We start from the raw sequence: 113430 nt of genomic DNA, 5'->3' as shown, positions 1-113430 counted from the left end.
ACATCTCTTCGCGCATCGGGCTGGAGGCAGACGCGGAGATGTTCCGCGAGGGGGACGATCTTTTCGACCGGATTGCGGAACACCACCGCTCCAGGACAACGCATTGCGTCTTTGTCGACGAGTCGCAGTTCCTGCTGGAAGAACAGGTGTGGCAACTGGCGCGGGTCACTGACCGGCTCGATATTCCGGTGATGTGTTACGGGCTGCGCACCGATTTCCAAGGCAGTCTCTTTACCGGTTCCCGGGCTTTGCTTGCGCTTGCAGACGAACTGCGAGAGGTGCGCACCATCTGCCGATGTGGACGCAAGGCGACGATGGTCGTGCGCATCACACCGGACGGCAAGGTGGCGCGCGAGGGCGACCAGGTGGCAATCGGCAAGGAAGCCTATGTCTCGCTCTGCCGAAAGCACTGGGAAGAGGAAATGGGCCGCGTGCGTGCCGAGGATTTCATCGGATTTGCGGCGAGGTAGCAGCACAGCCACCCCGATCCGGCTGGCCGGGTCACCGCGGCCAGCCGTAAAGTTCGTCTTCAAGCCGCCCGGTTGCGGTCCTGCCAGTATTCCAGTGCGCCGAGCAACACGACCAGCGCGCCGGCAAGCATGTGGAAACTGGCCTCGACACCGCCATATCCGAAAACAAATGGCGACGCGATCAACCACGCACCGGCCAGCATCTCAAGCACTTCCTCCCAGCGGCGCCAGCTAACGTTCTCCAGCATCGCGAGGGCAATTATCAACACACCGGTGACGCCTGCGGAAGTGAGTGCCAAGGTGCTGCCAGTGACGTCGATCGCGATCGGCGCCAGCAGCACCGCGACGCCCAGAAGCGCAGATGCAATATCCTCCCAGGAGCGGTGGGTCGCCAGAAAGTTCCAGTTGTGGGTTTCAATTTTAGCCATAGTTGCCTCCAGTCTTGCGCTACAAGCGGCAATCCCGATCGGGCTACAATGACAATTTGCTCCCGCGCGGATTCCGCACGCAAGTCTCAGATTTATGTGTGTGCCGGTCGGACCTTTTGCAAGATGGCCTGCTTGTCAATTGCGATGCTTCATCCGGCTGCCTTCAAAACCCGCTCCGCAGCGTCTATATCGCTAAAGGTCTCGCGATCGGGCGCGGTCCAATATGAGAGGGCTTTTTCATGGCGACGTTGCAGAATTTTGACGCCGAGATCGAAAAGACCAGGCAGGTCGTCGAGGACATGCGCGCGAAGATCGATCAGTCCGGCGTGGTGCTCGACAGGTTTGCTATGGATGACGAGACGATCGGCGAGGCAGACTTCGATATCGAGAACGCGCGTATTCAGGACGTTCTCCGCCAGCAGAAGGTGATGGAGGGCAACATCGCCGACCTGATTATAGGACTGGAGGACGCGACCAATGTATTCGGTGCCGAGTTCGAAAGCATGAAGTCCTATTCGAGCATCGAGAAGTTCATCGGCCTGTTCTCCAAACAGCGGATGCGACGAATGCGCTCTGATCGGGTCAGGAACATGTCTCTTGCCGGCAATCTGCAGGAACTGCTTGCCAAGTCGGACACGATTGTCGGCATTTTGAAAAACCAGAAGGACGTGCTCGATAGCCGCTACAAGACTTCCGAAGACAGCCTCCGCACGGTGATTGAACGCAGGAAGGACACGATGGGGCGGCTGGAAACGACGCAGAAACGGATCGAGGAACTTAATCCGATGCTGCTCGACCTGGAGAACCAGATTGCAGCGTCCACCAACCAGAAAGACCGCACGGAACTGGAGGGCGAGCGTTCGAAACTCGCCACCGAATACAATGAGCAACAGGCCAAGGAGCAGGAACTGCTCGCCGAAAGCCAGACACTTGAGCGGTACACCTCAATGTTCCAGACGTTCGTGGATTCGCTGAACAACCAGATGGCGGCCCAGAACACGTTGATCAACAAACTGACAATCGATACCGAGCAGCGCATCGTTCTCTATAAGTCGCTGGAGGACTCGCTGAAAACAGCGGCACAGCAAGACGTCGCGCACAAGATCAACACACTGGGCAGCCAAGTGGACACCGCCGCCGAAACAACGATGGCGGGCATCGGCGCAGCGGCGCAGAAGCACATTGGCGACCTCCTTGAAATGCACGAGAAGAACATGGTCGCGACCCAGGACATCCAGCGCAGGAAAAAACTTGCTGACGACGCCTTCGCGCGCCGTTTTGATGAGGTGATGAAGAAGCACGACGCCGCCAACTATGTACGCCCGTGAGCGCGGGCGAGCGGAGAGGCGAGGGCGATAGGCGGTGAAAACGGATGCGGCAAGGACGGCCCCGGTCGATCGCTATTTCGCATCAATTCGCGCGGCGCTTGCCGGACTCGATGTCTATCTCCGCGACAATTCCTCGCCATTCTACCAGCATGGCCTCGTTGCCCAGATTGTGGTCGACTACATTGAGCGTCTGGCCACATCCTTCGAATGCTGGCGACATCACCTCGACCACGCGTCGGCATTCCGCATATCGCGCGCCGATAGCGGATTTCCGGTCTTTCAGAATGTGCTCGAACTGGAAAGCGACCGGCGAACCGCGAAGGCGCGACTGGCGGAAATCCCGCAGCCCGATGTCCTGCGCGCCGAGATGGCCGACTTCATTTTGCGCCACAAGGCCTTTCCGCGCGACCTGCAGCGTTCGATGGCCGAGCGGCTCTATCTCGAGGCGGTTCAGGAAGGTCACGTCTTCTCGCCGTTGATCCTGCCCGAGACCATCAAGGTGTCGGTCAACCCCAAGACCAGGCGGCCCTACTATCTCACGCATTGGGGCGCGTTCGACGGCGCGTCGAACCTGCCCCTAGTCTATACGGTGGTCGTCGAGGACTCGTCTCCCGATCTCGTCGATCTACTGGTTACGCCGGACGGAAAGCTGAACGAGAGCGTAGATATACCGCTGCCGGTGGGCGGGTTGCTCAATCCGAAGCTTGCCCGCCAGTTCGACGCATTCGTGGAACGCAATTCGGCGTATTCTCTGTCGCCATCAACCATCGCGACGAACATGGACAAGGACTTCGAGACGCTCCACCCGAAGCAACTGCGCCGACTCGTGCTCGGGCCGTTCTATTCGGCGGGCATCACCGAGCACAACGACCGGGTGAACTCGATTCTCGCCAAGGTCGGGAACCCGGCCAATGCCTGGCTTTTGACCTGGACTATCCAGGATATCTATTCGAAGTCCGAAAGGCCGGCGCGCAAGGGCCTTTGGTCGTCGGAACCGGCGCGCGAGGAATTTCACATCGAAACCGGCGAACTGGACGCGGCGCGCATGGGCGTATCGCACTATGAGAACCACGCGCTCGTTCCGCACGAGGCCTACCAGGCATTGTATGCCTCGGGCGAAACGCGGAGTGTGTTCGCAGGTTACCAGACCCATATCATTTCCGGCGGGCGGGTAATTTCGGATGTCTGAGCCGGACCTGTTTCAGGGGAACGCGATTCAATGGATATCGGTCTGACGCGCATCGACGAGGAAGCCATCGTCAAACACCGGGCCACGGCGCAGTCTTTCGTCACGCGCATCATCGTGATGGAGGATTCGACCGGAAAGTCGGACACGACGCTCGCCGGCACTGGCAGACGCTTCGTGTCGACGGTCTCCACCGGCGGCGTGCGACGGACCCGGGAGATCGAACTCGGCAGACAAATTGCCTCCATCCGGCCGGACGAAGCCATGCTTTCGCCGGCTCAACACAATCTGCTCTACCGCGCGCGGCGCGGCATCGCGATCGCGCTCGCCGTCAGCGATCTGTTTGCGCGCCAGACCGAACTGGAGTCCTTGCAGTCGCGCAACCGATCTGCGCCGCTCGCAGGCGACGACGCGGTACGCTTTAAGACGCTCATCAGCGCGGGGGCCTATATCGCGGCCTTCACGCTGTCTGCATACCTGCTGCAGATGCTTGACAGCGACACTGAGCCGGGCAGCGACCCCAACGAGCCGGACCTCCTGTTCGATACGCCGCAGGATGCGCTGAAGTCGATCATCGCCGGGCTCGCAGATGCGATCGACGGCGTGCCGGACGAGGCTGCCATGCTTCAGCGTGCCAAGGCCTTTGCACGTATTTCCGTGGACGGCCTGCTTGGACGGCGCGCGCGTTTCACGGGTCTCGGCTCGTTCGAGGACAGCCATATCCGCATCGAGGCGGACGATTTCACAATCAACGGTTTCGACGTCACGCCCGGCCAACGGCGCAAGCCGTTGGCGATGCAGTTCAAGAAGCCGAATGAGATTATCGGCAACCACATCGCCAAATACCAGGCAACGAAGCTCGCCAAGATGCTCGTCGCCTATGATTTTGACCGGCAGATGAATCCATTCGTCGAACTCGGCGGGTTCCTCTTCACCTTTATCGGCGACGGCGCCCCCGGCACCGGTAAAACGATCCTCATCCAGATGATCGCGGGGCTAATCAACGACTATTGCGAAGTAGCGGGCTATCCTTTCCACTACGAGAATTTCGGGGTCGATCAGATCTCGTCCTATCAGGGCAAGTCGGGCCAGAACTGCAAGGAGTTCGTTAACACAGTCCTCAATCCGAGAGCGATCGGGTTCGGAACGATCGACGATATCGACCAGGTTGCCGCCAAGCGCTCCGATGATCGGGCTTCCGCCGGCCAACACGAGGTGACAGGTGTCCTGATGGAGAGTTTCGCCGGCGCGACGACGGTCGTGCGCGGCAACTGCACCTTCGGAATGTTCTCGAACTATCCGGAGAATGTGGACGATGCGTTGCGCCAGCGGGCGGGCGCCCGGTGGCTGGTCGACGGGCCGCAAACGGAAGCAGATTACATCGACATCTTCGTGCTTCTGGCCGGCAAGAACCATTCGATTCCTCTCGGCGATCACGATCTCTACGAAGCGCAAGCAATCCGGAAGGCCGTGGCGGCAGCTTACGAGGGCCACGACAGGCCGCAGGAAGACGGCCTGCTCGCTGTCTACGAGCGCTTCATGGAGGAGCGTGGCGAACCAAAGACGATGGCCGATGTGGGCGCCTATCTTCACCGCGTCAAGCTTGCCGAGCCGCGCTTTACCGGCCGGGCGATCAAGAACATCACGGACGCCATCAAGATGCGCGCGATGGATATCGATCTTCCGGACGAATGGTTCGAGACGCCAGACGCCTTCATGCGCAAGCCCTACGACGGCAAGAAAGCAATGATCGAGGAACTGCGTAGTCCGTTCTCGATGGGCATCGTGATGCAGGAGATCAACCGCTATGCCGATTCCGAGTTCCGCTACACCGACAAGTCCGATGCGGCTGCCGTCGAGACCATCATTCGCAACGAGCGGCTGCGCAACAGGGCGGTGAGGGAAATCGGCGCTTTGAAGGAGAAGGGACTGTGGGGTGATGGCTAGGGCCTCGCTTTTGAGCCCCGGGCATCCAGTCACTGCCGACGCGGAGAACCATGAGTGAAGCGCCTTTACGACAATGAACTGATCTACGGCCGTTTGCTGGCGGTCAGCCAGCCGCATCTCGTCGAGCGTTACAACAAAGCCCTCCAGGCCTTCGGCCTGCAGCCAACAGCACTGGAATCCTTCGAGATCGACAAGACAGGGTTCTCGCCGCAAATCGCCGACGAACTGGACGATCCGGACTACCTCGACCCCGCCGGGGTCAACAGGCGCTTCATCATCCTGACGCCCGCGCAATCCACGCTTCCCGTGGTTCACACACGGTTCTCCAACACCGACGCACTCATGTTCGAGTTCTTCAAGGCGAACATCCGCGCGATCAACGCGCTAACGATCAAGGACGTCATCTACGGCGAGATCGAAGACAATATTTCGGTTGTGGAGGACATCGAGGATCTGCTGTCGATCGAGCAGGTGGAGTTCCAGGTACTTACGGCCGAGGACGTGCTGGGCAAGGCGGCGGAGTTGCGCACGATTGTCGACCGCCTGAAAAGCGAACCGGAAGCATGGCGCGACGACGCCATGCTCGAACGGATGGTCGCGCTTGCCAATATCGCCGGCGATATCAGGGAGAACTCGCTGGTTCCCGACCAGGTCGTGTTCCGGCACGATGCTTTCTGGACCAGCCATTTCGGCGGCTGCTACGTTTTCGTAGACGAACGGATGACGACGGTTATCGGCGATCCCGAAGCGCCGGGATTCAGACGGTCGCGCCCGTGGCAGGTGAGCTACCTGTCGATCCGAGACACGGCGCGGGTGTTCCGCTTTCTTTCGGAAACGGGACGGCTCGATCCGCCACGGGCCTCATGGCTGGAATCTTCCGGTTTTCTTGAACATCGTTCCGAAATGGCGATCCGCGGCCTGCTGCGCGAGGCCGAGCCCGATGCCGATCTCAGCCGCATGGACGCCGTCTGGCTGCAGACATGGATTCACCGGCACGCGACGCTGATCGCCAAGGACGAGACGTATCCCTTTCTTAATGCGATGAGACGGGAGCTCGCCCGCTCCGGGCGGGCCGACCCGGCGGAGGCGCCCGAGCAGTTTCGTTTCCTGCTGGCGCGCGCGTGTCCCGATCACAAGGATGCGTGGCTGGTGAACCGGCTTATCACCGAATACGTGCCGAGCGATTTCGTTTCGCGATACGTTTTCAACAAGCAGGAGTTCTACAACGACTACAACGGATACGGCGACGCATTTCGCCATCACGTTGTGGAGACCCTGAAAAAAACCTATCTCACTGACAAGGCCGCTTTCCGAAAACGGCTTTACGGTCTTTGATTTCCGACCTCTGATTCACCTTGGGGACGACCGCCATGCTCGATCCGATCATCAACTTCTTCACACGCCTTTTCGAGGTGATCGGACGGGCGATCGGAACGTTTGTATCATGGTTGATATGGCCCTTCCTGGCGTTTCGCAATTGGCTGCGCGGGCGCGGCTGGTTCATCAAGATCCCGGTCTTCCTGATCCTGATTGCGATCGTCGCGTCCTATGCGTATCTGGTCTACATCACCCAATTCTGGTCAATCGGCGATCGGGACTATCCGGAACAATACGCTTTCGAGACGGAGTACGGCGCCGCCGGTTCACCGAAGGACGATGGGACTTGCCGGCCCTCCGCGATGGTGCAGATTTCGGCCGACCTGATCGACCAGAATGTGAACCAGAACACGTGGGTCCCGTCCAACCCTCTTTCCAAGGCCGGGTTCCTGTTTTTCATCGAATGGAAGGACACACCGTTCTTCGACAACAAGGCGGCGTTTCAGTTGGGGGTGAACCAGGTCGTGCGCCGGACGGCGGTGGAGCTGGTGGATCGGCTTGGCCGCGTTCGCGGCACATCGTCGATCAACCAGAATTTGCAGGAAGCGCGCGAAGCGGCCAATTACCGGGAGAACGCATGGATCTTCACGTTCAGCCCGCCATTCCTCCAGCCGTCCACGCCGGCGCGGCTGCGCGATGCCCGCGAAAGCCTGCTGGCCTTCAACCGGGAGCTGGAGGGATGCAAGGCCGACTTCGACGCGCGTTCCGACAATCTGCTGCAGTTCCTCGACCGGGTAACGGCGGACATCGGCTCGACCTCGGAGATCCTGCAACGCCGCATGGAACAGAGCAATTTCTCAGGATTCGACCGGCGCGCCGATGACCGCTTCTGGTTCACGTACGGCCAGCTCTATGGCTACTACGGCGTGCTCGCTGCCGCTCGCAGCGATTTCCGCGATGTGGTCGGTCAGCGGAACCTGAACGCCATCTGGAACCGTGTCGACGAACAATTCCGGGACGCGCTTCTGGTCAGGCCGCCGTTCGTGGCCAATGGCAGTGCATCGAGTCTCATCAAATCGCATCTCGAATCGATCGGTTTCGATCTGCTGCGGGTGCGATCGAATCTGGTCGAAATACGCGACGTGCTCGAGCGGTGACGCGGCGACGATTGTCGCAATCGGCGCATTGGACGGCCAAATCAAGATTGCCGAAGAGAGGCGAACCTGCGCTCTATACGCGCGCACGTCCGAGGGAGGCGTGTGTTGCCGAGCCCGGCACATCACGGGGAACACCATGGCCGAGTACAAATCCGATATCGAGATTGCGCGCGCGGCGTCGAAGATGCCAATCCTTGAAATTGGCGCCAAGCTGGGCATCCCGTCAGAGGATCTGCTGCCCTACGGCCACGACAAGGCGAAGGTTTCAGCAGACTTCATAAGGTCGGTTCAGGGCCGCCCGAACGGGAAACTGGTTCTTGTGACCGCAATCAATCCGACGCCGGCGGGCGAGGGAAAAACGACGACCACGGTCGGCCTCGGCGATGGGCTGAATCGCATCGGGAAGAAGGCCGCGGTCTGCATCCGTGAAGCCTCGCTCGGCCCGAACTTCGGCATGAAGGGGGGCGCGGCCGGGGGCGGCATGGCGCAGGTTGTTCCGATGGAGGACATGAACCTGCATTTTACCGGTGACTTTCACGCGATTACCGCCGCCCATAATCTGCTCTCGGCGATGATCGACAACCACATCTATTGGGGCAATGAGCTGGGCATCGATACTCGCCGTGTCGCGTGGCGCCGGGTGATGGACATGAACGACCGGGCCCTGCGTGAAATCGTATGCTCGCTAGGCGGCGTTGCAAACGGTTTCCCGCGCCAAGGAGGGTTCGATATCACCGTGGCTTCGGAGGTCATGGCCATCCTGTGTCTTGCGACTGACCTGAAGGATTTGGAGAAACGCCTGGGCGACATTATCGTCGGGTATCGCCGCGACAAGTCACCTGTCTACTGCCGTGACATCAAGGCTGACGGTGCTATGACCGTCCTTCTCAAGGACGCTATGCAGCCGAACCTCGTTCAGACGCTGGAAAACAATCCCGCCTTCGTTCACGGGGGGCCGTTCGCCAATATCGCCCATGGTTGCAATTCAGTGGCGGCGACGACGACCGCTCTGAAAATAGCCGACTATGTCGTCACCGAAGCGGGATTCGGTGCGGATCTCGGAGCGGAGAAATTCTTCAATATCAAATGCCGCAAGGCCGGCCTGAAGCCGGCAGCCGTTGTCATCGTCGCAACTGTGCGCGCCATGAAAATGAATGGTGGAGTCAATAAGGAGGATCTCGGCAAGGAAAATGTCGACGCGGTCAACAGGGGTTGTGCCAATCTCGGTCGTCACATCGAGAACGTGAAACAGTTCGGCGTCCCGGCTGTCGTGGCCATAAACCACTTCACAACTGACACGGAGGTCGAAATCCAGGCGATGAAGGATTTCGTCGCCTCCCAAGGTTCGGAAGCCGTGCTTTGCAAGCATTGGGCGAACGGTTCTGCGGGTATCGAGGATCTGGCGGAAAAAGTTGTGAAGATCGCGGAGTCGGGTTCGGCGCAGTTTTCGCCCCTCTATCCCGACGAAATGAAACTCTTCGACAAGATCAACACCATCGTGCAACGCATCTACCGCGGTTCCGAAGCGATCGCTGACAAGAGCGTGCGCGATCAACTGCATGCCTGGGAAGCTGCTGGCTACGGCCATCTACCTGTCTGCATGGCGAAGACACAGTACTCGTTCTCCACTGATCCCAACCTTCGCGGAGCGCCGACCGGGCATGCCGTTCCAGTGCGCGAGGTCCGCCTTTCCGCCGGGGCGGGGTTCATTGTGGCAATCTGCGGGGAGATCATGACGATGCCGGGCCTGCCGAGAACGCCATCATCCGAAAAGATCCGACTCAACGACGAGGGTTTTATCGAAGGTCTGTTTTAAACCGCAGATGTGGCTACTGGCAGAGCCGGTAGGCACGATTGCGTTCCGCCAGATCGAGATGCAGGTGGTCGTCGTGGTAGGCGTCCGACCCCGGCCCCAGCACGGTCGTGAAGTAGAGACAGGCGCTGCCGCGAACCGCCCGCTGGAAGGCTTCCTCGATCGTACCCTTGCCGGCGCGCGGCTCGACGGGGATGGGATCTCGTCCCGCGAATTCGAATACTGAAATATCGATTGCCGAGCCACGCGCGTGCTCGGATATCTTCGCGCCGGGCTGGCCATTACGGGTTCGGCAGACATAGGTCGAGGCGTGGCGAATGCGTTTCAGCCTGACGCTTTCGCCCAAGGCCTCCACTGAAGGAATGACCGCCTTGTTGACCCATTCTGCGGTCGCGCGAGCTGCGGCGCAGGTCATCTCCGTTGTCGGGCTAATCTCGACATCCTCTGCGACCGTTGAAATCGCATAGGTCGCGGACAACCCGCAAGGGCCTGGTCCATCGATCGCGTCCCGCCGCTTGAACTTCACGCCGAGCGCCTTCAATTCGGATTCGCAGATCGCAAGAGCGGCCTCATTAGGCGGAGGCGGTGCTGGGTTCGCGGTCGCCGCAACATCAGCATCATCCAATGGTTCGATCGCCTTGAGCTCGTCCGCGGGCCTGTGCTGCGGCTCTACCTTTTTCTTCTGCGGCGGCTGGGATTCGGGCATTTGTTCCGCCTTTTCCCGCGGCGCGGTTTCCGGCACAGGCACATCGTCCGGCAGATCGGCAGCCGCAACGAGACCGAGCACAGCGAATATGCTTCCGAGGATGCGGATTTGCACAGCTAGTCCTCGAAGGAGACCTCAATCCCGCTGCTCACCAGATGCGCCAGCTCGGACGCATCCCAATTGGTCATCCGGACGCAACCGTGCGAACTCGTCTTGCCGATCTCTGCGGGCTCCGGGGTGCCGTGCAGGCCGTAAGTCGGCTTGGAAAGATCGATCCAGACGAGTCCAACCGGTCCGTTCGGGCCAGGTGGCAAGGTCAGCGGTTCGTCGTTGTCGCCCTGCTGGAAGTTCTTGTCTGGATTGTAGGAGTACGTCGGCTCGATCGCTACGGCGACCACCTCATGCGTACCGCTTGGTGACGGCGTTTGCTCGCTGCCGATGGTGACGGGATAGCTCAGCACAAGCTTGTCCGCGCTGTCGTAGACGAGAAGGCGCGACAGAGACTTGTCCGCGACGATGCGGGCCACATCGACCTCCGCGTCCTCCCCGGGATCGGCCACCCAGATCTGCGCGCCGGGGCTTGCGAAATCCGCACCGGGGTTAAGCGCGTGCAGAAACTCCACATCCATGTGGAAGCGCTCGGCGAGCTTTTCATCAACCTGCGTGTAGCCGAGCCAATCGAGCTCGGCCAGCTCGGCGTAATCCTCAGGCAAGGGCTCGACAATGTCGGTGAGGTCCTCTTCCGTGATCGTGTAGCTGACGATTGTATCGCCGGTGTTTGCCTGGAGTGCGGACCAGACTTCCTCGTCCATCGTTCCGTCGACCGGCAGGCCGTTTATCGTCTCGAACGCGCGGATGGCCTTCTCGACACTTTCTCCCCCGTATCCGTCAATGACTCCGGGCGATACCGCCGCGCGATCCAGCAAGATCTGGACCTTTGCGGTCAGCGGGCTCTGGCCGTCCGGAAGCGGGCCGCCATCATAGGTCGCATCGTTGACCTGACCGGGCTCGATGGGGGATTGCGAAGCCTGCAGGGTCGTCAGCGAAAGGCCGGTGGCGACCAGGCAGGTGGTGAAGCAGAGGAGCGTGCGGGTGGTGTTCTTCATGTGCTGCTAACGATCGGGCGGCCAAAAAGCTCCGCCGCAGCTCAGTTATGGTGATGCTTTCGGGCCGCGGAGGCAGATTTCGGATTGCGCCACACCCCGGTTCCGACTATTTTCCAGCCGATGACGGAAGAGATGAACATCCAGACAACATGGTGGTGGCGCCGCTCCTAGGCGGTCCCGAGCCACGTCTGCATGCCAGCAATGCCGAACCGCCAAAGCGCAATCGAATGCCTTGGCGGTTTTTTGCTGTCCGGGGCCGACCGGGGAAAGAACAAATGAACTCGACCAATCAAGAGACGGACCCTAACGGGGTGGAACCGGACCTGGCTTATACGACCCGAGGCGGCGTGAGCGTGCGCCGGTTTCGGCGCGAGGCCGACTATCGCACGGCCATTTCCGACTACACTGATCTGCTCGACACCCAGCCGGGTGTGATCCTGTCGTCCAATTACGAGTATCCGGGCCGTTATACGCGTTGGGACACCGCTATCGCCAATCCGCCGGTTCTCATTTCGGCGCATCAGCGGGACCTGACGATCGAGGCGCTGAGCGAGCGCGGAGAGCCGATCCTCAAAATGATCGAGAAGGCGCTGGCCAATGCCGACCACGTGAACGTTATCGAGAGCCGAAAGGACCGCCTGAAAGTCCGGATCGCCGATGCGGGAGGCATCATCCTGGAGGAGGATCGCACACGGGCGCCGAGCGTCTTTTCGGCGCTCCGCGCCATTGTCGACCATTTCCATTGCGAGGAGGATAGCGATCTCGCTCTTTACGGAGCGTTCGGATACGACATCGCCTTCCAGTTCGATCCGATCGATCAGAAGCTCGATCGCGATCCGGCCCAGCGTGACCTGGCGCTGTTTTTCCCCGATGAGATACTGGTGGTCGACAATCACGCGGCAAAGGCGTGGATCGACCGCTACGAATTCTCCGACGGAGAATTGTCCACGGAAGGACTGGACGGTACGGTCGCACCCCAGCCTTTCGAACGCAGCGGCACAACGCCACAACGCTGCGACCACGAGCCCGGCGAATATGCGAAGCTGGTGACCAAGGCGAAAGAGAGCTTCGCACGGGGCGACCTGTTCGAGGTGGTCCCTGGGCAGGTCTTTCACGAGCGATGCCAATCGATGCCGTCCGCCATTTCGCGGCGGCTCAAGGAGACGAATCCGGCGCCCTATTCGTTTTTCATGAATCTGTGCCGCAACGAATTCCTGGTCGGCGCGTCGCCGGAAATGTTCGTGCGTGTGACCGGCCTCCGGATCGAGACATGCCCGATCTCCGGCACCATTCAGCGTGGCGAGGACGCGATCTCGGACTCCGAACAGATCCTCAAGCTCCTCAACTCGAAGAAGGACGAATCCGAGCTGACGATGTGCTCCGATGTCGACCGCAACGACAAAAGCCGCGTCTGCGAGCCCGGCACCGTCCGGGTCATCGGCCGGCGGCAGATCGAGATGTATTCGCGCCTCATCCACACGGTCGATCATGTCGAGGGGCGGCTGCGCGATGGCATGGACGCCTTCGACGGGTTTCTCAGCCATGCATGGGCAGTCACCGTGACCGGCGCGCCGAAGCTGTGGGCGATGCGGTTCATCGAGAACAACGAAAGAAGCCCGCGCGCCTGGTACGGCGGCGCGATCGGCATGGTGAAGTTCGACGGAGACATGAACACCGGGCTGACGCTGCGAACGATCCATATCCGAAACGGAATAGCCTCCGTTCGCGCCGGGGCGACGCTGCTGTTCGACTCCATTCCCGAAGACGAGGAAGCCGAGACCGAACTCAAGGCGTCGGCGATGCTGGCGGCCATTCGCGATGCCGGGAAGCGCAACGAGGGTGCCCAAGGCCGCGAAACGGCGAAGGTCGGGACGGGAGTGAAGATCCTGCTGGTCGACCACGAGGACAGTTTCGTCCACACCCTCGCCAACTATTTCCGGCAGACCGGCGCCGAGGTGCGCACGATCCGAACGCCGGTACCCGAATCGGTTCTGGACGACTATCAGCCCGATCTGGTGGTTCTTTCGCCCGGCCCGGGCAACCCGTCGGATTTCGACTGCAAGGAGACGGTGCGCAAGGCGCGCGAGCGCAATCTTCCGATGTTCGGGGTCTGTCTCGGCTTGCAGGCGCTGACGGAAGCCTATGGCGGCAATCTGCGCCAGCTTGGATTGCCGATGCACGGCAAACCGTCGCGTATCCGCATCAACCATCCCGGCAAGGTGTTTTCCGGTCTGCCGAGCAGCGTCACGGTCGGGCGGTATCATTCGATTTTCGCCGATCCGTCGCGGCTTCCGGACGATTTCATCGTCACTGCGGAGACCGAGGACGGCGTCGTTATGGGGATCGAGCATCGCAGCGAGCCGGTGGCGGCCGTCCAGTTCCACCCCGAATCGATCATGACGCTCGGGCAGAACGCCGGAATGCGGATGATCGAGAACGTGGTCGCGCACCTGACTGCAGGCAGAGCGCGCCAGGACCGGGACGCGGCCGCCTGATGCCGGAGCGCAAGCGCGCTGCACTGGTCCAGCGCCTCGCCATCGCCTCGATCGGCGTGGCGGTCGCCGTTCTGGCGATGAAATTCGCCGCCTGGCGGCTGACGGGCTCGGTGGCGCTTTTCTCCGACGCGCTGGAATCGATCGTCAACGTGGTTGCGGCGACGGCGGCCTTCATCGCCGTCCGCTATGCCCACAAGCCGGCCGATCGCGGCCATCCCTTCGGCCACCACAAGGCGGAGTACATGTCGGCCGTGGTCGAGGGCGTAATGATCGTCATCGCCGCGCTGTTGATTCTGCGCGAGGCGACGGTAGCGCTCGTCACCGGCAATATCGCGATTTCCGAGCCGGGCCTCGGTCTCGGCCTCAACCTCGTGGCGGCGATCGTCAATGGGGTGCTGGCAATGGTTCTGATCCGGGCGGGGCGTGCCCTTCGCTCCCCGGCGCTCGCCGCCGACGGAAGGCACATCATGGCCGACGTGGTGACGTCCGCGGGCGTGCTCGCCGGCCTGGTGCTGGCGCTTCTCACCGGCTGGTTGTGGCTCGATCCGGTGCTGGCGATAGTGGTCGCCGTCAACATCGTCCGCGAAGGCTGGCGGGTGATCTCGGATTCTATCGGCGGACTGATGGACCGCGCCGCGACCGGCGAGGAGGAGGCGCGGATGCGCGCCGCGATCCTGGCGAATGCCGGCGGCGCCATCGAGGTGCACGACATTCGCACCCGGACGGCCGGGCCGGCGACCTTCATCGAGTTCCACCTCGTCGTCGACGGCGCGATGACCGTCGAGGAGTCGCACGCCATCTGCGACCGCATCGAGGACGGGCTGCGCGACGAAATCCCAGGCGCACGCGTCGTCATCCATGTCGAGCCGGATCACAAGACCAAGGACGAGGCGCTGAAGGTCGGGTGAGGGGGCGGAGACTTGCCGGGTGTTTGTGCCCCGCCACGGCCCCCTCTCCGTCCCACAGCCTGTTCTTGGGCTTGCCGAAGGCAAGAACCCGAGGGGACACCTCTCCCCCACGCCGTGGGAGCGACGAAGGGTACTGTGCCCTGTACTCCCCTCGTCATCCTCGGGCTTGACCCGAGGATCCATGGATAAACGGCGCCATTGAGCCGTGGATCCTCGGGTCAAGCCCGAGGATGACGAGTTTGGAGTTGGCTGCGGGGGAGGTCTTCAACATCGGGCACGCATCTCCGTCACCGCGCTTCGTCCTTGAAGCCGGGTTGTGTCAAAGATCAGGAAGACGGGCGGTCGGGGGATCGCTTCGTCTATTGTAGTAATGCGATCTTCCGACCGCCCCTTCGGCGTTCTTCCGGTTCGGGCCTGCATTGGCGCTGGGAGATCGCTCGTCCCGACTGCCCCGGCGGTTAAACCTTCGGTCCGCAAGCGACGGAACCTCTTGGCCGGGCGGGGATTGAGGAGCTTCCCATGTCACCGGCGGTACGCCGGCGTCACTGTCGTCAGCGGCAAGCCGCTTTACGGGGTCGCTCCAACACCGCAAACCTTCTTCCGGCCCGACGTGGGGGCTCATCACCCAGGCAGGGACCTCTCCCCGCCCCGTCAGGCGCCGGCCTCTCCCTTTGTGCCGGTGTGCACCCAGGCTTCCTGCGAGAGACAGCACCAAGGATACGCCACGCCCGGGAGGTGTTGATAAGTTTTTTGCGGAAAAATATAATAGCCAGGCAGGCCAACGGGTTAGAGAGAACCGGGCAAAAAACTTATCAACGTCCCGGAATCCTTCACCCGCCTTGCGGAAGGCGCGCGCCACTATGATTTTCGCGCAACGATCGCGGCTGCGGGGACAGGGACTTCGAAGCCATCGCCTGTGGCGAAACGAGTTTCAACCTCTCGCACCGCCGCTCTTGAAATCCGTTCTTTTGCCTCCTCCGGCTGGCTGGCAATGAGCATCCGCACGCCGACCGTTCCCAAGGCGAAATTTTCAAAGAACTCTTCCGGGGCACGGAGACGCCATCGGAGTTGCAAAATACGATGGTCCTGCAGCCGGAGACCGTGCTTCGCCAACGATTGCTCTGCGGTGCCCCGGTCTGCAAAATGGAATAATCCCGGCTGAGACGGCGGTGGCTGCGAAAAATCCGCGTTCTTCCTTACGATCTGCATCATCAGTCCAAAGGCTCCTTCCGGAGTTCGCGCATCCCAGCACGTCATCGCAAATGATCCGCCGGGGCGGAGCACTCGAAACACCTCGGCGTAGGCCTTGTCGTGGTCGGGGGTGTGCTGAATGCCGAAATTGCTGAGTACGACGTCAAAGGCGTGTGCATCGATCGGAAGCGATTGCGCGTCACCCTCCAACAACCGAGCCTCCGGTGCGCGCAGGCGTGCCTCCGCAATCATGTGTGGTGAAAAATCGATGCCGGTTACCTGCGCTCCACGAATGAGCGCCGCGGCCGACAAACCTCCGCCGCCGCAGCACAGATCCAATACCGCGGTTCCGTGACCGACATCCGTCATATCCAGGAGTTCGCCTGCGGCCTCGTCCGCCAATGCGCCGAAGCGGGCGTTGTAGGCATCGGCGATTTCGCCATCTGCCCATCCGCTCCGTTCGTTCCTGGCAAATTCCGAGAAGTCGGCCATCGCTACCCCTTCGCTCACGACACCCGCAAGAATGCCCGAACTGTCAGCGGTACTCAAATGCTCTGACCCAGGAACCCGGATCGGCCGGCTCGCTCTACCCGCCCACTTGACCGTTGCCTTACCCTCCCTGTATCTCTCGATGCATGATGGTTTCGCGCGATATTTTCCGTTCCGCACCGGCCTTGCAGGCAGGTCCGGACGCGCACGCGCTTCTTCCGCTCCTTCTTATCGGCGGCTGCCGGGCCCTTTGAGGAGCGCCCGGCGGCCGTTCGGCTGTCCGGCCAAGCTCCTCCGGTAACCTTTACAATCCCAATTGAATGACCGATGAGGTTCCGCGCGGTTTGCGCTCATAACGCGCAACGTTGCGGGAGACGAGAAGAAAGACAACCGCCATGACTGTTCACCCGAAACCGGCCGTCTCCGGCGCCATGCCGGAAGCACCGCTGAAATACCGGCCCTATCCGCCCGTCGACCTGCCTGACCGCACCTGGCCGTCGAAAACCATCGAGACAGCGCCTGTCTGGTGCTCGGTCGATCTGCGCGACGGCAACCAGGCTCTGATCGACCCGATGGGCCACGAGCGCAAGACCCGGATGTTCCGCCTGCTGCTGGAGATGGGCTTCAAGGAAATCGAGATCGGGTTTCCCTCGGCCTCGCAGACCGATTTCGATTTCGCCCGATGGTGCATCGAGGAGGGCGAGGTCGGCGACGACGTGGCGCTGCAGGTGCTGGTGCAATGCCGCCCGGAACTCATCACCCGTACGTTCGAGTCCCTCGAAGGTGCGCACAGGCCGATTGTGCATTTCTACAATTCGACCAGCGAATTGCAGCGGCGCGTCGTTTTCCGCAAGGATGTCGCGGGTATCAAGCAGATCGCGACCGATGCGGCCAAGATGATCACCGACATGGCGGCCAAAGCCGGGGGCGATTACCGCTTCGAATATTCGCCGGAAAGCTTCACCGGAACGGAGCTCGAGGTGGCGCTGGAAATCTGCAACGCGGTGATCGAGATCGTGCGGCCGACGCCGGACAACAAGCTGATCGTCAATCTGCCGGCGACCGTCGAGATGAGTACGCCGAACGTTTACGCCGACCAGATCGAGTGGATGTGCCGGAACCTCGACAATCGCGAGAACCTGCTGATCTCGCTGCATCCGCACAACGACCGGGGGACCGGCGTCGCGGCGACCGAGCTCGCCCTGATGGCCGGCGGCGACCGGGTGGAAGGGACGCTGTTCGGCAATGGCGAGCGCACCGGCAATGTCGATATCGTCACGTTGGCGCTGAACATGTTCACCCAGGGGCTGGATCCGCAGCTGGACATTCACGACATCAACCGCCTGCGCGACGTCTACGAGCATTGCAACCAGCTCGCGATCCCCGAGCGCCACCCCTATGTCGGCGAACTGGTCTACACGGCGTTTTCCGGTTCGCACCAGGACGCGATCAACAAGGGCATGAAGCTGGTCAAGGAAAAGGCGACCCCGTTGTGGGAGGTGCCTTATCTGCCGATCGACCCGGAAGATGTCGGGCGCAGCTACGAGGCGATCATCCGGATCAATTCGCAGTCGGGCAAGGGTGGCATCGCCTACATCCTGGAGGCCGATCACGGGCTGCACCTGCCGCGAAACCTGCAGGTGGAATTCCGCAACGTGATCCAGAGTATCACCGATACCGAGGGCCGGGAGTTGTCGTCGGAGCGGATCTACAAGGAATTCGTCTCGACCTATGTTGATCCGCCTTCGCGCAGGCTGCGCTTCGTCAGCCACAGGAGCAGCGCGGTCGAGGGGAGCGCCGACAGCAGGGTCGTCGAGGCTCAACTGGTGGATGGCAACGAGCAGGTCACGATCGAGGGGCGCGGGACCGGCCCGATCGACGGTTTCCTGGCGGCGCTTTCCCGATATCTGGGCAAGCGTATCTCGGTCGTCGACTATTCGGAACATTCGCTGCAGCGCGGCTCCGACGCGGCGGCGATCTGCTACATGGAGATCGATGTCGACGGCGAGCATGTTTTCGGCGCGGCGATCAACAAGAACATCGTCGCCGCATCGCTCAGCGCGATCGTCTCCGCGGTCAACCGCAGCCTGGCGGGTTGAGCCGGATTTCGCCGGGCGGTCCGCCTGACATGAACTCCGGCGAAACGCTCGCGCATCAAAGCGCGGGGACCGGGCAGGGTCCGCCGATCGTGCTGCTGCACGGATTCGGCGGGTCGTCCCGTGATTTCGACCGGATCGCCCCGCTGCTGACGCCGCTCGGGCGCACCATCGCGTTCGATCTGCCGGGGCACGGGAAGTCCGTGCACGCCGCAGGCTCCCGCCATCCGAAGGCCGCAGCCGAAGCGATTCTGCGGGCGCTGGACGGCATGGGGGTCGATGATTTTCACCTTGGCGGGTTTTCGATGGGCGGAGCGGTCGCCTGTCTGATCGCAAGCCGGTCTCCCGGGCGCGTCCGCTCGCTGACACTGCTCGCACCCGGCGGCTTCGGGCCGGAGGCGGCGACGGACGTCCTGCTCGATTTCGCCGCAGCGCGATCCGCCGGGGAGGTACGCAGTGCCCTTAGCAGGATGACGGCACAGGACGCGGCCATTTCCGATCAGGTCATCGGTGCGCTGGTGAAGCAGCGTGCGGACCCGAACCTCGGGGAGACCCTGGCGGAGCTGGCGAAGTTGCTTTTCGGCGGCGGCGGACAGGGTGTGCTCGACCTAGCCGGACTGGAAGCCATCGACTGTCCCGTCAATGTGGTCTGGGGCGCCGACGATCCGATCCTTCCGGTCCGTCAGTCACAAGGGCTGCCGAAGCGTTTCGGGGTCCGCCAAATCGTCGGCTCGGGGCACATGCTGCTGGAGGAAGCGCCCGGCGAGGTCGTCGCCGCTTTCCGCCGCTCGATCGGCGAGGCGGGCGCATAGGGCCGCCACCGGACGTGTGGAGAGCACCCCTCCGGTCCGAAAAAGAGTGGCTAACCCGGCCCGGACTTGTTAACAAAACATGAACATGTCCCGTCAAGGAGAGCATACGGTGGCATTCGAACAGGACAGGAATTTCGAACGCCCGGCCAGCAAGCTGGTCGATGCGGTGCGGCAGGTGAAGATCGCCGCCGCCGACCGGTCGGACGTGGTCGTGGAGATGCGCGAGGCCGACCGCACGCGTCTCGAATTGCTGGCACAGGAACTGGCGCCGGTGATCGATGAAGTGCCGGTTGAGGACGACCGGTTCGATTTTGCGATCTCCAGCGGGCTGCAGCCGCGATTCTGGATCGACGCGACCGCGCATGTGGCGATGGGGCCGGACCGACGCACATACCGGTTCATCCGCGATACGCGGATGGGCCGCATCGTGCTCTCCGAGTCCACCGACAAGGGCGCGACCGCGGAGAAGGTGACCGGCTATATCGCCTCACGGATTCACGAGCGGGAACTGGCATTCGCAGGCGAAACGGTCTCCGTGAGAGAGATAGTGAGCGGGCGGATAGACGACAATTCCCTCCCCGGGAAAACGGAAAGGGATGGGCCGGCGGAACCCGCCGCCGGAGCTCCGTCCCGGGGCACAGCGGACGCCGGCGGCGAACTCAGCCGGACCCGGGTGACGCAGTCCTCGTCGACGGGCCTGATCCGGATGAGCGCGGCGGATGCCGAACGCGCTCCCGCACGCCCGCGACGCTCTGTTGTGCGCTCATTGCTGGGCGGACTGGGATGGATCGCCGTCGGGGCTGTTGCCGGGGGAGGCACGCTGATCTGGCTGTTCCGGGACTATCTGTTTTAGCCCGACAGTTTTCGGCGATCGGTTATCGCCGTTTCTCCCGTCATTCCCGTGAGCGAGTGCTCTTCGAGATCGCAAGTCCACTGCCCGGCGGCGCCGCCGATCCGGAAAAGATTGAACGCCGCGGCGGGTTTCTTCCCGCCCGGCGACTGCCCGGCCGCGGGCACGCCGATCACCGGTACCTCGGCTCCGTCGATGCCGCCTATGGCATGGCGCTGCGGCAAATGTGTGTGCCCGTGAAGTACCAGTTCGGCCCCGTATTCCCTCACAACCTTCTGGAAGAGGCCGATGCCATAGAGCCGCTTTTGCGGGGTCGCGGCGCGGCGAACGGGCGGATGATGGATCAGAATCACGCGAAACAGGCCTTCTTTTCCGGTTTTCTCCAGCGCCTGCCGCAAGCCCCGAGCATGGCGGCTGCCGAAGATGCCGGACGCCATGAACGGCGCCGTCGCGACCGCGCTGTTGACACCGATGAGCGCGACGTTGCCGCGCCGCCGGATGTAGGGAAAGCCGCTTCGCGTGCGGACAATTCCATCGCGGTCGCCCGCCATGTTCGCAGACCACGCGGCAACCGATTTCGCCAGCGAACCACGCACATAGGCATCGTGATTGCCGGGTATCGTACTGACGTTTTCCGCCGGTCCGAGGCTCTTGAGCCAGAGCGCGGCACCCGCGATCTCTTCATCGAGCGCGAGATTGGTGAGATCTCCGGTGACCGCGATATGGTCGGGCTTTTGCGCCTGCATCGCGTCGACCAGTTCGCCGAGCGTCGAGCTGATCATGTGGGAAGCGCGGTTGCGCTTCCAGTTTATGTAGCCGGTGATGCGCTTCGACATGAGATCGACGAAACGCACGTCCGGCAGCGGTCCGAGATGGATGTCGGAAATGTGAGCCAGCAGAAACGCCATGGCACTTTCGTAAGGAAGGGCGTGGATATTACAACCTCTGGAAAGAGAACAAACGTCGAAAGGTTCCTCCTTGCCCGACCGCCCCGACTTCAAAATCCGCCTTTTACACTTCTGGTTCCTGATGAGCCGGCCGATGACCCTGGGCGTGCGGGCGCTAGCCTTTGATGACGAGGGCAGGGTGCTGCTGGTGCGCCATACCTACGTGCCGGGCTGGCACCTTCCCGGCGGCGGCGTCGAGACCGGCCACACAGTGACGGAGACGCTTGCAAAGGAACTGCACGAAGAGGCGAATGTGATCCTCGCCGCACCGCCAAGGCTGGTGTCGGTTCACCTGAACGACAGGGTCACGCGGCGCGACCACGTCGTGGTGTTCCGGTGCGATCAGGTCACGCAGACCGCTCCGAAGCAGCGGGACCTAGAGATTATCGAGGCGGAGTTCTTTCCTGTCGACGGCCTGCCGCCGGAGATCACCCGATCGTCGCGAAACCGGATTGACGAGTCTCTCGGTCTGGCGCCGCCCGATCCGTATTGGTGAATTGCCGGTCCCGGTCGTGGGGCGCGGTGTAGTCGACGTCCGGCCCGATAGGAACGATCCGCGTCGGGTTGATGCTCTCGTGGCTGCGGTAATAGTGCATCTTGATGTGATGCAGGTCCACCGTGTCCGAGACCCCCGGCATCTGGTACAGTGCCCGCGTGTAGTTCGACAGGTTCGGGAAGTCGGCAATACGCTTGCGGTTGCACTTGAAGTGACTGAAATAGACCGGGTCGAACCGGACAAGGGTGGTAAACAGCCGCCAGTCCGCCTCCGTCAGGCGGTCGCCCGCGAGGTAGGGCTGGCGCGCCAAGCGTTCCTCAAGGGCCTCGAGCGCGGCGAAGACGTCCCCGGCCGCCTCCTCGTAGGCATCCTGCGTGGTGGCAAACCCGGCGCGATAGACGCCGTTGTTGACGTTCGGATAGATGAAGGCGTTCAGCTCGTCGATCGTCTCGCGAAGGTCTTCCGGATAGAAGTCGTGATCGTCGCCGGTGATGCCGTCGAAAGCCGAGTTGAACATGCGGATGATCTCCGCCGATTCGTTGGAAACGATCGTTCCGCGCTTCCGGTCCCACAGAACCGGCACCGTGACCCGGCCCGTATAGTGCGGATCGGCGCGTAGGTAGATTTCGCGAAGATAGGCCGACCCGAAGAGTCGGTCCCCGGTGCCGCCGTCGGAGGTGTCGAACGTCCAGCCGTCCGCGCCCATGAAATGATCGACGACGGAAACCGAAATCAAGTCCTCGAGCTTCTTCAGCTTGCGGAAGATCAGCGTGCGATGCGCCCAGGGGCAGGCGAGGGAAACGTAAAGATGGTAGCGGCCGGCCTCGGCCTCGAACCCCCCTTGGCCGGATGGCCCTGGCGATCCGTCCGCGGTGATCCAGTTGCGAAACGAGGTGTCTTGCCGCACGAAGCGTCCGCCCGTGGAATCCGTATCGTACCAACGGTCGCGCCAGACACCGTCCATCAGCATGCCCATTCCGGTTCTCCGTAATCTCTTCAATACCATATAGGGATGCGTGACGAGGCGGACAGGCAAGCGCGATGAACAGTGCGTCACTCACGCGTGGGCGGGCGCGCCGATGCCATAGACCGTGCGTGATATCGGTGTTATGGGGCTTTGCATGGATACTGGCGCGACCACCCTTCTGCGACGATGACCTTGGCGGTGACCTCCTCACCGGATCCGTTGTTGTCTTTTCCATCAAATTGCGTGTGCGCCATGACCGCCTTTTCCATACGCCCCGAAACCGGTGCGTTCTGCCTCCCGATCGAAGAATTGCATGCCGACGTGTTTGGCCCGGGCCGTTTCTCGCGTGCAGCTTTCCGTGTCCGTGAGGAAGGGCCGCACGACCCGGCGCTGTCGTTTCTCGCCGTTGGGGGAAACGACAGCGCCGAATTGCTGGGCTCGGTGCGGATGACGTGGATCGAGACGTCGGGGAGCGGCTGTCGCGGCCTGCTGCTGGGGCCGCTCGCAGTTCAGCAGCGGCTGAAGGGCAAGGGGATCGGCAAGGCCCTGCTGAACACCGCCGTCGATGCCGCGCGCGAGGCCGGCGCGCCCTACATCCTGCTCGTCGGCGACCGCCCCTATTATCAGCCGTTCGGGTTCGAGCCGGTGGAGCGGGACAGGGTGGCGATGCCCGGCCCGGTCGATCCGGCGCGGCTGCTGATCTGCGCAGTCGATGCCGGTGTAGAGGAGAAGGTGTGCGGCAGGGTGCGGTGGAGCGGGTGAGGGGCGATGGGATGGCAGGCTGCGTTCAGATGACGTTGCGAGCAGCCTGAATTTTGAGACTTTTCCGAACGCCGCTCGATTTTAACTGCGGTCTCGTCAGAGATTTCGACCGTCAAGGTCTGCCTTTTGGTTGGCTTCCCTACCGCCCCTCGCGGTACCAGGTGCCGCCGAGGGCGAGCAGCAGCAGGGCGAGGCCGAGGAAGCCCGAAAACAGGGAATAGCGGGTAACGCCGAGGAGCTCTGTCTCGCCGGTGGTGCGAAAACCCAGCCAATCGCGCCCGGATGCGCCTGTGTTGGCGCGGACGGGCAAAATGCCGGGGACCGTGAGGTCGCCGGAACTGTCGAGAAGACGGCGCACGCTGCCACCGCCGGCCTCGGCGGCCGGCGCAATGATCCGTGTGTCGGAGATCATCGAGCGGAATTCAGGGGCGTCGACCGGCCCGGCGTGGGCGAGCGTCGAAAACTCGCCATGAACGATTTCGTAAAGGCCGACTTCATCGGCTTCGATCCGGGCCTGGAAAATGCCGTTGCCATTGTCTTCCAGAGTGATCTCGGTCTCAACTCCCGAAGGCGATCTGAGCAAAACTGCCGAGACGTCCTCCTCCATGGTCTGGCGGCGGATGGTCAGAGTTTGGCCGTCGGCAACCGCAGTCAGCGCCTCCTCTTCGAGTTCCGGCTCCTTCATCAGCCAGTGGGCGATGCGCCGATAGAGACCGACATGGGGACCACCGCCCTCGAAGCCGCGCGCCCATAGCCAGCCATGGTCCGAGAGAAGCATGCCGACGCGCCCTTCGCCGAAGCGGTTGAGCACGAGCAGCGGCTCGTCGGCAGGCCCGTACATGGCAACAATCCCGTCCGGCTTTTCGACGTTGATCGCGCGGAACCAACGGCCCCATGCGGGAGGCTCGGCCTGCCCGCCCTCAAGGTCGCGAGTGACGGGGTGGCGCTGGCCTTCCTGCGAAATGCGGGGATAGTAGCCCTGTTCGATCACGCCGCCGGTCGGCGTTGCGGGAAGCGCCGTTATCAGCGGCGTGCGCGCTATCGAATTCTCGCCCGCATATTCCGGTCCCGCCGCCACAAGGAGGGCGCCGCCCCCGCGCACATACTGGGCGATATAGTCGTAATAAAGCGTCGGCAGGACATTGCGGTACTGGTAGCGGTCGAAGATGATGAGGTCGAAATCCTCGATCTTCTCGACGAACAATTCGCGGGTCGGAAAGGCGATCAGCGACAATTCGTTGATCGGCGTACCGTCCTGTTTCTCCGGCGGACGAAGAATCGTAAAGTGAACCAGATCGACCGACGCGTCGGATTTCAGCAGGTTGCGCCAGGTTCGCTCGCCCGAATGCGGCTCGCCGGACACGAGGAGCACGCGCAGGTTCTCGCGAATTCCCTCCATCTGAGCGACCGCCCGATTGTTGGCGGTGGTCAGTTCGCCCGGACGTTCGCCCACGGCTAACTCGATGATGTTGGTTCCGGCGCGGTCGAGCTGTAACTCCAGCGGGGTTTCCGCCCCCGTTACGGTTGCGTCTGTCCTGACGAGGTCGCCGTTCAGGAAAATCTGGACGGACACCGGCCGGGCAGCGGCATCGCCGTCGGAGTCGGTCACCTGATAGGCAAGCGAGGCAGGCTGCCCGGCGATGGAAAACCGGGGCGCCCGCACGAATTCGACCTTGCGGTCGAACTCATTTTCGCGGCCGGTGATCAGGGCATGAAGCGGGATGTTGGGCGGAAGCGCCGATTCTCCTGCGGGGACATCGTGAATCTGCCCGTCCGTGATCATGATCGCGCCACCGAGACGTGACGGCGGCACATCGCGGATCGCCGTACCCAGTGCCTCGAAGAGCCGGGTTTCGGTTTGAGACCCACCGTTGACGGACGCGCCAGCCTCGACTTCACGGACCTCGAACTGGGGGAAACGCGCCAGCCGGTCTCGCAATATTTCGACGGCGCTTTGCGCCGTTTCCGTCCTTTCGCCAAGCCGCTGGCTCTGGCTCTTGTCGACGATCAGCGGGACGATCGTCTTCAGCGGCGCGCGTTCCTCCTCGTTTACGACCGGGTTGGCAATGGCCAGCGCCAGCGCCACGGCAGCGCCAGCACGGACCGCCGATCCCCTCGTGCGGGCGTACAAAGCGTAGAGAACGAAGGCCGCCACCGGCGCGCAGGCGAGGGCCAGCGCCAGCCAAGAAACGAGAGGGTCGAAATCGATGGAAAGGCTAACCATCTGCTACTGCCCCAATCTTTCCAGAAGGGCGGGCACGTGAACCTGATCGGATTTGTAATTGCCGGTGAGCATGTACATCATGATGTTCACGCCGGCACGGAAGGCGTAAATTCTCTGGAGCGGATCCGACGAAACCGTCGGGAACATCGGCCTTCCACTTGCGTCGAGCGCCCAGGCAGCGGCGAAATCGTTTCCCGTGATCAGGATCGGCGTCACGCCGTCGCCCGAGCGCACGGGGCGGCCAGCCGGATCGTCTTCGCCCGTCAGCGCCTCGACCCACAGAGGCGACCCGTCGTAGCGTCCGGGGAACCGGTCGAGAATGTAGAACGCCTTGGTCAGGACATGGTCGGCGGGCACCGGTTCCAGCGGGGGGATGTTCAGACCTTTGAGAATATCGCGCAGCCGTTGATTTTCCGGCGATCCGCCGGTTCCGCCGAATGATGCGGTGAGCTGGTCGCGTGTGTCGAACAGGACAGTGCCGCCGCCCTGCATGAAGGCATCAAGCCGGGAGATAGCGGCTTCGGTGGGCATCTGCGTCGACACGTCGATCGGGAAATAGATCAGCGTGTAAAAGGCGAGTTCATCCGTTTCCAGATCAAGCCCGACCGGCTCGGCCGGTTCCAGTGCCGTCCGGCTCTGCAGGAACCGCGAAAGGCCGGAAAGGCCCGACGCGCTGATTTCATCGGTCTGGCTGTTGCCAGTGGTGACATAGGCGATCCGCGTCGTTTCGAGCAGTTCTATTATCCTGTCATCCCCGGGGCGCACATCGCTCGTACGTACCCCGGTTTCCTGGGCCTGGACGCGGTCAGGCAGAAAGGCGCCCCCCGCCGCGACGAGCAAAATCGCCGCGAACGCGCCTGCCGTGCGGCCTGGCCGGAGCCATCCGAAACGACCGTTCATCCAGAGAACCGCAAGCGTATCGAGGGCCAGCAAAAGCAGCGCGATCAGGAACAGCGGGCCGCGCAGATCGCTCTCCGCGCCGTGGTCGTAGGGCCACACGGTGGTGGAGGCCGTCAACTGCGCGGGATCCAGGCCGACCAGCGTGTCGCTTGCGGTCAGCACGTTGCGCGCCACGAACCCGTCGGGCGTTCCGTAAAGCCCTGCCGGATGCACGAAGTTGGCGGGCTCCCGAGAGGCGGCCCCGTCAAGCGGGCGGACATGGCTCGGTGGCGCCCCCAGTTCGCCGTCGGCCGCCAGAATCCGGTAGGGAGGGAGCGCTTCGGCCTGCGCATTGCCGTTGCCCGGCTGCACCGCGCCGGAGTTGCGGGACAGGCTGGCGATGCGCCGGAGCATTTCGACGAAGCTGCCCGAGATCGGCAGGTTCGACCAGGTCGCCTCGGCGGTGACGTGGAACAAGACGACCGTGCCTTCACCGCGCGACGCGCCGGTCACGAGCGGGGTGCCGTCGGCAAGGTTCGCCCAGGTCCTGGAGACAAGTTCGAGATCGGGCTGGGCGAGCACCTGACGGCTGACTGAAACCTCGCGCGGCGCCTCCAGACCGCCGAACGGACCGGTGTCGGGGAACGGCGCGACCGGCTGAGGCTCGGTCCATGAGAGCGAGCCCCCCAAGGTCCGCTCGCCGAGACGAAGTTCGACCGGCAGAAGGGGATCGCTCGTCGCAGTCGCCGCCATGCGCGGGCCGGCGAAGCGGACGAGGGTGCCACCTTCCTCCACCCATTCGACAAGCGCCCGCGAGGCTGCCTCGGGCAGGACGCCGATATCGGCCATCGCAATCATCGCGGGCCCCCTGGCGATCAGCGCCGGGATGTCGACCGACAGGTCGCCGGTGCGACCTTCGATCAGGTCCGCGTAGGGCTGCAGGGCGCGCTGGATATAGTAGAGGGGCGACAGCAGCGGCTGATCCAGATCGCCCGCCTGTCCGGTGATGAGGCCGATACGTCTGCGCCGCGTGTTCTCATCGACCATCCAGACCGCGCCGGCATGCGGCTGGCTGGCGACACGGAGGATCGCGAAGTCGTTGCGCAGTTCGAATGGAACATCGAACCGCGCGATCGCTTCCCCCGCATCCGGTGCACTCTCGGCCGCCGCATCTGCAAGCAAGCGTCCGCGCTCGTCATAGGCCGACACGGTGACAGGATCGTCCCGGGTGTCCGTCGGAGCGACAATGTCCACCTCGAAGCTGACGGGGGTGTTGTCTATTCTGCGGATGGCGCGGATATCGGCGACACCGTCGTCGAAGAGAATGACCTCATCCACGGACAGGGCGTTCAGGGCGGAGACAGTGTCTGCGTGCGCTTCGCTCTCCAGTCCGTCGCTCAGCCAGGCGAGCGTCGCGCCAGCCGTTCCATTGAGCGCTTCCTGCAGGCGCGCGAGGGCGGCTTGACGGTCCGGTTTGGCGGCGAGCGGCAAGGCTGCGGCAATCGCGGGCAGCAGGTCCGGTGCCTTCGCAAGCGTGACACTTGCATTTTCTGGCGCGACGGTAAAAGCGACCGCGACGGGGCGACCAGCTTCTCCGGCTTCCTCAATCAGCTGCCGTGCCTGCGCCATGCGCACGTCCCAATCGCGGCCGGTCGACCAGCCATTGTCGATCATCAGAGCGAGGGGGCCGCCGCCCACGGCGACATCGGCTGCGGGATTGAGCACCGGCCGGGCAAGCGCGAGAATGACGAGGGTCGCCATTGCGAGACGCAGGGCGGTCAGCCACCACGGACTGCGGGCGGGCGTTTCCTCGTGCTTCATGACCTGCGCAAGCAGCCGCAGCGGCGGAAACAGTTCGGTGCGCGGTTTCGGCGGGGTCAGCCGGAGAAGCCACCAGATCACGGGCAGCGACAGCAGGCCGAACAACAGGGCCGGCGCCGCGAATGTGACCGGAAGGCCGAACATCAGGCGGCTCCCATGGAACGATAACCGGGCACCGCGGCCGGACGCCCGGTGAGGCGTCCGTGCAGGGCGACCAGCGCCTCGGAAGCCAGCCGGTCGGTGCGGTTCACCGCGTAGCTCCAGTCGAGATGGCGGCAATGGTCGCGAAGCGCCTCGCGGCGGCCCTGGTAAATCGTCTTGTAGGCGTCTGCCCAGTTCTCGGCGCGGCCGGCTGTCAGCCGGAGCCCGTTCTCCGGGTCCTCGAACTCGGTGCGCCCGGCATAGGGAAAGACCTCTTCGGCTGGGTCGGCGACCTCGAGAAGATGAATTCGTGCTCCGCGCCGGGCGATGGTGTCGAGAAAGGCGATTGTCTGTTCCGGCGGATCAAGAAAGTCGCTGACCAGTACCACGTCGCTGTGGCGCTGCACCGAATCGAGTTCGGGCAAGGAGGGCAGCTGCGCCGCCTGGGAACTCGCGAGCAACATGGCAAGTCGTTCCGCGCCGTTGCGGCTGACAACCGGCTTCATTAAGCCGGGATACCCGACCCGTTCACCGCTACGCGAAAGCAATTCCGCCAGGGCGAGCGTCAGCACGAGTGCCCGCGCTTCCTTCGAGACCGGCGCATGGGTGGACTTGAACAGCATCGACGGTGTGAGATCGGCCCAGAGCCAGACCGTGTGCGCGGCCTCCCACTCCATGTCGCGTACATAGGTGTGGTCGTCACGGGCGGAACGCCGCCAGTCGATCCGGGCAAGCGTTTCGCCGGCGACATAGGGACGGAACTGCCAGAATGTCTCGCCGACGCCGCGTTTGCGGCGGCCATGCCAGCCGGCAACCACGGTGGTGACGATCCGGCGGGCCTCGATCAGCAGGTCCGGCACGAGCGCGGCACGAAGACGGGCGCGAGCAAGCGCGTCAACCGTGCTGGCTGGTTCATGGCGGGCGCCGATCGCGGGCATCGCTCAGTCCCGATCCATCGCGTTGACCAGATCCGCGATCACCTGCCGGATGCCTACACCTTCGGCGCGCGCGGCGAAGGTCAATGCCATACGGTGCTGCAGTACCGGGGTGGCCAACGCCTTAACGTCATCGATCGACGGGGCAAACCGGCCCTGATAGAGCGCCCGGGCGCGGCAGCACAGCATCAGCGCCTGGCTCGCGCGCGGGCCCGGCCCCCACGCCACGTGGGCGTCGGTGGAAGCGTGCCCGGTTCCCGGCCGCGCCGAGCGGACGAGATCAAGAATGGCGTTGACGACGCTTTCGGGGACCGGCATCCGCCGGACGAGGTTCTGCAAGCCGACGAGTTTCTCGCCGGTGAAGACCGGGCTCGCCGTCTCGTTGCGCGTGCCGGTCGTCTCCAGCAAAATGCGCCGCTCGGCTTCGATGTCGGGATAGTCGACGTCGATCTGCAACAGGAACCGGTCGAGTTGCGCCTCGGGAAGGGGGTAGGTGCCTTCCTGCTCGAGTGGATTCTGCGTCGCGAGGACATGGAAGGGCTGGGGCAGATCGTGGCGCAGACCGCCGAAGGTGACGTGGTATTCCTGCATCGCCTGAAGCAGCGCCGACTGGGTGCGCGGGCTCGCGCGGTTGATTTCGTCGGCCATCAGAAGCTGGGTGAAGATCGGTCCCTTCACGAAGCGGAAGGACCGCTTCCCGTCCTCGGACTGTTCGAGAACCTCGGAACCGAGAATGTCCGAAGGCATCAGGTCCGGGGTGAACTGGATACGCCCGGCGGAGATCCCGAGTACGGTGCCCAGCGTCTCCACCAGCTTCGTCTTGGCAAGACCCGGAACGCCGACCAGCAGTGCATGGCCGCCGGACATGATCGCCACGATCGCGTTCTCGACAACTTCTTCCTGACCGAAGATGACGCGGCCGATCTCCTCGCGCATCGTCCTGATGCCGGCGAGCGCCGCTTCCGCCTCCGCGATTGCTTCCTTTTCACTCAGCGTTTCCGCGGGGCTGTGCATGCTCATGCGCATCGTCCTCCATGTGCCAGGATCGAAGGTAAATCAGTGGCGGGTGCTGACAAGCCGCCATCGACTGACTATTTCGTGACTCGTGCGGGTTTTCCACGCCGAATCCGGGAATGATGAGCAAAGTGACAAAATCAGGCGAGGGCAAGGCGGTGGAAGCGGGAGACATATCCGGCTTGCAGGCATTGCTGTCACGCGCCGTACCGCAAGGAAGGGGGCTTCCCCCGGTCGAAAAATGGAACCCGGAATTCTGCGGTGATCTCGACATGGAGATAAAGGCGGATGGAACCTGGTTCTACATGGGAACGCCGATCGGCCGCGCGCGCCTGGTCAGGCTGTTTTCGTCGGTGTTGCGCAAGGATGAGGATGGCAAGACCTATCTCGTGACACCGGTCGAGAAGATCGGCATCCGCGTCGAGGATGCGCCCTTCCTTGCCGTGGAAATGCACGTTGAAAATCCCGGGCCCGACCAGATTCTGACCTTTCGCACGAATGTCGGCGATATCGTTGCCGCCGGGCCGGAGCATCCGCTACGCTTCACGCTCGACGAGGGGAATGACGGCGTGAAACCCTATGTCCATGTGCGCGGCCGGCTGGAGGCGCTGGTCAGCCGGGCGGTGATGTACGACCTGATCGCGCTCGGCGAGACCGTCGAGGTAGGCGGCACCGCGATGTTCGCCGTACGGTCCGGGGGCGCAGTCTTTGCGGTAATGCCGACCGAGGCGCTGGAAGGGCAAGTCCGTTGAGCGGCGCCGTCAAGGGACGTCGGGAGCCCGCATTTACCGTCGCGGACTTCCGCACACGCGCGGCCTCCCTGGAGTTGCACAAGCCCGGAGACGATTTCGGCGACCACCATCTCAATCCGGATTTCGCGGAGATGGTGCGCAATAAAGCCGTCAACCGCGCGGCGGTGCTGATCCCGGTGATCGATTATCCCGACGAGCCGGCGGTTTTACTGACCAAGCGCACGGATAAACTTCGGACCCATTCGGGGCAGGTCGCCTTCCCTGGGGGCCGCATCGACCCGGAGGACGGGGATCCTGAAACCGCGGCCGTGCGCGAATGCGCGGAGGAGACCGGTATCGGCGCGGATCACATCGAGATTGTCGGACGGCTGCCCGATTACATGACGGGATCCGGGTTCCGGATTTCGCCGGTGCTTTCGGTCGTTAGGCCCGGATATGCGATCATTCCCAATCCAGCCGAGGTCGACGCGGTGTTCGAGGTTCCTCTCGCCTATCTGATGGACGAGGCCAACCACCAGCGCGGAAGCCGGATGTTTCAAGGCCGGGAGCGTTTCTACTACGAGATGCCCTATGGCGAACGGTATATCTGGGGCATTACCGCCGGCATCATCCGGCTGATGTATGAAAGGCTTTATCTTTGACCGCGGAAAAGATCGAGGCGGAGTGGCTTCGCGACGACGCGCTGCAATCCATTCTGGCGGCCCTCGGCGGTGGCGGCGAAGCCGCCCGTGTCGTCGGTGGAGCGGTGCGCAATCACCTGTTCGGCGAAGCGATCGGCGACGTCGACATAGCTACGACGTGTCTGCCGGAAGAGAGCATCGCGCGGTGCAAGAAGGCCGGTTTCCGGACGGTGCCGACCGGCGTCGAGCACGGCACGATCCTCGTCGTGGCGGATCACCGCGGTTTCGAGGTCACCACCTTGCGTGAGGATGTGGAAACCGACGGGCGGCGCGCCAAGGTCCGGTTCGGCAGGGACTGGGAGCATGACGCGCGCCGGCGCGATTTTACGGTCAATGCGCTGTATTGCGAACCGGACGGCACAATCGTGGATCTCGTCAAGGGCATGGCCGATGTCCGTTCCCGCACGATCCGGTTCATCGGCGAGCCGGAGGACCGGATTCGGGAGGACTATCTGCGGATACTGCGTTTTTTCCGACTGTTCGCCTGGTATGGCGACGGCCGACCAGACCCGGTGGGGCTGCTCGCCTGCGCCAAGCTGAAGGATGGCGTGGAGGGGCTTTCCGCCGAGCGCATCTGGACTGAGATGAGGAAGCTTCTGTCCGCGCCGAACCCGTCGCGAGCGCTCTTATGGATGCGCCAGTCCGGCGTGCTGTCGCTCGTTCTGCCGGAATCGGAGAAGTGGGGTATGGACGCGGTCCCAGCCTATGTCGATGCCGAGACGGCACTGGGTTGGGAGGGCGATCCGCTGCTTCGGCTCATGGCGATGATCCCGCCTCGCGAAGACGCGGTTCGCTCCGTGGCGCTGCGGTGGAAGATGTCTAATGCCGACCGCGAGCGTCTGGTGGCATGGGCGGACGCTCCCACAATCGGCCCGGATCTGGATGATAAGACCTTTGGCGAGATGCTTTACCGTTCAGGCAGGCAACCGGTGCTCGACCGGTTGAGACTTGCGGTCGCTGCAGCGCGGGCGCGGGCGAGCAATGACGCAAACATGCTCGAGCAGGTTGCCGGTCTGCTGCGGTTGGCACGGCATGCAGAAAACTGGGAGAGACCAACCTTCCCGGTCAGCGGGCGCGATTTGATCGAGGCCGGCTACTCGGAGGGCGCCGCGCTCGGCGACGCACTGCGAGCGCTCGAAGAGCGCTGGATTGCCAGCGGTTTTTCGCTCACACGGGAGGCGCTTCTCGCAGAGGTTCAGCCGACGTCAGGCTGACGCCTTCTCTTCATCGCCGATCCGCGCCTTGATCTGCTCGATCATCGATGGCCGAATCGTCGTTTCTCCGTGGGCGCTGCGCAGATGATCGGAGGCACGGCGCACGATCTCCGCATCCTCTTCGGCATGGGTTTTCCAAGAACATCCGGGAACGAGGCATTCATAATGCTTCATATCGTGTCCTCCTCTAGCGGGCTTCGAAATTAACGGTGAAACGTGACGGCAATGTGCCGTGGCGAACCTCCTAATGTTCGGCGACCGGTTCCACCAAGTCTTTGAGCTTGATCAACCCGCTTTCCATTACCTCGGCGTTGATGCCGCCATGACCGCGCATCGCATTGTATCCTCCCGGACCCAGGGCTTCCTCCATACGGCTGCAGGGAGCACAGATACCCGTCCCCCGCAGTACCGCGCCTCCACAACGAAAGCGCCTGTTGCGCAACGCGAGAAGATTAATGCCGGTAACGACTATATTGCGCCGCAGCGGTGCGGGATCCAGTTGCTCCACTCCGCACAGCGATGCGATCGCGGCCAGATGCTCGGCCTGGATCAGGGTAATGGCGCGTTTTCCAGCTTTATTGCGGTGGTCGCCCTCAAGCCCGGTTTCAAGGATCGCTGCCGCTTCGACAGCGATCACGGACGACCGTCGTTCCGGACGGAGGCCGATCCAGGCGATGCGCCCTGGGCGGGGAAAGCGCGATGTCAGCGTATCAATGGTTTCCGTCATCGCGTCGGACCTCATGGCCATTTAACGGCGGGCGGCATCGACGACAGGATCGAATTCACATTACCACCAGTCTTCAGCCCAAAGATCGTTCCCCGGTCATAGAGCAGGTTGAATTCGACGTAGCGGCCGCGGCGAACAAGCTGTTCCTCCCGGTCGGCGTCGGTCCAGTTCTGGTTGAAATTTCCGCGCACCAGATGGGGGTAGACGACGAGGAAAGTGCGGCCAACATCCTGCGTCAGCGCGAAATCGGCGTCCCATCCGCCATTTTCCTCCGAGGAATGCTGCCAGTCGTAGAAAATACCGCCGATCCCTCGCGCCTCGTTCCGGTGCGGCAGGAAAAAATACTCGTCGCACCATGCCTTGAACTTCGGGTAATCGGCAACCTCGTGTTTCGAGCACGCCAATTCGAACGATTTGTGGAAGGACACGGTGTCGGGATCGTCCTGAGTGCGGCGCCGGTCGAGAACAGGCGTGAGATCGGCCCCGCCGCCGAACCACCAACTCGTTGTCACGACCATCCGCGTGTTCATGTGGACCGCCGGGACATTCGGATTCTGCGGATGGGCGATCAGCGAAATTCCCGACGCCCAGAAGCGTGGATCCTCCTCCGCGCCGGGAATCTGATTTCGAAACTCGGGCGAGAACTCGCCATGAACCGTGGAGGTGTGAACGCCGACTTTCTCGAATACGCGACCGTACAGCATGGACATCACACCGCCGCCGCCCTTGCCTTCGTCGCGCAGCCATTCGGTGCGTTCAAAGCGTCCGGGCGCGTAGTCGGAGAAGGGGCCGGTAACATCGTCCTCGATTTTCTCGAATGCCGCGCAGATCTTGTCGCGCAGTTCCTCGAACCAGGCGCGCGCGGCCATTTTCTTGGCCTCGATATCGCCGGGCAGTCCGGTTGGCAGGTCAGGGCGTTGCATCGAAAATGGCACTCCAGAAGTTGGCCGCTTTGCTCACGGGTTAACCGTTCATAGGTAGGATTCCAAGAGCGGTGACATCCCCCGCAATCCGGTAATTGACAGGCGAAATCCGCCAGCTACCATCAGCTCTGTACCGGGGGAGAGAATCATGCTTCCACCCAAACCGCCAAGGTCGGTCGTCGGCCGTCAACTGGACAAGAGCCGCAAGATCGCGGCGTCCCGAAAAGACAGCTTCGTGCGTGAAACCTATCGCCTCGGACGCCCGGCGGCCCGCGAAAAAGCCAAGGAGTGGTTCAACCGCTTCCCGAAGGCCGCCTACTGGACGCAGGTCGAGAGCTGGCGAGTGCTCGACGGTGACGTGATCGAGTTCACCATGCGGCGCCTGCCGACGGCCGACTAGAGGTTCACAGTCACCATCATGAAGAGCCTGCATTGCCGGCGCGCGACTTCGCGCGAAAACCTCCAAACCTGTCTCGATATCCGCGAGATCGTCTTTATCTCCGAGCAAGGCGTGGACCCCGCGCTTGAACAGGATGGGCTCGATGGCGAGTGCCTGCATTATCTGTGCGAAGCGGATGGCGAGCCCGTTGCGACGGCGCGAGTCCGGATTCTGGACGACCGGTTCAAGTTCCAGCGGGTGGCGGTGCTGCGCCACAAGCGCGGCACAGGAGTCGGCGGAGCGTTGATGCGTTTCATGATGGCGGATCTGGCCAGGAGCGATGGTGCGGCGGGGCGGCATTTCTTCCTAAGCAGCCAGACCTACGCGATGCCTTTCTATGAGACGCTGGGCTTTTCCGCCTGTTCCGGCGAATACATCGAGGCGGGAATACCGCACCGCGACATGCGGGCGGAGGTCCCCGTCGAGCGCGACGAGGCCTGCAACGCCTGACAGCGGGGCGGTCATTCGCGATCGGCGAGAAATCTGCCGCACGGGGCCAGCGGGTTCTGGCGTCTGAACTCACCAGCGACCATGGCGACCGATAAGGCGAGGTTGAGACTTCTGGCCTCCGGGATCATCGGAATCGTCAGGCGCATGTCGGCGGCTTGATGAACGAAGTCCGGCGCGCCGCTGCTCTCGCTGCCGAAGAGCAGGATGTCGCGCGGCCGGAAATCGAACGACACATAAGGCGTTGCCGATTTCGTCGTGAACAGCACGAGCCGTCGCTCCTCCGTCCCCCGCCATTCCTCGAACATGTTCCAGTTGAGGTGCCGGCGCAGTGCGGCCTTTTCCAGATAGTCCATTCCGGCGCGCTTCAGCGCCTTGTCCGAAAGGTCGAAGCCCGCCGGCTCGATGATGTGAACGACACTCTCGAGACATGCGGCCAGTCGAAGGATCGTTCCCGTGTTGCCGGGAATGTCCGGCTGGAAGAGCGCGATGTGCATGCGATTTTCTCGTTTGACGCTGTCAGGAACCGGCAGGCGTTACGCATTGTGACCTTGCCTTGGCTTGAAGCACGACTGCTTCGCGTATAAAAGCGTACCGTTAACCGCAATCCGAAGAGGCGACGATGGACAGCACTATCATCTCTGCGCGTGTCGCTCTCTGTGTCGGCAGTGACATGACCGGTCTTCCGGTTTCCTCCGGCAAAAGCTAGAACCGCGGTCCACATTCTTTCCTAGAAAGCTTCGCGACCGCCGGTTTGGTTCCACCAGAACGGATTACGGTCATGACGAAATCAGCACGAAGTTTCTCGCGATTCGACGCGGTTTCATCTCCCTTCAGGGGAACGGAACGCCGTCTCATAGGATATCCAAACGCTAATTTGGCTGGCGGCTTTGCGCCCCGGCACCATATTGGTTCTCAAGAGGTTTGCCATGTTCTCGTGGTTTGAAAACAGGATCGATCCGTTTCCAGCCGAAAAACCGGAGCAGCCACCGACGACGCTGGTGGCATTCTGCTGGCACTACACCAAGGGCATCTGGCCGTGGCTGGCGATCACATCTTTTCTGATCGCCGCCATATCCGTGCTGCAGGTTGCCTTGTTCGGCTTTCTCGGCAACGTCGTGGACTGGCTGACAGGCGCCGACCCGGCGTCGTTCCTTGCCGCGGAAGGCTGGACGCTGTTCTGGATGGGGTTCGTCATTCTCGTCGCGCTGCCCCTGCTCAGTCTCGGGCACACTCTGGTGATGCACCAGACGATCTTCGGCAACTATCCAATGGTGATCCGCTGGAAGGCGCACCGTTATCTTCTGGGGCAGAGCTTCGCGTTCTATCAGGACGAGTTTGCCGGCAGGGTCGCTACCAAGATGATGCAGGCAGCCCTCGGCGTGCGCGAGGCGGTGACGAAGATCCTCGACGTGTTCATCTATGTCGGCATCTACTTCGCCGGAACGCTCGTGCTGGTCGGTACGCTCGATATCTGGATGATGATCCCGTTCGTGGTCTGGATCGCGTTCTATATAGGTCTGCTGCGGTATTTCCTGCCAAAGATGCGGGAGATTTCGGAGCGGCAATCGAATGCGCGCTCGACCATGACCGGACGCATCGTCGACAGCTACACCAACATCATGACCGTCAAGCTGTTTGCGCATGCGGGCAGGGAGGAATCCTATGCGCGCGACGCGATGACCGGGTTCCTCAAGACCGTGCATCCGCAAATGCGTTATGTGACGATGCTGAACACCGGCCTCGATGTTTCAAACTCGTTGCTTCTGTTCGCGGTCGGCGCTGTCGGCATCTGGTCGTGGACAAACGGTGACGCAACAGTCGGCGCGATCGCGGCGGCGGTCGGCCTGGTCCTCCGGCTGGAAGGCATGGCGCACTGGGTGATGTGGGAACTGGCGGGATTGTTCGAGCACATCGGCATGGCGCAGGACGGGATGGGTACCATCGCTCAGCCGCGCATGGTGAGGGACGTACCGGACGCGAAGACGCTTGCCGTGAAGGAGGGACGCATCGACTTCGAAGGAATCCGCTTCCATTATGGCAAGGAGGATGGCGTCATCGAGAACCTCAGCCTGTCGGTCGAGCCGGGCGAGAAGGTCGGCCTGGTTGGTCGGTCCGGCGCCGGCAAGTCGACGCTGATGAACGTACTGCTGCGTCTTTACGATCTGGAAGGCGGCGCCATCCGGATCGACGGACAGGACATTCGCAAGGTGACGCAGGATTCGCTCCGTTCGCAGATCGGGGTGGTCACGCAGGACACGTCTCTGCTGCACCGTTCGGTCCGCGACAACATCGCCTACGGCAAGCCGGACGCGACCGAGGAACAGATCGTCCAGGCAGCGAAGCGCGCCAATGCCCATGAGTACATCCTCGGGCTTGTCGATCCGCAGGGGCGCACGGGATATGACGCCCATGTGGGCGAACGCGGCGTCAAGCTCTCGGGTGGTCAGCGGCAGCGCGTGGCGATCGCACGGGTGTTCCTGAAGAATGCGCCGATCCTCGTGCTGGACGAGGCAACGTCGGCACTGGACTCGGAGATCGAGGCGGCGATCCAGGAGAGCCTCTATGCCCTGATGGAGGGCAAGACCGTCATCGCCATCGCGCATCGGCTGTCGACCATCGCCAGCCTCGACCGGCTGGTCGTGCTCGACAAGGGCAGGATCGTCGAGGAAGGATCGCACGAGGAACTCGCCAAGGCCGATGGGCTTTATGCCCAGCTCTGGGCACGCCAGTCCGGCGGGTTCATCGACGTCTCGGAGGCGGTGGCCGCCGAATGAGCAACCGATTCAGGCCGGGACAGGAGCCGGAAACGCGTTACCGCAATACGGACCACCCGGTCTGGAACAGGTTCGAGCGCTTCATCGAGCCATTCGCCGACACGGAGCGCGCGATCCTTCCCAAGAGCGCGTGGGGCTTCATCCTGTTCTTCGCGAAACAGGCACGCTGGCCCTTCGCGGCGCTCCTGGTGGTCGGCGGCCTGGTCGGCGCGGTCGACGCGGCGCTCTACTGGTCGGTCGGATGGCTGATCGACATTCTCGACTCGTCGACGCCGGCGACCTTGCTGCGGGACCACTGGCACACGCTGCTCGGGCTGGCCCTGCTTCTGTTCGTCGTGCGCGCAGTGGTGATGATCGGCGCCGCGATGATCGAGCAGCAGGTGATCGTTCCGCGCTTCTACACGATGGTGCGCTGGCAATCGTTCCGCCGTGTGATCGAACAGCCCTATACTTTCTATCAGAACGATTTTGCCGGGCGGATCGCGACAAAGATCATGCAGGCGGGGGAATCCACGGGCGATTTCATCGTCACCTCGCTGCAATCGCTGTGGTCCTTCCTCACCTTCATCGTCCTGACGGTGACCATCCTTTCATCACTCGACTGGCGCATGGGGGCGGTAGTCGCGCTCTGGGGGGCAGGCTATGCCGTCGTAGTCCGCTACCTGCTGCCGAGACTCCGGCGCGCGGGCAAGGAAAACGCCAATGAACGGGCGATTCTCAACGGCCGGATGGTTGACGTCTTCACCAACATTCTCTCCGTCAAGCTGTTCGACACGGATCGTCGAGAACACGGCGTCGTGCATGACGCTCTGACCAACTATCTCGGGGCGGTTACGCATCTGACGCGAATGATCACAATGGTGCGTATCGCGGTGGCCATGCTGAACGGTGCGATGATGACGGCCGTAGCGGTGCTGTGCGTCCTGTCGTGGATGAGCGGGGCGCTGACGACGGGCGCGATCGCCGCAACGATGGGTCTGGTGTTCCGCCTAAACCAGATGTCCGGTTGGATGATGTTCAACATCAACGGGCTTATCCGCGCCTACTCGACGGTGCAGGATGCGACCGAAACAATTTCCGTAAGACCAGCGATCCGCGACAAGGCGAACGCGTCCGACCTGAAAAGGGCGGAAGGTCACATCCGGTTCGAGGACGTCGAGTTCCGTTACGGCAAGAATCACGGTGAACTGTTTGCCGGCCTTTCGATCGACATCAGGCCCGGGGAAAAGATCGGGCTCGTGGGGCCGTCGGGCGCCGGCAAATCGACATTCGTCAACCTGCTTCTGCGCCTGTTCGACGTGGAAGGCGGCCGAATCCTGCTAGACGGTCATGACGTTCGCGACGTGACACAGGCTTCGCTGCGTGCCCAGTTCGGCGTGGTCAGCCAGGAACCATCGCTGATGCATCGTTCACTTCGCGACAACATAGCCTACGGGAAGCCCGGTGCCAGCGAGGCGGAAATCGTTGAAGCGGCAAAGAAAGCCCACGCGCATGAATTCATCGTGGGTGTGGAGGACCCAAGGGGCAGGCGCGGCTATGACGCACATGTCGGGGAGCGGGGGATCAAACTGTCCGGCGGCCAGCGCCAGCGCATCGCCATCGCGCGTGTCATGCTGAAAGACGCCCCGGTGCTGATCCTGGATGAAGCCACCTCGGCGCTCGATTCGGATATCGAAGCGGCAATTCAGGAAAATCTGCATGAATTGATGCGCGGCAAGACCGTCGTTGCGATTGCACACCGGCTTTCGACGATTGCGGCGATGGATCGCCTCGTCGTGATGGACAGTGGCACTATCGTCGAGACCGGCACACATCGCGAACTTATCGAACGCCCAAACGGACTTTATGCCCGACTCTGGGCCCGTCAGTCGGGCGGATTCCTCGCTCTGGAGGAGGCGGCGGAGTAGAGGCGCGACAGGAAATTGACGCTCGGCGCGACATGTTGCCGTCATCCCCCCACCGAGGCTGGACAAGCGTTTGGAACCGAAATAAGTGATGCCGGGAATGCGGCTGAACTTGGGCAGCACCGCCTGCGCGAACTTGCCGACAACACAGCGACTGTACCTGAAAGGAATGCTCCTGTGAGCGAACAGACAATCAACGCCGACGAGCCGACGCGCCGCGACTTCATCTATGTCGCCACCGGCATGCTCGGCGCTGTCGGCGCGGCCGCGCTGGCATGGCCGTTTATCGATCAGATGCGTCCGGATGCGGCCGTGCGCGCTGCCGGACAACCGGTGGAGATCGATGTTTCCGGTATCGAGGAGGGTCAGGCCATCATCGTGACATGGCGCGGGCGGCCTTTCTTCGTCCGCCGCCTCACGGAGACCGAGATCGCTGCCGCGTCCAGTCTGACCGAAGGCGACATGAAGGATTTCCAGCCGGTCGACGAGCGTATCGGCGGACCTGCCGAAGCGGCGAGTGAGCAATGGGTGGTGTGCTCGGCGAACTGCACACATCTCGGCTGTATCCCGACAACTGTCGATGATGCCCCGGAAGGCTGGTCGTGTCCGTGCCACGGGTCCGTCTTCGACATGACCGGCCGTATCCTGCGCGGTCCCGCGCCGATTAACCTTCCGCTACCGCCATACGTGTTCGCGAGCGAATCCACGCTGATCGTCGGCACCGAAACCGCTGGAGCCTGAGCATGAGCAAGTTTGAATCGCATGGCAGCTACACGCCGGCCACCGGTTTCGGAAAATGGATCGACGCGCGTATGCCGCTGCCCCGGCTGATGCACGACTCGTTTGTCGCCTATCCGGTCCCGCGTAACCTGAACTATGCCTATACCTTCGGCGGCATGCTCTCGATCATGCTGGTTGCCCAGATCCTCACCGGCATTGTGCTTGCCATGCACTACACTTCGTCGATCGACACCGCGTTCTCGAGTGTCGAGTCGATCATGCGTGACGTGAATTCGGGCTGGCTGCTGCGCTACCTGCACTCCAACGGCGCGTCGTTCTTCTTCATCGCGGTGTATCTGCATATCTTCCGCGGTATGTATTACGGCTCCTACAAGGCGCCGCGCGAACTGTTGTGGATTCTCGGCTGCATCATCTACCTTCTGATGATGGCGACGGCGTTCATGGGTTACGTGCTGCCCTGGGGCCAGATGTCCTACTGGGGTGCGCAGGTGATCACCGGTTTCTTCACCGCTTTTCCTGTTGTCGGCGAACCAATTCAGCAACTGCTGCTCGGCGGCTTTGCGGTCGATGAGCCGACCCTGAACAGATTCTTCTCGCTCCATTATCTGCTGCCGTTCATGATTGCCGGCGTGGTCATTCTGCATGTATGGGCATTGCACGTGACCGGGCAGACAAACCCGACAGGGATCGAGGTGAAAACCAAGACCGACACCATACCGTTCACGCCCTATGCAACGATCAAGGATGCGTTCGCACTGATCGTGTTCTTCATCGCGTTCGCGTATTTCGTCTTCTACATCCCGAACTATCTAGGCCACCCCGACAACTACATCGAGGCGAACCCGCTGGTCACACCGGCACATATCGTCCCCGAATGGTACTTCCTTCCATTCTACGCGATCCTTCGGGCCATCACCTTCAACATCGGTCCGATCGACTCAAAGCTCGGCGGGGTGCTGGCGATGTTCGGCTCGATCGCGGTGCTTTTCCTGCTGCCGTGGCTGGACACGTCGAAGATCCGTTCGGCGGTCTACCGTCCCTGGTACAAGTTGTTCTTCTGGCTCTTCGTGGCCGATGCCATCTTCCTGGGATGGCTGGGCGCGAAGCCGGCGCAGGGCGTGTACACGCTGCTGGCCCAGCTCGCGACGGCATTCTACTTCGCGTTCTTCCTGATCATCCTGCCGGTTCTCGGTCTTATCGAAACGCCGCGCCGCACGCCGAACTCCATCACGGAAGCGGTGCTCGAGAAGAACAAGAAACGGGGACGCGTCGCACCAAGCGCCACGCCGGCCGAATAAGGGACACGAGGCGTTTCGCCCAAACATACGAGACGATGATGATGAAAAACATTCTGGCCACCATCGGCGCCGCGGGGTTGGCAATCGCTGTTGCGGTATCCGGCGCGTCCGCCGCGGAAGACGCGGAAACGCCGCACTACCCGATCAAGAAGCCGCGCGAGCAGTCCTGGTCGTTCGCAGGGCCGTTCGGGACCTATGACAAAGGGCAACTGCAGCGCGGTCTGAAGGTGTACACCGAAGTGTGCGCCGCATGCCATTCTCTGAAGCGCGTGCCGTTCCGGGCGCTCGGGGAACTCGGATACACCGACGAGCAGGTCAAGTCGTTTGCGGCGGCGTACGAAGTTGAAGACGGTCCCAATTCCGAGGGCGAGATGTTTACACGCCCGGCGCTGCCGACCGATACCTTTCCGGGCCCATATTCGAACGACGAGGAGGCGAAACTTGCCAATAATGGCGCATTGCCTCCGGATTTTTCTCTGATCGCGAAGGCTCGCGCCGTGGAAAGAGGCTTCCCGAAGTTCGTGTTCGACATTTTCACGCAATATGCAGAAGGTGGTCCGGACTATATTTATTCCCTGCTGATGGGCTACGGGGAAGAGCCACCGGCCAATATCGAGATATTGGAAGGTCTTCACTACAATCCGTATTTCATAGCCGGTCCGGCGCTGGCGATGGCGCAGCCGCTCTATGACGAAAGCGTGGAATATGACGACGGCACCCCGGCTACCCTCGATCAGCAGGCGCGCGATGTCTCTGCCTTCCTGATGTGGGCAGCGGAACCGCATTTGGGGGAGCGCAAGGAGATGGGTTTCCGCGTGATGATCTTCCTCATCCTGTTCGCGGCATTTCTCTATGTGGCCAAGCGCCAGGTCTGGTCCCGCGTTGAGCACTGATCCCGAGCTTACGGGAAGCTCAAGGGCGCTCCGGCGCCCTTTTCTTTTGCCCACGTTGCGGACATGATCCGCGCACGAACCCTGCACGGACTGGAAAACAAGTATGACATTGCGTGAGAATCTCGAAGCGGCAATCAGGTCCATTCCAGACTATCCGAAGCCGGGGGTCGTATTTCGCGACATTACCACCATGCTCGGCGATGCGCGCGCGTTCCGCCGTTCGGTCGATGAACTGGTCCACCCGTATGCGGGTACGAAGATCGACAAGATCGCCGGGGTCGAGGCGCGGGGGTTCATCCTCGGGGGCGCCATGTCGCATCAGCTTTCGGCGGGCTTCGTGCCGATCCGCAAGAAGGGAAAGTTGCCGCACGAAACCGTCCGTATCGCCTACAGCCTCGAATACGGCGTCGACGAGATGGAGATGCATAAGGACGCTGTCAAGACAGGCGAGCGCATCATCCTGGTGGACGATCTGATCGCAACGGGCGGCACGGCGGAGGGGGCCGTCAAGCTTCTTCAGCAGATGGGGGCGGAGGTTATCGCGGCGTGCTTTGTCATCGACTTGCCCGACCTCGGCGGCCGCAAGCGAATCGAGGCGCTGGGTGTGCCGGTCCGCACATTGGTGGAATTCGAGGGCGGATAGGCACCTTGCGTCCCTGTCCCGTGCGCCGTCGGGAGAAAGCCAAAACGCGGCGTGCGCTCAAACGTTGAACTTGAACAGCATGACGTCGCCGTCCTGAACGACATATTCCTTGCCCTCGTCGCGGGCCTTGCCTGCTTCCTTCGCGGCGGTTTCTCCGCCGAGTGAAACGTAATCGCCATAGGCGATCGTCTGCGCGCGAATAAAGCCCTTCTCGAAGTCGGTATGGATCACACCTGCCGCTTGCGGGGCCTTGGAGCCCCGGCGAACGGTCCATGCCCGCGATTCCTTGGGGCCGGCCGTGAAGAAGGTTATCAGGTTCAAGAGCCCGTAACCCTCACGAATGAGACGGTCCAAACCCGGCTCTTCCAGCCCCATAGCATCGAGATAGTCCTTGGCTTCGACATCGTCGAGTTGAGCGATTTCCGACTCGATGGCGGCGGAAATCACGACCGTCCTCGCACCCTGCTGCGCCGCCATTTTTTCGACCGCCTCGGAATGTGCGTTGCCGGTGGCGGCGTCGTCCTCGGATACGTTGCAAACATAGAGGACAGGTTTGGACGTCAGGAGATTCAGGCCCTTCAGGATGGCGAGGTCCTCGGCGGCGATGCCATCGAGAAGCAGGCGGACCGGCTTCGAATCCTGCAGCAGCGCCAGTGCCTGCTCCATCATCGGAAGGATCGTGAGCGCTTCCTTGTCCTTGCCGGTGGCGCGTTTTCGGATCTGCACAATGCGGCGCTCCAGACTTTCCAGATCTGCCAGCATGAGTTCCGTCTCGACGGTATCGGCGTCGGAGACCGGGTCGATGCGTCCCTCGACATGAGTCACGTCGTCATCCTCGAAACATCGCAGCACGTGGACGATCGCGTCGACCTCACGGATGTTGGCAAGGAACTGGTTGCCGAGGCCCTCGCCCTTCGACGCCCCGCGAACGAGTCCGGCGATATCGACGAAATTGATGCGGGTCGGAATCACTTCCTTCGATTTGGCGATTGCGGCGATCCGGGAAATCCGTTCGTCGGGGACCGCGACTTCGCCGGTGTTCGGCTCGATCGTGCAGAAAGGGTAATTCGCGGCCTGCGCGGCGGCGGTTTTCGTCAGCGCGTTGAAGAGTGTCGACTTGCCGACATTCGGCAAACCGACAATTCCGCATTTGAAACCCATGAGGTCAGTCCCCCTTGCCCAGCAGTTTCTTCAAGAGATCGGCCATGGGACCCGAAGGCGCCGGCTGCTGGGGACCGGAGCGCGCCTGCCGGATATGGCTCTGTTGTTTGGCCGGCGCGGTCTCTGCCGGCTGTTTCTTTCCGGATTTCGCAGTCGTTTTGTCGCCCACGGCGAGCGCAAGCTTGTTCATGAAGCCGGAATCATCGCCCTTCACGATCATCTCTGCGTTGTGGCCGATTGCGTCGAGCAACGGACCGAGCCATTCATGGTCGGCTTTTGCGAAGTCGCCGAGGACGTGCCCGGTCACCCGTTCCTTCGAACCGGGATGCCCGATGCCGAGGCGGACGCGTTTGTAGTCCCTGCCGCAATGGGCATCGATGGAGCGGATTCCGTTGTGCCCGCCGGTGCCACCGCCCGTCTTGATGCGAACCTTGCCGGGCGCAAGATCAAGTTCGTCGTACATGACAACAAGCGCGTCCGTTTCAAGCTTGTAGAAACGCAACGCCTCGCCGATGGCCTGTCCCGACCGGTTCATGAAGGTTTGCGGTTTGATGACGAGCACCTTCTCGCCTTCGAGCCGTCCTTCGCTTACCTCGGCGCTGAATTTCTTATGCCAGGGACCGAACGAGGAATGGCGGCGAACGATCGCGTCCGCCGCCATGAAACCGATATTGTGCCGGTGATTGGCATATTGAGCGCCGGGATTTCCAAGGCCTGCGATCACAAGCATCGTCTATCCGTCTCCGGTACGCCAAAGAGTGCGGGTTATTCGCCGCTCTTTTCTTCGGTGTCGCCGCCCTCGGCTTCGCCTTCGTCACCTGCCTCGCCGATGACCTCGACTTCATCCGCAGCCGCTGCTTCCTCCTCCTCGTCCTCGCTCTTGAGGCCGGCAGGAGAAGCGATGGTCGCGATGGTGAAGTCACGATCGGTGATCGTGGGAACGACCTTTTCGGGAAGTTCGACCGACGAAATCTTGAGCGCGTCGCCGAGCTCCGATCCGTCGAGATCCACCGTGAAATATTCCGGAATGGCATCCGCCGGGCAATGGACCTCGACCTCGTGACGAACGACGTTCAGCACGCCACCCTTGCGGATGCCGGGGCTCTGCTCTTCGTTGATGAAGTGGACCGGAATGTTCACGGTCACGGAAGTCTTTGCCGAAATGCGGAGGAAGTCGACGTGGATGACGAAGTCCTTCACCGGATCCAGATCGTAGGATTTCGGCAGAACGCGATGCTTCTTGCCGTCAAGTTCGATCTCGCCGACCGTGGTGAGAAATCCGCCGCCGTGAATCTTCAGCGTGACTTCTTTCGACGGAAGCGTGATGGAAAGCGGGGGCTTGTTGTCACCATAGATGACAGCTGGAATATTGCCGTTGCGCCGAATTGCCCGGGCGGACCCCTTACCGACCCGTTCGCGCGCCTCGGCCTTGAGCACGTAACTTTCGCTCATGGCGGTTCCTTTCGAGGACACAGATATATGGAGTGTTCGACCGTTTCCGGAAAAACCAAGGCCGGTCGTCCGGCCTTGCCCGCACAGCCTCCAAGGGTGTCTGGGCGGGTGCGCGAGCCTATAGCCTACGCAGGCGTTGCACGCAACCTTGACCTGACCGGCGAATTCGACGCTTGTCCCGAACGCGATTGACGCGTTCTATCGCGGGGCGCGTGATGCCTTCGACGAAAATCATGATTGGCAGCTGCCGCAAAGGAAGAGTGAAACCGAAATGGCGGATCTTGCGACCGAAAGCGAACCGGTCCCGCCCGACGTCGAGCCGATCGGCGAGGTGTTCAAGACCTTTTTGAGGATCGGGATGCTGTCGTTTGGCGGGCCGGCGGCGCAGATCGCGGTCATGCATCGCATCCTCGTCGAGGAAAAGCGCTGGCTGTCGGAAACGCGGTTTCTTCACGCACTCAACTTCTGCATGCTGCTTCCCGGGCCGGAAGCAATGCAACTGGCGACCTATTCGGGCTGGCTGATGCACGGGGTTCGCGGCGGGTTGATCGCGGGGCTCCTGTTCATCCTGCCCGGACTCGCAATGATGTTGGTGCTTTCGGCCATATACGTTCTGTATGGCGAGTTGCCGGCGGTCGCCGGGCTTCTCTATGGTCTGAAGGCGGCAGTGCTTGCCGTGGTCGCGGCGGCGCTGGTGGAGGTCGCGCGGAAGGCGCTGAAATCGCCTTTCATGCTGGCAGTGGCGATCACCGCCTTCGCAGCCATCGCGTTCCTGAACGCGCCGTTTCCGCTGATTGTCATCGGCGCAGGGGTCTTCGGCGGGCTGACGGCGCGCATTGCGCCGCAATGGCTCGGCTTCGACCCCATGAATGCGACGAGCGAACCATTGCGGAAGAGACGCTCCGGCTCTCATGCCGCGACGCTCATGACAGTTGCCGTCTGGCTGACGATCTGGCTGGCGCCGCTGGCGTTTTTTATCGTCGGTTTCGGTCCCGGGCATGTTTTCGCCGACGCGGCGCTGTTTTTCTCGAAGACAGCCGTCGTGACGTTCGGGGGCGCCTACGCCGTCCTCAGCTATGTCGGCCAGCAGGCGGTCGAACTCTACGGCTGGCTGCGCCCGGAAGAAATGCTTGCCGGGCTGGGACTGGCGGAGACGACGCTCGGGCCACTCGTGCTGGTGCTGGTCTTCGTCGGCTTTCTGGGCGGTTCGCGGGTCGAGGGCTGGGACCCGTTGTCCGGAGGTCTCGCGGGCGGCCTGATAGCCGCGTTCTTTACCTTCGTTCCCTGCTTCCTGTGGATATTCGCCGGGGCGCCCTATGTCGAGGCGCTTCGCAACGTGCGCTGGCTGTCGGCCGGCCTGCAGACGATCACGGCGGCGGTCGTCGGCGTGATCGCCAATCTCGCCCTGTGGTTCGCCCTGCATGTGCTGTTCGGTGCGTACGGCGAGGTGCGCCTTGGGGCGCTGGTTCTGCCCGATCCGGAATGGAGCGCGATCGATCCGTTTGCCGCAGCGATCGCAATATGCGCGGGAATCGCGCTGATAGGTTTCAGGCTTAACATGATCGTGGTGCTGATCGTTGCGGCAGCGGCCGGATTGCTGCCAGCGCTCGTCTGAGGATCAGTCGAACAGGCTGGAAACCGACTGTTCGTGCGACGTGCGGGCAATAGCTTCGCCGATCAGGTCGGTGATCGACAGGACGCGGATGTTGGGCGCCGATTCAACCGCGGCGGTCGGCTGAATGGAATCGGTGATCACGAGTTCCGTCAGCTTGGAGCCCATGATGCGGTTGACCGCGCCGCCCGACAGGACGCCGTGCGTAATGTAGGCCGTAACGCTCTTTGCGCCCTGCGCCAGCAATGCTTCGGCCGCGTTGCACAGTGTCCCACCGGAATCGATGATGTCGTCGATGAGAAAACAGGCTTTTCCGGAGATGTCGCCGATGACGTTCATGACCTCGGACTCGCCCGGGCGCTCCCGGCGCTTGTCGACAATGGCCAACAGTGAGTCATCGAGACGCTTCGCGAGCGATCGCGCACGCACCACGCCGCCAACATCCGGGGAGACGACCATGACGCTCGACAAATCCCGATGATTGGCGCGAATGTCACGCGCCATGATCGGAACCGCATAGAGGTTGTCCGTCGGGATATCGAAGAACCCTTGGATCTGTCCGGCGTGAAGATCGAGTGTCAGGACACGGTCCGCTCCGGCCTCGGTAATCAGGTTGGCGACCAGCTTCGCCGAGATAGGCGTGCGGCCGGACATGCGCCGATCCTGCCGGGCATATCCGAAATAGGGAAGGACCGCCGTGATGCGGCGCGCCGAAGAACGGCGGAACGCATCGATCATGATGAGAAGTTCCATCAAGTGATCGTTTGCCGGATAAGCGGTGGACTGGAGGATGAAGACATCCTCGCCGCGCACGTTTTCCTGGATTTCCACGAAGATCTCTTCGTCGGCGAAACGGCGGACGCTCGCGCGACCGACACTTACGCCTAGATACTTTGCAACGGATTCAGCGAGTTGGCGGTTTGAATTGCCAGCAAACAGTTTCATTGCGCCCTGCCGGTGCGTGCCCCTTGAAAGATGCCGGTCCTATTGCAACCCTTGAGACGCATTGCAAGGCGAATGCGCATCTTCACACGTTAAAAATGACAGGGGCCGCTTGGGTCAGGCGTCGCTTCTCCGCCACGCGGCGTATTCGGTGATGACCTTGTCTGCAATCGCCTGCATCGTCGTGTCGGGAACCGAGGCCCAAGGCTCCGCGGCCTTGCCGGAGACGACTTCCTGTCCCTGAATCCGGTGGATCCGCTGGCCGCTCGGCGAAATTACGTCCCAGACGTGAACGACCGTCGTCGAATCGCCCTCCGTGAAGGCCGAGAAATAGCCCTTTATCTCGTGCGTACGGTCGGGATCGGTCGAGGCGACCAGTTTCACGCCGTTCGCGCTTCCGGCCGGCCCGAGCCTCGCCGATAACGCCGAAACCTTGTCGACGGGCGCACCGACGATCGGCGCGAAATATACTTTGCCGACCTGCACGGCAACGTCGTTCGCCGCGAGACCCGTTGCCGGCTGTGCCAACGGAGCGGCTTCCGTAATATTAGGGAAAGCGGCAGAGGAGCCGTCGTTCAGGTCCCGCTTTATTCCGAGATCGCTCTCGGTGCCGGTGCACGAGGTAACAGCCAGGACCCCCGATGCAAGACACGCGATCCGCGCCGCTTTGCGTGTCAGACTTTCCATGTTTCGAATGCCGTCCCCAGCCCGCCCTGCAGATGACAAGAATGCACCTCAACCAATTATCAAATCAAGCTTGTGCCGGGAAAGTCCCACCGCCTTTTCATTCGTGGTCAAGTAGGTCTGGCCCAGCGTCATCGCAGTTCCGCTTTCTGAATCCATGAGGATCATGTGCGCAAAAAGCGTCATGTTCGGCTGAATCCGCTCGGGATTGCCGGCATAAAACATCGGCCTGTCCATCCAGCACGGCGTGAAGTGAGCGCCCAGCGAATATCCGCATGCGTTCAGACGATGCCGGGTAAGGTCCGCATCCGCCATAGCCTGCGCATGGGCTGTAAACACATCACCAAAAGTGTTACCGGGAATCATCGCCTCTTCGCAGGCCAGAAGGGCAGCCTTTGCGGCCTCGTACAGTTCCAGATGGCGCGCACTCGGTTTGCCGGTCAGCGCCGTGCGCATCATTGCCACGTGGTAGTGGCGGTAGACGCCGGCCCATTCGAGAGTGATCTGATCGGTTTTGGTCAGCTTTCGCCGGCCTGACTTGTATCGGCACAGAAGAGCATCCTCACCCGATCCGATGATGAACTCGTTTCCGGCATAATCCCCGCCGCCTTCGAATATAGCCCCCTGCATCGCGGCCAATATCCGGCCTTCGTCGGTTCCCTGCTTTATCATTGGCAACGCCACCGTTAGCGCCTCGTCTGCGAGGGTGGCGGCCTTCCGAACGTACTTGATCTCGGCTTCCGACTTGACGCTGCGCAGAAGCGGAATGATTCGGGAGGCATCCTTCAAGCTGGCGAACGTGCTGAGCTCTTCGTCAAGGAGTCTTCCGCTCGCCGCTGTCAGCCCCTGCGTATCGTATTCGACACCGATGCGGGTTCCCAGGAGATCACGATCGGACAGCAGGTCCTTTAGTTCGCGCGCCGGATTCGCATTGGCGCGATCCTCCCAGATGACAATGGTTTCGACATTCGACGTGTGGCGCGCCTGCCGTAGATCGGCGGAACGTGTGAGAAGCGTGACCTCGCCATTCCTCTCGACCACCATGCACTGGAAAAAGCAGAATCCGAACGTGTCATAGCCGGTCAGCCAGTACATGCTCTCCTGCGCAAAAAGGAGCATCGCATCCAGTTTGGCGGCCTCCATTTCCGCCAGCAGACGCGCCTTTCGGTCGTCGAATTCTTGCTCGTCAAAATGCAAAGCCATCAAAAGTCTCCCGAGAGAAGGCTGGAACTCAACGCGTCAGAACAATTGCGGAAATCTGCCGGCCGTAATCCGGCTCGCCGCGATGGGTCGCCCGGCGATACGAAAAGAACCTGGTCTCTTCCCGATAGGTGCAGTGCGCGGCATGAGATTTTTCGATCCCTGCCGCCGACAAGCGCGCGAGAATGTAGCCAGGCAAATCGAACATGAAGTGGCCGGGCGTCCCGGAAGAAAGGAAATACTTCTCGTTCTGCGACTCTGCCTCGAGGAAACGATCACGAAATTCCGGGCCAACCTCATAATTCTCGCCACTTATTGAAGGCCCTAGCACCGCGCAAATCGAGGAGCGGCGCGCACCAACTGCTATCATCGTCTCGATGGTGTTTTCGAGAATGCCGTTCAATGCCCCTTTCCAGCCGGCGTGCGCTGCGGCGATGACGGCTCCCTCCTCGTCGGCGAAAAGGACCGGCCCGCAATCGGCGGTCAATACGCCTACGATCAGACCCGGCGTCGCGGTCACGACCGCATCGACCTTTGGCCGGTTGGTCGTGTCGATCGGCTCGCCGATAGCGACCACGTCGGCGGAGTGCACCTGGTGGGGGGTCGACAATGTCACGCCCGGAAATCCCAAGTGGGCGGCGACCCGCGCGCGGTTCTCGGCAACGCTGTCGCGATCATCCGACGAACCATAGCCGACATTCAGACCGGAATAGATGCCGGACGACACGCCCCCGTTGCGGGTAAAGAACCCATGGGCAACGCCCTCAATGCCTGTCAGCATCTCCGAACTGATCGGCCGCAGGGGCGCCAGGTTTTCGATGTTCATCCGATGCTCGCTCCCGGTGGCGCACCCTGTTGCAGCGTCATGGCCATGTCAACCGGCCTGATTTCGTTATGCGAACGGCGGAAGAGTTCGCGGGACTCCTGTCAGGCAGAGCACCTTGAAGAGGCTGCCCATCTGGTTTTCCGCGCCGCCCGCGAGGCGCTCGGCAGCCTCACGGATGGCTTGGCGCCGTTCCATGGCCTTGCCCGCACCAAGAGTTCCGGCGCGCTCGGCGAGCCCCAGCGACAGAAGGAATTCACCCTGGGTGATAACAGGGAGCGCCGAGGCGTCATGCGCTTGGGCGGCTCTTGCAAGCGACGCGAAATCGACATGGCTCGTGAGATCGGACCGGCCGGGATTTTCGAGCACCGAGACATAGCGGTGATTTTCCACCGCCTGCAGCGTATCGCCGAAACCGGGCTCGGCATGACCATAATCGATTATCAGGGCAACACCGTCATGCGTAGCCAAATGCGCAGCGATATCGCCCGCCATCGCTTCGCGGGCGGGGGCGTATTCGAAAATGGCTCCAGCCGGCTGCGAGGCCGCGCCCGGCGGGAGAAACGATGGATCGAGTAGCGGGGTTTTCAGCGTGAAGGTGAACTCTCCGGCCGCGTCTACGGCAATCTTGCGCTCGAACCATCCTTGTGGCGCCTTTTCGAATTGCCGCAGCGGAATTGCGTCGAAGAGCTCGTTTGCGACGAGGAAAAGCGGCAGGGGGGGGAGATCCTTCATGGTGTCTATCCATGCGCAATCTCCCGCCACGCCTGACAAGGTTTGCCGCTGAATTTCGCGCAGGCGGGGACTTGCCTCGACGAGCACTACCCTCGCGGTCGCGAGAAACTCCGGGGCGAGTTTCGCGGTGCGGAGGATATCGCGCATCAGCGTGCCGCGCCCGGGACCAATCTCCGCCAGGGCGAAAGGCGAGGGTTTGCCAGATGTCTGCCAAGCGTGGACGAGCCAGGCTCCAACGATTTCGCCGAACATTTGGCTGATCTCGGGAGCCGTCGTGAAATCGCCGCCCGTGCCGAATGGCTCGCGCGTCGTGTAGTAGCCCTCGGCGGGATCGAAGAGGCACATCGCCATGTAATCGGAGACCGATATGGGCCCCAGGGTCTCGATCAGCCGCCTGATCCTGCCTGCCAGCGGGTTTGTCATTCCGCTTCGGTCAGGCTTTCCTCGCGGATCTTTCCCGCCGTGGCGGCGAGAACGACCCCCAGCACGATCATCGGGATCGACAGGGTCATCCCCATCGTCAGCCATCCTCCGAACAGATAGCCGAGTTGCGGATCGGGCTGACGGAAGAACTCGACGAAGGTGCGCGCAAGTCCATATCCGGCGATGAAAACGCCGGTCACGAAGCGCGGTCTCCTCAGTTTGAGCAAGCGATGGGTGCAAAGCCTCAATACGAGGAACAGAACCACACCCTCGAGTGCGGCCTCATAAAGCTGGCTCGGATGACGTGGGATGTCGCCGCCATTGGGGAAGACGACAGCCCACGGAACGTCCGTCGGACGGCCCCACAATTCCGAATTGATGAAGTTGGCGATCCGGCCGAAAAACAGGCCTATCGGCGCGACCGCGGCAACAATGTCAATCAGAGGCCAGACCGGAATGCCGCGCCGCCAGGCAAACACGGCCATCGCGACGGTCGTGCCGATCAGTCCGCCATGGAACGACATTCCGCCGCGCCAGATCGCGAGGATCTCGGCCGGGTTCTGGAGATAAAGAGGCAGATCGTAAAACAGCACGAAGCCGAGCCGGCCGCCGAGCACGATGCCGATGGTCGCCCAGACGAGGAAATCGTCCAGATCGACGGCCGAGATTGCGGAAGGCCGGCCACCCCAGAGGCGAGCGTTGCCGGCGAGGCGCTTGGCGTAGAGCCAGCCGAGAACGATGCCGACAATATATGCCATGCTGTACCAGCGTATGGCGACGGGACCGAGCTGGACGATCACCGGATCGATGTCCGGAAACGCGATGGCGAGTTGGGGGAGCGTGAATGGGAACATGGACCTGCAATCGCTGAATGTCCGGCATGCCGGAAATTTCGGGGTGGTATAGGCGCGGCCCAAACTCGGTTGCCTTGCAATGGGCGGGCCCGGACAATACCTATCCGTTCAACACGGGAGTAGCCGAAATGACAACTGGACCAAACAAGTTTCTGGACGATTTCGCACGCTTGATGACCGACATGGCGGGCACGGCGCAGGGCATGCGCCGGGAAGTTGAGACGGCATTTCAGGCGCAGGCGGAGAAGTTTCTACAGGGGATGGACCTCGTCAAGCGCGAGGAGTTCGACGCGGTGCATGACATGGCCGTCAAGGCGCGCGAGGAGAACGAGGCGCTGAAGGCGCGGCTAGAGGAAGTCGAGAAAAAACTTTCGGCGAAGGCCGGCTGACAGCGTTCGCTCCCTCTGCTTCACAGAAAATTCACATCCTTTTTACCGCTCGGCCAATCCGAAAAAGTTGAGCGTTGAGAGTCGCTTACCGCTAGCCTAGCGCCGTGCGGCAGGACCCTCGCAAATTTCATTCACATTCTTTTCTCGGGAGGGGGCTTTTCGATCCCGCCCGGATCAATAGACTGAAATTATTGAGTGATTCGAATTTGCGAATGAAAGTTAGCGCAGCCGCGTAGGTCCGCTGCAGCACTTGTTCGCCCTCATCGTAACAGTGTCAGCCGCAGGAAGGCGGTTAGCGAAAACACCGCCTTTGCCGGCGAGGGGAACGAAATAGGAATGGCAATGAGCCTTGTTGAACTTGATTTTTATCGAGCCGCACATCCGGTCGATGTAATCGAGCAAGTCGCCCACGTGAATGACTGGAACTTCGAGCGCACCGGCGACGACGAGATCGCGGTCGCCGTGGAGGGACATTGGACGAACTACCACATCTCGTATGCCTGGATGGAGGATTTCGAGTCGCTTCATTTCGCCTGCGGGTTCGACGTGAAGGTCCACGACAACCGGTACGTCGAGCTGATGCGCCTGCTTTCGCTCATCAACGAACAGCTTCTCATGGGGCATTTCGACCTGTGGGAGCAGGAGGGCGCCGTCATGTTCCGGCATTCCCTGCTTTTGGCCGGGGGAGTTGAGCCAACGGAAGCGCAGGTCGAAGTGATGCTGTCGAGTGCCATCGAGACGTGCGAAGCCTACTACCAAGCCTTTCAGTTCGTCTTGTGGTCCGGGGTTACCGCGCGCGAGGCACTGGACGCAACGATGTTCGACACGGTGGGCGAAGCCTGAACGATGGCCGACGGCCTCCACCAACCGACGCCGGAGATTGCGTTCGACGATTTTTTGCGCGTCGACATTCGCACCGGCACGATCGTCGAGGCCGAGCCGTTTCCCGAGGCTCGCAAGCCTGCGATCAAAATGAAGATCGATTTCGGTCCCGAGATCGGAGTCAAGAAATCGTCGGCGCAGATCACCTTTCACTACACTCCCGACGAGCTGGTCGGGAGGCAGGTGATGGCCGTCGTCAACTTCCCGCCACGGCAGATCGGGCCGATGCGCTCCGAAGTCCTGACGCTCGGATTTACCGACGAGGAGGGCGCAATCGTTCTGGCCTGCGTCGACAAACGGGTACCGGACGGCAGTAGGCTCCTCTGAACAAATTCGGTCACACGGGCAGGCGCAGTTCCGCCCGTAAACCTCCGATCGGGCTCTCATCAAGAACGATATCGCCGCCATGGCTGCGCGCGACGTCGCGGGCAATCGACAGGCCAAGCCCAGTGCCGGAATCGTTGAGATTGCGCGCCTCGTCCAACCGGTAGAATGGCTTGAACACGTCCTCGCGGCGGTTTTTCGGGATCCCTGGACCGTCGTCGTCAATCGTCAATGTCAACCAGCCCTTTGCGTTACGCGCCACAATCTCGACCCGGTCTGCATAGCGAAACGCATTGGACGACAGGTTGGTCACGAGCCGGCGAAAAGCGCTCGGCCTGACAACGATATCGGGCCGGCCGATCAAGCTCGTCTTGATCTTCTTGCCCGAGAGGCGGCCATCGGCGGCGATCTCGTGAAGGACCGTGTTGAGGTCGAGTTCGCCCGTTTCCTCCTTGACGTCGCCCTTGGCGAAGGAGAGGTAGCCCTCCAGCATGGACTGCATGTCACCGATGTCCTTTTCCAACGCATCGGTGAGAGACTTGTCCCTGGACAGGGCGAGCTGGAGTTTGAAGCGCGTCAAGATGGTACGCAGGTCGTGACTGACGCCACTCAGCATGGTGGTGCGCTGTTCTATCTGTTTTTCGATGCGCTCGCGCATCTGGATGAACGCCAAGCCGGCACGACGGACTTCGATCGCGCCGCGCGGGCGAAAGTCCGACGGCAGCGGCCTGCCCTTACCAAAACTCTCGGCTGCCTCGGCGAGCTTTTGAATCGGGCGAATCTGGTTGCGTAGGAAAAGGATCGCGATGAAGAGAAGAACAAGCGAGGTTCCAACCATCCAGAGCAGGAATATGTGGGTGTTGGACGCGTAGGCCTGGGACCGTCTTGCGATGACGCGCAACACCTTGTCCTCGAGTTGAATACGGATTTCCACCAGATTGGAGTTTCCGACGGTGTCGATCCAGAATGGTCGGCCGATCTGGCGCGTGATTTCCTCGCTCAGAATTCTGTCCAGAATCGAAAAGAAGGGCTTGGGGGCCGGTGTCGGCAGCGGATCGGGCGGGAGGATGGCCACGTTCAGCGCCAGCCGCTCGCGCGCCATTCGCGTGACTTCCGCAAAGTCGGAATCCTGCGGATAGGTCTCGATGACATCGATGATCGCGGCAATGTCACGTGTGACAGCCGTAGAGAGGCGTTGCGTGACAGTCTGCCAATGCCGTTCCATGAAGACGAAGGCGATCACTGATTGCAGCAGAACCATGGGGGCAATGATGATGATCAGCGAGCGCGCATAGAGGCCTCGCGGCATCGAGTGCGTGATGGAGGCGAACGACCGACGCAGAAACACGTTGGAGTTGCGCAACAATCTGCGCGTACGCAGCCAGAAAGTGCGCCTGCGGGTTCTGTGGGCCCGGCTTTCGCCGAGATCTGCCGTTGCCATGCTGTCACTCTGCCGCCCGAAACCGGTCCGCCATCAGCGTCCGGCCGCTATTCCACCGAGAGACGGTAGCCTATTCCCCGGACGGTTTGAAGATAACGCGGGTTAGCCGGATCAGCCTCTAGCTTGCGGCGTAGCCTGTTGATCTGGACATCGATGGTCCGTTCCCCGATATCCGTGCTTTCGGTAAACATCTCGTGGCGCGGGATGGTTTCGCCAGCCTTTTCGGCAAAGCGCACCATGATCTCCTGCTCCCGGTCGGTCAGGTGGATGAGTTCGCCATTTCGCTTGAGTTCGCGCTTGGTGATGACGAAGGTGAAGGGGCCGAAAACGACCTGCTCGATCTTCAACTGGGTGGCCGGCGCTCCGCGCCTGACAATATTTGCCACGCGCAACAGCAGTTCGCGCGGATCGAACGGCTTGGGAAGGTAGTCGTCGGCACCGGCTTCAAGGCCCTCGACGCGGTGATCGGTTTCAGACCGGGCAGTGAGCATGAGAATCGGTACATCGCGCTCCTCTTCGCGGAGCCCCCGCGCCAGGGAAACACCGTTCTCGCCGGGCATCATGACATCGAGGATCAAAAGGTCGAACTCGAGCCCTTCGATCTTGCGCCGCGCCTCCTCGGCCGTCGCCGCGCTGGTGACGCGATAACCCTGCTGACCCAGGTATTCGCTCAGGAGGGTCCGGATCCGGGTGTCATCATCGACAACGAGAATATGGGGGGCGTCATCGCTGAGAGTTGCGGTCTTGACTTCGCTCATACCGTCCCGTCCGATCACCGTTCCGCCCTGGCATCGTCCGGGATTCGGCCGTTGTTCAGGAGCCCGATTTGCTGTTTGGCGCTGGCGGTAATCATTGCATAGAGAAACCGCGCAACCTCCTCCTCCCCACAGCCTGACTGGTCCAATGCCGCCATTATGCGGCGAGACTGTGGCTCACGCAGCTTGCCGATCAGGTCGTGGCCCTTCGGAGTCAGATAGAGCTCGCGCTGGCGGCGATCTTCGGGCCCCGGTCTTTGTTCGATGTAGCCGGCGTCCACCAGTTGCTTGAGGACCCGGGCGAGGCTCTGTTTGGTGATCTTCAAGAGGTCGAGCAAACCAGCCACGGTCAGTCCGGGCTTCCGGTCGACGAAATGAAGAACCCTGTGATGGGCCCGGCCGAAGCCGATCTGTTCCAGAATCGTATCAGGGTCCGATATGAAATCACGGTAGGCAAAGAATAGAAGTTCGATAAGATCGGAGGCGGGAAGGCTGGGGTCGCGGTTGCTCATAGGTTTTCGGCTGGTTGGCATATCCGGAAGATATCGGGATTTTATGTCAGCTATATTGACATATTTTGCACCATTCGGTAATTTCTTTCAAGTCAGCCCTTCGTACGCGCAGCATTTGCAATGACCGAACCAGATTTTGTTCGCGGTTCTTGCGTTGGTGAGCGTAGGATGGGTGTTGTACAACAATCACAATCATCCCGGCGGGGCAGACGGAGTTTCCCATGGCTGCAGTTCCTTTCGACCAGCTCGATGGCCACATATGGATGAACGGAGAGATGGTGCCGTGGGCGGAGGCCAAGATCCACGTCCTCACACATGGCCTGCATTATGCGAGTGCGGTGTTCGAAGGCGAGCGCGCCTATGGCGGCCAAATATTCAAGCTCACCGAGCATACCGAGCGCCTGCACGAGTCGGCGCGGATACTCGGTTTCGAGATTCCCTACACCGTCGATGAGATCGACAATGCTTGCATTCAGCTGTTGCACAAGCAGGGATTTCAGGACGCCTATGTTCGACCGATCGCGTGGCGGGGTTCCGAAATGATGGGCGTTTCGGCGCAGAAGAACCGCATCAATCTCGCGATCGCCATCTGGCAGTGGCCGAGTTATTTCGATCCGGAGCAAAAGCTCAAGGGCATACGGCTCGACATGGCGGACTACCGCCGGCCGGATCCGAGAACGGCGCCGTCGAAATCGAAGGCCGCGGGCCTCTACATGATCTGCACCATTTCCAAACACGCGGCAGAAGCCAAGGGATATGCCGACGCGCTCATGCTCGACTGGCGCGGACAGGTGGCAGAAGCGACAGGGGCGAACGTGTTTTTCGTCAAGGATGGGGTCATCCATACACCGGTCCCGGAAGGTTTCCTTGACGGAATTACTCGCCGCACCGTGATCGGGCTCGCGCGCGAGCGCGGCTTCGAGATCGTGGAACGGGCAATCATGCCGGAAGAACTGGAAGACTTCGAGCAGTGCTTCCTAACCGGAACGGCAGCGGAGGTAACACCGGTCTCCGAGATCGGCCCATATCGCTTTGAGGTGGGCGAGATCGCGAAGACTTTGATGAACGACTATGCCGCAATCGTGCAGCCTGCGCGGGCGGCCGCCGCAGAGTAATCGCCAACGCGGCGCAGAATATATCGCCCGCACAGAGTGACTACGGGTTCCGGCCGGGCCTTTTCCCCGACCCGGCTTGCTTCATCCGCGCAGGGAGGGGATAAGCGCGCTTCTTGAGAACTGGATGCCAAAATCGGGGAGCCTCTATGGCCGCGACATTGAATGCTGTGATCGTCCCGGTCACCGCTTTTCAGCAAAACTGCACGATCCTGTTCGACACGGATAGCAAGCATGGCGTCGTTGTCGATCCGGGCGGCGATGTCGAGCAGATCAAGGCCGCCCTGGACCAAAACGGGATCACGGTGGATGCCATCTGGCTGACGCACGGCCATATCGACCATGCCGCAGGCGCGATGGATCTGAAGGACGCACTCGGAGTGGAAATCATCGGGCCGCACCGTGACGACCAGCCACTGCTCGAAGCCCTCGAACAGCAGGCCCGCATGTTCGGTCTTGAGGGCGCGGTGCGCAATGTCACGCCCGACCGTTGGCTTTCGGAAGGCGAAACGGTTTCGTTTGCCGGTCACGATTTCGAAGTTTTGCACTGCCCGGGGCATGCGCCGGGCCATGTCGTGTTCTATAATCGCGCGGCCGGGTTCGCCCATGTCGGCGATGTTCTCTTTCGCGGATCGATCGGCCGCACGGACCTGCCGGGCGGAGACCACGCCGCCCTCATTTCCTCGATCAAGAACAAGCTGTTCCCGCTCGGGGACGATATCGGCTTCATTTGCGGTCACGGACCCGGCGGGCAGTTCGGCGAGGAGCGGCGCTCCAACCCGTTCCTCACCTGACAAGATACAAAAAACCCGGACGGCGGTGGCCAGTCCGGGTTTCCGTTTTCACTGTGCCTGAAAGACGGCTATCGGAAAATGATCACTTCGGTACGCAGAAATGGTCGCGCCCGTCATAGCCGCGATATGTTCCGGTCTGCGGGTTGAAGGAGCGGTAGCGGTTGTCGCACCATTCGTACCAGCCGGCGGTCCACGGCTCGAGCGAGCCGGCATAGGTGATGACCTTGGGGCCGCGCGGCCGCGGCGGATAGGGGTCCGGCGCGACGTAGATCTCGCGCTGCGGGCGGCTCGACAGCGCGCCGGCTATGATCGCCGCACCGGCTATGCCGAGGAGGGCCGCCGCAGCGGCGTCGCCATCGCGGTTACGGCGATGATAGCGGCGGCCGTGGCGGTAGCGGCCATCGCGGTAGTAGCGGCCATTACGATAGATATGGCGGACACTGTCACCACGATCGTCCCAGCCGGGCGCGTCGCCATCAAGACCACGATCGCCGGCATAGGCCGGAGCAGCGGTCAGGGGAGACAGCGCCGTGGCCGAAACGGCGAGCGCGGCGATCACGGTCTTCAGCGTCCTGGTGTTGAATAATCGGGTCATGGACATTCGCCTCCAGATGGGGTGCGGGCGCACGGAGCCCCGCTTTCCAGATGCATCCTGCCAGCGGCTAGCTGAACCGAAGCTGAACGGCGCCGGCGAAGCCGTGGCGGACTCCCGCAAGGGAAACGCATAACGGCGCGAACCGTTCCCGGTCCGCGCCGTTCAGAATGCCACCCGAAAGCGGCGGAAGTTCGGGCGGAACCCAAATCCCGCCGGAGCCCGATTATTCGGCGAGCTGAAGGTTGACCGCTTTCGGGCCCTTGCCGCGGCGATCCGGTTCGGTCTCGAAGGAAACCTTCTGGTTCTCGTCGAGCGTCATCAGGCCGGAAGCCTGCAGGGCGGAAATGTGGACGAAGATGTCCGTGCCGCCATCGTCCGGCTTGATAAAGCCGAAGCCCTTGTCCGCGTTGAAGAATTTTACTGTGCCTGTCTGGGCCATGAATCCGGATCCTTTTTCCGTTGTCTTGCGGCCACCCATCGTTGCCGCATCTTCGCCGCCCGCACCATGCGGACGGCAGGGCAGGCAGTTCTCGAAGCGGGAAAGGAACCAGTTCTTGCGCCGGCATTCGCCGGCGTCCGGCTTGTTGTCCAAGCGTGCCGGTGCGCCGTATTTCCGTATTCCGTTTGTTCGCAAATTGCCCGAACGAAAAAACCGATGCGATATCGTTGCGCGGAAGTAAAGTTAAAATTTTGTGATATGGTTTTACAGGGACTACTGCGCTTCTACATCCGTGCGTCCGGCGCAGGCGCGCGGCTGGCCGCAAACTCCGCTCCCGGCTATGCTGGGATGCGAGGGACACGACCGTTGCGGGAGACGGATCATGAAACTGCAGGGCATTGCAACGGGGGCGGCCGCCCTGACGGCCGCGGCAATGGGATTGGCCGCGTGCGTGGTCGAGGACGGTCCGCCGCCGGCGGCACCGGAGCGGCCGGTCGTCTGCGCGCAGATCTACGCGCCGGTGTGCGCGCGGCGTGACGCGGAAGTCCGCACCTTCTCCAATGAATGCATGGCGCGGGGCAACGGCTTCACCGTCGTGAGCCAGGGCGAATGCGGCGGGTCGCCGATCACGCCACGGCCCCCGGCGACGCAGCCGCCGCCGCAGACCGCGCTGCCCGACCGGGTCTGCCCGCAGATTTACGCACCGGTTTGCGCCGTGCGCGACGGGCGCGCCTCGACCTACGACAATGAGTGCGTGGCGGGCGGCCGCGGCGCCCGGGTGATCCGCCAGGGCGCGTGCTGAGGCGCAGCCGTCGCCGCGGCACCGGCCATCCAATACATCGAGAATTCGCTATGTATATCTCCGGAGCCAACCGGGAGGATATCATGGCGAAGCGAATTTTCCTGACCGCGGCGCTGCTGCTCGGCCTTGCCGGCGCGGGATCCGCCGAGAAACACGAGGTCCGGATCGACCGCGACCGGATGAGCGTGACCGTGGAAACCGAGGATGGGCCGGTCGAGATCCGCCGCATCCAGGACCCGGACCACGAGATTACGGGTGATTTCGCGAAGACCTCGCGCGCCTGCCCGCCCTTCTGCATCCAGCCGATGAGCCCGGCCGAGGGCGTCACCACGATCGGCGAACTGGAACTGCTCGACATGCTGAGCGACCCGGAGGCGCTGGTCGTCGACAGCCGCACGGTCGACTGGTACCAGGGCGGCTCGATCCCCGGCGCCATCAGCCTGCCCTATACGCAAGTCGGCGACCGGCTGAACGAGCTCGGCTGCGAGCCGGATTTCGACGGCTGGGACTGCGCGGAGGCGAAACGCGTCGCGCTGTTCTGCAACGGGCTGTGGTGCGGTCAGTCGCCGACCGCGATCCGCGCCATGATCGCCGCCGGCTACCCGGCCGAGCGCATCGTCTACTATCGCGGCGGCATGCAGAGCTGGCGCGTGCTCGGCCTGACGGTGACCGGCGAAAGCGGGTAGGGGCGTCGTTGTCGCATCCGCGCGCGCATCCGCTTGGACAGCCGCGCCGGTTGGCTGTATCCTCGGCGGACAGGGACACGCGGCCCGTTCCCGGCCCTTTTCTCGCGAGTCCCGCAGCACGGGAGTGAAGCGATGAAAATGTTCTCCTTGACCCTGATGATCGTCGCGGCCGGCGCGCTGGCCGCCTGCACGACGACCGAAAAGACCCTGAGCGGAGCGGGCGTCGGCGCCGTGGCCGGCGCGCTGATCGGCGGCTTCGGCACCTATCTGTTCGAAACCGCCGACGGACGCTGCCAGTACCGCAATTCCAGGGGCCATATCTACACCACGCGCTGCCACTGGAAGTAAGGGCCTTTCCTTCCTTGCGGGAAAAGGTGGCCGAGCAAAGCGAAGGCGATTGAAGGGCAAGGACCCCCTCTCCGGTCCTTCGGACCACCTCTCCCCCATTTCCATGGGGGCGAGGAGGCAATGGGTCGATCGCGCATTTCCTCGCCCCTGCAGAGCGGGGGAGAGGTGTCGAGCGCAGCGAGACGGAGAGGGGGGTGAACGCTTGTCGCATGTTGACCCACTACCGCCCCCTCTCTTGCGATTTCTGACGTTTGGCCTTCGCGCCGCTCGGCCAAGCCATCGAAATCATCCGGCGCTCCGCTACGGCTCCGCGCGTTCGTCGCTCCAATCGACAAATCGTTGTCGATTGATCGGCTTCGCCGACCGCTTCTCACCCCACGCGGGGAGAGAGGGAGTCACCGCCGGGCGCGGCGGTTTTTCTCCTCCTCCCGCCGGTGGGCGATTTCGCGGTCGAGGATCGTCTCGAACTTCTTTCGCGCCTCGGCGATTTCGCGCTGGAATTCCTGGGTATAGTTGGGCCGCGGCTCGAGCGCGCGCACCTCGCGGAAGAAGGACAGCATTTTGCGCGAGAGAGCGTCGAGCGTGTCGGTCCAGACACGGCTGTCGCACCGGCGGCCGGGCACGTCCGGCGGGGTCTGGCAGCTGCCCGCCGTGCGGCAGACGCGCCGCCCGCAGACGGCCGCACAGCGCGCCTCCTCGGTCAGCAGCGCATGGCCGCGTTCGACCACCACCGCGTCGGGGACGATCCGCGGGGTCTCGAGGTCGTAGATCTTGCTTATCGGATCCTTCATGGTTTTCTCCTTTTCGGTTCCTTGTTTCGGTTGCGGGAACATTGTCGGCGGGTTCTGGAGGGGGTGGATAAGTTTTTCTCGGGGGGGAGTCTCTGTCCCACCCTTAAGCTCCTCATTTCATTCGTCGCTGGCGGGCCCCTTAGGGGCGCGCCTCTGCGATCCCGCGCCGCAGGGCCGGGTTGTGTCAAAGATCAGGAAGACGGGCGGTCGAGAGATCGCTCAGTCTGTTGTAGTAGTGCGATCTTCCGACCGCCCCTTTCGGCGTTCTTCCGGTTCGGGCCTGCATTGGCGCTGGGAAATCGCTGTCCCGACTGCCCCGGCGGTTGAACCTTCGGTCCGCAAGCGACGGAACCTCTTGGCCGGGCGGGGATTGAGGAGCTTGCCGTTCCACCGGCGCTACGCCGGCTTCACTGCCGTCGGCGGCAAGCCGCTTTCCGACACACCCTTCCAGCGGCAAGCCGCTACGGTATTTCCCGTAAGCGGCAAGCCGCTACGGTACTTCTCGTAAGCGGCAAGCCGCTGTCCGGGCGGGGTCGCTCCAACACCGCAAACCTTCTTCCGGCCCGACGTGGGGGCTCATCACCCAGGCAGGGACCTCTCCCCGCCCCGCCAGGCGCCGGCCTCTCCCTGTTTGCCGGTGTGCACCCAGGCTTCCTGCGAGAGACGGAAACAGTATGCGGCAGACCCGGGAGGTGTTGATGAGTTTCTGGCAGAAAAATGCGAAAACCGCGCCCTTTCAACGGCTTATGCCGAAGGCGGCAAAAAAGTTATCGACGTTTTTGCGAGCTTTGTGCGGACAGTTGCCTGCCCCAGGTCATCATCATCGAGATGGCGATCGAAAGCGAGGAGGAGAACGAGTGGCGGGAGCACTTGATGAAGGAATTGGAGCGGATGAAAGCGGCGGTGGAGGCGGCGTAGGGGATAACAAAAAAATTAATGCTCGAAACATGCCGAAATTACATTCGTGATAGTCAAAAACATATTTGCAAACATACTACCAACCCCGATAACCTCTCTCAGCCTCTAGCAACTTCTTTCATCATGGATCTGATCATTATCGAGTGCTTTTTTGGGAACTCTGCGTCCGGCTCAACGTGAGACCACCAAGTCAATTTTCCTAACACTCGGTCTGCGGCGAATGGATCTATGTATCCATCGCTCTCTAGATATGAAACAATCCCTTTTTTTAGAAGAAGGTGTGTTTCCAGACGCACTTGGCGCTTAAAACTCTTTCTTACCTTTGGATATCCTGTTGCAATTGATATCCCAGTAATTATATTTTGCTGGGGTTCTATAGCAATATATGTCTTATCTTCATTCATTTTAAATCCATGCCGAGAAAGCACGTTTCTTACAATAGATATAATATTTATGTCGAAATCATCTGCTGACATTACGATGTCGTCGCCGTATCTTGTATATGTCGCACATAATTTGTCAGCTAGTTTACTTAGGGGCCTATCCACTGAACGTAAAACCAAATTACACAGTAATGGAGAGGATGGCGCTCCTTGCGGTAGCGACCCCTCGTCCGTTGCAATTGATGCCGCTATAAAGGAGTCAACTGAATTGTATTTCGCCTCCCGAAGTGTATTTGCAATCTCCGGAAAATTGATTGATCCAAAACAATCCACTATATCTGTTTTAAAGAACGCCTTCTTTCCTAGATGGGAGGCTGCATGAGTTATAACTGATCGGTCAGTTACATACCCGTGGGCGCATTCTTCCGGCTTTAGCTTCTCAGAAATTATTGCAGCGAGAGCTTTTTGGGCCGCCCTTAAGCTCGGTATTGGGGCCTTTATCAACCTCTGTTTCTTGCCAGTATGAATATGAAATATTCTGTATCTTGGTCTATTTCTATAGGCGAGCGCCGTGATTTTGTCTTTTGGCAAGCCGGATTTTTCGCAAATTTCATGAATCAAGCTCAAAATCTGCCCCGCCCGATACAATCAAGAAAGTTCATCTTCTTTTTGGGACAACCGCTTTGCGGTTTCCCGACACAAGGGCGTAGCCCTGTGGGACCTGATTGTAGCAGGTCCAAAGTGCTAAATCCCCCGTGAGACTGAGGGGCGAGTGCACCCCTAAGTGCTATCGAGCGAGGCATTATTATCACCTTCTGTAAGTTCTCCCGGTTCGTCAAGAAAAACCGCTTTCCACCGTTTTGGACGATTTACAAAATCCCAACGGTACTTCAGCGCCAGTTCTTTGAAATTCTTGGATCGTATTAACTCCTCGCGTCGTATATATAACATGTCTAGCTCTGCAAGCCGCACAGCCGAAAAGAAAAGATCGGCCGGCGTTATTTTTGTCTCTTCGTGGATCTGATATAAGTTGATGCTCTCGTTTTTGCATAAAAACTGAAAAATAGTAGCATCCGATGTATTAAATTTCATCTTCGTGCTCGTACGAATAACGTTGACTGCTCCAGTCTTGATTTCTTCCAGAAAATAGGAAAAGTATTATTTGGTACACTCCAATCTAAAGCTCCATAAGCAGCTTCAGACTGTTCGAATCCAAATGAAAAACTCTCTGGAATTGCCCCGTGAGCATCTTCAAGATCTTTCATCGCTTGGATGGCGAGGTCTCGTATTTCGGAGGGTATCATCTCGGAGATCGCTTTCTCCAGAACTTTCCAAGCACTTGTTCGACGGAAAACAGGTGCGTCATATTTTCGTTCGAAGCCTGTCTTGAGTGATACGCACGAAATAATATCTACTCGGATGTCATCACGGTTATTGGCGATCCAGGCGAGCAATTTTGATACCTTTGAACCTGTTCCGACAAAGTCATCTACTACTGAAATCGATGTGATGGTTTTGTCGGATAACGTATCTCTCAAATTCTTCGAAAATACGCCAGCGCTATCCCACCCACTTATGCCAGAAAAGCTGATGCGAAGCTTTTCGAATAATGCGTTCGAGCTGCCACTTTTATCGTCGAAGTCATGTGGGATAATCCGATGGGTCTTGGGGTCATTTCCGGTGTAACTTGATATATCGTTGGCAATCCAGTCTGCTGCTTCGGTAAAAGTCGATCCAGCCATGACCACCATTCTTTCGAACATCTCATTCAATATAAAAAAATGAGAACTATCCGTACAAAGTGCATGCAAGGCCGCAATTTGTTTATGTCGCCCCCTCATCCAATCAGTTGTTTGAACTAATTTTATGAAACGGGAGAACTCTTCGATATCTGCCTGCCCTGAGACGCTACTTTCTATCATCTAAAATTTATCTTTCGATTGTATCGATTGCTCACATGCTCGCGGTTTGGGCCGAGGTGATTCCCGAAGCGTAATCTTAAATCATCACATCCATGTTTAGACTGGTTGAACAAATGGTGCCAAGTTTAAATCCCAAACAGCCACCAAAAATATGTCTTCGTTTGGTGACCATTCTGCAGCTGAGCCACCACGGTTGAGGCTGGTCTATGCCGAAAACCAGAACTTGATCGAAGATCGAGTGGGATGGCTTTTAGCGCCCTTCTTTCTTCCGAGATGCGAGAAATGAGGGCCTTATTCCCTAGTAACGAAGAATTGGCGACTTTTCGGAATGGGTCCTCGGGTCAAGCCCGAGGATGACGGCGGATTAGATTACCGCCCCGGCCTGCCGGTCTTGCCCGGCTTGCGCTTGCGGGCGCGTTCGTCCGAAGGGTCTTCGTAGCTTCCGACGCCGATCCTGTGGCGCTTGATTGGGGCGGGGTTATCGGAATCGCCCCCCTCTGTCGGCTTCGCCGACATCTCCCCCGCAAGGGGGGAGAGTGTGCCAGGCTTTTTCGGCGGTGTCTTGCCGACTGGCTTTTCGGTGCGGCCGACGGTCATTTCGTCGAGATCGGGTTTGTGGAAGTAGCTTTCACCGGTTTCATTTTCGCTCACGGCCGAGCGCTCGCTGCGCGAGCTGGCCTGCGCGGGCGCGGCCGGACCGGCCGACGCGCGGTCGCGCTTGCCGGTGTTGTTTGTCCCGCCCTTAAGCGCCTCGCTGCGCTCGTTGCTGGCGGGCCCCTTGCGCGCCGCAGCCTTCCTTGATGCCTGGGTATTCTCGATCCCGGTGTCGCGCGCAAGAGGATCGTCCATCAGTTCCAGTTCCTGCGCCTTGAGGCGCTTGACCTCGTCGCGCAGGCGGGCGGCTTTTTCGAAATCCAGATCGGCGGCGGCGTCGCGCATCTCCTTTTCAAGATAGTCGATATGGGCGGCGAGGTTGTTGCCGATCAGCGCGCCCTCGTCCTTCGCCGAGCCCTTCGGCCCGGTGATGTCGGCGCGGACATGGTCGCGCTCGTAGACCGAGCCGAGAATGTCGGCGATGTTCGACTTGATCGATTCCGGAGTGATGCCGTGGGCGGCGTTGTATTCGAGCTGCTTGTCGCGGCGGCGGTCGGTCTCGTCGATGGCGCGCTGCATCGAGCCGGTGACGTTGTCGGCGTAGAGGACGACCTTGCCGTCGACATTGCGGGCGGCGCGGCCGATGGTCTGGATCAGCGAGGTCTCGGAGCGCAGGAAGCCCTCCTTGTCGGCGTCGAGAATGGCGACGAAGCCGCATTCGGGAATGTCGAGCCCCTCGCGCAGCAGATTGATGCCGACCAGCACGTCGAACGCGCCGAGGCGCAGATCGCGCAGGATCTCGATGCGCTCCAGCGTGTCGATGTCCGAATGCATGTAGCGCACGCGCACGCCCTGCTCGTGGAGGTATTCGGTGAGATCCTCGGCCATGCGCTTGGTGAGCACGGTGACCAGCGTGCGGTAGCCGGCCTTGGTGACCTGGTGGATCTCGTCGACGACGTCGTCGACCTGGGTCCTGGCGGGGCGCACCTCGACCGGCGGGTCGATCAGGCCGGTGGGGCGGATGACCTGCTCGGCGAAGACGCCGCCGGACTGTTCGAGCTCCCACTCGCCGGGGGTTGCCGAGACGGCGATGGTCTGCGGGCGCATGGCGTCCCACTCCTCGAAGCGCAGCGGCCGGTTGTCCATGCACGACGGCAGGCGGAAGCCGTATTCGGCCAGCGTCGCCTTGCGGCGGAAGTCGCCCCGGTACATGGCGCCGATCTGCGGCACGGTGACGTGGCTCTCGTCGATGAAGACGATGGCGTTGTCGGGGATGTATTCGAACAGGGTGGGCGGCGGCTCGCCGGGATTGCGGCCGGTGAGATAGCGCGAATAGTTCTCGATGCCCTGGCAGGAGCCGGTGGCCTCCAGCATCTCCAGATCGAAGCGGGTGCGCTGCTCAAGCCGCTGCGCCTCCAGCAGGCGGCCGGCCTTTTCCAGCTCCTCAAGGCGCAGGGCGAGCTCGGCCTTGATCGATTTCTGCGCCTGGTTGAGCGTCGGGCGCGGGGTGACGTAGTGCGAGTTGGCGTAGATCTTGACGGTCTTGAGCTGGTCGGTCTTCTGGCCGGTCAGCGGGTCGAACTCGTCGATGGCGTCGATCTCGTCGCCGAACAGCGAGATGCGCCAGGCGCGGTCCTCGAGGTGGGCCGGGAACAGCTCGATGGTGTCGCCGCGCACGCGGAACGAGCCGCGCTGGAAATCCATGTCGCGGCGCTTGTATTGCTGGGCGACGAGATCGGCGAGGAGCTGGCGCTGGTCGATGCGGTCGCCGACCGACATCTGGAAGGTCATGGCGGTGTAGGTCTCGACCGAGCCGATACCGTAGATGCAGGACACGCTAGCCACGATGATGCAGTCGTCGCGCTCCAGGAGCGAGCGCGTCGCCGAGTGGCGCATGCGGTCGATCTGCTCGTTGATCGAGGATTCCTTCTCGATATAGGTGTCGGTGCGCGGAACGTAGGCCTCGGGCTGGTAGTAGTCGTAATAGGAGACGAAATACTCGACCGCGTTGTCCGGGAAGAAGCCCTTGAACTCGCCGTAGAGCTGGGCGGCGAGCGTCTTGTTGGGGGCGAGGATCAGCGCCGGGCGCTGCGTCTCCTCGATCACCTTGGCCATGGTGAAGGTCTTGCCGGAGCCGGTGACGCCGAGGAGGGTCTGCGTGCGGTCGCCTTTTTGTTGCGGGGAATCTTGCGCGTCACCGCTGCGCGGCTCCACGTGCGATGTCCCCGTGAGCCCCTCAACCAGATCCCTGATCGCCGTCGGCTGGTCGCCGGAGGGCCGGTAGTCCGTCTTCATGCGGATCGGAATGCCGCCCTCGGACTTGTCCGGCCGGGCGGGGCGATGCGGAACCCACAATCGGCCGTCCTTGTGCAGCGGGTTGCCGGAATCGATCAGCGCCTTGAGGGCCTCGACCGTGGCGGTGACGCCGGTGGTGGAGGAAAGCTTCGACGCCTCCTCCAGCGACACGTCGAGCCCGGCCACCGGCATCAGGCCTGCCGCGGCGCGCTCGCGCGGATCGTTGGTGCCGCCGATCGAGGCGCCGCCGCCGGTGCGCTTGTCGCCGACCGAATAAATCCGGTCTTCTTTTTGTTTGGGCCCGCCCTTAAGCTTCTCGCTGCGCTCGGCGCTGGCGGGCCCCTGGGCCTTTCGCCGGTGCTTTCCCGCTTTGGAACGGATCTCGCGCGTTTCGGCGGCGCGGGCGTCGCGCGCGGCCTCGTCCTCCAATTGGCGAACCCAGTCCTCGACGCTGCCGGACAATTCTTTCGCCGGGACTCGCTTGTCCTTCTCGCTTTGCTCGAAGGGCGTCCCGGACAGCGGAGCGCCTTCGAACTCCGCCTGCGGCTGCTCTTCAAACCCGGAGGGCTTGCCGGTTTTTTTCGGGGGAGATTTGGCCATGCGGCCAATATGGGAAATGCCGCGCGACAAGTGAAGGGGTCGCCGGGCAGGGGTGCTGACAGGGCGGCGTCAGGAGGGGTATCAGTGTTTGAAGATGTTCTCCCGATGCCATTCTATAAATTTCGGATGGGCACGGTGTTTGCTTACATCGGGAGCAAATGCATATCCGGACTGATTAATGAAACCGCGAACCGCTGCAAGGTCATTCACCTGACGGGAGATAATGATTTCCAAATCATTGGTCAGGCTGACAAGCCCCCGGTCAAACATCCAATGTGCAGTTCCAGACAAGGCTATTCCGTTCGTTACAGAGTCCGGACCTTTCGATTCTACGGGTCGAATGTGTGCTGCATTCACTTCTGCTCGGCCACCTCCATTAATCAGTTTGAGCCCAGTGAAAGCGCAGCGTTCTCCGTAAGCGCGTAGGACGAGCCGACGAAATGCCCGATCTCGCAGTGCACGAGACATCAAGTACTGGGTCCGATCTCGGACTTGCTCGAAAACAAAAGGTGATTGAACTTCGTGCAACTCGAAGCCAGCGGGGGTGTCGTCCAAACGTGGCAAGAAGGGCTCTGACTCCGCCAAGCCTCGCTCCACGATGCGTAGAAAATCAACATCAGAAATTGGTCGGACCGCTGACTGAGCGCGACCTGACAAATTGCCGGACTCGTTTAGGAGTCCCCGCTCGAGCGGGCCATCTTGCTCACTAAATGGGACAGAATTCGGAAACTCCAGATAGGAACCTTGCTCTATTAGCGCGACGAACATTCCCGTAACGTTCGGATCAGGTATAATTTCCTGGACGCGCGCGACGGCAAAATAACCCCGGGTGTGGTGCACTTTTCGCGGTTCGAGATATAATATCCAACTCCCAACGCTCGGCTCGGCTCGCGCTAGGTATTGTCTTGGAAACTGGTACTGTTCCGCCGGGATGTCCTCGTATATCGAGTCGGACCGGTGCATGAAAACGCAGTATGACATTGGCGCTTACCGTCGTCAGATTCTTGAGGGCATACCGATACCCGCGTGCAGATCATCCGTCGATCAGCAAGATTGAGAACAGAATTCGTCAGTGTCGAGCCCAAAAGACGTTTCGTCAAACGGGACCGCACGGTCGTCGCCGCTGAGGCGAGCCCCGCCGCTTATCCCCCGTCCGGGCGCAGGATGTCGGCAAGTTCCTCGGGCAGGCGGGCGGGGTCGACGCGCTGCAGGAAGTAATCGACATCGCCGATCGGCTGGGGAAGGGCGACCGTCATGCTGAATTCGTCGCCCGAACAGGTGTAGGTCATGTCCGGCACGAAATCACCGCCGCCCGGCACCGGCATGGTCATCGAGCTGGAACCTTCCGGGCCGGAGACCGTGGCGCCGAAGATGGCAGTTCCGCCGCTGCTGCAAAATTTGAGGCGGTCGCCCTCGGTCCAGTAATAGCCGGTCGCGGTGTCGACCCGCAGGTCGAACTGGGTGATCGTGATGTCGCCCGTCCTGTCGTCGAAATCCTGCATTTCGAGATTCCGGTTGAAGGGAATCGTGGAAAAAAAGCCGTCGTCGAAGACACGCACGGCGACGGTATGGGACATGTCCGCCGTCATGTCCGTGATCAGGTCGGCCGCCCCCATGCGTTCAAAGCCTTCGATCAGTTTCGTCATGGCGTTGTTGGTGCCGATCCACGCGCCGACAAGGCAGCGGTCGACTGTCGCACCAGCCGGCGGCGGGCATGGCGTCTGCGCCGTCGCGGGTAACGTGAACGCCGCAAGCGCCGCAGCGAGACCGGCGGAGCACGTCGCAGACCTGAAGATGAAATGGGCGGAATGGCGGGAAAAAGCCATGGGCGAATCTCCTCATCGACCTGATGCCGGCGCGCGAAGCGCGGCATCGCAAGCCCCATGGCCGGTCTTCCTAGCATGAAGCGGGTGCGCTCCAAAGCCCCGGAGCGGCGCGAAGGGCGATCAGACGGCCCGCACCCATTTCAGCGCTCCCTCTGCCATGCCCTTGAACTTGGGTGGGCCGGCGAGGCGCGCCACCAGCAGTTTGCCGGGCTGCGTGCGGCGCTTCACCGCGTGGTAAAGCGAGGAAAGGGTTTCGGCGGAGCGAACGAGATAGAGGTTTTCGGCAAGGCAGAAGATGTCCGGCCCCTCGCCGGCGATTTCCCTGTCCCGTGCATCGTGCCAGACCAGAAATAGTGTTTCCTCGCCGCTGCCGGCGAGCTGGTCACCGGCCTTTTCCATGGGCCTCATCGCCGGTCCCATGCGGACTGAACCGATCGCGCCACGCCGCCAATTTCTCCAGAAAGGCCCCAGAGGAAAGGTCTTCCGGCGCATCGAAATGGGGCAGTTCCTTTAATATGTGGCGGTAGTCCTCGAAGACCTCCGGCGTTCTGGCGGCACGGCGCGCCAGCCGCAGCAGTCCGTCCGGCACGCTCAGTTCCTCGCGGTCGGTACTGTAGTAAAGCGCAAGTGGGGCACCGTTGAGGCGCATGCAGAGCGTGGTCAGTTCGGGCAGTAATGTCGACCTGTTACCGGTATCGGCGGGGTCCACCAGATCGGCCAGCATGACGACACCGCGGCCGGTCGTCACCGTCTGGGTGACGTTGAGGACGAAGGTGACGGAGAGGGTCAGCACGACCATGCCGTTTACCGCCGCCGCCATGGCGACGATGTCCCAGACCGTCGTTCCGGCGCGCGCATTCGACGCGCCCACCGTCGAGAGGGCGCTGCCCACGAAGGCGTAGCTTTGCGCCCAGCCGGCCGGGGTGTCGGTCTGCTTGTTGAGGACGGCCTGCGGATCGGACTGGAAGACAAGCAACCAGGCGAGCGACGTGCCCGCGATCCAGAACATTGCCACACCGGACATGACGAGCGGCCCGGCCGCCCGGCGCACCCATCGCCCGCCACTGATACGCGCAAGCAGTGAATGCACTTGCCAGACGCCGGCCGCCACCCGGCGCGTCAACGGCCCAGTCATGTTGGCGCTGACCGTCGTGTAGGCAAAATCCGCGAGGACCATAACCAGCAGGACAAGCCCGGCGAGCAATATCGCGATGTTCATGATGCGGTCCCTTCATTCTTCACGAAGGGAAACCGCGCCGAGCCGCTGGAGTTCCAAAGTTTCCCGCCCGGCGGAACCGAGCGACGCCCAATGCGTTGCGTTGCCAATGACACATTCCCGTCACAATCCGGCCATGCGCCCTGACGCCTCCCCACCCCGCCGCAGCGCGCGCGCCGGGGGGCTGGCAGATATTGATCGCGACCACCACCATCCACCGGTCATGGCGATGTGGGGCGTGGTGGCGGTGGGCAGCGCGATCTTCGCATTGATGGTTTATGCCGTGCGCTCGGGCCTTGCGGTCGGTCTGGATGAGGCCGTGCTGCTGGCGCTGCGCGACCCTCAAGACCTGTCGGACGCGTGGGGGCCGCCCTGGTTCGAGGATACGGCGGCGGAGCTCACGGCGCTTGGCGGGTACCCGATCCTCACTGTGGTCGCCGTATTCGTGATCGCGGTGCTGATCCTGCTGCGGCATCGCGCGGCAGCGCTGTTTCTGGCGGGGGCGCTCGGCGGCGGAACTCTTCTGTCGACCGGCCTCAAGTCGTTGTTCGAGCGACCTCGTCCGGATCTCGTCGACCATCTCGACCGGACGTTTACCTCGAGCTTCCCGAGTGGTCACGCGACCGTCAGCATGCTCGCCTACCTGACGCTGGCAGCCGTCGCGATCCGCTTCGTGCCGCGCCATTCGGTTCGCGTCTTCATCCCCGTTTCGGCCTTTCTGCTGGCGCTTATCATCGGCGGCAGCCGGGTCTATCTCGGCGTCCACTGGCCGAGCGACGTCATTGCCGGCTGGGCCGCCGGCGCCACCTGGGCCAGCCTGTGCTGGCTGGCCGCCCATTACTGGACCGCACATCGCGCCACCGGCGACGAACTCGGCCATTCGGAAACCTGAGGAGCACGCATGGACACCGCGAAACCCTGGATCAAACCGCTCGCCCGGATGGGCTACGCCGCGCGCGGGCTGGTCTATTTCATCATCGGCCTGTTCGCCATTCTGGCGGCCGCCGGCGCGGCGCAGGAGAAGGATTCGAGGGGTGCCTTGCAGACGCTGCTCGAACAGCCCTTCGGGACGGTGCTCGTTGCGGTTCTGATCCTCGGGCTAGTTGGCTATGTCGTCTGGCGCCTGATCCAGGGGATCATGGACACCGACGATCACGGTACCGGTGCAAAGGGCATGGCGGTGCGCGGGGGTTTGCTGGTGAGCGCGTTCACGTATGCGACGCTGGCGCTCCTCGCGCTCGACATGCTGGGCGTCATTCCGGGCTCGGGCGGCGGCTCGGGCTCGAGCGGCGGGTCTGGATCGCTGTCGGACTTCGTCGCCGGTTTTGTCGGCGAAAGCATCGTCTCGCTGGGTCTCGCGATCATTTTTCTCGGAGTCGCCGGTGCCCATTTCTGGAAGGCCTTCAAGCAGAAATACGCCGAGCATTTCGAGGCGAACGAGGATGCGATGAAGGTCATCCATCCGGTCTCGATAACTGGCCTTGCCGCCCGCGGCTTCGTGTTCGCCATTATTGCGGTGCTGTTCTTCTACCGCTTCCTCAATGCCGGCGATTCCGGCGACACGCCGGGCCTGAAGGATGCGCTCGAATTCGTTCAGGGCATGCCGGCCGGTCAGTATCTGCTTGCGGCAACAGGCATTGGATTGCTTGCCTTTTCCGCCTATTCCTTCGCGGAGTCGCGCTGGCGGCGGATCAATGTCGAGGATGCCTGAAGGGAACGCCCGAGTCAGCCATGCTGACCCTTGAAGGCGAAATGGTAGGCGAGGGCGACGCCGCCGGCGCCTCCGATGATGTTGCCGATCGTGGCGATCGCGATGTTTACAACGGCATCGGCGACCGTTCCGACCGCACCCGCGATCATGCCCACCGGAAGCAGATACATGTTTGCGACCGAATGCTCGAAGCCCAGAGCCACGAAGGCGCTGATCGGGAATATGATGCCCAAAATCTTGCCGGCGGCAGTGCGCGCGGCGAAGGACAGCCACACCGCCAGGCAGACCAGCGCGTTGCAGAGGACCGCGCGGGCAAAAACCTCTAGCGGCTCGAGCGCGAACTTGGCGGCGGCAATCCGCGCGGCGGTCTCGCCGAAGGGACCGGCAAGCAAGCCGGTCAGGGCAACACCTCCGGCAAGAAGGAGGCTGCCGAACAGATTGCCGGCATAGACAATTGCCCAGTTCCGCAACAGGGCACGCGTGGTGATGAGCTTGTCGACCCATGCCATGACGATCAGCGCGTTGCCGGTAAAGAGTTCGGCGCCGCCAACGATGACGAGGATCAGACCGAGGGAGAAGGTCAGCCCGCCCAGCACCCGCACCGGTCCCGCGCCGGCGTCGGCACCGGTGATGGCGACAGTGTAAAACGCCGCACCGAAAGCGATGAAGACGCCGGCCAATACGGCCAGCACGAAAAGGGCGGACGAGGGAGCTTCGGTTTTCGCCACGCCCGATCTCCGGACCAGGCCGGCAATCTCCGCGGGCTTGTACAAATCGCTCATGTCATCGCCGCGGCACGGCCGCCCCCCAAGCCAGGGACATAGTGACAGAACCGGCAGATTTTAAAAGCGGCGGCTTCACGGCGGTGCGGCGAAAACACTGAAATCCGGCGCTTATCATTTTGTTATCCATCTGTTTTTACCGGTACCTAATGCCGCTGCATTAAACTACCGCGCGGGAGTGGTGGATGAATTTTTTCGATCGTTGGCTGTTGGCGCTTGAAAGCGCCTACTACCGCGGACTGGACGTGGACGGCGACCTGGCCGGGCACCTCCGCGCGATGCAGCTTGGCCGGCTGGTCGCGATCTCGCCGCTGCTCATGATGGCGAATATCGCCAACGGCGCCATCGTCGGCTTCGCCTTGCTGATAGCCGGTGGGGGCATCTCGATCCTCGCGTGGCTCCTCGCCGTTCTCGGTTACGCCGTGACCGGTCTTCGCACGGCCGAAGCGCGCCGCCGCCGCTCTCAACCCTATTCCGTCAGCATTCGCGCTGTCCGGCGGCTGCTCGTCAATTGCGGAATTCTCGCGACTTTGTGGGGGGTGCTGCCCTGCCTCGTCTTCGCCCAGTTCGACGGATTTCCGGCCGTGCTGACGACGATGGTGGTGACCGGGATGCTGGGCGGGGGCGCAATCGCGCTGGGTTTCGTTCCGATCGCCGCGACAGTCTACACGGTCGTGGTGCTGATGTTCAGCGGGGTCGCAATCCTGTTGCTGGGCACCGGCGAGGCGCTCGTTCTCGCACCGCTTCTTTTCATCTACGGCGTCGTTCTCATCCGGTCAGCAAATTCCAACGGACGGGGGTTCGTGCAGGCCGTCATCAGCGAAAAGCGGGTCCGCGACCAAGCGGCGACAATCGACATCCTGCTCAAGGAATACGAGCATGGCGGCCGCGACTGGATATGGGAAACCGACGGGAACGGCGCGATCGTGCGCGGCGTGGAAGAAGTGGCGTCGGCCTGCGGCCTCTCAAGCGCGACGGTGCTGGAGGCGATGGCAGTCGACGATCTGACTCGCGAGGGTCCGCGACAGATCGTTACCCACGGCCAGCGCGATCTGGCCGTTCTTACGCAGTCACGGCAACTCATCCGCAACCACCTCGTCGGACTCGGTCTGGAGAGCGGCGAACGCTTCTGGTTCCGGATGAACGGCAAACCCCTCTACGACAACGACGGAACCTTTTCGGGCTATCGGGGGGTGATGTCGAATGTGACGGAAGAAACCAAGAGCGAGCAGCGGGTCCATTTTCTCGCGCATCACGACCCGATGACCGGACTGGTGAACCGATCATCCTTCCGTGAGCATCTCGAAGAGGCGATCGGGGATGACCTGGAGGGGTTGCGATCCTATGCCGTCCTGTATCTCGATCTCGATGGCTTCAAGGCGGTCAACGATATGTACGGCCATACCGCCGGCGACCGGGTGCTGGAGGAGGCGGCCGAACGGATCAGGACCATGATCGGCGTCGACGATACAGCGGCGCGGCTGGGCGGGGACGAATTCGCGGTGCTTACGCCGTTCGAGCACGACCTCCGTCCCGTCGAGGACTTCGCGCGCCGGCTGATCAAGTGCATCGCCCAGCCATACGAAAGCGGCGCAGGGATCTGCACCATCGGGGTTTCGGTGGGCATGGCCATCGTCGGGTTGCACGGCAGCACCCCCGCGGAGCTGATCCGCGCGGCCGACATGGCGCTGTACAAGGCGAAGGAAGCCGGAAAAGGCACCTATCTTCTCTACGACACCGACATGGACGCGCACAAACGCGATGAAATACAGTTCGAGGAGGAACTGCGTCAGGCGATCGCCCGCGGTCAGCTCAGCCTCGCGTTTCAGCCGTTCTTCTCGGCCGATGATGGTGCGCTGGCCGGTTTTGAGGCGCTTGCCCGCTGGAAGCATCCGGATCTGGGCAATGTCAGCCCGAGCCGGTTCATCCCCGCAGCCGAAAAGATAGGCGTGATCGGCGATCTCGGCACCTGGGTTCTGAACGAGGCCAGCTCCGTCGCGGCCGAGTGGCCGGATCATCTGTCCGTCGCGGTGAACGTGTCGATGCCACAGTTCCGTGACGGGCGCATCGTGTCCTCCGTGCGCGACGCGCTGGCCATGTCGGGGCTGCCGGGCAACAGGCTCGAGGTCGAAATCACGGAACAGGTGTTTGCCGACAGGCCGCAGGAAATCGTCCTGTACATGGAAGAGATCAAGTCGATGGGCGTGTCGATCTCGCTTGACGATTTCGGCACCGGTTATTCTAGTCTGCTGTACCTGCTCAAATTTCCCTTCGACAAACTCAAGATCGACCGCTCATTCGTCACGACCGCGCTCGAAAACGAAGCCGCGCGGGGCGTATTCGAGACGATCGCCGCACTCGGCGGACGTCTCGGGCTGACGACCACTGCGGAGGGTGTGGAGACTGGAGAGCAACTGGAACTGGTTCAGGCGGTGGGCTGCACGTATTGCCAAGGCTTCCTTCTCGGCCGCCCGATGCCGGTCCTGGAACTTGCGCCCTTCATTCTGAACCAAAGCGCATGTGGAGCCGAAAACGGCGCCGAATCGATGCGGGCGTGAACATGTGACGTAGCGCACATCGGAACCAACACCCGCAGATTATCGTTGTCAGGGCAAATCAGAGCCGGAAAAGGCCGCTGAACAGGCAGAGGCAACGACGATGAAACAGATTCGCAAGACCGAAATGAATTCCGCAGCCGATACCACGCGCGCCGGAACGTCGGGCGCTCGGACCGGACGCGTGTCCGACCGCATCGCAGCGGTGCTCGCGACCTTCGCCATCCTTGCTCCCTTGCAGGCCACCGCTATGCAGATCGACACACGCGCAGATCAGGCGCCTTATGTGATGGCCTATGCCGATCCGTCGCCGGAACGCTTCGACGGTCGTTTCGGCGGCTCTGCCGCACCCGAGCAGGAATATTTCTCGCACGAGGAAGAACACGAGTTGAACGACGCCTGGCTCGGCATGACGGTGGTCAGCCAGGAGGGTGTCAATATCGGCTATGTCACCGACGCCTTTCTTGACGAACAGGGCCTTGTCGAATCGCTGGTGGTGATCCCCGGCGACAGCAATGCAATTCTTGGTGAGCCGGTCTACGTTCCCGCGCGTTTTGCCAAGCTCGGCAATACTGCTGTCAATCTCACCTTGACGGTCGGCGCGCTGGCGACGCTCGAGATCGCCAATGAGTACGCGCAGATCGAAGAATAACGGCGGGATCGAGGTCCCGCGCATGAACGGCTCCTTCGGGAGCCGTTTTTGTTTTTAGCGTCCAATGCCTGGTTAACCGTATCTTTACGCTGTTCGCTAAACCGCCATTTACCCTGTCCCCCTATCCTTTCGTCAGGGACATCGGGTCCTCGACCCGCAAGACGGATGGATAGATCACATGCGAGGACACACAGCCGCCGGCTATGGCGCCCTTGTCGTCTGTGCGCTTGTTCTCGGAGCGTGCGGGATACGCGAAATAGCGGTTCCATTCAGAGGCGACACACCAACTGCCACGCGCCCGCAAAGCTGGGGTCTGCCCCGGATCAGTATTCCCGGGTTCGGCAAGTCCAGTTCGATGCCGGCTGAAGAAGCACAATGCCGCAGGCGGCTGAAGCGACTTGGCGTATCGTTTCGCGAACTTCCTCCCATCTATGAAAGCGCCGCGTGCGGGATCGCACATCCGGTCGAAGTCTCGTCTCTCGGGCGTACGATCGCGCTCGAACCGGCGGCGACGCTCAATTGCGCAATGGCCGAAGAAGCGGCGCGCTGGGCGCAGGGTGATCTCGCCCCGGCAGCGCGCATGCGCTACCTCACCGGCATTCGCACAATCCGGCAAATGTCGTCCTATTCGTGCCGCAGGATCAATGGTTCCGGCCAATGGTCGGAACATGCGAGCGGCAATGCACTGGACATCGGTTCGATCGAACTGAAGAACGGACGGACGATCGATGTGGCCCGCCCGGGTTTCTTCGCGCTCCGCGAGAAAAGCTTTCTCAAGCGGGTGCGGGCCGGGGCCTGCGATCATTTCGCGACGGTGCTCGGGCCCGGAAGCAATGCCGATCACGCCGATCATTTTCACTTCGATCTGCGCCGCCGGTCAGGCGGAAGCCGGTACTGCGATTAAAGGGTGTCCCGTCAGTCGAGGCCGGCTGCGTCGCGCAGCGCTGCATTGATGCGATCCTGCCAGCCGGGACCGTCTTCCTGAAAGTGAGCCAGCACATCGCCGTCGATGCGCAGCGATACCGTCTCCTTTGCGCGCGGAATCGGATTCTCGCGGGGCTTATCGCCTGTCTCGGCGCGTTTGGTTGTGGCGGCTTTGAATAACGCTTCTGCCTTATCGATAGGGCTGACGTGGCGACGAGGTGGATGAGCCATGATTTCAGATGTCCTTGCGAGTAAATGTCCAGTCCAGCGGACACGCTATCCGATTCTCGTGTCCCCTGCCGGAACGTTCTCACGCGTGCTGGTATGCGGGTTCAATATGTGAGGAAATGACGCAGCGTCGAAACTGCGGCGGGAGCCGACCGCAATTGCCTCATTGGAAGCGGCGCTACGATTATCCGGCGCGCCCCACCAAGGGTTCTTTCACCGTCGCGCTCAGGGGCTCCGACGAAATGGACATCATGAACGAGGGAATCTGGCTGGCAGGCATCGGCCGGCCAAGCAAGAAGCCCTGCGACTGGTCGCACTGAAGTTCCCGCAGCGCGGCAAGCTGCTCGTTGGTTTCCACACCCTCCGCGGTCACGGAAAGATTGAGAGTCCTGCACAAAGCGACGATGGTCTTGAGAATTTCGCGCGGCTTGCCGTCTGCGTCCTCAAGCTCCAGCATGAACGACCGGTCGATCTTCAACTTGTCGAATGGAAACTTCCAAAGGTAACTCAAGCTCGAATAGCCGGTGCCGAAATCATCCAGCGCAATCCGTGCACCGAGGCTGCGTAGTTCCAACAACTGGCCAAGAACGTTCGCCGGATCCTTGATCAGCAGGCTCTCGGTGATCTCGAGTTCAAGCCTGGACGGTGTCAGATCCGACGCCTCGAGAGCGTTTCTCACCGTCTCGACCAGTCGGCCGGTCTCGAACTGGATGGCCGACAGATTGACCGCGACCGTCAGATCTCCCGGCCATCCCTGGGCGAAGGCCGTTGCCTCATTCAGCACCCATTCGCCGACGGCCGTAATGAGCCCCATTTCTTCGGCGACAGGAATGAAGACGTCCGGCGGGACAAGATAGCCATCGTCATCGCGTAAACGTAACAGCGCTTCAAACCCGCGAAGCCGGCGATCCATGGTGCTGAACAATGGCTGATAGTAGATCTCGAATTCGGAGTGCTGCAGCGCGTGGCGCAGCCGTTCCTCGAGTAAAACGCGCTGCTGGCGTTCATCGTCCATCGAGATCTCATATTTCACAGCCTTGCCCCGGCCCGTCGATTTAGCCTGGTACAGCGCGACATCGGCTGCCCGGATCAAATCCTCAGCGCTCTCCCCGTCTCCCGGAAAGACACTGTACCCGACGCTGCCGCCGATCTGAATTTCGTGCTGGCCAACCGTGAACGGGAGCCCGAGGGCGGAAACAATCAGGCGGGCAAATTTGCCGGTGCGTTCGGAATCGGCGTTGATCTGACATACGGCGAATTCGTCGCCACCGACGCGTCCGATGAATGTTGAGGAATCCCCCAACCGACTCAGGCGTGCTACGACCTCACTGAGTAGCGCATCACCAATTGCGTGCCCGAGCGTGTCATTCACTCCCTTGAAGCGGTCAAGGTCCAAGAAGTGGACCGCGAAGGGAATATCATCGCGCACGAGCGTCGCCATCGAGTCGGTAAAGGACGTCCGGTTCATCGCACTGGTCAGGTCGTCATGATGGGCGACGTGCTGGAGCCGGTCCAGCGTCCTGATTTGCTGGCGGGAGCGCATCAGAAAGCCCGCGGCCGGAATGGCGAATGCCACGAGGATTGCGCCAACTATCTGTAGCAGAAGCTTTCGAAATGTTGCCGTCATGGCCGCACGGCTTTTGGCCTGATCGACATAGACCTCGATCGTGCCGACGGATCGTCCGTTGCGTTGCAGGGGAACGTACGCTTCGGAGTAGTAAAGCGGTCGTTCAACACCGTCACCGGTCTTGAATTCCAAGTGCGGCATCTTCGTTGCCACCACCGAAGCAGCGGTGGGATTGTGCTTCGAAAGGGAAGCCTCCTCCGGTGTGTAATCGGGATCGTCCGAGATCAGGACGAGCCGGCCATCGGGATCGAATATCTTGTAGCGAAAAACATTGCCGATGGCGCGCGAGGCCTGCAAAAGGTGCTCGCTGGCCTCTGATGCCGGCTGGCCCGCGGCGATGTCCTCTATATCCTTGATCGCATTGCCCAGATATCGCCCCCAGTTTTCGGCGGTCATGATTGCATCGTCGCGAAGCGTCGCTTCAATTGCAGTTCTGGCGAAATGGTAGCCGGCACCAGCGATGCATATGCCGCCGATTATGACGAGTGCGGCGCTGCGAGAGAATTTCGCGCGGTTAGAACGATTTCCGTGCAAGATTTCTGTCTCCCCCGCTGCGCCCTGTCCTGTACAGCGAGGAAAGAGGCAGTCTTCGACACAGTTGCTGGGTGACATGCCGGCGTCGGCGGAGCGATGGCCCGTCATCATGAGGACCGAGAGGATCGCCTATGCTATGCGAAACCTCTTTAATTAATGGTGAAATTTGCCTTCCGTTTCGGCAGATTCGGCTATCTTGGGATCGGCGTCGGCTTGCCGTCGCCGTCAAGTGCGACCATGACAAAGCGGGCGTCCGTTACCTTGTCCATGACGTGTGAGAGATAGCGTTGCGCCCAAGCCTCGATGCGCATCACCATCGATGTGCGGCCGATCCGCTCGATATCGGTATAGACGCAGAGCGTGTCGCCGACCTTCACCGGCATCGCAAACGACATCTCATTGACCGCGGCAGTGACGATACGCCCGCGCGCGACTTCGGCTCCGCGAATGCCCGAAGCGAGGTCCATCTGCGCCATCACCCAGCCGCCGAAGATGTCGCCGGCGGCATTGGTGTCGCCTGGCATGGCAAGGGTACGCAGGGTGAGTTCGCCCTTCGGAGCGAGATTTCCAGCCGGTTTTGTCATCGCCACTCCATTGCATCTGATTCAGTGAAGGATATTCGCCCACCCAGCGCAACCGGGCCGTGCGGCGATGGAGACTGCATCACAATCACGACAAGGAGTGTCGCCCTGCACGCGGACGGTCCGGAAGCTGCGCTTTTACCTTCGGCGCGCAACGCAACCGGGGGCCCTCCGGCCATGACCAACACAATCCGTGCGGCGGTCTGCCGCTCGTTCGGCGCGCCGCTTTCAATCGAAACCGTGAGGCTGGCAGATCCGGGGCCCGGAGAGGTCAAGATTGCCATCAAGGCCTGTGCGATCTGCCATTCCGACATCGTCTACGCCGACGGGGGATGGGGCGGAGAACCTCCGATGGTCCTCGGACACGAGGCGGCGGGGGTGGTCGAGCAGACCGGATCCGGCGTGCGCGGCATCGCGCCGGGGGATCACGTGGTTGTCACGCTGATCCGCTCGTGCGGGTGCTGCCATTATTGTTCGGGCGGGCACCAGGTTTTGTGCGAGGAGGTTTTCCCGCTCGATCGGCGTTCTGCGATCCTCGGGCAGGACGGGACCGGCCTTGTGCAGGGTCTGCGCACCGGCGCGTTCGCGGAAAAGGTGGTGGTCGAGCGCAGCCAGGTGGCGGTGATTTCCAGGGATATCGCGTTCGACAGCGCGTCGCTTCTCGCCTGTGGGGTGATCACCGGTTTCGGGGCGGTCACCAACACCGCGCAGGTTCCGGCGGGGAGCCATGTCGCGGTGATCGGCTGCGGCGGTGTGGGGCTGAACGCCATCCAGGGCGCAGCCGCTTGCGCCGCGCGGACCATCACCGCGATCGACCTCTCCGACGCAAAACTGGATGCGGCCAAGCGCTTCGGCGCGACTTTGGCCGTGAATCCGGCGCATGGCGACCCACGCGATGCGCTCATGGCCATCACCGAAGGGCGCGGCGCGGATTTCGTGTTCGTGACCGTGGGCGCCAAGTCCGCCATCGATGGGGCGTCGCAATATATCACCCGCAACGGCACCATCGTCATCGTCGGAATGCCGCCGCTCGGCGTCACCGGGGAATACGATCCCGGCACGCTCGCGGGCTGGAGCCAGAAGATCGTCGGATCCAAGATGGGGTCTTCCCGTGTGTCGCGCGATATTCCCTATCTCGCAGCGCTTTATCAGTCGGGGCGGCTGAAGCTCGACGAACTGATCACCGGCCGCTATCCGCTCGACGGGATCAACGAGGCGATCGAGTCGACCCGGCGCGGTGAAGCGTTGCGCAACGTCATCGTCTTCGATTGAGTGGGGGCGGGGAGGCGCGCCATGCAGATCAAGGATGTCGAGACATTCGTCGTAGGGACGCCGGAAGGAACGCCGGGTGGGCGCTATTTCCTGTTCGTGAAACTGACGACAGACGGCGGCGTATCCGGCTGGGGCGAAGCCTACGGAGCAAGCTTCGGCCCGCACACGATGGCGGCGATGATCGAGGACGCCGGTGCGCGGCATCTCGTCGGCCACGACCCGCACGAAATCGAGGCACTCTTCCGGCGTTGCTATTCCTCCGGGTTTTCGCAGCGTCCCGACCTATCGATGATGGGCTGTTATTCGGCGCTGGAAATGGCCTGCTGGGACATTATCGGCAAGGAAGCGGGCAAGCCCGTCCATGCGCTGATCGGCGGGCGGGTGCACGAGGCTCTCAGATCGTACACCTATCTCTATCCGGCCACCGGCTCGATCTATCCGGACAAGACGGAAGGACGGTCGGTCTATAACGAGCCGGAACTGGCTGCGGAAAATGCCGAGTACTGGGTCCGCCAGGGGTTTACAGCGGTGAAGTTCGACCCCGCCGGACCTTACACCATATACGATCCGCACCAGCCGTTGCTGACGGATATCGAGCGGTCGGCGCAGATGATGAAGGCGGTGCGGGAGGCGGTCGGGTCGCGCGCCGACATCCTGTTCGGCACTCACGGTCAGTTCACGCCTTCGGGCGCGGCGCGGATGGCGCGCGCGATCGAACGCTACGATCCGCTCTGGTTCGAGGAGCCGGTGCCGCCGGACATGCCCGAGGCGATGGCCGAGTTCGCGCGCAAGACGTCGATACCGGTGGCAACCGGCGAGAGGCTGACGACGAAGTACGAGTTCGCGCGGCTTCTCGCGCTGGGCGCGGCGCAGATTATCCAGCCGGACCTTGGCCGATCGGGCGGAATCCTGGAAGGCAAGAAGATCGCGGCGCTCGCGGAAGTGCATCACGCGCAGGTGGCGCCGCATTGCTATTGCGGCCCGGTAACCGCGGCGGCCAACATCCAGTTGGCGGCGACCCTGCCGAACTTCCTGCTTCTCGAGGCGATCAAGGACTGGGGCGGCTTTCACGCAGAATTGCTGAAGACGCCGCTGCGCGTGGAGGACGGCTATACGATCGTTCCGGACGAGCCGGGGCTCGGAATCGAGGTGGATGAGGCGGTAGCGCGGGCACATCCGTATGACGGGCCGGATCTGCATCTCTCCATGGCGGACAGGCCTGTACAGCCGTGAAGGACCGGCGGGCCGCGCGGGCCGCGCTCCCAAAGCAATTGGCCGGGCGCGGGGCCCGGCCGCTTCCGGAAGAGCCGACGCTTACTCGACCGGATAAATATCCGTCACCTTGCCGGTGTCGTCGTTGGTGGTGATCGTCACGGCGTCGCCGGCCTCGATATCCGTGTGGTCGGCGGTTTCGACGATGGTCAGTTGCTGTCCGTCGTCCAGCGTCACGAGGCGGGCTTCGTGATCGATTTCAATTACAAGAGCCTGGAACTGGGCGGCGTTGGCGCCCACGGCCGCAAACAAGCTTGCAGCCAATGCGATGAGAGCTTTTCTCATTTCGGTTTTCCGTAAAAACAAAACCCGGGATCAGGAGGCGGCCGATCCGGCAGCGCTGCCGGGCGGATTTCCAATAGGGAAGATTCTAGCTCGCTGCAACAGGATTTGTTATTTTAAAACAATAACTTGATTATGGCGAGAATCCGCCGCAAATTTACCTTCTTTCGAGAAACTTGCCGAAGAGGAAGAGGGAGGACGGATCGGAAGCCGTCGCCGTCATCCTCTAAAGGCCTCAGGAACGAACGGTCGCAGATTGCATCTTTTTCACGGATGTCGCTGTCGCCGTCGGCAATGCCGGCGAGATCGATGTCGTCAGCCAACAGCCAGCTGGAACCGTCTTCGAGAACAATGGTGCGGTGGTTGTCGCCGGCGACGCTTCCACGGGATCGGGGAGGGGGGCTTTTCGACGCCGCCGGTGACGTACCGAATAAGCGTCCGCTGAGGCCTGATTTCAAATCACGTTGCGTGTATAAAAATAAACAAAAACAATGATATAATTTTCTTCTGCCGCCGCGATCCGGCCACAGTCTGGGCACAGTCCGCCGCGGTTGCCGAAAAACCAGAGGCTTTGGCGACCTCGATTGTGGCGGCGGCTCGGAGCGTCGGGCGCGACCGCGGCGGCAGGGGGATCACGCCGGGCGATGCGCCGGGTGATTTGAATGCCGCAACACCTCGCGAGGCCCGTTTCAGGCTTTACTCGGATCTCTGCGGCGCATCATCGGCAGGAGTTCGACCAGCAGCATGGCGGTGAAAATCAACAGACAGCCGGCAAGCCCCAGCAACCCCATGCGCTCGCCGAGCAGCAGTGCACCGAAGAAGGCGGCAAAAAGCGCCTCGGACGACATGAAGATGGCGGCCTGCGGGGCCGTGGTGTGACGCTGGGCGATCGCCTGGAGCGTAAATGCGATGCCGCCGGAGACGACGCCCGCGAACAGGATCTCGCCCATGGCGCCGGCGACCAGATCGAAACCGACCGGCTCGACGAGCGGCGCCAGGCCGATGCCGATAATCGCGCAGATGAAGAATTGGGTACAGGCGAGTTGCAGCGGGCGAGCGGCGCCCGCCACCCGACCGAGATACTGGACATGGCACGCCCACAGAAATGCGCAGAGGATCGTCCACCAGTCGCCCGCCGTCAGACCGGTCAAAGCGCCGCCTGAAAGCAGATAAATGCCGCCGAGCGTCAGCAGGGCGGCGGGCCAGACGACCGGATGCGGCCAGACGCGCCACAGCGCAACGCCGAGAAACGGCGTTATGACCACGTAGAGGCCCGTGAGAAATCCGGAATTGGTAACGCTGGTGGTCAGGAGCCCGATCTGCTGGGTGGACAGAGAAAGGAAGAGCAGGAGGCCGAGCAGCACATAGCGGCGCAGCATGGGCACCCCCGGGACAACTGGCTTGCCGGCTCGGCGCGCCTCCAGAATTGCAAGCGGCAGGACCGCCAGCGCGGCAGCGAGAAACCGGACTCCCGTGAACAGGATCGGCCCTATTGCCTCCATCGCCGTCGACTGAGCCACGAACCCGATTCCCCAGGTCGCGCCCGTGATCAGTAGCAGCAGGTTGGCGGTTGCTCGGTTCACGGAAAATCTTCTCGCTTGGAGTGTGTGCCACGGGCGACCGCGAAACGCAGTTTTTGAGGACGCCGGTTAAGGCGTTGGTCAGAACCGCCTGCTAACGATTTCACCATGAAGGTGCAAATCGCCTCACGGATTCGAACACAACTGACCGTCGTCCTGCTTGCGCTGCCGTTGGCGGCGTTCTTCATCTTTGCCTCCCACCAAGCGCATGTGCGCGCGGTTGAGGCGTTCAATCGCCACACCATCACGGCAATGACGAAAGCCATGTTGAGGCGGTCAGAGATCGCGATCGACTACGCCATCATCGAACTCGCCAAATTGCTCGAGGCCGGTCGTCTCAACTGCGACCCAAGTTCGGTCAAAAGTCTGGAGCAAGCGGTGTTCCTGTCAGGATCCCTGAAAAGCATCATCGTGAATTCGGGTGACCGTACCTGCAATCTTTCGTCGCACGTTGATTTTCTGAAGGGATTGAACCTCGCATCCGGAGGTCTCCGCGCTCGAAATCCCAAGATTTTCATGAAGGGAATCAAGCTTGGCGAAAATTCGTCGGTTACCGTGACATGGGAGTTGTCATCGGGGATATCCGCGACCGCACTGATCAACACTGATGCGCTGGTGTTCGACATCCTGCCCTGGGAGTGGCGATCCGCCGGTAAAAATGAACTGACGTTGACCAGTGGTGAGGTTATCGCAACGTATAGGGGCGCCGAGGCGCCTGACGACCTAGTGGCGTTCAGGGCGGCCTCCGAGCGCTATCCGCTGGTCGCGTCGATCAGCGTGCCGCAGGCCGTCATTTCCGAACCCGGTAACACTGACAATCCCGGGATCCTTTCCCTTCTTGTCATTGGCTCGATTATTCTCGGCTATCTTGTCGCCCGGGGGGTAGGTCCGGGGGGCAACCCGGCAAAGGCCGTGCGAACGGCCATTCATCGCGGCGAAATCGTTCCGTATTTTCAGCCGAGCTATGATCTCAGAACGCGGGAGATCACCGGCTTCGAGGTACTTGCCCGCTGGCCGCAGAAGGACGGCGGGATGATCCCGCCGGCAACGTTCATTCCCACGATAGAGGCGCACGGATGGGGAGACGAACTGCTTTCGTCCCTGATTGCACAGACCGCGGTCCTGATGCGGGACCTTCTTGATGACGCTGCCGTGACTTTCGCGTTCAACGTGACATCGGCTCAGATCTGTGCTCCGGATTTTCCGGACTTTCTCTCCAAGAGTCTGAACAAGTCAGGGTTTCCGTCTGACCGCGTTATCGTCGAGATCACCGAACGAGGCGAGATTACTGATCACGGGCAGGCGACGACGAATATCGCCGCCTTGGGACAGTTGGGCGTCAGGTGCGCGATTGACGATACGGGCACAGGGCATAACGGCCTGGCGGCAATCCAAAAGTTCGGCGCGGCCATATTGAAGATCGACAAGTTGTTCGTCGATACGGTCGATCGGGACCGGCGCTCGCGCGCGTTGGTGCGCACGCTCGTCAGCGTAGCGGCCGAATACGGTATGCGCACGATTGCGGAAGGAATAGAAACGCCAGAGCAGTTGTCCGCCCTGAAGGCGGCGGGTGTCGACGAGGCACAGGGGTTTTACCTTTGCCGGCCCGTCGAGGCACCGCAAGCAACTGTCGAGTTCACACGGAACAGGGCGCTGACCCTGCGTGAAACCACGCGCGAACACCAATCGGGCGGCTCTGTGGGGAGCGAGCGTCTCAAATCCGCGTGAAGTGCTGCCCCGTTATCCCTTTCTTGCGCCAAGTGACTGATATAGGTTTGGAACCCGATGACAACAGGGTCAGACTTTATCCATGCAGCCAAGCGTTTCGAGGGATTTCCGAGCCTCAGCATTGCGGCAAACCGTGGTCTGGCTGGTCGTCCTATTCTGCTTGGTGGCCGTCCTTCCGGCGATGGCCAGCCAGTTCAAGCGTATCCGTGATATCAGCGTCAGCTGCAACGACGCCCTGACCTGCGATGTCTCAGCATACAATGCGCAGTCCGAACTCTACACGGTCACATTCCGGCGTCGTGCAAGTCCGGATGCGCCCGTCGAACTTGTCCTCGGGGTGCGCGAGACGCTGACCCCTGGGTCCGACGTTCTCCTGGAGATCGACGGGGCCGAGATCGTGCGCCTTCCGGTCGCTGACCTGTCGTATCGCGCGGCCGTGTACGAATACCTTTTTCGCGGCAGGGAGGAAATCGCCGCGTTGATGGGGTCCGCGAAAACGGGACGGACGCTGCGCGTATCCTACCGGACCCGCGGTGTTGATACGGTTTCACGATTCTCACTTGCCGGGTTCGTCGCCGGCCTGATCTTCATGGACGAGGTACAAGGCCGTGTCGGGCGGCCGGACGCACTGCAGGCTGATGGCCCTGGAACCTCTGGCGGCGAGGGGACCATCCGCGAAGTCGTCTCATTTTCCGATATTCCGTTTCAGTTGCGTTCGGAATTCACGAGCCCGAGCGGCTCATGCGGCGGGTTGCAGGAGCAGCCCTTCGCCAAACTCGGCGGATTCGATGCAGAGGCCGGCGCCGGCGTTCGGCTGATTGGTCTGCCGTGCGGGTCCGGCGATGCATTCAACCAGCCCTACGCCTTCTGGGAGCGGGACGGACCACGGTTCAACAGGGTGGCCTTTCCGGTAATTGCCGAAGAGGGGCCGAGCACCAGTTCGACGGCATGGAATGTCGAGTGGGACGACGAACGGAAGATTCTTACCAGCTTATTCAAAGGGCGCGCGGCCGGGGATTGTGGCATCCTGAATCGCTGGGCCTGGAAGACGGGCGAGAGCGAAAATGCGTTCGTACTGATCGAGGCGCGCGCCACCGCCGAATGCGGCAGCGGCGACCCGCAATCGTGGCCGATTGTCTGGCCCGTGGGCGGTTAATGATGGCGCAATCCGACGGTGACCTCGAAAAGCGGCTTGCATTCGTGCGCGAGGCAGGCCGCATGAAGGACATTCATCGCAGCGGATTTACGATCGAGGGACAGCCGGAAAGTGTCGCCGAACACAGCTGGCGGCTGTGCCTGCTCGTGATGTGTTTTTCAGACCTTCTCGATGGCATCGACGTTGCGCGGCTGTTGAAACTATGCATCGTCCACGATCTCGGAGAGATTTATGCCGGAGATGTTCCGGCGATCCATCAGTCACCCGACGACGGCCGCAAGGCGCGGGAGCAGGCGGATGTCGCGAAGCTCGCAAGTTTCCTTCCGGAGGACCTGGAAAAGGAAGTTGCCGCCCTGTGGGCGGAATATGAGGAAGGCGTCACGCGCGAGGCGATCTTAGCCAAGGGGTTCGACAAGCTGGAAACGATGATGACCCACAACCAAGGCAAGAACCCGCCCGACTTCGATTATCGTTTCAACCTTGAGTACGGGCGTGAACGCACCGATGCCCACACGCTAATCCGCACTATCCGAAGCTTCATCGACGCAGATACCGAACAACTGGCCGCCGAACGGCAGGGCTGACACGCACTACAGGCCTACGGTGACGGCGCGCAGCCGTTCCAGGTCCTTGCGACGGTCGGAATAGCCGATCTGGGCGCGGGCACAGGCAACGAGACCGGTCTTGCGGTTTTCAAGAGCGACCGCTTCGAAGCTGTTCGTGTCGGGAAAACGAAACCCCGACGTCCATGTCACGATGCGCAATCTGGCCGGGTTTGCGCCGTCATCTACACGCTCCATGATTTCGCCGGAAGCGCGAAACCTTTCCTCGATGCGGGCGATCAGTTCGCTCGGCGCCGAATCATTTTCCGGGAGCTCGGCATCGATCCTCACACCGTTGCACAGGCCCGCGGTGCACAGCAGCGCGTCGTTGGGGCGGTTCGAGCGAAGGGGCTTGGCCGGATCAAACGGGCCTAGATCGGGACCGCCGGCAAGAGCCTCCCAGGTGCTCGCGCGCCGGTAAATCACGAAGAAAACCGCCGCTAGTGCGAAGACCCCGACCAGAATGAAGATGATCGCGATGAATTTTATAAGATATCTCGGGCGGGGATCCGGCCGCCAGCGGATGCGGCCGGAGGAAGATGGCGAGAGACGGAGACTGCGTAGCCGGGGCGTTGCACGGGAGGCCGCGCAATCGCGCGCTGAAGGCGCTGGCGGTCGACTCAGAGGCGCATCCGGCGCCGGCGGCGGTCGGAGGCCGCCACCTCGTTGGCCAGGCTGCGGAGCATGTAAAGCGACACTCCGCCCAAAAGGCCGAGCGCAGCCGTCATGATTACGATCAGCCAGAAGCGGTCGCGCGGTTCGCCGGACCGGGTCGCGACGAAATTGCGTGCGCTATCCGGAGGTGCGGCCCGTAGAGCGGAACGGGTGACTGGCTTAATCGATGAGACGACCATCGTCCGGTCGACGGCGACCGCGCCGTCCGGCTCGAAGGCTTGGAACACGGGCTGTTTCGAAAACACCGGCGCGTAAGGCAGAGCGCCGTCCATCATGTCAGCGCGCGCCGCAACTCCCAATCCGGTGAAGGCGACGATGTTGGCGAACACCAGGGTCGCCAGGATGAGGGCGACCGCGCGGAGGTGATGCCTCGACCGCTCGCGACGGATATGCGTGAATGCCGTGAACATGTGGAAATCCCGTCTGTGATCCCGCCGTCAGAAACCTCATCGCCAACGACGAATCGGTGTCTTTTCACACAGTTGCCGCGAATTCCGGCCAGTTCGGGGATACAAAACGGCCTTGGGCGGGAAATTCTGTGGCGATTTCAAGGTAATGCCGCAGGCCGGCCGGTCAGTTGTAACGCTTCGCAAGCTGCACATTCGTGCTGTGCCGGGGAACATGGTACTGGCCGAGCCATGCCGGAAGATCCGGACCGGCAAGGCGGGGGGCGGCCAGCACATAACCCTGTACCATAGCCGCATCTGCCTTTTCCGCCAGACCGACCTGCCACAACGCCTCGAGGCCTTCGAGCACCGAATGAATGCCGTCATCGCGGAACCTTGCGACGAGTGTCGCCAGGGTCCCAAAACCGGCGCGCGTCGCCAGAAGCCGCTGTACCAGATTGCCGTCGAACTTCACGATGTCGGGCGCGAGCGCAGTCACCCGGCCGAGCCGCGAGGCGTGCGCGCCAAAATCGTCGACCGCGATGAGGAAGCCGCGAGCACGCAACTCGTAGCTCAGGTGAGTCAAGATTTCGGTGCGATCGGTGTGGGCCTCGGTAATTTCGCAGACCACGTCTGCGGGCGAGATGCCGGCATCGCGTAGTTCCGAACCCAGTTCGCGCAGAATCGCGTCGAACCCCGACCCAGATTCGGGAATGCGAGGATCGAAATTGAGAAACAGGCGCTGTTGTCCCGGTGGCAGGTGCCTGGCGTTGCGAATATGCAGTCGCCGGAGCTCGGGTTCGATCTGGCGGAATTCGGGCATGTCGAGCGACGAGAACCAGGCGTCCGTCAGTACCGGCGTCGTTCCGCGCATCACCCGCAGGAGTGCCTCGCATGCAACCGGCGAAAGGCGGCCGTTCTGGAAACGGAAAACCGGCTGAAAGGCCGTCCGCAACGTAACGTCCCCGTGCCGGGCGACAATCGCGCCGTCGTCCGCCGTCTCGAAGTCAAATGTCCGTGTCGCGGGCAAGCGCGTGTCTCCTTCGCCGGTCCTGCTCCGAAGATGCGCTCCAGCGATGAATTTATGGTTAAGAAAGGGTTATCGTGTTCGGTGCTGCACCGCAACGCTTGCCCTTCGGAGAGGAATAAAGCAGATAGCTTGCGCGTTCCGACCGTCAGCCAGCCGATCAGCCAACGCAACGTCATTGCAGGAGAATTCGACATGGCTTTTCTCGCCGACATCCTTTCCCGCGTGAAACCCTCGGCGACCATCGCGGTCAGCCAGAAGGCGCGCGAGTTGAAAGCGCAGGGGCGTGACGTGATCGGTCTTGGGGCCGGCGAACCGGATTTCGATACCCCGGACAACATCAAGTCAGCCGCGGTCGAGGCAATCAACCGCGGAGAGACCAAGTATACGCCGGTCTCCGGCATCCCCGAACTTCGAAAGGCGATCACGGAGAAATTCAAACGCGAGAACGGTCTCGACTACGAAGTTTCCCAAACGATTGTCGGAACCGGCGGCAAACAGATCCTGTTCAACGCTTTCATGGCGACCCTCAATCCGGGGGACGAAGTGATCATACCAGCGCCTTACTGGGTCAGCTATCCGGAGATGGTGGCGATCTGCGGCGGAAATCCGGTTTTCGTCGAGACGACGCTGGAGGACGAGTTCAAGCTGAAGCCAGAGGCGCTGGAGGCCGCCATTACACCGAAGACGAAATGGCTGGTCTTCAACTCGCCGTCGAACCCGTCCGGCGCGGCCTATTCGGAAAACGAGCTGAAAGCGATCACCGATGTCCTGCTTCGGCACGAGCACGTGTGGGTTCTGACCGACGACATGTACGAGCATCTCGTCTATGGCGATTTTGTCTTCAAGACGCCGGTTCAGGTGGAGCCGAAGCTGTACGAGCGAACACTGACCATGAACGGCGTGTCGAAGGCCTATGCGATGACGGGATGGCGGATCGGTTACGCGGCCGGTCCGTTGCAACTGGTCAAGGCCATGGACATGATCCAGGGTCAGCAGACTTCGGGCGCGTGCTCGATCGCGCAGTGGGCGGCCGTCGAGGCCCTGAACGGAACCCAGGATTTCATCCCGAAGAACAAGGAAGTGTTTCAGGCGCGCCGCGATCTTGTGGTGTCGATGCTCAACCAGGCGAGCGGCATCGATTGTCCGACACCGGAGGGCGCGTTCTACGTCTACCCGTCCTGCGCGGGTCTGATGGGCAAAACCGCGCCTTCGGGAAAGGTTCTGGAAACCGATGAGGATTTCGTGACCGAACTTCTGGAGAGCGAGGGCGTCGCCGTCGTGCATGGCTCGGCGTTCGGCCTCGGCCCGAACTTCCGCATTTCCTACGCGACTTCGGAAGCTCTTCTCGAGGAGGCCTGCAACCGGATTCAACGCTTTTGTGCGAACTGCCGGTAAACGAGAAGTAGAAGTCACTCTAAGCCAAGCAGTGTGGCGGAAATGCACTGGAGGCCGGAGAGCACGACGGTTTATAACCTGACGAGGCGTAAGTTCAGGAGGGGCCGACGGCTCAATGTTCCGGTTCGAGAGAATGTGTTCACCGCGTATCGCCCGTGTTATCGCGGCGGGTCTGGTGGTGGCGTTCGCCCTCGGGGATGCGCTGGCAGAAAGCGTCTCCTACGGAACCGCCTTCGAGCGACGGGTCTCCAACTTCGGGAGCCGTGACGCGCTTGACGCCTTTGTGGTCGAATCGGTGCGCGAGGGCCAGTACGATCAAGCTCTTTCGACGTTGGAAGAGATTCTGCTGACGGCGCCTAACGATATCGACGTGCGGATCGCTCTTGCTCGCGTGTATCACCAGCTTGGCTCTCATGATCTGGCGGGGGTTCATCTCGACGAGGCGGCGCTTCTGACTTCCTCGGAGGCCCAAGCTGCGGAGATCGCGCGGTTGCGTCGTCTGAATGCGCGCGCGCAGCGCGGCATCACAGCGCGGATGGCGATCACTCTCGGCGGGACCTACAGCGATGCGGAGCTGACGGTTCCCGCAATACCGGCGACGGACTCGACGTCGCTGTTTGCACCCTTCGTCATCGTTGATGGGGAGATCGTGCGCAAACTCGATACCGCCTCGCGGGACGAAGTGCGTTTCGGCGGCACCGTGCAATACGAACGAGCGTTGAACGACACCGACTTTGACGGCGATCTGGATATTTTCGACGCCTTCGCCGGAAAAGCCCAGGTCACCTACTCGAAGGGGTTGCCTGACATCGCCGATACGTTGCGTCTCGATGTCTCCGGATACGGTCTGGTTCAGGACCATGGCGGGGGACGGGAGTTGCAGGAATTCGGTACCGAGGCGGAAATATCGTTCCGGCCGACGGTCGAGAGCCGCATTCATGCCTTTGCGGGCTATGGTTGGCTCGGCAATTCACGCAATCTGTTTACCGACCATCGCGTACGGTACGGTATTGCCGGCGATGTTCGGATCGTCGCGGGCCTGGCGGTCGGAGCTCACGCTTCGGGCTATCGCGACTGGGGGAGCACCTCCCTGTCGTTCGCAGGCAGCGGGACAGATTTCGAGGCGCATGGCTATGAGGCCGGGGCATTCGTATCGCACCTTCTCCATGCTTTTGAAAACGGACAAAGCTGGATCCACCGGTTCGGCGGGCGCTATTCCGAGGAGCGGATCCTCGACTATGCCTCGGTTACCGGGCCATTCCCGGTGACGGCCGATCTGGTCGACCGAAAAGCATGGGAGCTCTACTGGGATCACACTGTGCAAATCGCCACACGAGCCGAGTTCAATTTCCGGCTATCCTACGGTCAGGATGAAATTTCCGACGCCGGTCCGTTCGCCGGGAACCGTAACGGCGAATTCTGGGGAATAAGGACAGGACTGACCTACCGGTTCAACTGAGGACGGGACGATGGCCTTTCGTAAAACGACCAGTCTGCTTTCTCTCGCCGCCATTGTCGCGCCGCTTTCCGCGTTGGCGCCGTCCGCCAAGGCGCAATCCGTGGGCGCGTTGACTGCCGAAAGCGCGACGGTGAGCAAGGATGGTGCGCGTCTTCGCGCCGGAAGCGGCATCTTGCTCGGCGACCGGCTGAGGAGCAATGCAACCGGGTCGGGCGTGATCGTCTTCCAAGATGAATCGAGCGCACGGATGGGACCGAACGCGGAACTGACCATCGATGAATTCGTCTACGATCCGGCCCGCCGCGGCGGAACGATCCGGCTGCGCCAGACCAACGGACTCGCCCGTATCTATGGCGGCCAGATCTCCAAGCGGGGAAGGTCGGAAATACGGACACCGCATATCGTGCTTGCGGTGCGCGGAGGCATTGTCGACATGGCGGTACTTGGGGGGGAGAGCGTCGCCACCTTGCGCGGCGGGCTAATGGTATGCCGTGTCGGCAATATGAAGAAGACGATCACCAATCCGGGCTTTTCGTGCGTATCGGACGGCGCGACCCTGGAGATCGCGCGCCTTGACGAAACGGACCGGCAACTGGTCACGCCTGCTGTGCCAGGGCGGACGACCGGCGGCTCCCGGCGGTACGACGCAGCACATTGCGCAAGCGCGGCGGGTGTCAGTTCCGCGGCATGCCGGTCGCGCGATGGTGCCCTTCCAGGCCCCCGGGCGAGCGAAAACGCTCTGCCAGCAATGGGCCGGCCGGGCGGAAGCGCCAGCTGTAATCCGCAGAATCAGCGTTGCGGTTGAGAACGGGGAAGCGAGCCCGCAAGGTCTTCGCATGCATATGCGGGCAGCTGCCGACCGGGGACGCGGCTCCATGACGGCGAAGAAAGCCGGCGGCAAGAAACACCCTGGAAGCAGAGCGCTTCTGCACCTGTTCGTCGTCCTCGGTGCCGGCCTTCTGCTTATTCATGCGGTATTTGCGAACCCTTTGGGCCTTTTGCGCGAAAAGACCTACGATCTCCATCAGTCGCTTGCGCCGATCCCGCTCGATTTCGAACAGGTTGTCGTTGTGGCGATCGATGAGGCAAGCCTTGATGAGTATGGACGCTGGCCATGGCCCCGGGATCGCATAGCCGAGCTGGTCGATGCCATTTTGGCCAGCGGCGCGGCGGCTGTCGGAATCGATATCTTTCTTGCCGAACCCGATTCCTCGCAAGAGGGGGCGGATGGTGACGCCAAGCTCGCCTCGACGTTGACCGGCGCCCGCACTGTCCTGGCAATGTCGCTCGATGCTGAAGCCGGTGCGCTCGATGTTCCCCAGAAGGCGGGGTGGTCGGTCGTGGGGCTCGATCCGGACGCGCCGGGCACCGTGACAGGCGGGTTGGCGCCGCTTGATGCGCTTGCGCGCGCGGCAGACGGTCTTGGAATCGTGCGTGCTCTTCCCGATGCAGATGGCGTGATCCGCAAGGTGCCGCTTGTTTGGGCGGAGCGCCCGGCGGCGGGGGAGGTACGGCTTTGGCCGGCGTTTTCGATGGATATTCTACGCGTGGCTCAAGCAGCGGGGAGTTACACATTGCGGCTCGAGGGGCTCCCGGGCGATGCGATCCGGGTCGGGGGAGTGACCGTGCCGCTCGGCGAGGATGGCCGCATCAGGTTAATCGATACCGCCGCCGCCGTGCCGCATCTGCCGGCGAATGAGCTGCTGGGGGCGGGGGCATCAGCACAGCTCGGCGGCCGAATCGCCATTCTTGCGGTCGACGCGGCAGGGCTCGACCAATACCACCTGACCGCGCGCGGCGTGCACAGGCTGGGCGCCGACGTTCATGCTATGCTCGTGAGCCAGATGTTGTCGGGCCGGTATCTGCACGAACTCCGGAATGCGAGACTCGTTGAGCGTGGCCTCTTTGCGGGTGGGAGCCTGGTTCTGCTCATCGTGCTGACGGCTTTTGCACGGCAGCCTTCTTTCGCCCTTGCTCTTTCAACGCCGGTGATCTTCGCCCCCATTGCAATCGCTGCCTGGCTGTACGCTGAGCGCGAAACCCTACTCGACGGTGTTCAGCCAGCAGTGGGATTGCTTATGATGGGCGTGGCGGGCGGATACGCGCTCTACCGCGAGGCCGAACGGCGCAGGCGGCTTCTGCAACGGCAATTCGGACAGTTTCTCTCGCCAGAGGTGGTTCGCCACCTGGCCGAGACCGACGCCGCTGCGGCACTTCAGGTGGACGACCGTGAGATTACCGCCATGCTGGTCGACGTGCGCGGCTTCACCGCGCTGACGGCCACGCTCGGCGCGGACCAGACGGTGGCGCTGGTCAACCATTTTTTCGAGATCGCCAACCGCGAGATTTTCGCCCGCAGCGGCACCATTGACAAATATATGGGGGACGCGGTGCTCGCCTTCTGGAATGCGCCTCTCCCGGCGCCGGACCACATCGACAGGGCCATCGACTGCGCCCGGGCGATTCTGACTGCCGTCGAAGCCGCAAATCCCCAGCTTGAAGCCAAGGGTCTGCCCGCCATCCGGACGGTGGCGGTACTGGAAACGGGCGTCTGCTCGGTTGGCAATATGGGAACGGAACAGCGCATCGACTACACCGCGATCGGCCCGTCGATCAACATGACATCACGCCTCGAACACGAGGCCAAACGGCTGGGTCGGCCAATCCTGATCGGGCCGGCCGCGGCCGCAAAGGCAAAGGTGCCGGTGCGAGAGGTTGCAGTGGTTCAACTGCGCGGCTTCGGCAAAGCGTGCCCGGTCTATGAAATCGCCGCCGAGAGCGCTTCCTAGCGCTTACCGCAGATACATCGTCGTTCCGTGGACCTTCGAGATGTTGGGACGGTAGTTTTCCACGTCGTACATCCCATCCACATTCACCCGATGCTCGCCCTTGGTACTGATGTCGGCGGGCTGGGTGGCGTAATGCCCCTCGTTGATGGCCATCATCAGGCCGCTCTTGCCTTCCCCGATCAGCTGCACCGTCATCGTTCCGAAATTCTTGCCGACGATCAGGTCGACAGCATCCGGTGGGCCGGAGCGCAGCAGGTATCCGAGATTCTGGATCATCATGTTGGTGCCGGTGATTTTCTTCAATCCGACGCCGATCCGCTCACCGATGCCGCCGAGCTTGCGGTGGCCGTAGGCGTCGGCCTCACCGCGCTCGATCACGTCCTCACCCACCACTGAAGCGCCTTCCGAAACGACGGCCACGGCATAATTGGAGGGACTTGTGGCGCGGTCGCGTGTCATCAATTCGGCAAGGCGCTGCATATCGAACGGAACTTCGGCGATCAGGGTCCGATCCGCATCGGCCAGATAGCCGGCGGAAAGCGCGGTCATGCCGCAATTGCGGCCAAACATCTCGACGATTAGGAAGCGTTCGTGGCTGCCTGCGGTGGAGCGAAGCTGGTTGATCATCTCGACGGAGCGGGTGGTGCAGGTGGAAAAGCCGATGCAGTAGTCGGTGCCGAAGACGTCGTTGTCCATGGTCTTCGGGATGCACATCGCCTTTGCGCCTTCGCGGTGTATGCGCGCTGCATAGGACAGCGTGTCATCGCCGCCGATCGCGATGAGAACGTCGATCTTCAGGGCTTCAAGCACGGAGAGGACGTGCTGCGTGGCGTCGACATAGCCCTCTTCCTCTAAGGGGGACTTGCCCTTGACGAAATCCTGCAGCGCGGATGTCCTGATGCGCGAGGGATTGGTGCGCGAACTGTGCAGCATCGTTCCCCCGAAGCGGTTGATGCTCCGGACAGTCTGCGGTGTGAGCGCGATGCGCGCGCCCGCTGTCGCCTCAAGGTCGTGCGGATCAGTTGCAAGCGGCCCGGCCCATCCCCGCCGGAAACCCGTCACCCGCCAGCCCCGATCGTGCGCGTGGTTGACCACTGCCTTGATGGCGGAATTCAGGCCGGGAACGTCTCCGCCGCCGGTCAGGATACCAAGATGCATCGCGTCTCTCCCTTGCCTCGGGCGGCCAGTGTGCATGCCGCCGGGGCAAGGCGCAACGCGATACGTACGCCGGGTCTGCTTCCTAACGACTTAGCGCGCCATTGCCTCCGGCGTGATCACGGGCCGGTAGGCGATGAAATGAGGGAGCGTTGAAGGAACCTGATCAACTTCACGCGGTTATCTACTTAACGCGTGAAAACCGATGGTTCGCTTGCTGGACGCATTGCGCCGCGATCATCGGCCGGACGCCCTCATCGGAGAACTTCCATGCGCATTTTCGCTTGCCCCGATTGCGGTGGCCCACTGCATTTCGACAATCTGTCCTGCATTTGTGGCGCATCGGTCGTTTACGATCCGCATCGGGCAAGGTTTCAGCGGTCGAGCCCACACTGTGCCAACCGGGATCCGATCGGTTGTAGCTGGCAGGCGGAGAATGACGGGCCGCTGTGCCTATCCTGCGCGATGACCGAAGTTATCCCGGATACGTTTCACGGCGAAAATCGCGAATTGTGGGCGGAAGCGGAAGCGGCGAAACGATGGGTGCTGGCCAATCTTGCCCGTTGGGGATGGTTTATCGGGGGTGATAGCGGTCCGAAGCCGGTGTTTCACATGCTCGCCGAGCAAGGTCGGGGCGGGACGGCTTCCGTTATCATGGGACATGACGACGGGCTGGTCACGATCAACGTGATGGAAGCTGACCCGGCGCAACGGGCGCAACGGCGGCAAGCGCTGGGCGAAAAGTTGCGAACGATGATCGGCCATTTCCGCCACGAACTCGGGCATTTCTTTTTCTTCAAGCGGTTCGCGCCGCAGCAGGGCTTCACGGACTCGTTCCGGGCGCTCTTCGGCGACGAGAGAGGCGACTATGACAAGGCGCTGGAGACCCACTACAGCAAAGGCCCGCCCGCGGGGTGGGACGAGCGTCACGTCACCGAATATGCATCAAGCCATCCGCACGAGGACTGGGCGGAGAGTTTCGCGCACGTGCTGCATCTAACCGACATCATCGACAGTTTCGCGGCGGCCGGGCTGTCATCGCCGAGCCTCTCGGGAGCCGGCTACGACGCCTATCGGGAGACGGACCCGGAAAGGCTGATCTTCACGGGGGTGGAACTCGGTATCGCGCTCAATCATGTCAATCGCTCGATGGGGCTGGGCGATATCTATCCCTTCGTCGTTACGCCGCCGATCCGCGAGAAGCTCGGTTTCGTCCACACATGGCTTCAAAAGCCGATTTAAGAAGCAAGGCTCGGCAATATCAGTGGCGGGAGGCCGGGCTGTTCATTCGAACGCGCTAATTGGACAAGAACTTCGCGAGGTGATGCACGAAGCCGGTCAGGTCTTCGCGAACGCCCGGAATGCAATCGTTTCGAGTTCAGCGTAGACCCCCGGACCGCCGGCGACGACCATAGTTCCGTGGTCGATGACAGTGGCGGGGTCGGTTTGCATGATCGTTCCCCCGGCTTCCTCGATCATGAGGAGGGCAGCGATGCAGTCCCATGAATTCATGTGCTCCTCCAGATATCCGATCAACCGTCCGGCCGCGACGTAGGCAAGCATCAGCGCTCCCGAGGCGTTGCGGAAAAACATCCCGCCCCCCGCTATCAGTTCGCGGATTGCGGTCAAAACCCCATCGGCTTCGATCCGGCTGGAATAGCCCGTCCCGACGGACCCCTCCGAGAGGCTCGTGGCGCCGGAAATCCTGATCTGCTTGCCATTCACGAACGCACCATGGCCGCGCGCGGCCGAAAACGTTTCGCCCGAGGAGGGTTCGCAGATGACCCCGACTTCGGTGCGGCCCTCGAAGGTGCAGGCAATGACCACGCACCAGGACGGAATACCACGAACGAAATTCGCGGTTCCGTCGATCGGGTCGATCACCCAGACATGGCCGTTCCCGCTTTCGACCGGCGCATGTTCCTCACCGACGATGCCGTCTTCCGGCCAGGCGGCTGCGATCTCCTCGCGGATGAACGTCTCGACATCGCGATCCGCATTCGACACCAGATCCTGATGTCCCTTGGTCTCGATTGTGAGCGTGTCGATCGAACGGAAATGACGGAGCGCGACCTGCGCGGCGCGCTCCGCGAGATCGATGGCGAAGGAAAGGCGAGATTGTGCGTCTGGCATGGTTGTCCTTGATTGGCGCTGAATTGCCCGCGGCGGCGGCTCGACCCGAATGTCTTCCGGCAGCCTCTATCATCGCCCCACGGCGGTGCAAACAACGTTTCCCTGCCGGAAGACCTCGGGTTCCTTGCCGGGAACGAATCGCGGCCTCTCCGGTTGACCAGCAACCGGGACAGGTTCCCGCCAGCGTATGGAGTACCACATGGCCGCACGACCGATCTGGAAAGGGCAGATAAGGCTTTCCCTGGTGTCGATCCCCGTCGAAATGTATTCCGCGACGCGTTCGGGAGCCCGGATCAGCTTCAGGCAAATCCACGAACCGACCGGCAAGCCGGTGCGCTATCAGAAGATCGTGCAGGGCGTCGGGCCGGTCGATGCCGACGAGATCATGAAGGGTTTCGAGTACGAGAAGGACAAGTATCTCCTCATCGATCCCGACGAGGTCGACGAGATCAAGCTCGAAACCAAGAAAACACTGGAACTGGTGCAGTTCGTCGATGCGTGCGAAATACCTCCAATCTATTTCGACAAGCCCTATTACCTGACGCCGAGCGACGAGCTTGCCGAGGATGCCTATCGCGTCGTGCGCGATGCGCTGCGGGAAACGAAGATGGTGGGGATCGGGCAGGTTACTCTTCGCGGCAAGGAATATCTCGCGGCGGTCAAGCCCTGTGGCGACGGGCTGTTGCTGGAAACGCTGCATTACGAGGACGAACTTCGCGATGCGGAGCCTCTGTTCTCCAGCGTGGAGGATGCGGCTGTCGATCAGGATCTGCTCGATGTGGCCACATCGCTGATCGAGCGCAAATCCGGCCCCTTCGACGCAAGCGCCTACAAGGACAACTACTCTGACGCGTTACGGGCGCTCATCAAGAAAAAGACGAGCAACAAATCGTCCAAGCGGGTCGAGACGGACGAGGACAACAGCGCACCCGCCGGCGACAACGTGGTCGACCTGATGGCGGCACTGAAGCAGAGCCTCGAAAAGGCGGATGGCGCGAAAAAGGCAAAGACTGCGAAGAGCGGCAAGGCCGCCGCACCCCGAAGGAAGAAGTCGGCGTGACAATCCGGGCGGAGGGAAAGCTTGCCGAGTACCGCCGAAAGCGCGACTTCGACAAGACATCCGAGCCGGCCGGCTCACGCCGTTCCGGATCGTCCCGTCGCCGGACATTCGTAGTTCAGAAACATGCTGCAAGCAGATTGCATTACGATTTTCGGCTCGAGTGGTCCGGCGTTCTCCTGAGTTGGGCAGTGACCCGAGGTCCGAGTACCGATCCCTCGGCGAAGAGACTGGCCGTACGCACCGAAGACCATCCGCTCGACTACGCCACCTTTGAAGGTACCATTCCCAAGAAGCAATATGGCGGCGGAACCGTCATGCTGTGGGACAGGGGGTGGTGGGAGCCTTCGGAAAACATCACGGAAGGGCTCAAGGCCGGAAAGCTGAAATTCGTCCTACACGGCGAGCGAATGATCGGCGCGTGGACGCTGGTTCGCATGCGGGGCAGGGAGAAGCGCGAGAACTGGCTGCTGATCAAGGAGCGCGACAGGTTTGCAGAGGACGGCGAGGACATTCTCATTGAACGGTTCACGACGAGCATTGAAAGCGGGCGAACGATGGAGGAAATCGCCGAGGGTAGGGCTGCGCGCAAGACCGGGAGCCGTCAGACCGGCAAACAGCTCAGCCTTCCGACACCGGCCTTCGTAAAGCCCCAGCTCGCCACGCTGATGGATACAGTCCCCGAAGGCGACGACTGGCTGCACGAAACCAAGTTCGACGGCTACCGGTGTCTGGCCGCGCTTGGGAAAGACGGGGTGAGGCTCTACACACGAACCGGGCTGGACTGGACAGATCGCTATGCCGGCCTACCCGAAGCGTTCACCGGGTTGCCTTGCAAGAACGCGCTGATAGACGGAGAAGTGATTTCCAGGTCGAACGGCGGTGGCTCGGCCTTTTCGGCGCTCCAGCGTGATCTCGAGGAAGGGCGACCGGTCGCCTTCGCGGCCTTCGATCTGCTGGAACTCGATGGACGTTCACTGAAGCGGGAGCCGCTGGTCGAACGCAAGCGACGCCTCGAAAAGTTGCTGGAGAGGCAGCCACCCGCCCGTGCGATTCGCTTTTCCCAGCACGTGCTCGGAAATGGCGTGGCCGTGTTCAACGCAATTTCCGAAGCGGGCGGCGAGGGCATTATCAGCAAGGCCGCCGGCAGCACCTACCGCAGCGGGCGAAATCGCAACTGGCTGAAGATCAAGGTCAAGCGGCGCCAGGAGTTCGTGGTCGGCGGATATACGCCGTCGTCGCGCCGGGGCCGGCCCTTCGCCTCGCTCCTGATCGGTTCATACGAAGATGGGGATCTGGTCTATCGCGGACGCGTCGGCTCAGGCTTTTCGGAGCGGGATCTCGACCGCATTTCCGGATTGATGAAAGATCGAAGTGCGAAATCGTCCCCCTTCGCCGCCGTTCCAAGGGAGGTCGCGAGAACGGCACGGTGGGTCCGGCCGGAACTGGTAGTCGAGGTCGAGTACGCGGAACTGACAGGGGAGGGCGCCGTCCGGCACGGCGTCCATCAGGGGGTCCGGGTAGACAAGGAGATGCAGATGGTGAAGCTCGAAGTTCCCGAAGATGACAAGGAGGGCCGATCCGAGGTGCTGGGAATCCGCATCAGCAATGCGGATCGGGTGATCTTCCCGGATGCCGGATGTACCAAGCTCGATCTAGCCCAGTACTACGCCAAGGCGTCGGAAAGGCTGCTGGATTACGCCGGCGACCGTCCACTTTCGTTGCTCAGATGCCCTGCCGGACGAGACGGCGAGTGCTTCTTCCAGAAGCACGCAGGCAAGGGGTTTCCGAAGGAAATCGAAAGCATCGACATCGAGGAAAGCTCAGGCAAGACCGAACCATACATGGTCGTTCGGCGGCAGAGCGGATTCGTTGCGGCGGCGCAGATGGGAACCATCGAGTTCCATATCTGGGGTTCGCGCACCGATGTGCTGGAAAAGCCCGACCGCCTCGTATTCGATCTCGATCCGGACGAGGGGCTCAGTTTTTCGTCCGTCAAGAAGGCAGCCATTCAGTTGCGCGAGTTCCTCGACGATCTCGGCCTTGCCAGCGCGCCGATGGTCACGGGCGGCAAGGGGGTTCATGTGATCGTGCCGCTCCGTCGCACAGCCGGATGGGAAACTGTCACGACATTTGCCAGAACGATCGCGGCCCATTTCGCCGATATGGACCCCGAGCATTACGTGGCGACGATGTCGAAGGCGAAGCGCAAGGGGAAAATCTTCATCGACTGGCTGCGAAACGACCGGGGTTCCACCGCGATCGCCCCTTACTCCGTGCGCGCCAGAAAGGGCGCGCCCGTTGCCGTTCCCGTCAGTTGGGAGGAACTGTCACGCCTGAAGGCGGCCAACACGTTCGACATGAAGAAGGCAGTAAAGCGGCTGGAAAGCGCATGTCCTCTTGCCGGCGTCGAGGCGCAGACGATCGGCAAGGCCGCAATCGATGCCCTGGAAAAAAGGATCGCCGGAAGGAACTGAAAGGCCCGAGGGGTCGCGCCGAGTACGGGCAGGAAAAGGATGTCTGCCCGCTTGGTCATCTACCCAGTTGCAGCCCTGCATCGGCGGCTGCCTTGCGCAGGAACGGCAGGCCCGCGTCGATCACATCGTCCGGATTGTCGGCGACAGGCCGCCAGACCGCGAGACCTCCGGCAATGTCCTCGTCAACGTGGTTCATGCTTTCAAGCGTCAGAGGACCGCCATATCCGATGTCGACCAGCGCTTGCATCGCCGCAGCCCAATCGATCATCCCCCGTCCGGGAACGCCCCGGTTGGCTTCCGAAACATGAACATAGCCAAGATAGGGCGCTGCCGCCGCGAAGCCTGCCGCGAAACTCTCTTCCTCGATGTTCATATGATAGGTGTCGAGATGGATGAAGATGTTGTCGGCGCCGACGCGCTCGATGATTCCTGCCGCATCGCTGCCGCGGTTCATGAGATGCGTTTCGTAACGGTTGCACGGCTCGATACCGAGCTTCAACCCGTATGACGCCGCTTCTTTCGCTGCGCTTTCGAGAAAGCCGCAGATGCCGTCCAGTTCGCGTTGGGTCGGAGGTCCGCCGGTAGTGCGGCCGATCGTGCCGTAGGTGACGCCGCTTAGTGATGGACTCCCCACAGCCTGCGAGACGCGGAACGCCGGTTCCATGAATGCGATCGCCTCGTCGGGACGTTCAATCACGTCGAGCGATCCGGGAAGACCGAGGGAACAGACGACTTCCACGTCGTGCTTCCTGCAAAAGGCAACGGTCGCATCGATGTCGATTTCCTCGGGCCGCAGGAGCGGAATTTCGAAGAGACCGACACCGTGCGCCAGGATGCGGCCCATCTGCGGCTCGACAAGCGAAACGTCCCAGACAGGGGCGATCGCGAAGGTATGCAATCCCAACGTGTTCACCGGTGCCCCCCGAGTTCATGCGCGGCAGCCGAAGCGGTATCGCCGCCTCCGACGATCCGCGCGACGACTTCGTTCATGTTGGTATCGGCTGTCCTGAGATCGGCCTCTGCGCGGCCATGGCGCAAAACGACGATGCGGTCGGTGACGGCGAGCACGTCGTTCAGACGGTGCGAAATCAGGATCACAGCGATACCCTCCGACTTCAACCTCCTGATCAGGTCGAGCACACTTTGCACCTCGCGCACCGCCAGCGCCGCGGTCGGCTCGTCCATGATCACTAGCTTCGGATCGAAGGTCAGAGCGCGGGCGATGGCGACAGTCTGCTGCTGCCCGCCGGAAAACGAACTGACGGGCCGGTTGATGGAGGGCAGGTGAGCACCGAGACGTTCGATCATTTCGGCGGCCTCGCGGTCCATTCTCGCCTTGTCGACCATGCCCGGAATGAAGCCGAACATCTTCTTTACCGGCTCCCTGCCGAGAAAGATGTTGCTGGCCACGTCCTGCTGCTTGGCCAATGAGAGATCCTGATAGATCATCTCGATGCCGATCCGGCGTCTTTCGCCCGGGTCGAGATGCAAGATGCTCCTGCCGTCGAGTTCTATGGCACCGGCGTCGGCGCTATAGATGCCGGTGATCGTTTTCATCAGAGTCGACTTTCCGGCTCCGTTGTCGCCCACAAGCCCGATGACTTCGCCGGCCGCGACATCAAGGTCGACGCCATGAAGAACATCGACAGCGCCAAAACTCTTGCGGATTCCCGAAAGGTGGAGAAGCGTCATGCACGGGTCTCCTTGCGTACCTGGTACTGGTCGATGAAGACCGCGAGGATGAGTACCGCACCGATCGCCATCTGCTGGTAATAGGATTGCACCGCGAGCAGGTTGAGCCCGTTCTGCAGCACGCCCATGATCAGAGCCCCGATCATCGTACCGAGGATCGAGCCGCGACCACCGAACAGATTGGTGCCGCCGATGATTGCCGCCGTGATGGCCGTCAGTTCGTAATTGAGGCCCGCGGTCGGATCACCCGAATTGATCCGCGCCATGAAAATCATGCCGGCCAGGCCCGCCAGTCCGCCTGAGATCGTATAAAGGATGCGGCGCTGACGCTCCACGCGTATGCCTGCCGCGCGGGCCGCGCCCTCGCTGTCGCCAAGCGCTAGCGTGTGGCGGCCGAAGCGCGTGTAGGCAAGCACGAAATGGGCGACCAGGGCGGTGATCACGAAGATGATCACGGGCACGGGAATGCCGAAGGGGCGGCCCTGGCCCAGAAAGAGAAGGTATTCCGGCAGGCCGTAAATGACCCGTCCGCCCGAGATGACCAGCGCCAGACCCCGCGCGATGCCAAGCATCCCAAGGGTTACAATGAAGGCCGGAACAAAGGCGCGAGTAACGATCTGGCCGTTGATGTAACCGGCGATCGCGCCGGCGAGGATACAGGCCCCAACGCCGAAAGGGGAAGGTGCACCGAGATTGACCGCGATATAGGCGCCGACAACCCCGGACAGCCCCATCACCGAACCAAGCGAAAGATCGAGGCCCCCCGAACTGATGACGAATGTGGCCGCGATGGCCAGCACGCCGATGGTCGATGTAGCGAGCAGGATGTTGAGGAAATTGCTCACCGACAGGAAGAATGGCGAAAGCACGGCCATGGCCGCAGCCAGCACCAAAAGAACAATGAACGATTCAAGCCGGATGTGGAGCCGGTCAATGGATGCGCGCTGAGCGCGGCTCCAAATCCCGGGAGTTGCAGTCGTGGCCATGCGCGATCCCTGGTCTCAAACTGGCGGCCGTAAAATCCGGCCAAGGTTCAATGCCGGCCGGCAATGACGGTAGCCGGCAGCGACGGTGTGGAAGAGCGCCGGGACGCTCCTCCAGTTTTTTCCGCTCCCGACGCGCCGTGGGCGACGGGGAAGCGAGACAGGCCTACTTCACGAATTCCAGCATCGGTTCCGTACCGGCTTCGAGCACTTCCTTCGTCAGGACGAGCGTTGGAACGGCGACGTCGGTCGGGACTGATTCACCGTCGATCGCTTTCTTGACATTTTCGACGGCCTGTTTGCCCACGAGGTAGGGAAGCTGCGCCACGGAGGCATTCAGACGCCCTTCCTTGATCGACTTGACCGCGTCCGAATTGCCGTCGACCCCGATGACCGTTACCTGGTCGCCCTTGCCCGCAGCGTAGACGGATTCGACCGCACCAAGCGCCATGCCGTCGTTGGCTGCGAAGATGGCCACAAGATCCGGGTTGCGCGTGAGGATGTCGTTGGTGATCGTCGCCGCCTTGCCGCGGTCCCAATCACCGGGCAGGGAGGCGACGATTTCCAAACCCGGAGCCAGTTCCTTGAGCTTGTCGGCAAAGCCTCGAGCACGCTTTTCGCCGGTGATATTGCCGGACAGACCTTCGATAACCAGCACGGGGCCCTCGGCATCTGCGCCGATTTTCGAGACGAGATATTCAGCGCCCTGCGCGCCGGCAGCGACGTTGTCAGAACCGATGCGGAAGGTGATCTTGATGCCTTCCTTGTCAAGAATGGCGGGATCGAGGTTGCCGTCGAGGTCAACGACCTTGATGCCGGCGTCCTGCGCCTTCTTGAGGCAGGGGAGCAGGTTGGTGGAGTTGATGGCAGCAGTGATCATCGCCACCGGCTTGCGCTCAAGCATCGTGTTGCAAACGTTAAGCTGCGGTTCGGCGGCCTGATCGCTTTCGACCGCCTGCGAGAAATATTCGACACCGGCTTCCTTCGCGCCGTCTTCGACACCCATTCCCATCGCGCCCCAGAACGGGTTGGACAGGGTCTTCATCAGCACTCCGTATTCGCCCTCCTCGGCGTGGGCGACGGGTATCGCCGCCAAGCTTGCGGCGGCAAGTGCAAAAGCGAGTTTTCTCAGCTTCATTGGTATTCTCCTCCACTGTTGTCGCCGCCGCGTTCCTACCGGATAGCGACGGCATTGGTCATGTCCGGCAACCGGGGGATGTTGCCTACGAATCTTCCCCCGCACGCGGGCCGTGGCGCGGGGCGCCGACGGATTCGCGCATTAGAATCTGGCATTTCGGCAGACTGGCGACCGGCTTCCCTCCATAGCCCGCAATCCGCCCGAACAGCACGTCCATCGCCTGCTCTGCGATGCTGTGCACGGGCTGTACCACTGCCGCGATTGTGGGCCAGGTGACTTGCATCCATTCGGCGTCATCGAATCCGACAAGCGAGATGTCTTCCGGACACCGCCATCCGCGGCGCCTAAATTCGCTGAGGGCCACCAGTGTCCCTTTTGCGAAAAGGGAATAAACCGCTGTCGGGCGCGACCCCTTGGAGAAATAGTCGTGCAGCGCGCCGCGCAGCGGCCCGACATCGCTTTCGGACAGGATGATGTCGGTGACCATGTCCGGTGCGAGTTCAATTGCCGCCGCCTTGAAGCCGTCGAGGCGGGCACGAACTGTCGCCGCCTGTTCGCCAAGTCCGATCACCAGCACATGGCGATGGCCCTTTTCCACCAGTGCGGCAGCGACGCCGGCGCTGGCCGACGCGCTGTCGGCGGAAACGGTATCGAAGGAATCATCGGCCAGCACGCGGTCGATCAGCACGCCGGTCATGTCATTTTCCCGCATGAAGCGGGCGGCCGGTCCGTGCTCGTCGCGAACCGGTGCGAGAATAACGCCCGCGACCCGCCAGTCCTGCATGCGCTGGATCAGTTCGAGTTCCCGGTCCTGTGACTCGCGGCTCGACGTGGCGACAAGCGTGTAACCACGCTGTTCGGCAGAGCGTTCGAGCTCGGTAATCATCGAGCCGAAGAACTCGCTCTCGAACTCGGGAACGATGGCGCCGATGATCCGGCGTTTGGCGCGGCGCAAATCAGAGGCCAGCGGGTCTGCGCGATAGCCGAGCGTTTCAACGGCAGCGTAAACCTTGCGGACATTGTCCGGCTTCACGGTGGTCACACCGTGCATCACTTTCGACACGGTTGCAGCCGACACGCCGGCATGGCTCGCCACGTCGTGGATGGATGGCCGCCCTGTCCGGGCCGCGCGCACAGCCATTGTTTCTCCTCCCATGCGGACAAAATGGATTTGCCTCGCGTTCCAACACGGTAAATCGATTTTTTCTCATTGTAAATCGGTTTATTCTTTCTATCCTCGTTCGTGGGTTTCCTGTGGAAACCGTATTGCGGGAGGAAAAGCGATGCCTGAAAATGCGAAGCCGCTGGTCATCAGTGCGCCGGAACCACGTACGCTCGCTCTGATTTTCACGGATGATGCGCGGCGCGAACTGCACCGCAAATACGAGATTGTCGAGATTGAACCGGAAGCCCTCGCGGGCCTTGCGCCCGACGTCCTTGGCAGGGCGCGTTACATCATCGGCCAGCCCCCCATCGATCCTGCGACACTGGACAGGATGCAGTCGCTTCGCTGCGTGCTGAATGTGGAGACCAACCTCATCGACAATATGCCCTACGAGAGGATGTTTGAGCGGGGCATACATGTCGTGACCACCGGCGCTGTCTTCGCCGCACCCGTCGCGGAACTTGGTGTTGCCCTGGCACTCAACCTGGCACGTGGAATCGTCGATGCCGACCTCGATTTTCGAAATGGCCGGGAATTGTGGGGCGGCGACGGGAACACATCGGCGAGGCTGCTGTCAGGGTCCGATATAGGCATAATCGGGTTTGGCGATCTGGGTAGGGCGCTCAGCCGCCTCTTGACGGGTTTTCGCGCGAATATCCGCGTTTTTGATCCTTGGCTGCCGCCCTCCATCCTGCGCGAGAATGCGGTCGAGCCGGTGCCGCTGGAGACGGTTCTTTCTGAAAGCGACACGGTGTTCGTGGTCGCCTCCGTCACCAGCGAGAACGAAGGTTTTCTGGGCGCAAAGGCGTTTGCATCCATGCGGAAGGGTGCGGCGTTCATTCTTCTGAGCCGCGCCGGAATCGTCGATTTCGAGGCCCTGATGGACGCCGTCCGGTCGGGGCACATCGTCGCGGCGAGCGACGTGTTTCCCGAAGAGCCGCTTGCACCCGACCATCCGGTCCGCTCGTTGCCCGGGTTCCTTCGCTCCGCACATCGCGCCGGCGCGCTTGATGTCGCGTTCAAGGAAATGGGCGACATGGTTCTGGAAGACATGGATCTGATGGATCGCGGCCTGCCGCCAATGCGGTGCAAACGCGCCGAACGGGAGACCGTCTCGCGCATGCGCTCCAAGCCCGTGTCCCGCAACTAATTCCGTGCGCTGGTCGGGAAATTGAGATGGATGGTGCCGCCGGAGATTTGAGTTCCGATTTCACCGCCTCGAGAAATTGAAATATTAGGCCAATGATTGTCGTGGAATTCGCGCTAACCGCGAAGCTGGACCTGCCGATCCGTCAGACGATACCGCCACCGGCGCCGGAAACAACGGGACGGTCCTCGCTGACCTTCGCGCGATAGCCTGATGACCGGAACGTTGCTACAGGATTGACCGCCGCACCTTTCTCCAGTCGCGCCATTGCGAGAACCGGTTCAACATCGGTGCGAAAGGCTTGTTTCAGCGCCGTCGAGGCCATCAGCGCGTCGTTTTCCGCCTGATACCCTTCGAGCGCCCGGCGGTCGACGAGCAGCGCCTGCGCATAGGCGCGCTGCACTTCCATCGCCGAAACCATCAGGCTTTCGATCGGATCGGTCACGTTGTGCGACTGGTCGAGCATGTGCGCCGGCTCGAAACCGGGCGCCTTGCGGGTCTCCGCATCGACCAGTTCGTTGAAGACAAGGAAAAGCCGGTAGGGATCGATAGAGCCGGTGTCGAGATCGTCGTCGCCGTATTTCGAGTCATTGAAATGGAAGCCGCCGAGTTTGCCGAACTGGATGAGCCGGGCGACGATCATCTCGATGTTGACGTTCGGGGCGTGGTGGCCGAGATCGACAAGGCAGAAGGCCTTGGGTCCGAGTTCTGTGGCGATCAGGTAGTTGGTGCCCCAGTCCTGCACGACAGTGGAATAGAAAGCCGGCTCGTACATCTTGTGTTCGGTAAAGATGCGCCAATCGTCGGGCAGGGCGGCGTAGACCTTGCGCATGGCGTCGAGATAGCGCTCGAACTGGCGGGTAAAATTCGTCTGACCGGGGAAATTCGACCCGTCGCCGACCCACACGGTCAGCGCCTTCGACCCGATCGCCCCGCCGATCTCGATGCATTCGATGTTGTGCTCGACGGCCTGCTGCCTCGTCGCCGCGTCTGTGTGCGAAAGCGAGCCGAACTTGTAGGATTGCGCCTGGCCGGGCTGGTCCTGGAAAGTGTTGGAATTCATCGCATCGAAGGCGAGGCCGGTTTCCTCCGCCTTGGCCTTCAGCGACGCCGGGTCCGCCTTGTCCCATGGGATGTGCAGCGAAACCGAGGGCGTGGCCCCGGTCAGCCGGTGGATAACGGCGCAATCCTCCATCTTGTCGAAGATGTCGCGCGGTTCGCCGAGCCCCGGAAAACGGGCGAAACGCGTACCCCCGGTACCGACGCCCCATGAGGGTACTGCGACCCCATAGTTGGCGACCTTGGCCTTGACAGCATCTATGTCGATCCCCCAGCGAGACAGGTTTTCACCCAGCGCTTCGTAATCCGTCCTAAGCGCTGCAGCACGTTTCTCGTTGTCGGCTGCGATGGCGTCGATCATGTCTTCCTCCCTTGACCGGCTTCGGTGCCCGGTTCTAGGTTTGCCCGCGCCGGCCGCCGTCCATTGCGACCCCGCCGGCGCTTTCCCTCCTGAAATCCTCAACCCTGAAAGGGGCTTTTCTCATGCCAGACTGGCTTGTTACCGCTATAGGCGTGGTCGCCGGTATCATCGGCACCTTGTGTTTCATGCCGCAACTGATCAAGACGCTCTCCACCCGCGAGACCCGCGACCTTTCTCTCGGTTCCAATGTGATGCTTCTGGCCACCATTCTGCTTTGGCTCGTCTACGCGCTCAACATTGGCGCCTGGCCCATGGTGGCCTCGAATGTGATCGGAGCTGTCATCGTCGGCGTCATTGTCTTATGCAAGCTGCGCTACGGCTGACGGGTCAGCGCGTGAAGGCTTCCTTGT

The 113430-nt window shown here is 61.7% G+C and carries 110 protein-coding genes (2 of these 110 only partly in view); 54 read left to right on the top strand and 56 right to left on the bottom strand.

The annotated features are described in order from the left end of the window. On the top strand, positions 1–470 hold the 3' portion of the coding sequence (locus tag LC298_RS11815) for a thymidine kinase (protein WP_131567677.1). The gene continues 145 nt to the left of window position 1, outside the view; the window shows 470 of its 615 coding nt (coding positions 146–615); its start codon lies off the left edge, out of view; the stop codon is at positions 468–470. Positions 471–529: 59 nt separating this feature from the next. On the opposite strand, the gene LC298_RS11810 is transcribed toward LC298_RS11815, so the two are convergent. Beyond that, positions 530–898, bottom strand: coding sequence for an SPW repeat domain-containing protein (locus LC298_RS11810; RefSeq protein WP_131567390.1), 369 nt, complete (start codon positions 896–898; stop codon positions 530–532). Between the two features lie 239 nt (positions 899–1137). Between LC298_RS11810 and LC298_RS11805 the strand changes: the two genes are divergently transcribed. The 6 genes from LC298_RS11805 to LC298_RS11780 all read left to right on the top strand — a co-directional run bounded on the left by LC298_RS11805 (position 1138) and on the right by LC298_RS11780 (position 9649). Continuing rightward, positions 1138–2226, top strand: a complete 1089-nt coding sequence (locus LC298_RS11805) for a hypothetical protein (protein ID WP_131567389.1) — start codon at positions 1138–1140, stop codon at positions 2224–2226. 34 nt (positions 2227–2260) lie between these two features. Next, the gene (locus LC298_RS11800) at positions 2261–3415 is read left to right on the top strand and encodes a hypothetical protein (RefSeq protein WP_131567387.1); all 1155 of its coding nucleotides are present in this window, start codon (positions 2261–2263) and stop codon (positions 3413–3415) included. 30 nt (positions 3416–3445) lie between these two features. Then, entirely contained in the window at positions 3446–5359 is a 1914-nt protein-coding gene (locus LC298_RS11795) for an AAA family ATPase (protein WP_131567385.1), read from the top strand. A 54-nt stretch (positions 5360–5413) separates the two neighbouring features. Then, a complete protein-coding gene (locus LC298_RS11790; protein ID WP_131567384.1) occupies positions 5414–6694 on the top strand; it encodes a DUF6638 family protein in 1281 nt (426 codons plus the stop codon). A 35-nt stretch (positions 6695–6729) separates the two neighbouring features. Then, positions 6730–7833, top strand: coding sequence for a DUF2333 family protein (locus tag LC298_RS11785; RefSeq protein ID WP_131567382.1), 1104 nt, complete (start codon positions 6730–6732; stop codon positions 7831–7833). A gap of 136 nt (positions 7834–7969) precedes the next feature. Further along, entirely contained in the window at positions 7970–9649 is a 1680-nt protein-coding gene (locus tag LC298_RS11780; protein ID WP_131567380.1) for a formate--tetrahydrofolate ligase, read from the top strand. A gap of 13 nt (positions 9650–9662) precedes the next feature. Here the strand turns inward: LC298_RS11780 and LC298_RS11775 are convergent, their stop codons facing one another. Continuing rightward, the gene (locus LC298_RS11775) at positions 9663–10466 is read right to left on the bottom strand and encodes an extensin-like domain-containing protein (protein ID WP_131567379.1); all 804 of its coding nucleotides are present in this window, start codon (positions 10464–10466) and stop codon (positions 9663–9665) included. A 2-nt stretch (positions 10467–10468) separates the two neighbouring features. After that, positions 10469–11458 (bottom strand): L,D-transpeptidase family protein, encoded by a 990-nt coding sequence (locus LC298_RS11770; RefSeq protein ID WP_131567377.1) that lies wholly within the window; start codon positions 11456–11458, stop codon positions 10469–10471. Between the two features lie 275 nt (positions 11459–11733). Here LC298_RS11770 and LC298_RS11765 point away from each other — a divergent pair, with 275 nt between their 5' ends. Beyond that, positions 11734–13953, top strand: coding sequence for an anthranilate synthase (locus LC298_RS11765; RefSeq protein WP_131567375.1), 2220 nt, complete (start codon positions 11734–11736; stop codon positions 13951–13953). After that, positions 13953–14861, top strand: coding sequence for a cation diffusion facilitator family transporter (locus tag LC298_RS11760; RefSeq protein ID WP_131567373.1), 909 nt, complete (start codon positions 13953–13955; stop codon positions 14859–14861). The genes LC298_RS11765 and LC298_RS11760 overlap by 1 nt, the downstream gene beginning before the upstream one ends. A gap of 858 nt (positions 14862–15719) precedes the next feature. Here LC298_RS11760 and LC298_RS11755 read toward each other — a convergent pair. Beyond that, positions 15720–16544 (bottom strand): class I SAM-dependent methyltransferase, encoded by an 825-nt coding sequence (locus LC298_RS11755; protein WP_131567371.1) that lies wholly within the window; start codon positions 16542–16544, stop codon positions 15720–15722. 392 nt (positions 16545–16936) lie between these two features. On the opposite strand from LC298_RS11755, the gene leuA reads away from it, so the two are divergent. The 3 genes from leuA (at position 16937) to LC298_RS11740 (ending at position 20302) form a co-directional block, all read left to right on the top strand. Further along, entirely contained in the window at positions 16937–18640 is a 1704-nt protein-coding gene (gene leuA / locus LC298_RS11750; protein ID WP_223385639.1) for a 2-isopropylmalate synthase, read from the top strand. Positions 18641–18669: 29 nt separating this feature from the next. Then, complete coding sequence (locus LC298_RS11745) at positions 18670–19449, top strand: alpha/beta fold hydrolase (protein WP_131567369.1); 780 nt, start codon at positions 18670–18672, stop codon at positions 19447–19449. A 109-nt stretch (positions 19450–19558) separates the two neighbouring features. Further along, on the top strand, positions 19559–20302 hold the full coding sequence (locus LC298_RS11740) for a prefoldin domain-containing protein (RefSeq protein ID WP_199223231.1): 744 nt from the start codon (positions 19559–19561) through the stop codon (positions 20300–20302). On the opposite strand, the gene LC298_RS11735 is transcribed toward LC298_RS11740, so the two are convergent. Continuing rightward, positions 20299–21207, bottom strand: a complete 909-nt coding sequence (locus LC298_RS11735) for a metallophosphoesterase family protein (protein WP_131567367.1) — start codon at positions 21205–21207, stop codon at positions 20299–20301. The genes LC298_RS11740 and LC298_RS11735 overlap by 4 nt on opposite strands. Before the next feature lie 133 nt (positions 21208–21340). Between LC298_RS11735 and LC298_RS11730 the strand changes: the two genes are divergently transcribed. Beyond that, positions 21341–21742, top strand: a complete 402-nt coding sequence (locus LC298_RS11730) for an NUDIX domain-containing protein (RefSeq protein ID WP_223385638.1) — start codon at positions 21341–21343, stop codon at positions 21740–21742. On the opposite strand, the gene LC298_RS11725 is transcribed toward LC298_RS11730, so the two are convergent. Continuing rightward, positions 21675–22718, bottom strand: coding sequence for a glutathione S-transferase family protein (locus LC298_RS11725; RefSeq protein ID WP_131567365.1), 1044 nt, complete (start codon positions 22716–22718; stop codon positions 21675–21677). The genes LC298_RS11730 and LC298_RS11725 overlap by 68 nt on opposite strands. A gap of 243 nt (positions 22719–22961) precedes the next feature. Between LC298_RS11725 and LC298_RS11720 the strand changes: the two genes are divergently transcribed. After that, a complete protein-coding gene (locus LC298_RS11720) occupies positions 22962–23471 on the top strand; it encodes a GNAT family N-acetyltransferase (RefSeq protein ID WP_131567363.1) in 510 nt (169 codons plus the stop codon). 139 nt (positions 23472–23610) lie between these two features. Here LC298_RS11720 and LC298_RS11715 read toward each other — a convergent pair whose 3' ends face one another. The 4 genes from LC298_RS11715 to LC298_RS11700 are packed head-to-tail and all read right to left on the bottom strand — an operon-like array spanning position 23611 to position 30491. Then, positions 23611–25695 carry a hypothetical protein gene (locus LC298_RS11715; protein WP_131567362.1) on the bottom strand — a complete coding sequence of 695 codons (2085 nt, stop codon included), beginning with the start codon at positions 25693–25695 and terminating at the stop codon, positions 23611–23613. A 3-nt stretch (positions 25696–25698) separates the two neighbouring features. Next, positions 25699–28539: a DUF4159 domain-containing protein gene (locus LC298_RS11710; RefSeq protein WP_131567360.1), complete on the bottom strand. Its 2841-nt coding sequence runs from the start codon at positions 28537–28539 to the stop codon at positions 25699–25701. Next, positions 28539–29474, bottom strand: coding sequence for a DUF58 domain-containing protein (locus tag LC298_RS11705; protein ID WP_131567358.1), 936 nt, complete (start codon positions 29472–29474; stop codon positions 28539–28541). Before LC298_RS11705 ends, LC298_RS11710 begins: the two co-directional genes overlap by 1 nt. Before the next feature lie 3 nt (positions 29475–29477). Then, the gene (locus tag LC298_RS11700) at positions 29478–30491 is read right to left on the bottom strand and encodes an AAA family ATPase (RefSeq protein ID WP_131567356.1); all 1014 of its coding nucleotides are present in this window, start codon (positions 30489–30491) and stop codon (positions 29478–29480) included. 116 nt (positions 30492–30607) lie between these two features. Between LC298_RS11700 and LC298_RS11695 the strand changes: the two genes are divergently transcribed. Genes LC298_RS11695 through LC298_RS11685 form a run of 3 tightly spaced genes read left to right on the top strand, consistent with a single transcriptional unit; the run spans position 30608 to position 33131 of the window. After that, on the top strand, positions 30608–31237 hold the full coding sequence (locus tag LC298_RS11695; RefSeq protein ID WP_131567355.1) for a DUF1285 domain-containing protein: 630 nt from the start codon (positions 30608–30610) through the stop codon (positions 31235–31237). Further along, entirely contained in the window at positions 31234–31878 is a 645-nt protein-coding gene (locus tag LC298_RS11690; RefSeq protein ID WP_131567353.1) for a CoA pyrophosphatase, read from the top strand. The genes LC298_RS11695 and LC298_RS11690 overlap by 4 nt, the downstream gene beginning before the upstream one ends. Further along, positions 31875–33131, top strand: coding sequence for a CCA tRNA nucleotidyltransferase (locus LC298_RS11685; RefSeq protein WP_131567351.1), 1257 nt, complete (start codon positions 31875–31877; stop codon positions 33129–33131). Before LC298_RS11690 ends, LC298_RS11685 begins: the two co-directional genes overlap by 4 nt. Here LC298_RS11685 and LC298_RS11680 read toward each other — a convergent pair. The 3 genes from LC298_RS11680 to hemF form a co-directional block, all read right to left on the bottom strand. Continuing rightward, entirely contained in the window at positions 33123–33305 is a 183-nt protein-coding gene (locus LC298_RS11680) for a DUF1059 domain-containing protein (protein WP_131567349.1), read from the bottom strand. The genes LC298_RS11685 and LC298_RS11680 overlap by 9 nt on opposite strands. A 70-nt stretch (positions 33306–33375) precedes the next feature. Next, on the bottom strand, positions 33376–33858 hold the full coding sequence (locus tag LC298_RS11675; protein ID WP_131567348.1) for an MOSC domain-containing protein: 483 nt from the start codon (positions 33856–33858) through the stop codon (positions 33376–33378). Positions 33859–33869: 11 nt separating this feature from the next. Next, entirely contained in the window at positions 33870–34781 is a 912-nt protein-coding gene (hemF, locus tag LC298_RS11670; protein WP_131567346.1) for an oxygen-dependent coproporphyrinogen oxidase, read from the bottom strand. A 148-nt stretch (positions 34782–34929) separates the two neighbouring features. Between hemF and LC298_RS11665 the strand changes: the two genes are divergently transcribed. Both LC298_RS11665 and LC298_RS11660 read left to right on the top strand, forming a co-directional pair. After that, positions 34930–35181: a hypothetical protein gene (locus tag LC298_RS11665; RefSeq protein ID WP_131567344.1), complete on the top strand. Its 252-nt coding sequence runs from the start codon at positions 34930–34932 to the stop codon at positions 35179–35181. A gap of 18 nt (positions 35182–35199) precedes the next feature. After that, positions 35200–35670 carry a GNAT family N-acetyltransferase gene (locus LC298_RS11660; RefSeq protein WP_131567342.1) on the top strand — a complete coding sequence of 157 codons (471 nt, stop codon included), beginning with the start codon at positions 35200–35202 and terminating at the stop codon, positions 35668–35670. Between the two features lie 11 nt (positions 35671–35681). Here the strand turns inward: LC298_RS11660 and LC298_RS11655 are convergent, their stop codons facing one another. Further along, on the bottom strand, positions 35682–36164 hold the full coding sequence (locus LC298_RS11655) for a tRNA (cytidine(34)-2'-O)-methyltransferase (RefSeq protein WP_131567341.1): 483 nt from the start codon (positions 36162–36164) through the stop codon (positions 35682–35684). 432 nt (positions 36165–36596) lie between these two features. On the opposite strand from LC298_RS11655, the gene LC298_RS11650 reads away from it, so the two are divergent. The 6 genes from LC298_RS11650 (at position 36597) to LC298_RS11625 (ending at position 43923) form a co-directional block, all read left to right on the top strand. Beyond that, positions 36597–38444, top strand: coding sequence for an ABC transporter ATP-binding protein (locus LC298_RS11650; RefSeq protein ID WP_131567339.1), 1848 nt, complete (start codon positions 36597–36599; stop codon positions 38442–38444). Then, the gene (locus LC298_RS11645; protein WP_131567337.1) at positions 38441–40351 is read left to right on the top strand and encodes an ABC transporter ATP-binding protein; all 1911 of its coding nucleotides are present in this window, start codon (positions 38441–38443) and stop codon (positions 40349–40351) included. The genes LC298_RS11650 and LC298_RS11645 overlap by 4 nt, the downstream gene beginning before the upstream one ends. A gap of 174 nt (positions 40352–40525) precedes the next feature. Beyond that, positions 40526–41089 carry a ubiquinol-cytochrome c reductase iron-sulfur subunit gene (petA, locus tag LC298_RS11640; RefSeq protein WP_131567335.1) on the top strand — a complete coding sequence of 188 codons (564 nt, stop codon included), beginning with the start codon at positions 40526–40528 and terminating at the stop codon, positions 41087–41089. 2 nt (positions 41090–41091) lie between these two features. Further along, on the top strand, positions 41092–42387 hold the full coding sequence (locus LC298_RS11635; RefSeq protein ID WP_131567333.1) for a cytochrome b: 1296 nt from the start codon (positions 41092–41094) through the stop codon (positions 42385–42387). Positions 42388–42428: 41 nt separating this feature from the next. Further along, on the top strand, positions 42429–43280 hold the full coding sequence (locus LC298_RS11630; protein ID WP_131567332.1) for a cytochrome c1: 852 nt from the start codon (positions 42429–42431) through the stop codon (positions 43278–43280). A 103-nt stretch (positions 43281–43383) separates the two neighbouring features. Beyond that, positions 43384–43923 (top strand): adenine phosphoribosyltransferase, encoded by a 540-nt coding sequence (locus LC298_RS11625; protein ID WP_131567330.1) that lies wholly within the window; start codon positions 43384–43386, stop codon positions 43921–43923. A 57-nt stretch (positions 43924–43980) separates the two neighbouring features. Here the strand turns inward: LC298_RS11625 and ychF are convergent, their stop codons facing one another. From ychF to LC298_RS11610, 3 genes are read right to left on the bottom strand one after another with little or no spacing between them, the layout of a single operon-like run. Beyond that, positions 43981–45084 (bottom strand): redox-regulated ATPase YchF, encoded by a 1104-nt coding sequence (gene ychF, locus LC298_RS11620; protein WP_131567328.1) that lies wholly within the window; start codon positions 45082–45084, stop codon positions 43981–43983. A gap of 4 nt (positions 45085–45088) precedes the next feature. After that, positions 45089–45814 carry an aminoacyl-tRNA hydrolase gene (pth, locus tag LC298_RS11615; protein WP_131567327.1) on the bottom strand — a complete coding sequence of 242 codons (726 nt, stop codon included), beginning with the start codon at positions 45812–45814 and terminating at the stop codon, positions 45089–45091. Between the two features lie 35 nt (positions 45815–45849). Next, complete coding sequence (locus LC298_RS11610) at positions 45850–46536, bottom strand: 50S ribosomal protein L25/general stress protein Ctc (protein WP_131567325.1); 687 nt, start codon at positions 46534–46536, stop codon at positions 45850–45852. Positions 46537–46807: 271 nt separating this feature from the next. Here LC298_RS11610 and chrA point away from each other — a divergent pair, with 271 nt between their 5' ends. After that, entirely contained in the window at positions 46808–48151 is a 1344-nt protein-coding gene (gene chrA, locus LC298_RS11605) for a chromate efflux transporter (RefSeq protein WP_131567323.1), read from the top strand. A 3-nt stretch (positions 48152–48154) separates the two neighbouring features. On the opposite strand, the gene LC298_RS11600 is transcribed toward chrA, so the two are convergent. From LC298_RS11600 to lgt, 6 genes are all read right to left on the bottom strand, one after another. Then, positions 48155–49093, bottom strand: a complete 939-nt coding sequence (locus LC298_RS11600; RefSeq protein WP_131567321.1) for a ribose-phosphate pyrophosphokinase — start codon at positions 49091–49093, stop codon at positions 48155–48157. Positions 49094–49207: 114 nt separating this feature from the next. Continuing rightward, a complete protein-coding gene (locus tag LC298_RS11595) occupies positions 49208–49777 on the bottom strand; it encodes a hypothetical protein (protein ID WP_158284728.1) in 570 nt (189 codons plus the stop codon). A gap of 48 nt (positions 49778–49825) precedes the next feature. Then, complete coding sequence (locus LC298_RS11590; protein WP_131567320.1) at positions 49826–50977, bottom strand: M24 family metallopeptidase; 1152 nt, start codon at positions 50975–50977, stop codon at positions 49826–49828. A gap of 28 nt (positions 50978–51005) precedes the next feature. Continuing rightward, positions 51006–51794: a peptidoglycan editing factor PgeF gene (gene pgeF, locus LC298_RS11585; protein ID WP_428977540.1), complete on the bottom strand. Its 789-nt coding sequence runs from the start codon at positions 51792–51794 to the stop codon at positions 51006–51008. A gap of 72 nt (positions 51795–51866) precedes the next feature. Continuing rightward, complete coding sequence (locus tag LC298_RS11580) at positions 51867–52955, bottom strand: class I SAM-dependent methyltransferase (protein ID WP_131567317.1); 1089 nt, start codon at positions 52953–52955, stop codon at positions 51867–51869. Continuing rightward, on the bottom strand, positions 52952–53809 hold the full coding sequence (lgt, locus tag LC298_RS11575; protein ID WP_131567315.1) for a prolipoprotein diacylglyceryl transferase: 858 nt from the start codon (positions 53807–53809) through the stop codon (positions 52952–52954). Before lgt ends, LC298_RS11580 begins: the two co-directional genes overlap by 4 nt. Positions 53810–53937: 128 nt before the next feature. Here lgt and LC298_RS11570 point away from each other — a divergent pair, with 128 nt between their 5' ends. From LC298_RS11570 to LC298_RS11560, 3 genes are all read left to right on the top strand, one after another. Continuing rightward, the gene (locus LC298_RS11570) at positions 53938–54198 is read left to right on the top strand and encodes an accessory factor UbiK family protein (protein WP_131567313.1); all 261 of its coding nucleotides are present in this window, start codon (positions 53938–53940) and stop codon (positions 54196–54198) included. A 342-nt stretch (positions 54199–54540) separates the two neighbouring features. After that, positions 54541–55041 (top strand): type III secretion system chaperone family protein, encoded by a 501-nt coding sequence (locus LC298_RS11565; protein WP_131567672.1) that lies wholly within the window; start codon positions 54541–54543, stop codon positions 55039–55041. A 3-nt stretch (positions 55042–55044) separates the two neighbouring features. Next, the gene (locus tag LC298_RS11560) at positions 55045–55407 is read left to right on the top strand and encodes a tRNA-binding protein (RefSeq protein ID WP_131567311.1); all 363 of its coding nucleotides are present in this window, start codon (positions 55045–55047) and stop codon (positions 55405–55407) included. A gap of 10 nt (positions 55408–55417) precedes the next feature. On the opposite strand, the gene LC298_RS11555 is transcribed toward LC298_RS11560, so the two are convergent. The 3 genes from LC298_RS11555 to LC298_RS11545 all read right to left on the bottom strand — a co-directional run bounded on the left by LC298_RS11555 (position 55418) and on the right by LC298_RS11545 (position 58112). Then, positions 55418–56713: an ATP-binding protein gene (locus LC298_RS11555; protein ID WP_223385646.1), complete on the bottom strand. Its 1296-nt coding sequence runs from the start codon at positions 56711–56713 to the stop codon at positions 55418–55420. 179 nt (positions 56714–56892) lie between these two features. After that, entirely contained in the window at positions 56893–57603 is a 711-nt protein-coding gene (locus LC298_RS11550; protein WP_131567308.1) for a response regulator, read from the bottom strand. Positions 57604–57617: 14 nt separating this feature from the next. Continuing rightward, positions 57618–58112, bottom strand: a complete 495-nt coding sequence (locus LC298_RS11545; RefSeq protein ID WP_131567306.1) for a MarR family winged helix-turn-helix transcriptional regulator — start codon at positions 58110–58112, stop codon at positions 57618–57620. A 221-nt stretch (positions 58113–58333) separates the two neighbouring features. Between LC298_RS11545 and LC298_RS11540 the strand changes: the two genes are divergently transcribed. Together LC298_RS11540 and LC298_RS11535 are read left to right on the top strand one after the other, a co-directional pair. Beyond that, complete coding sequence (locus LC298_RS11540; RefSeq protein ID WP_131567304.1) at positions 58334–59227, top strand: branched-chain amino acid aminotransferase; 894 nt, start codon at positions 58334–58336, stop codon at positions 59225–59227. Positions 59228–59373: 146 nt separating this feature from the next. Beyond that, positions 59374–60018 carry an MBL fold metallo-hydrolase gene (locus LC298_RS11535; protein WP_131567302.1) on the top strand — a complete coding sequence of 215 codons (645 nt, stop codon included), beginning with the start codon at positions 59374–59376 and terminating at the stop codon, positions 60016–60018. A gap of 82 nt (positions 60019–60100) precedes the next feature. On the opposite strand, the gene LC298_RS11530 is transcribed toward LC298_RS11535, so the two are convergent. Together LC298_RS11530 and LC298_RS11525 are read right to left on the bottom strand one after the other, a co-directional pair. Then, positions 60101–60613, bottom strand: a complete 513-nt coding sequence (locus tag LC298_RS11530; RefSeq protein ID WP_131567301.1) for a BA14K family protein — start codon at positions 60611–60613, stop codon at positions 60101–60103. 223 nt (positions 60614–60836) lie between these two features. Next, positions 60837–61052 carry a cold-shock protein gene (locus tag LC298_RS11525; RefSeq protein ID WP_131567670.1) on the bottom strand — a complete coding sequence of 72 codons (216 nt, stop codon included), beginning with the start codon at positions 61050–61052 and terminating at the stop codon, positions 60837–60839. A gap of 382 nt (positions 61053–61434) precedes the next feature. Here LC298_RS11525 and LC298_RS11520 point away from each other — a divergent pair, with 382 nt between their 5' ends. The 3 genes from LC298_RS11520 to LC298_RS11510 all read left to right on the top strand — a co-directional run bounded on the left by LC298_RS11520 (position 61435) and on the right by LC298_RS11510 (position 62888). Beyond that, positions 61435–61854: a Kazal-type serine protease inhibitor family protein gene (locus tag LC298_RS11520; RefSeq protein ID WP_131567300.1), complete on the top strand. Its 420-nt coding sequence runs from the start codon at positions 61435–61437 to the stop codon at positions 61852–61854. An 83-nt stretch (positions 61855–61937) separates the two neighbouring features. Continuing rightward, entirely contained in the window at positions 61938–62540 is a 603-nt protein-coding gene (locus tag LC298_RS11515) for a rhodanese-like domain-containing protein (RefSeq protein ID WP_131567299.1), read from the top strand. Positions 62541–62672: 132 nt separating this feature from the next. After that, a complete protein-coding gene (locus tag LC298_RS11510) occupies positions 62673–62888 on the top strand; it encodes a YMGG-like glycine zipper-containing protein (RefSeq protein WP_223385637.1) in 216 nt (71 codons plus the stop codon). Between the two features lie 395 nt (positions 62889–63283). Here LC298_RS11510 and LC298_RS11505 read toward each other — a convergent pair whose 3' ends face one another. Continuing rightward, positions 63284–63679 (bottom strand): hypothetical protein, encoded by a 396-nt coding sequence (locus tag LC298_RS11505; RefSeq protein ID WP_131567298.1) that lies wholly within the window; start codon positions 63677–63679, stop codon positions 63284–63286. A 698-nt stretch (positions 63680–64377) separates the two neighbouring features. Here LC298_RS11505 and LC298_RS11500 point away from each other — a divergent pair. Further along, positions 64378–64647 carry a hypothetical protein gene (locus LC298_RS11500; protein WP_131567297.1) on the top strand — a complete coding sequence of 90 codons (270 nt, stop codon included), beginning with the start codon at positions 64378–64380 and terminating at the stop codon, positions 64645–64647. A gap of 48 nt (positions 64648–64695) precedes the next feature. Here LC298_RS11500 and LC298_RS11495 read toward each other — a convergent pair whose 3' ends face one another. From LC298_RS11495 to LC298_RS11460, 8 genes are all read right to left on the bottom strand, one after another. After that, positions 64696–65571, bottom strand: coding sequence for a reverse transcriptase family protein (locus LC298_RS11495; protein WP_158284727.1), 876 nt, complete (start codon positions 65569–65571; stop codon positions 64696–64698). 189 nt (positions 65572–65760) lie between these two features. After that, entirely contained in the window at positions 65761–66072 is a 312-nt protein-coding gene (locus LC298_RS11490) for a hypothetical protein (RefSeq protein WP_131567295.1), read from the bottom strand. Beyond that, positions 66069–66902, bottom strand: a complete 834-nt coding sequence (locus tag LC298_RS11485) for a phosphoribosyltransferase-like protein (RefSeq protein WP_131567294.1) — start codon at positions 66900–66902, stop codon at positions 66069–66071. Before LC298_RS11485 ends, LC298_RS11490 begins: the two co-directional genes overlap by 4 nt. A 369-nt stretch (positions 66903–67271) precedes the next feature. Next, positions 67272–70391, bottom strand: coding sequence for an excinuclease ABC subunit UvrB (gene uvrB / locus LC298_RS11480; RefSeq protein ID WP_131567666.1), 3120 nt, complete (start codon positions 70389–70391; stop codon positions 67272–67274). An 81-nt stretch (positions 70392–70472) separates the two neighbouring features. After that, the gene (locus LC298_RS11475) at positions 70473–71372 is read right to left on the bottom strand and encodes an HNH endonuclease (protein WP_131567292.1); all 900 of its coding nucleotides are present in this window, start codon (positions 71370–71372) and stop codon (positions 70473–70475) included. Positions 71373–71533: 161 nt separating this feature from the next. Further along, positions 71534–72217 carry a hypothetical protein gene (locus LC298_RS11470; protein WP_131567290.1) on the bottom strand — a complete coding sequence of 228 codons (684 nt, stop codon included), beginning with the start codon at positions 72215–72217 and terminating at the stop codon, positions 71534–71536. A 120-nt stretch (positions 72218–72337) separates the two neighbouring features. After that, entirely contained in the window at positions 72338–72616 is a 279-nt protein-coding gene (locus tag LC298_RS11465) for a hypothetical protein (RefSeq protein WP_131567288.1), read from the bottom strand. After that, entirely contained in the window at positions 72600–73436 is an 837-nt protein-coding gene (locus LC298_RS11460; RefSeq protein ID WP_131567286.1) for a hypothetical protein, read from the bottom strand. Before LC298_RS11460 ends, LC298_RS11465 begins: the two co-directional genes overlap by 17 nt. Positions 73437–73542: 106 nt before the next feature. Here LC298_RS11460 and LC298_RS11455 point away from each other — a divergent pair, with 106 nt between their 5' ends. Next, on the top strand, positions 73543–74325 hold the full coding sequence (locus tag LC298_RS11455) for a phosphatase PAP2 family protein (protein ID WP_158284726.1): 783 nt from the start codon (positions 73543–73545) through the stop codon (positions 74323–74325). Positions 74326–74334: 9 nt separating this feature from the next. Further along, positions 74335–75144, top strand: a complete 810-nt coding sequence (locus LC298_RS11450) for a DUF1206 domain-containing protein (RefSeq protein ID WP_131567283.1) — start codon at positions 74335–74337, stop codon at positions 75142–75144. A gap of 14 nt (positions 75145–75158) precedes the next feature. Here LC298_RS11450 and LC298_RS11445 read toward each other — a convergent pair whose 3' ends face one another. Further along, positions 75159–75926: a formate/nitrite transporter family protein gene (locus tag LC298_RS11445; RefSeq protein ID WP_131567281.1), complete on the bottom strand. Its 768-nt coding sequence runs from the start codon at positions 75924–75926 to the stop codon at positions 75159–75161. Between the two features lie 185 nt (positions 75927–76111). On the opposite strand from LC298_RS11445, the gene LC298_RS11440 reads away from it, so the two are divergent. The 3 genes from LC298_RS11440 to LC298_RS11430 all read left to right on the top strand — a co-directional run bounded on the left by LC298_RS11440 (position 76112) and on the right by LC298_RS11430 (position 80037). Further along, entirely contained in the window at positions 76112–78484 is a 2373-nt protein-coding gene (locus LC298_RS11440; RefSeq protein WP_131567279.1) for a putative bifunctional diguanylate cyclase/phosphodiesterase, read from the top strand. 100 nt (positions 78485–78584) lie between these two features. Next, positions 78585–79133, top strand: coding sequence for a PRC-barrel domain-containing protein (locus LC298_RS11435; RefSeq protein ID WP_131567277.1), 549 nt, complete (start codon positions 78585–78587; stop codon positions 79131–79133). 178 nt (positions 79134–79311) lie between these two features. Then, on the top strand, positions 79312–80037 hold the full coding sequence (locus tag LC298_RS11430; protein WP_131567276.1) for an extensin-like domain-containing protein: 726 nt from the start codon (positions 79312–79314) through the stop codon (positions 80035–80037). An 11-nt stretch (positions 80038–80048) separates the two neighbouring features. Here the strand turns inward: LC298_RS11430 and LC298_RS11425 are convergent, their stop codons facing one another. The 3 genes from LC298_RS11425 to LC298_RS11415 all read right to left on the bottom strand — a co-directional run bounded on the left by LC298_RS11425 (position 80049) and on the right by LC298_RS11415 (position 83030). Continuing rightward, the gene (locus LC298_RS11425) at positions 80049–80288 is read right to left on the bottom strand and encodes a BrnA antitoxin family protein (protein WP_131567274.1); all 240 of its coding nucleotides are present in this window, start codon (positions 80286–80288) and stop codon (positions 80049–80051) included. A gap of 181 nt (positions 80289–80469) precedes the next feature. Next, the gene (locus tag LC298_RS11420) at positions 80470–82446 is read right to left on the bottom strand and encodes a putative bifunctional diguanylate cyclase/phosphodiesterase (protein ID WP_158284725.1); all 1977 of its coding nucleotides are present in this window, start codon (positions 82444–82446) and stop codon (positions 80470–80472) included. A gap of 191 nt (positions 82447–82637) precedes the next feature. Beyond that, complete coding sequence (locus tag LC298_RS11415; RefSeq protein ID WP_131567271.1) at positions 82638–83030, bottom strand: acyl-CoA thioesterase; 393 nt, start codon at positions 83028–83030, stop codon at positions 82638–82640. A 174-nt stretch (positions 83031–83204) separates the two neighbouring features. On the opposite strand from LC298_RS11415, the gene LC298_RS11410 reads away from it, so the two are divergent. Together LC298_RS11410 and LC298_RS11405 are read left to right on the top strand one after the other, a co-directional pair. After that, positions 83205–84299, top strand: coding sequence for a Zn-dependent alcohol dehydrogenase (locus tag LC298_RS11410; RefSeq protein WP_199223228.1), 1095 nt, complete (start codon positions 83205–83207; stop codon positions 84297–84299). Between the two features lie 21 nt (positions 84300–84320). Continuing rightward, the gene (locus LC298_RS11405; protein WP_131567269.1) at positions 84321–85532 is read left to right on the top strand and encodes a mandelate racemase/muconate lactonizing enzyme family protein; all 1212 of its coding nucleotides are present in this window, start codon (positions 84321–84323) and stop codon (positions 85530–85532) included. Between the two features lie 81 nt (positions 85533–85613). Here the strand turns inward: LC298_RS11405 and LC298_RS11400 are convergent, their stop codons facing one another. The 3 genes from LC298_RS11400 to LC298_RS11390 all read right to left on the bottom strand — a co-directional run bounded on the left by LC298_RS11400 (position 85614) and on the right by LC298_RS11390 (position 87436). Then, on the bottom strand, positions 85614–85856 hold the full coding sequence (locus LC298_RS11400) for a DUF1344 domain-containing protein (protein WP_131567267.1): 243 nt from the start codon (positions 85854–85856) through the stop codon (positions 85614–85616). Between the two features lie 113 nt (positions 85857–85969). Further along, positions 85970–86392, bottom strand: a complete 423-nt coding sequence (locus LC298_RS11395) for a hypothetical protein (protein ID WP_131567265.1) — start codon at positions 86390–86392, stop codon at positions 85970–85972. A 150-nt stretch (positions 86393–86542) separates the two neighbouring features. Beyond that, a complete protein-coding gene (locus LC298_RS11390) occupies positions 86543–87436 on the bottom strand; it encodes a DMT family transporter (protein WP_131567263.1) in 894 nt (297 codons plus the stop codon). 105 nt (positions 87437–87541) lie between these two features. Between LC298_RS11390 and LC298_RS11385 the strand changes: the two genes are divergently transcribed. The 3 genes from LC298_RS11385 (at position 87542) to LC298_RS11375 (ending at position 90901) form a co-directional block, all read left to right on the top strand. Beyond that, the gene (locus LC298_RS11385; protein WP_131567261.1) at positions 87542–89161 is read left to right on the top strand and encodes an EAL domain-containing protein; all 1620 of its coding nucleotides are present in this window, start codon (positions 87542–87544) and stop codon (positions 89159–89161) included. Between the two features lie 121 nt (positions 89162–89282). Continuing rightward, on the top strand, positions 89283–90317 hold the full coding sequence (locus LC298_RS11380) for a DUF1176 domain-containing protein (protein ID WP_158284724.1): 1035 nt from the start codon (positions 89283–89285) through the stop codon (positions 90315–90317). 2 nt (positions 90318–90319) lie between these two features. Next, on the top strand, positions 90320–90901 hold the full coding sequence (locus LC298_RS11375; RefSeq protein ID WP_317851178.1) for an HD domain-containing protein: 582 nt from the start codon (positions 90320–90322) through the stop codon (positions 90899–90901). A gap of 6 nt (positions 90902–90907) precedes the next feature. Here the strand turns inward: LC298_RS11375 and LC298_RS11370 are convergent, their stop codons facing one another. The 3 genes from LC298_RS11370 to LC298_RS11360 all read right to left on the bottom strand — a co-directional run bounded on the left by LC298_RS11370 (position 90908) and on the right by LC298_RS11360 (position 93010). After that, on the bottom strand, positions 90908–91345 hold the full coding sequence (locus LC298_RS11370) for a hypothetical protein (protein ID WP_131567254.1): 438 nt from the start codon (positions 91343–91345) through the stop codon (positions 90908–90910). 194 nt (positions 91346–91539) lie between these two features. Next, on the bottom strand, positions 91540–92004 hold the full coding sequence (locus LC298_RS11365) for a hypothetical protein (RefSeq protein WP_131567253.1): 465 nt from the start codon (positions 92002–92004) through the stop codon (positions 91540–91542). 163 nt (positions 92005–92167) lie between these two features. After that, a complete protein-coding gene (locus LC298_RS11360) occupies positions 92168–93010 on the bottom strand; it encodes an EAL domain-containing protein (RefSeq protein ID WP_158284723.1) in 843 nt (280 codons plus the stop codon). 192 nt (positions 93011–93202) lie between these two features. On the opposite strand from LC298_RS11360, the gene LC298_RS11355 reads away from it, so the two are divergent. The 4 genes from LC298_RS11355 to LC298_RS11340 all read left to right on the top strand — a co-directional run bounded on the left by LC298_RS11355 (position 93203) and on the right by LC298_RS11340 (position 98653). Next, positions 93203–94405: a pyridoxal phosphate-dependent aminotransferase gene (locus LC298_RS11355; protein WP_131567249.1), complete on the top strand. Its 1203-nt coding sequence runs from the start codon at positions 93203–93205 to the stop codon at positions 94403–94405. A 115-nt stretch (positions 94406–94520) separates the two neighbouring features. After that, a complete protein-coding gene (locus LC298_RS11350; protein WP_131567248.1) occupies positions 94521–95864 on the top strand; it encodes a tetratricopeptide repeat protein in 1344 nt (447 codons plus the stop codon). 10 nt (positions 95865–95874) lie between these two features. Beyond that, positions 95875–96669 (top strand): FecR family protein, encoded by a 795-nt coding sequence (locus LC298_RS11345; protein WP_131567246.1) that lies wholly within the window; start codon positions 95875–95877, stop codon positions 96667–96669. 70 nt (positions 96670–96739) lie between these two features. Next, entirely contained in the window at positions 96740–98653 is a 1914-nt protein-coding gene (locus LC298_RS11340) for a CHASE2 domain-containing protein (RefSeq protein WP_158284721.1), read from the top strand. A 3-nt stretch (positions 98654–98656) separates the two neighbouring features. On the opposite strand, the gene LC298_RS11335 is transcribed toward LC298_RS11340, so the two are convergent. Then, entirely contained in the window at positions 98657–99811 is a 1155-nt protein-coding gene (locus LC298_RS11335) for a 6-phosphofructokinase (RefSeq protein ID WP_131567241.1), read from the bottom strand. A gap of 462 nt (positions 99812–100273) precedes the next feature. On the opposite strand from LC298_RS11335, the gene LC298_RS11330 reads away from it, so the two are divergent. After that, positions 100274–101050 carry a putative zinc-binding metallopeptidase gene (locus tag LC298_RS11330; RefSeq protein WP_199223227.1) on the top strand — a complete coding sequence of 259 codons (777 nt, stop codon included), beginning with the start codon at positions 100274–100276 and terminating at the stop codon, positions 101048–101050. A gap of 96 nt (positions 101051–101146) precedes the next feature. Here LC298_RS11330 and LC298_RS11325 read toward each other — a convergent pair whose 3' ends face one another. Further along, the gene (locus tag LC298_RS11325) at positions 101147–101941 is read right to left on the bottom strand and encodes an inositol monophosphatase family protein (protein WP_131567235.1); all 795 of its coding nucleotides are present in this window, start codon (positions 101939–101941) and stop codon (positions 101147–101149) included. A gap of 199 nt (positions 101942–102140) precedes the next feature. Between LC298_RS11325 and ku the strand changes: the two genes are divergently transcribed. Together ku and ligD are read left to right on the top strand one after the other, a co-directional pair. Continuing rightward, the gene (gene ku, locus LC298_RS11320) at positions 102141–103001 is read left to right on the top strand and encodes a non-homologous end joining protein Ku (RefSeq protein ID WP_131567232.1); all 861 of its coding nucleotides are present in this window, start codon (positions 102141–102143) and stop codon (positions 102999–103001) included. Then, the gene (gene ligD, locus LC298_RS11315) at positions 102998–105475 is read left to right on the top strand and encodes a DNA ligase D (RefSeq protein WP_199223226.1); all 2478 of its coding nucleotides are present in this window, start codon (positions 102998–103000) and stop codon (positions 105473–105475) included. Before ku ends, ligD begins: the two co-directional genes overlap by 4 nt. A gap of 55 nt (positions 105476–105530) precedes the next feature. Here the strand turns inward: ligD and LC298_RS11310 are convergent, their stop codons facing one another. The 5 genes from LC298_RS11310 to LC298_RS11290 all read right to left on the bottom strand — a co-directional run bounded on the left by LC298_RS11310 (position 105531) and on the right by LC298_RS11290 (position 110429). Next, positions 105531–106388: a sugar phosphate isomerase/epimerase family protein gene (locus tag LC298_RS11310; RefSeq protein WP_131567230.1), complete on the bottom strand. Its 858-nt coding sequence runs from the start codon at positions 106386–106388 to the stop codon at positions 105531–105533. Then, positions 106385–107167, bottom strand: coding sequence for an ATP-binding cassette domain-containing protein (locus LC298_RS11305; protein WP_131567227.1), 783 nt, complete (start codon positions 107165–107167; stop codon positions 106385–106387). The genes LC298_RS11310 and LC298_RS11305 overlap by 4 nt, the downstream gene beginning before the upstream one ends. Continuing rightward, on the bottom strand, positions 107164–108153 hold the full coding sequence (locus tag LC298_RS11300; protein WP_131567224.1) for an ABC transporter permease: 990 nt from the start codon (positions 108151–108153) through the stop codon (positions 107164–107166). The genes LC298_RS11305 and LC298_RS11300 overlap by 4 nt, the downstream gene beginning before the upstream one ends. Positions 108154–108316: 163 nt before the next feature. After that, on the bottom strand, positions 108317–109288 hold the full coding sequence (locus LC298_RS11295; RefSeq protein ID WP_131567221.1) for a sugar ABC transporter substrate-binding protein: 972 nt from the start codon (positions 109286–109288) through the stop codon (positions 108317–108319). 85 nt (positions 109289–109373) lie between these two features. Next, positions 109374–110429 (bottom strand): LacI family DNA-binding transcriptional regulator, encoded by a 1056-nt coding sequence (locus tag LC298_RS11290; RefSeq protein WP_131567218.1) that lies wholly within the window; start codon positions 110427–110429, stop codon positions 109374–109376. Positions 110430–110571: 142 nt separating this feature from the next. Between LC298_RS11290 and LC298_RS11285 the strand changes: the two genes are divergently transcribed. Continuing rightward, positions 110572–111603 carry a hydroxyacid dehydrogenase gene (locus LC298_RS11285; protein ID WP_131567215.1) on the top strand — a complete coding sequence of 344 codons (1032 nt, stop codon included), beginning with the start codon at positions 110572–110574 and terminating at the stop codon, positions 111601–111603. A gap of 142 nt (positions 111604–111745) precedes the next feature. Here LC298_RS11285 and rhaI read toward each other — a convergent pair whose 3' ends face one another. Further along, positions 111746–113020 (bottom strand): L-rhamnose catabolism isomerase, encoded by a 1275-nt coding sequence (rhaI, locus tag LC298_RS11280; protein WP_131567212.1) that lies wholly within the window; start codon positions 113018–113020, stop codon positions 111746–111748. Between the two features lie 122 nt (positions 113021–113142). Here rhaI and LC298_RS11275 point away from each other — a divergent pair, with 122 nt between their 5' ends. Next, a complete protein-coding gene (locus tag LC298_RS11275) occupies positions 113143–113403 on the top strand; it encodes a SemiSWEET family sugar transporter (RefSeq protein WP_131567209.1) in 261 nt (86 codons plus the stop codon). Between the two features lie 4 nt (positions 113404–113407). Here the strand turns inward: LC298_RS11275 and LC298_RS11270 are convergent, their stop codons facing one another. Further along, positions 113408–113430 carry the 3' end of a bifunctional rhamnulose-1-phosphate aldolase/short-chain dehydrogenase gene (locus LC298_RS11270; RefSeq protein WP_131567206.1) on the bottom strand. 2080 nt of this gene lie beyond the right edge of the window, so 23 of the gene's 2103 nt are visible here — the last part of the coding sequence; the start codon falls outside the window, past its right edge — the gene reads right to left on this strand; it ends in the stop codon at positions 113408–113410.

Origin of the sequence: Oricola cellulosilytica, from assembly GCF_019966575.1 — a bacterium.
Classification (GTDB): Bacteria; Pseudomonadota; Alphaproteobacteria; order Rhizobiales; family Rhizobiaceae; genus Oricola; species Oricola cellulosilytica.
Note: the sequence above shows the minus strand (reverse complement) of the source record. Positions and strands in the feature narration are given on the sequence as shown.

Bases quoted from the DNA above. Each gene is read 5' to 3' on its own strand.
- LC298_RS11645 (WP_131567337.1), top strand. From the start codon at position 38,441: ATGAGCAACCGATTCAGGCCGGGACAGGAGCCGGAAACGCGTTACCGC.
- ku (WP_131567232.1), top strand. From the start codon at position 102,141: ATGGCCGCACGACCGATCTGGAAAGGGCAGATAAGGCTTTCCCTGGTG.
- LC298_RS11540 (WP_131567304.1), top strand. From the start codon at position 58,334: ATGGCTGCAGTTCCTTTCGACCAGCTCGATGGCCACATATGGATGAAC.
- LC298_RS11385 (WP_131567261.1), top strand. From the start codon at position 87,542: ATGAAGGTGCAAATCGCCTCACGGATTCGAACACAACTGACCGTCGTC.
- LC298_RS11700 (WP_131567356.1), bottom strand. From the start codon at position 30,491: ATGAGCATGCACAGCCCCGCGGAAACGCTGAGTGAAAAGGAAGCAATC.
- LC298_RS11745 (WP_131567369.1), top strand. From the start codon at position 18,670: ATGAACTCCGGCGAAACGCTCGCGCATCAAAGCGCGGGGACCGGGCAG.
- LC298_RS11440 (WP_131567279.1), top strand. From the start codon at position 76,112: ATGAATTTTTTCGATCGTTGGCTGTTGGCGCTTGAAAGCGCCTACTAC.
- LC298_RS11530 (WP_131567301.1), bottom strand. From the start codon at position 60,613: ATGACCCGATTATTCAACACCAGGACGCTGAAGACCGTGATCGCCGCG.
- LC298_RS11470 (WP_131567290.1), bottom strand. From the start codon at position 72,217: ATGGCTTTTTCCCGCCATTCCGCCCATTTCATCTTCAGGTCTGCGACG.
- LC298_RS11715 (WP_131567362.1), bottom strand. From the start codon at position 25,695: ATGGTTAGCCTTTCCATCGATTTCGACCCTCTCGTTTCTTGGCTGGCG.
- LC298_RS11705 (WP_131567358.1), bottom strand. From the start codon at position 29,474: ATGCCCGCGATCGGCGCCCGCCATGAACCAGCCAGCACGGTTGACGCG.
- LC298_RS11350 (WP_131567248.1), top strand. From the start codon at position 94,521: ATGTTCCGGTTCGAGAGAATGTGTTCACCGCGTATCGCCCGTGTTATC.
- LC298_RS11295 (WP_131567221.1), bottom strand. From the start codon at position 109,288: ATGAAGCTGAGAAAACTCGCTTTTGCACTTGCCGCCGCAAGCTTGGCG.
- LC298_RS11475 (WP_131567292.1), bottom strand. From the start codon at position 71,372: ATGTCATACTGCGTTTTCATGCACCGGTCCGACTCGATATACGAGGAC.
- LC298_RS11455 (WP_158284726.1), top strand. From the start codon at position 73,543: ATGACACATTCCCGTCACAATCCGGCCATGCGCCCTGACGCCTCCCCA.
- LC298_RS11520 (WP_131567300.1), top strand. From the start codon at position 61,435: ATGAAACTGCAGGGCATTGCAACGGGGGCGGCCGCCCTGACGGCCGCG.
- pth (WP_131567327.1), bottom strand. From the start codon at position 45,814: ATGCTTGTGATCGCAGGCCTTGGAAATCCCGGCGCTCAATATGCCAAT.
- LC298_RS11580 (WP_131567317.1), bottom strand. From the start codon at position 52,955: ATGACAAACCCGCTGGCAGGCAGGATCAGGCGGCTGATCGAGACCCTG.
- LC298_RS11290 (WP_131567218.1), bottom strand. From the start codon at position 110,429: ATGGCTGTGCGCGCGGCCCGGACAGGGCGGCCATCCATCCACGACGTG.
- LC298_RS11300 (WP_131567224.1), bottom strand. From the start codon at position 108,153: ATGGCCACGACTGCAACTCCCGGGATTTGGAGCCGCGCTCAGCGCGCA.
- LC298_RS11485 (WP_131567294.1), bottom strand. From the start codon at position 66,902: ATGATAGAAAGTAGCGTCTCAGGGCAGGCAGATATCGAAGAGTTCTCC.
- LC298_RS11285 (WP_131567215.1), top strand. From the start codon at position 110,572: ATGCCTGAAAATGCGAAGCCGCTGGTCATCAGTGCGCCGGAACCACGT.
- LC298_RS11335 (WP_131567241.1), bottom strand. From the start codon at position 99,811: ATGCATCTTGGTATCCTGACCGGCGGCGGAGACGTTCCCGGCCTGAAT.
- LC298_RS11460 (WP_131567286.1), bottom strand. From the start codon at position 73,436: ATGAACATCGCGATATTGCTCGCCGGGCTTGTCCTGCTGGTTATGGTC.
- LC298_RS11550 (WP_131567308.1), bottom strand. From the start codon at position 57,603: ATGAGCGAAGTCAAGACCGCAACTCTCAGCGATGACGCCCCCCATATT.
- LC298_RS11525 (WP_131567670.1), bottom strand. From the start codon at position 61,052: ATGGCCCAGACAGGCACAGTAAAATTCTTCAACGCGGACAAGGGCTTC.
- LC298_RS11560 (WP_131567311.1), top strand. From the start codon at position 55,045: ATGGCCGACGGCCTCCACCAACCGACGCCGGAGATTGCGTTCGACGAT.
- LC298_RS11680 (WP_131567349.1), bottom strand. From the start codon at position 33,305: ATGAAGCATTATGAATGCCTCGTTCCCGGATGTTCTTGGAAAACCCAT.
- LC298_RS11305 (WP_131567227.1), bottom strand. From the start codon at position 107,167: ATGACGCTTCTCCACCTTTCGGGAATCCGCAAGAGTTTTGGCGCTGTC.
- LC298_RS11725 (WP_131567365.1), bottom strand. From the start codon at position 22,718: ATGGGCATGCTGATGGACGGTGTCTGGCGCGACCGTTGGTACGATACG.
- LC298_RS11695 (WP_131567355.1), top strand. From the start codon at position 30,608: ATGAGCAAAGTGACAAAATCAGGCGAGGGCAAGGCGGTGGAAGCGGGA.
- LC298_RS11535 (WP_131567302.1), top strand. From the start codon at position 59,374: ATGGCCGCGACATTGAATGCTGTGATCGTCCCGGTCACCGCTTTTCAG.
- LC298_RS11325 (WP_131567235.1), bottom strand. From the start codon at position 101,941: ATGCCAGACGCACAATCTCGCCTTTCCTTCGCCATCGATCTCGCGGAG.
- LC298_RS11435 (WP_131567277.1), top strand. From the start codon at position 78,585: ATGAAACAGATTCGCAAGACCGAAATGAATTCCGCAGCCGATACCACG.
- LC298_RS11405 (WP_131567269.1), top strand. From the start codon at position 84,321: ATGCAGATCAAGGATGTCGAGACATTCGTCGTAGGGACGCCGGAAGGA.
- LC298_RS11720 (WP_131567363.1), top strand. From the start codon at position 22,962: ATGACCGCCTTTTCCATACGCCCCGAAACCGGTGCGTTCTGCCTCCCG.
- LC298_RS11490 (WP_131567295.1), bottom strand. From the start codon at position 66,072: ATGAAATTTAATACATCGGATGCTACTATTTTTCAGTTTTTATGCAAA.
- LC298_RS11510 (WP_223385637.1), top strand. From the start codon at position 62,673: ATGAAAATGTTCTCCTTGACCCTGATGATCGTCGCGGCCGGCGCGCTG.
- LC298_RS11450 (WP_131567283.1), top strand. From the start codon at position 74,335: ATGGACACCGCGAAACCCTGGATCAAACCGCTCGCCCGGATGGGCTAC.
- LC298_RS11275 (WP_131567209.1), top strand. From the start codon at position 113,143: ATGCCAGACTGGCTTGTTACCGCTATAGGCGTGGTCGCCGGTATCATC.
- LC298_RS11330 (WP_199223227.1), top strand. From the start codon at position 100,274: ATGACCGAAGTTATCCCGGATACGTTTCACGGCGAAAATCGCGAATTG.
- LC298_RS11650 (WP_131567339.1), top strand. From the start codon at position 36,597: ATGTTCTCGTGGTTTGAAAACAGGATCGATCCGTTTCCAGCCGAAAAA.
- LC298_RS11425 (WP_131567274.1), bottom strand. From the start codon at position 80,288: ATGGCTCATCCACCTCGTCGCCACGTCAGCCCTATCGATAAGGCAGAA.
- LC298_RS11365 (WP_131567253.1), bottom strand. From the start codon at position 92,004: ATGTTCACGGCATTCACGCATATCCGTCGCGAGCGGTCGAGGCATCAC.
- LC298_RS11375 (WP_317851178.1), top strand. From the start codon at position 90,320: ATGGCGCAATCCGACGGTGACCTCGAAAAGCGGCTTGCATTCGTGCGC.
- LC298_RS11595 (WP_158284728.1), bottom strand. From the start codon at position 49,777: ATGGAAAGTCTGACACGCAAAGCGGCGCGGATCGCGTGTCTTGCATCG.
- LC298_RS11655 (WP_131567341.1), bottom strand. From the start codon at position 36,164: ATGCACATCGCGCTCTTCCAGCCGGACATTCCCGGCAACACGGGAACG.
- LC298_RS11600 (WP_131567321.1), bottom strand. From the start codon at position 49,093: ATGAAACTGTTTGCTGGCAATTCAAACCGCCAACTCGCTGAATCCGTT.
- LC298_RS11625 (WP_131567330.1), top strand. From the start codon at position 43,384: ATGACATTGCGTGAGAATCTCGAAGCGGCAATCAGGTCCATTCCAGAC.
- lgt (WP_131567315.1), bottom strand. From the start codon at position 53,809: ATGTTCCCATTCACGCTCCCCCAACTCGCCATCGCGTTTCCGGACATC.
- LC298_RS11665 (WP_131567344.1), top strand. From the start codon at position 34,930: ATGCTTCCACCCAAACCGCCAAGGTCGGTCGTCGGCCGTCAACTGGAC.
- LC298_RS11660 (WP_131567342.1), top strand. From the start codon at position 35,200: ATGAAGAGCCTGCATTGCCGGCGCGCGACTTCGCGCGAAAACCTCCAA.
- LC298_RS11810 (WP_131567390.1), bottom strand. From the start codon at position 898: ATGGCTAAAATTGAAACCCACAACTGGAACTTTCTGGCGACCCACCGC.
- LC298_RS11410 (WP_199223228.1), top strand. From the start codon at position 83,205: ATGACCAACACAATCCGTGCGGCGGTCTGCCGCTCGTTCGGCGCGCCG.
- LC298_RS11340 (WP_158284721.1), top strand. From the start codon at position 96,740: ATGACGGCGAAGAAAGCCGGCGGCAAGAAACACCCTGGAAGCAGAGCG.
- LC298_RS11780 (WP_131567380.1), top strand. From the start codon at position 7,970: ATGGCCGAGTACAAATCCGATATCGAGATTGCGCGCGCGGCGTCGAAG.
- LC298_RS11765 (WP_131567375.1), top strand. From the start codon at position 11,734: ATGAACTCGACCAATCAAGAGACGGACCCTAACGGGGTGGAACCGGAC.
- LC298_RS11500 (WP_131567297.1), top strand. From the start codon at position 64,378: ATGAGTTTCTGGCAGAAAAATGCGAAAACCGCGCCCTTTCAACGGCTT.
- LC298_RS11635 (WP_131567333.1), top strand. From the start codon at position 41,092: ATGAGCAAGTTTGAATCGCATGGCAGCTACACGCCGGCCACCGGTTTC.
- LC298_RS11545 (WP_131567306.1), bottom strand. From the start codon at position 58,112: ATGAGCAACCGCGACCCCAGCCTTCCCGCCTCCGATCTTATCGAACTT.
- LC298_RS11760 (WP_131567373.1), top strand. From the start codon at position 13,953: ATGCCGGAGCGCAAGCGCGCTGCACTGGTCCAGCGCCTCGCCATCGCC.
- LC298_RS11515 (WP_131567299.1), top strand. From the start codon at position 61,938: ATGGCGAAGCGAATTTTCCTGACCGCGGCGCTGCTGCTCGGCCTTGCC.
- uvrB (WP_131567666.1), bottom strand. From the start codon at position 70,391: ATGGCCAAATCTCCCCCGAAAAAAACCGGCAAGCCCTCCGGGTTTGAA.
- LC298_RS11445 (WP_131567281.1), bottom strand. From the start codon at position 75,926: ATGAGCGATTTGTACAAGCCCGCGGAGATTGCCGGCCTGGTCCGGAGA.
- LC298_RS11570 (WP_131567313.1), top strand. From the start codon at position 53,938: ATGACAACTGGACCAAACAAGTTTCTGGACGATTTCGCACGCTTGATG.
- LC298_RS11735 (WP_131567367.1), bottom strand. From the start codon at position 21,207: ATGGCGTTTCTGCTGGCTCACATTTCCGACATCCATCTCGGACCGCTG.
- LC298_RS11355 (WP_131567249.1), top strand. From the start codon at position 93,203: ATGGCTTTTCTCGCCGACATCCTTTCCCGCGTGAAACCCTCGGCGACC.
- LC298_RS11610 (WP_131567325.1), bottom strand. From the start codon at position 46,536: ATGAGCGAAAGTTACGTGCTCAAGGCCGAGGCGCGCGAACGGGTCGGT.
- LC298_RS11795 (WP_131567385.1), top strand. From the start codon at position 3,446: ATGGATATCGGTCTGACGCGCATCGACGAGGAAGCCATCGTCAAACAC.
- leuA (WP_223385639.1), top strand. From the start codon at position 16,937: ATGACTGTTCACCCGAAACCGGCCGTCTCCGGCGCCATGCCGGAAGCA.
- hemF (WP_131567346.1), bottom strand. From the start codon at position 34,781: ATGCAACGCCCTGACCTGCCAACCGGACTGCCCGGCGATATCGAGGCC.
- LC298_RS11415 (WP_131567271.1), bottom strand. From the start codon at position 83,030: ATGACAAAACCGGCTGGAAATCTCGCTCCGAAGGGCGAACTCACCCTG.
- LC298_RS11565 (WP_131567672.1), top strand. From the start codon at position 54,541: ATGAGCCTTGTTGAACTTGATTTTTATCGAGCCGCACATCCGGTCGAT.
- LC298_RS11730 (WP_223385638.1), top strand. From the start codon at position 21,341: ATGACCCTGGGCGTGCGGGCGCTAGCCTTTGATGACGAGGGCAGGGTG.
- LC298_RS11675 (WP_131567348.1), bottom strand. From the start codon at position 33,858: ATGACGGAAACCATTGATACGCTGACATCGCGCTTTCCCCGCCCAGGG.
- LC298_RS11755 (WP_131567371.1), bottom strand. From the start codon at position 16,544: ATGGCCGACTTCTCGGAATTTGCCAGGAACGAACGGAGCGGATGGGCA.
- chrA (WP_131567323.1), top strand. From the start codon at position 46,808: ATGGCGGATCTTGCGACCGAAAGCGAACCGGTCCCGCCCGACGTCGAG.
- ychF (WP_131567328.1), bottom strand. From the start codon at position 45,084: ATGGGTTTCAAATGCGGAATTGTCGGTTTGCCGAATGTCGGCAAGTCG.
- LC298_RS11400 (WP_131567267.1), bottom strand. From the start codon at position 85,856: ATGAGAAAAGCTCTCATCGCATTGGCTGCAAGCTTGTTTGCGGCCGTG.
- LC298_RS11345 (WP_131567246.1), top strand. From the start codon at position 95,875: ATGGCCTTTCGTAAAACGACCAGTCTGCTTTCTCTCGCCGCCATTGTC.
- LC298_RS11555 (WP_223385646.1), bottom strand. From the start codon at position 56,713: ATGCCGCGAGGCCTCTATGCGCGCTCGCTGATCATCATCATTGCCCCC.
- LC298_RS11805 (WP_131567389.1), top strand. From the start codon at position 1,138: ATGGCGACGTTGCAGAATTTTGACGCCGAGATCGAAAAGACCAGGCAG.
- LC298_RS11710 (WP_131567360.1), bottom strand. From the start codon at position 28,539: ATGTTCGGCCTTCCGGTCACATTCGCGGCGCCGGCCCTGTTGTTCGGC.
- LC298_RS11630 (WP_131567332.1), top strand. From the start codon at position 42,429: ATGAAAAACATTCTGGCCACCATCGGCGCCGCGGGGTTGGCAATCGCT.
- LC298_RS11430 (WP_131567276.1), top strand. From the start codon at position 79,312: ATGCGAGGACACACAGCCGCCGGCTATGGCGCCCTTGTCGTCTGTGCG.
- rhaI (WP_131567212.1), bottom strand. From the start codon at position 113,020: ATGATCGACGCCATCGCAGCCGACAACGAGAAACGTGCTGCAGCGCTT.
- LC298_RS11505 (WP_131567298.1), bottom strand. From the start codon at position 63,679: ATGAAGGATCCGATAAGCAAGATCTACGACCTCGAGACCCCGCGGATC.
- LC298_RS11590 (WP_131567320.1), bottom strand. From the start codon at position 50,977: ATGGCTTTGCATTTTGACGAGCAAGAATTCGACGACCGAAAGGCGCGT.
- LC298_RS11785 (WP_131567382.1), top strand. From the start codon at position 6,730: ATGCTCGATCCGATCATCAACTTCTTCACACGCCTTTTCGAGGTGATC.
- LC298_RS11465 (WP_131567288.1), bottom strand. From the start codon at position 72,616: ATGGAAAAGGCCGGTGACCAGCTCGCCGGCAGCGGCGAGGAAACACTA.
- LC298_RS11770 (WP_131567377.1), bottom strand. From the start codon at position 11,458: ATGAAGAACACCACCCGCACGCTCCTCTGCTTCACCACCTGCCTGGTC.